The organism is Nonomuraea aurantiaca (assembly GCF_020215705.1).
Taxonomy (GTDB): Bacteria; Actinomycetota; Actinomycetes; order Streptosporangiales; family Streptosporangiaceae; genus Nonomuraea; species Nonomuraea aurantiaca.
Window position 1 is genome coordinate 1 of record NZ_JAIWNB010000021.1, and the last position, 112752, is coordinate 112752.

The following is a 112752-nucleotide window of genomic DNA, read 5'->3' on the forward strand; positions in this document are numbered from 1 at the left end:
CCCGGCCCCGGACGCCCACCCGGCATCCCCAACCGCCACCCCGCACCCCGCTACGACGTGGGCAAGACCGTCAAACGCGGCCGCACCCTCGCAGCACTCCAACAATCCGGAGGATAAAGAACAAGCTAAGTGAGGACCTTCACCACACCCGTGAGCGCCAGTTGCCCCAGCGCCAGCGGCACCAGCACCACCCACGCCAGCTTCTGCAGTTGGTCCTCACGCAGCCGCGGAAAACTCACCCGCAGCCAAATCACCAAAAAGGCCAACACGAAGACCTTGACCAGCGTCCACACCCATCCGGCCAGCAGCGGGCCATGCCAGCCGCCCAAGAACAGCACGGTGGTCAGGAACGACAGCACCACGATCCCGACGTACTCCGAGAGCATGAACAGGGCGAACCGCATCCCGGTGTATTCGGTCATCGGGCCCATGATGATCTCGGACTCGGCGATCGGCATGTCGAACGGCGGGCGGCGCAGCTCGGCCAGTCCGGCCAGGAAGAACACCACGCCGCCGATGGCCTGCCACGGCAGCCACCACCACTGCCACGCCGACACGATCCCCGGGATGGACAGCGTGCCCGCCGCCATCGCGACGGAGGAGGCCGCCAGCACCAGCGGCAGCTCGTACGACATGAGCTGGGCGGCCGCCCGCATGCCGCCGAGCACCGAGTATTTGTTGGCCGACGCCCACCCCGCCATGATCGAGCCGAGTACCCCGATACCCATCACCGCGAGTACGAAGAACAGGCCGAGGTCGAGGTCCACGCCGACCAGGCCCTGGTCTACGGGGATGGCGATCAGGACGAGCAGGTAGGGCACCAGCGCGACGCCCGGGGCGATCATGAAGACGCGCCGGTCGGCCGCGGCCGGGATGACGTCCTCCTTCTGCGCGAACTTCACCCCGTCGGCGATGAGCTGCGCCCAGCCGTGGAAGCCGCCCGCGTACATCGGCCCGAGGCGCGACTGCATGTGCGCCATGACCTTGTGCTCGGTCTGCCCGACGATCAGCGGCAGCACGAGGAACACGACGAGAATGGCGGCGAAGCGCAGCACCACGTCAAGCATCGGGTGTCCCCCAGTCAGCGGGTACGCCGGGCGGCAGCGTCTTGCGCCGGCTCGGCGAGCCGTGCCCCGATTCGCCCGGCTCCTTGGCTCCCGGCCAGGGCTTGGCCACCCGGGCGGCGAGGATGAAGTCCTTGCGCAGCGGATGCCCCTCGAACCCGTCGGGCAGCAGCAGCGGCACCAGATAGGGGTGGCCGTCGAAGAGCACCCCGAACATCTCGTACGTCTCGCGCTCGTGCCAGTTGGCGCCCCGGTAGACGCCCACGGCCGAGGGCAGCCGCGGATCGGCGCGCGGCACGCGGGTGCGGACGAGCACGCGCTCGCACGAGTCGGGGTCGTAGACGTGGGCGACCACGAAGAACCCGTCGGGCGGATCGTCGACCCCGGTCAGCCAGTCGAAGAAGGTGTGGCCGGAGTCCCTGAGGAAGGTCAGGACCTCGATCCAGTCCGCCGTGGCGACGTCGACGGTGGTCTCGCCGAAGGACGTGGAGACCGAGACCCGCTCGCCGAAGCGCTCTTCGGGGGTCACGACTCTCCCTCGTGCGAGCGGGACCAGACGTAGCGGTCGCTGAGGCGCTCCGCCGCGATCTTCTCCTGGAGCTTCATGATCCCGTGGAGCAGCGCCTCAGGCCTGGGCGGGCAGCCGGGCACGTAGACGTCGACGGGAATGATCTGGTCGACGCCGTTGGTGACGCAGTAGGAGTCCCAGTAGGGGCCGCCGGTGTTGGAGCAGGCGCCGAACGAGATCACGTACTTGGGGTCGGGCATCTGCTCATAGAGGCGCTTGACCGCGGGGGCCATCTTGTCGGTGACGGTGCCCGAGACGATCATCAGGTCGGCCTGGCGCGGCCCGTTGGCGAACGGGATCACCCCGAACCGGATGAAGTCGTGGCGGCTCATCGAGGTCGCGATGAACTCGATCGCGCAGCAGGCGAGCCCGAAGTTGAACACCCACAGCGAATAGCGCCGCCCCCAGTTGAGGACGAAGCGCATCGGCTTGGGCGCCAAGCGCGAGATCGGCCCCACCGTGGGCATCGGGAGATCCGTGGCTGCCATACGACCATTGTCCCTCGCGATCTCCCCCAGGAGTAGAGAGTCGCCGGGTGATCGACCGAAAAACAACCTAAGTCCAGGCGAGTACGCGCTTCCGCCAGGCATAGAGGATGCCGAGCGCGATGAACCCCAGGAAGACGAACATCTCCACGAGCGTCGTCAGCCCGTATCCCGGCGCGTCGAAGACCGTGGCCCACGGGAAGAGGAAGACGGCGTCCACGGCGAAGACCACGTACAGGTAGGTGAAGACGTAGTAGCGCACCTGCGACTGGGCCCAGCCGTCGCCGACGGGATCGACGCCGCACTCGTAGGTGGTCAGCTTCTCGGCTGTCGGCCTGGTCGGACGCAGGAGGCGGTTGGCCAGCAGGGCACCGGCCACGATGGCCACGCCGATGACCAGCAGCGCGGCGACCAGCACGTAGGACCCGAAGTAGCCGTCCATGTCCTGATCGTAACCCAGTCAAAGCTCCGTCCCTATAACCCCAAAACGGGGCAAACCACGTGATCTCCCCCATAGCCTGTCGCTCATGCGCAAAAAGCGATTCTTCGGAGGAATCGCGCTTCTAGTCCTCTCCGCGGCAGGTGGCGGGCTGGCGACCGCCTCCTCCGAGCACGAGCACGACGTCCTGGTCCCCGCGGAGCCGACCATGATCGACTTCGTCGACCCGGCGACCGTGGACGGTCTGGGGACCAGGACCCTGGGCGGGGACGAGGGCGAGAGCGCGGGTCGCTATGTGAACCTCACCTACCCCCAACTGCCACGCGCCCCCCGTCTCAACACGGCCCTGCGCGGTGAGGCCGAGCGGGTGCTGCGCGGCTTCCGCGACGCCACCAGGTTCGACGCGCCGCGCCCCCACCCCGAGCTGAACATGGACTGGCAGCTCACCGCCGCCTCCGGCGAGATCGTCGGAGTACGGCTGCGCACCGGCGAGTCCCTCGGTGACGGCTGGAGCAACTCCACCCGCACCCTTTGGTACGACCGCAAGACCGGCCAGGCGACCGGCTCGACGGGCCTGCTCGCCGGGCAGAGTGCGCTGTACGACCTCACGCGACTGGTCAGGAGCCGGCTCGCCGAGCGCGGCACCCCGACGGCCGCCTACGAGCTGACCGGCGACCAGTTCGACTCGATGGCCTTCAACCATGACGGGGATCTGGTGGTGGAGTTCGACGACTGCCAGGTCGGGCCGTGCTCCCTCGGCCGCGTGGCCGTGGCCGTACCAGCCCGGCAGGTGAAGCCCCTGCTGTCGCCGACCGGACGGACCGCTCAGCGTGCCGTGCGGACGGCAGCCGAGCAGGCGTCCCCGACCGTGCCGAAGACGGTCCCGACGTCCAGCCCGGAGGCGGCCAGCAACCAGGCGGGCTCGGTCGACTGCGCCGCGACCAAGTGCGTCGCACTGACCTTCGACGACGGGCCCGGCCCCGCCACGCCCCGGCTGCTCGACACGCTGCGCGCGGAAAAGGCGCGGGCCACCTTCTTCGCCATCGGCATCAACGCCGCCGCCCGGCCGGACCTGGTGCGCAGGATGAGTGCCGAGGGGCATCTGGTGGCCAACCACACCTGGGCGCACCGGGACCTGTCGCAGCTGCCGACCAGCAAGATCGCCGATGCGCTCGGCCGTACCCAGGACACCATTACGGCGACCATCGGCGAGCGCCCCACGCTGATGCGCGCCCCCTACGGAGCGGTGAGCGAGGACGTCACGGACGTGGCGGGAGAGATGGGCCTCGCCATCGTCGGCTGGGACGTCGACGCAGGTGACGGGCGCGTGGACGACGCCAAGGCGATCACCGACCGCGTCACCGGGCAGGTGCGGGCCGGGAGCATCGTGCTCATGCACAACGTCAACAAGACGATCGTGGACGCGGTTCCGGACATCGTCAAAAGATTGCGCGGGAAGGGTTACACCTTCGTGACTGTTCCAGAGTTGTACGGAACAGCAGGGATGCAGGCAGGACGCCTTTACCGGTCGGGGTCGGAGAGCACGTCTCATCGCCCCCAGACGTAGGCCACGCCTTAGGGGGACGTATAGTTGGCGCTCGTGACCCGAACAGTCCTCTTCGCACGGCTGCACGTAGACCTGTGCACAATCGCCGGCGGCCTGTGTCACCCCTAGTGGTTCTTCGGTAGCCCCTGATTGCCTCCGCGTTTACCCGCATTATGTGGCGAGGAAACGTGTTGAACCTCGCGAGGATCTAGCATGGAAACTGAGAACGCGCCCACAGCCACCGGCGCGTCGAGGAGGACTGAGCTGTGACGAAGCAGGTCCAGCAACTCGACCGCGTGATCATCCGATTCGCCGGGGACTCCGGCGACGGCATGCAGCTCACGGGCGACCGCTTCACCGCGGGCACCGCGGAGTTCGGCAACGACCTGTCGACGCTGCCCAACTTCCCCGCCGAGATCCGCGCCCCCGCAGGCACGCTCCCCGGCGTGTCGAGCTTCCAGCTGCATTTCGCCGACCACGACATCCTGACGCCGGGTGACGCCCCCAACGTGCTCGTCGCGATGAACCCGGCGGCGCTGAAGGCCAACCTGGGCGACCTGCCCCGTGGTGCCGACATCATCGCCAACATCGACGAGTTCACCAAGCGCAACCTGCAGAAGGTCGGCTACGCGGCCAACCCGCTGGAGGACGACTCGCTCAGCGAGTGGCGCGTCCACGCGGTGGCGCTGACCTCGCTGACGGTCAAGGCGCTCGAAGGCTTCGCGCTGTCCAAGAAGGACGCCGAGCGTTCGAAGAACATGTTCGCGCTGGGCCTGCTCTCGTGGCTGTACCACCGGCCGACCGAGCACACGGTCAAGTTCCTGGAGCAGAAGTTCGCCAAGAAGCCGGAGATCGCCAAGGCCAACATCGCGGCCTTCCAGGCGGGCTGGAACTACGGCGAGACCACCGAGGCGTTCTCCGTCTCCTACGAGGTGAAGCCGGCCCAGCTGGCGCCCGGTGTCTACCGCAACATCTCGGGCAACCAGGCCCTGGCCTACGGCCTCATCGCGGCGAGCGTGCAGTCGAAGCTGCCGCTGTTCCTCGGCTCCTACCCGATCACGCCGGCCAGCGACATCCTGCACGAGCTGTCCAAGCACAAGCGGTTCGGCGTCCGCACCTTCCAGGCGGAGGACGAGATCGCGGGTGTCGGCGCGGCGCTGGGCGCGGCGTTCGGCGGCGCGCTGGGCGTGACCACGACGTCGGGGCCCGGTGTGGCGCTGAAGGCCGAGACCGTCGGCCTCGCGGTCACCACGGAGCTGCCGCTGCTCATCGTCGATGTGCAGCGGGCGGGTCCGAGCACCGGCATGCCGACCAAGACCGAGCAGACCGACCTGCTGATGGCCATGTTCGGCCGCAACGGCGAGTCTCCGCTGCCGATCGTGGCGCCGATGTCGCCGAGCGACTGCTTCGACGCCGCCATCGAGGCGGCGCGGATCGCGGTCAAGTACCGCACTCCGGTCATGCTGCTGTCGGACGGCTACCTGGCCAACGGCTCCGAGCCGTGGCGCCTGCCGGAGGTGTCCGAACTTCCCGACATCTCCCAGGAGTTCACCACGGCGCCGAACGGTGCCGACGGCGAGTTCCTGCCGTTCAAGCGCGACACCGAGACGCTCGCCCGCCCGTGGGCCATCCCCGGCACACCGGGCCTGGAGCACCGGATCGGCGGCATCGAGAAGGCCGACGGCACGGGCAACATCAGCTACGACCCGAACAACCACGACCTGATGGTCAGGACCCGGGCCGCCAAGATCGCCGGGGTCGACGTACCCGACCTCGAGGTCGACGACGCCGACGGCGACGCCAAGGTGCTGGTGCTCGGCTGGGGTTCGACCTACGGCCCGATCGCGGCGGCCGTACGCCGCATCAGGAAGAGCGGCGGCAAGGTCGCGCAGGCGCACCTGCGCCATCTCAACCCCCTGCCCGCCAACACCGGCGAGGTGCTCAAGAGCTACGACAAGGTGCTGCTGCCCGAGATCAACCTGGGCCAGCTCGCGCTGCTGCTGCGGGCGCGCTACCTCGTCGACATCATCAGCTACAACCGTGTGCGCGGGCTTCCGTTCAAGGCCGAGGAGCTGGCCGGAGTCATCCAGGACGTGATCGACAGTGACTGAGCTGATCAATGGGAAGGGCCTCTCGCTCGTCCCCAAGACGGACACCAAGCAGGGCCTGAAGGACTTCAAGTCCGACCAGGAGGTGCGCTGGTGCCCCGGTTGCGGTGACTACGCGATCCTGGCCGCCGTGCAGAGCTTCCTGCCGGAGCTCGGGCTCAAGCGCGAGAACATCGTGTTCGTCTCCGGGATCGGCTGCTCCTCCCGCTTCCCGTACTACCTCAACACCTACGGCTTCCACTCCATCCACGGCCGCGCGCCGGCGATCGCGACCGGGCTCGCCGCGAGCCGGCCCGACCTGTCGGTGTGGGTGATCACGGGTGACGGTGACGCGCTGTCGATCGGCGGCAACCACCTGATCCACGCGCTGCGCCGCAACGTCAACCTCAACATCCTGCTGTTCAACAACAGGATCTACGGTCTGACCAAGGGCCAGTACTCCCCCACCTCGGAAGTCGGCAAGATCACCAAGTCGACGCCGATGGGCTCGCTGGACAAGCCGTTCAACCCGATCTCGCTGGCCATCGGCGCCGAGGCGTCGTTCGTGGCCAGGACGATCGACTCCGACCGCAAGCATCTGCAGTCGGTGCTGCGCGAGGCCACCGCCCACCGCGGCACCTCGCTGGTGGAGATCTACCAGAACTGCAACATCTTCAACGACAACGCCTTCGAGCAGCTCAAGGATCCGGAGATCCGCGACGACATCACGCTGCGGCTGGAGCACGGTCAGCCGATCGTGTCGGCGTCGAAGGCGGTCGTCAGGGCGGCGAACGGCGGCATCGAGGTGGCCGACCGCGCCTCGGTGAGCGCGGACCAGATCCTGGTGCACGACGCGCACCACCCCGACCCGTCGCTGGCCTTCGCGCTGTCGCGGCTGGACGAGCCCGCGTTCGAGCACGTGCCGATCGGCATCTTCCGCTCGATCGACCGGCCCGCGTACGACGTGCTGATGGCCGAGCAGATGGAGGAGGCCGTGGCGCAGAAGGGCGCCGGCGACCTCAGCGAGCTGCTCATGGGTGGAGACACCTGGCGCATCGGCTGAAAAGCCTGGGTAACGCAGCTCCTTCGCGAACCGATACACCTCCGATGCATCGGACTCGCGGGGGAGCTGCGGAGTGGCCGAAGCGCACAACGGGCCTGGTCAATCCCGGCTGAACGCCTTCAACCTGCTGCGCCTCCTGGGAGCGCTCGCGGTCATCGTCGAGCACAGCTGGGTGTTGACCGGCCACGGGACACCGTTGACCCCGGACAGCGGGATCGGGGTCGGCGGCATAGGCGTCGGCGTCTTCTTCCTCATCAGCGGCTACCTGATCAGCGCGAGCTGGCTGTCCGACCCGTCGGTACGCCGCTACACGCTCCGCCGGGCGCTGCGCATCTATCCCGCGTACGCGCTCGTCATCGTCACCACGGCCCTGCTGCTCGGGCCCTTGGTGAGTACGCTGCCCGCCACCTCCTACTTCTCCGGCACCGGCGCCTGGAGCTACCTCGCCAGAGGGCTGCTCATCCAGCCGGTGAGCTACGCGCTCCCCGGCGTCTTCCAGGGGCTCCCCTACCCGGGCGCGGTCAACGGGTCGCTCTGGACGATCTGGGTGGAGGTGCTCTGCTACGTCGGCGTGGCCGTCATGGGCCTGCTGGGGCTGCTGCGCCGCCGGACGGTCCTGGTCGGGCTGGTGCTGCTCGCGCTGGCCGCCGCCTCGGTCGTCCACCTCACCGGTTACTCCGGTCCGCTCATCCCCCTGGTCGTGTCGGCGTACGCCGCGCAACCCGTGGCGTTCTTCGCGCTCGGCATGCTGATCCGGGAGTTCCGCTGGGTTCCGCCGCTCTGGCTGACCGTCCCCGTGGTCCTCGCGTGGTGGCTGCTGTGGGGCACGCCGGTGGCCAATCTGGCGGCGATCGCGGCGGTCACCTGCCTCACGTTCCTCATCGCCTTCCGCGCGCCGGCGTGGCTGCACCAGCCGACCGGCTCCTATGACCTGTCGTACGGGACCTACCTGCTGGCCTTCCCCGCCCAGCAGGTGCTGGTCCAGTACGGGATCCGGGCGCCCGCCCTCGTGTTGCTGGCCACGATCGGCATCGTGCTGCCGCTGGCCGCGCTGAGCTGGCGGCTGGTCGAACGGCCCGCGCTGCGCCTGCGGCAGCGCAAGCCCGCCCCCGTCCCGGTCGCGGTCCCCGAGGCCTCTTAGCGCGGCTCCGCCTGTGCCAGGAGCCGCTGCAGGTGCAGGCCCCGGTGCACGTCGAGCTCGTGTGAGCGGCCCATCCGTACGGCGGTGGCGAACTCGGCGCGCAGGGTCGCCCTGGTCTCCGTCGAGTCCTCCGGCAGCAGTTCGGAGTCCAGCACCAGCGTGCCCTCCGGGCCGTACAGCTCATAGCGGGTCCGGCGGCGCTGCGGGACCCGGCCGCAGATCGTCAGCTGGCTGATCACCTCGTTCTCGTGCAGGCAGGTCAGCGCCAGGAAGCCGGCCCGGTTGCCGGTCGGCCTGATCTCCGTGATGCGGCCCAGCGCCGCGTCGAGCAGGTCCAGGCCGTGCGGCCCGGTGTTGTAGAGCACGCCCGCGCGGGAGCGCCACGGGCTGTCGGCGAAGGTGTCGTCGAGGAACTCGCCGGTGAGCTGCATGGCGCGGGCGCCGATGGCCGGGAAGTCGCGGGCCTGCTTGAGGAACTCGCGTACGGCGGGACGGTAGCGGTTGGTCAGCACGAGCTGCGTGGCCACGCCCGTGGCGTCCACCGCGTCGGCGAGCGCCTGCGCGTCGCGTACGGTCAGCGCGATCGGCTTCTCCAGCAGCAGCGCCCGGCCCCGCCGCGCCGCCTGGACGGCCATGGCCGCCTGGACGTCGGGCGGGACGGCGAAGACCACGGCCTCGCACCGCTCCAGCAGCCGCTCGTAGGAGGTGAAGGCGGGCACGCCGAACCGCTCGGCCAGCGCCCGCGCCGCCGGGGCGCGCCTGCTCCAGACGCCCGCCAGCCGGGTCTCGGGCCCGGCGGCGAAGACGGGGGCGTGGAAGTCGCGCGCCCAGGGCCCGGCGCCGACCAGGCCGACGTTCACCGGCGCGCTCATGCCGTGACCTTGTAGACGTGGTAGGTGTTCTCCCGCTCGAAGGTGTCGGTGAAGCCGCCGTCCTTCACGGGCAGGGTCCGGTTCTCGAACAGGACCTCCACGCTGGAGGCCGACTCCAGCGCCTTGGGCAGCCGCAGCGTCTGCCGCCCCGGCTGGACGCCCGCCTTGGGCATGGCGAAGACGTAGGAGGAGCCGTCGAGGTCCTTGAGCATGGTGTCGAGTCCCGGCGCGAAGGTGTGGATGTAGGACTGGGTGTTCAGGACGGGCGCGAGCGTGCGGATCCGCCGGTTCAGCTCCGTCACGGCCGTCCGCGTCGCCTGGGCGCACGGCTCGCGCAGCACGTGCTGGCTCGGGCAGGGCCCGGCGAAGCTGTGGTTGAAGTAGATGACGCCGCGTGCCTCGTGGATGAGGGAGTTCATCACCGCGCCGGCCAGCTCGTCACCGGTGATCGAGCGCAGGCCGTTCGAACCCGGCCAGCCGAGCTCCACGAACGCGTAGATCGGCTGCCTCTTGCCGTCCAGGGCGTCGAGCTTCCTGCCCCGGTCGACGACCATGCCGTAGTCGGCGGCCCGCGGGCACCGGTCGGGCGGCAGCTTGATGAAGTTCTCGGCCTCCGGGCAGATGCCGGTGTCGGTGTACCAGTAGACGTCGGTGGACATGACGTCGGTGTAGCCGTTGACGAACTTCTTCGCCTCGTCGTCGGACTCCCACATGGCGATGCCCTTGCCGTAGTTGGCGTAGTGCAGGCGGCCGTCGTTCTTGGGCAGCTTGTCCTTCAGCGTGCGCATCGCCGTGTAGCCGCAGGGCGGCTTGTCGGGCAGGCACACCTGGCCTTCCCCGCCGTACTTACCGCTCCAGACGCCGTCGCCCGGTCCGGCGAACATGTCGGGCTCGTCGGCGATCATCCAGCCGACCGTCTCGCTGCCCGACCCCGCCAGGGGCTTGCTGGTGATCGCGGACATCCCGTTGGCGCGGATCAGGCCCATGTCGCTGTTGGCCGTCAGCTCGACATAGGTGTTGAGCCCGGCCTCCTTGTCCATCCGCACGTCGCGTTCCTCGACCACGGACTCGAACCAGACCCCGATGGGGAAGAACGATGGATCGGTCCAGCCCGCGGCGGCCGGGGCACTGAACTTGGCGTAATAGGCCGGGCCGCCGTCCCAGGGGACGCGCGGCAGGCCGAGGTCGTCTCGGGTCGACTTGGCCTGCGCGAAGACCCAGCCCACGGCGATCACCAGCAGGGCGGTGGCCGCGATCAGCAAAATCCGGCTGTTCGTCCTGTTCATCGTTCGAGAAGTCATTGCCCTCCCAGCTACGGGGTGATCCGGTAGACGTGATAGCTGTGCTCCGCGTCGAAGGTCTCGGTGAAGTGTCCCTCCCTGTCGACCGGGATGGTCCGGTCTTCGAAGATCTCCTCGATGTGGCCGGCCGCCGAAAGATCGCTGGGTACGGTCAGGACGCGCGGCCCCGGCCTCTGACCCCGGCCGAGCATCGCGAAGAGGTAGTAGGCGCCGTCGTGGCGCTTCAGCATGGTGTCCAGCTCGGGCGCGAAGTCGTAGGCGTACGACTGGGTGTTGAGCACCGACGCGAGCCGGGCGATCCGGCTGTCGAGCTCGGTGACCCCGCGCCTGACCGCCTTCCCGCAGGCGCGCCGGAGCACGTTGTCCACCGCGCAGGCGGGGTCCGTGCCGTGCGCGTCGTAGACGATCCCCCTGGCTCCGTGGATCAGGGCGCTCATCGCCGCGCCGCCCACCTGCTCCGGGGCGAGGCCGGAGAGCGAGATGATCGCGTACACCGGCTGCCGGCGGCCGTCGGCGGCGTCCAGGGTCCGCAGCCGCTCGACGGTCGCACCGTAGTTGGCCGCCAGGCGGCACCGGTCCGCCGGGAGCTGCAGCCACCGGGTGGCCTCGGCGCAGACGTTGGGGTCGCCGTACCAGGAGACGTCGGCCGCGACCACGTCCGAGTAGCCGTTGACGAACTTGGCGGCCAGCGCCTCCTCCTCCCAGTAGGCCACGCCCTTGCCGAAGGAGGCGTACCGCAGCCGCTCGTCCTTGGGCAGGCGTCCGGCGAGCGTGCGCATGACGGTGTAGCCGCACGTGACGAGTACGGGGGCGCAGACGGGCTTGGTGAAGCCGCGGGCGCCCGTCCAGTGCCCGTCGCCCGGTCCCGCCCACGCGTCGGCCTTGTCGGCGATCAGCCAGCCCACGGTCTCGGCGCCCGCGCCGGGCAGCGGGCGGCTGGTCAGCGCGGTCATGCCGGACTTCCTGAGCAGCTCGGGGCGGCTGCCGGCGGCCAGCTCGACGTAGGTGTTGATCCCCGCGGCCTGGTCCAGCGCGACCTCCCGGCCGGTCCGCGCCGAGGCGAACCAGAGCCCCACGGGGAAGAAACCGGGACGGGTCCAGCCCGCCCTGACGGCCGCGGCCGAGCCCTTGTAGGCGGCGGGACCGCCTTCCCAGGGCAGCGCCCGCAAGGCCATCGCCGGTGCGGGCAGCGTGCTCGCGACGGGCTTCGGCGGCACGGACCGCAGCCACAGCCCGCCCCCGACGGCCACCACCGTGGCAGTGAGCAGCGCCGCCCACCGCGTGACTGTCAGTATCCTCACGCAAGCCCTCTCAACGCCGTGCGTCGGGTGTCTGCTCGGCCAGCGCCATGAGGTCGGCCGCCCGCGCCGACCAGGAGGCGCCGGCCAGCGAGCCGCGCAGCCGCTCCGGCGACTGGGGGCCGCCTTCGGCCAGGCAGACGCGGATGGCCTCGATGAACTGCTCAGGGGTGGTCGCGGTCCTGACGCGGTCGACGTAGTGGGCCAGCTCGTCGAACTCGGTGCTGACCACGGGCAGGCCGAGCGCCAGGAACTCCTTCAGCTTGATCGGGTTCGCATGCTTGATCCACTCGTTGTCCAGCCACGGCATGATCGCCACGTCGAAGCCCGAGCCGTAGGCGGGGATCACCGAATAGGGGCGCAGGCCCAGCCAGTGCACGTTGGGGTGCTTGGTGAGCCGCTCGATCTGCCCGTTGGCGTCGCCGACGAGCACGAGCGACGCCTCGGGCAGGCCGAGCGCGACCCGTTCCAGCAGGTCGAAGTCCACCACGAAGTCGTCCAGGGCGCCGAAGAAGCCGATCCTGGGCCCCGGGACGGCCCGCAGGTCGGCGGGCTGCCGGTCGGCCGGTACGCGGCTGAAGTGCTCCAGGTCGACCCCGTGGTCGAGGAAGCGGGCCCGCGAGCCCGCGAGCGGGCGTTCCTCGGCCATGAGCCCTCGGCTGGCGTACACCACGTGGTCGGCACGTTCCAGAAGGTCACGTTCGAGGGTCTCGATCGTCCTCGTGTCGGACTCGGGGAAGGCGGAGTGGCGGTCCGAGCGGTTGAAGATCAGCGCGCGGCGGCGCATCGGGCGGACCACGTCCCAGGCGGTGGGGATGGTCACCATGATCACCGGCACCTTCAGCCCGAGCCACCCGCAGACCGCCCGCACCTGCGTCCTGACCAGCCAGGCGTTCAGCCCCCGGCCCAGGCGCGAGCCGTACAAGGGCAACGGTAGCGGCGACATCACCCACAGGTTCGGCTCCACCCGCCGGACGAACTTGGCCACGCTGCGCAGCTTCCTGGCGATGCGCCGCAGCACGAAGGTGGAGCGGCCGGGCATCGGCATCCGCATGCCGATGCTGTTGACGATCAGCACCCTGCGCGAGCTCGCGATGTGGCGCATGAGCTGGAAGTCGGAGTGGGCCCGGTTGTGGTACCACCAGTCCTGGGCGGAGAAGCAGACGTAGGCGGGCGGCGATAACGGGCCGCCCGGCGGCGTCGGCCACTCGGCCATCGTCGCGAGCTCGCGCAACGCCGCCCGGTGCCGCTCCCCTGCCCGCCGGCCACGGGTGACGGCGCGCAGCGCCTCGTTCAGGGCGACCGCCAGACGCATGAGCAGCGCGCGGGGCCTGCCGTACCGCTGCCGGTGCAGCCGCACCCGGTTGGCGGCGGCGAGCGTCCACAGCGGGCTGGAGTTGGCCTGCTCGCCGCCGAGGTGGACGGCCACCGCCGCCGGTTCGTAGCGGATCGAGAAGCCGTGGTCGCGGATCTTGAGCATGTACTCGGTCTCCTCCGAGTACAGGAAGTAGCGCTCGTCGAGCGGTCCCACCGCCTCCAGGCACTCGCGCGAGACCAGCCAGGCAGCGCCCGTCGCCCAGTCGGGCGTACCCGGCCGCTCGTACGCGCGCGGGTCGACGACGAGCTCGCCCAGCGGCGCGTGGCGGCCCGCTCTGAGCCCGCCGAGCAGCGCCTCTCCGACGGCCCGCAGCACTGTGGGGCGCCGGCGCAGGGACAGCTGCAGCACGCCGTCGGCGCCAAGCAGCCGGGGCACCGCGATGCCCGTGCCGGGCACGGCCAGGGCCTCGCGCAGCAGGCGCACAGAGTCGGGTCTGAGCCGGATATCGGCGTTGAGGATGAGGATGTCACAGCCGGGGGCGGCGGCGATGCCCGCGTTGACGCCCGCCGAGAACCCGCCGTTGCGGCCGGTCCTGACCAGCTCGACGGGCACCCCCGTGGCGAGCACCCGCTCCACCGTGTCGTCGGGGGAGTCGTTGTCCACGACGATGATCCGGGTCGGCTCCCCTTCGCTCAGCACGGTGTCCAGCGAGCGCAGGCACTCCTCGATGACCTGGCCGCTCTGGTAGGTGACGATCACGATGGCAAGCGGCGACCGCTCGGGAACAGTCATCAGGCAGACCAATCTGTGGGGATCAGGAGCGCCGGCCCGCGGCCAGCCGGTGCCACGCGGCCCCGGCCAGCAGCCTGAGCGCGAAGGGCAGGTCGTCACGCAGGTAGCGGCGGACGAGTCGACGGGGTTCGAGGGCGAGCCTGAACAGCCATTCGCCGCCCACCCGCTGGATCCGGTCCGGAGCCCGCCGGAACTGCCCGGCGGCCATCGGGATGGCGGCGCCGCAGCCGAGGTACCAGGCGTGCGGGAGTTCGGGGCGGAGCGCGGCTATGACGCGTTCCTGCTTGGGAAAGCCCAGACCGACGAAGACGAGATCGGGTGCGGCCGCGCGGACCTTCTCCACGGTCTCCGCCATCCCTGCGGAGAGCCGCTCGAAGCCAAAGGGCGGTGCGTACACCCCGGCCACCCGCAATCCGGGGTAACGCCCGGCCAATACCTCGCCGGCGGCCTCCGCCACCCCCGGCTCGCCGCCGAGCAGGAACACCGACCGTCCCTCGCGGGCGGCGACCTCGCTCAGGGTGAACACCAGGGAGGCTCCGGTGACGCGGTCGGACAGCCGCAGCCCGCCGAGCCGGGCGGCCCACACCACCGGCATGCCGTCCGCGACCACGAGTTCGGCGCCCGCCACGAGCTCGGCGAGCTCGGGATCGCGGGTGGCGGCGCGGACGATGTCCACGTTGGCGGTCACGATCATGCCGCCCAGACCGTCGTGCCAGGCCCGCGCGAGGTGCTCGGCGACCTCCGGCTCGGTGATGGCGTCGATCCCGACGGCGCCCACCCGCGCGCGGGGCGCGAGGGGTATGGCGCGGTTCTTTGGACCGTTCTCATCCGACGAGTGGTCCATCGGAATGCCGCACCCCCCGTCAGCCGACTCACCCTTTGGACATCGGTATCGGGCTATATCCGTTACACGCTGGCCGACCGGAGCAGACACCCGCCAGGATGGGCTCCATGAGCGTTGAGCGATTGAGAGTCGAGCAGGGCGCGCTGGCGGGGACCCTGCTGTTCGTCCCGAGCCCGCACAGTGACGAGCGCGGCCTGTTCACCAGGACGTTCGACGCCGAGATCGCGGCCGAGCACGGCCTGGACCCCGCCGCGTTCGTCCAGGACAGCCAGTCCCGCACGGTCAAGGGCGCGATCAGGGCCATGCACGGCCGCTCCGGCCGGGGCGAGGCCAAGCTCGTCAGGTGCGCCCGCGGCGCGGTGTACGACGTCCTCGTGGACGCCCGGCCCGGCTCGCCCACCTTCGGTGAGCGGATGTCGGTGGTCCTCGACGACGAGACCTTCACGCACCTGTACGTGCCGCCCGGCCTGCTCCACGGCTACCAGGCGCTGAGCGACGCGGACGTCTGCTACCGGATCGACCGGCCGCACGACCCGGCCGAGGACATCTCCGTCCGCTACGACGACCCCGACCTGGCGATCGACTGGCCGCTGCCGGTCTCGGCGATCAGCGCGCGGGATCTGGCGGCCGGCTCGTGGAAAGAGGCACGGCGGCGACTGGAGGGCTGACCTCGCGGCGCGGGGGCTCTTTCAGCGTCCCCGCGCCCGGAAGTCCGGCCTCGCGGCGCGCGGCCCGCATCAGCGCCCCGGCCAGGCCGATGAGCAGGAAAGACAGCGCGGTGGCCGTGCTGAAGGAGTTCAGGTCGAAGGTGGCCGAGCCCACCATCGGCACGATCAGGCATGCGGCCAGCGTCAGCCCGAGGTCGCGGGTGCGGTCGTCCCCGCTGATGCTCCTGACGCGAACGGCCGACCACATCCCGACGACGAAGAGGCCGACGAACGCCAGCACGCCGATCGCGCCGCCCTGCACGGCCGTCAGCAGGTACTGGTTGTCGAAGACCGGGTGGTGCGGCGGGAACCAGGTGCCGTTGCCCCGGCCCAGCAGGGGATGCTGCGAGAACTCCGCGATCGCCGTGGTGTAGTCGTTGGTCCGCCAGCGCAGGCTCTCGTCATTGTCCAGGTTGGTGAACAGCCCGGCGATCGCGCCGATCAGGCCGGGGACGAGCAGCTTCATCACGACCAGGAAACCGGCGAGCGCGACGGCCGCCCTGACGCGCCGGGCGTTGGGCCAGCCGAGGAACAGCACCGCCCCGGAGGCGGCCAGGCCCAGGACCGTCGAGCGCGAGGCGGAGAAGGCCATCCCGCAGGCGATCAGCGCCACCAGGGTCCACCAGCGCCGCTGCGGCTCACCGCGCTCGCGCGCGCCGAAGGCGTAGTGGAGGGCGACCGGCAGCACCATCGCGGACACGACGCCGAACTCGATGGGGTGCCCCGCGGTCGAGGCCACCCGGTTGAGCCCGTTGCGCTCCAGGATCGTCACTTCCACCGCCCGCAGGCGGCTGCCGGGGATCTGCATGTACTGGGTCACGTCGAACGACAGCAGGAACTGGATCGCGCCGATCACCCCCATGATGGCGCCGACCACCACCAGCGTCTTCAGCACCAGGTCGATCCGCTCGCGGCTCGGCACGCCGTCCACGCCGATCAGCGCGATGCCCACCATCGCGACCGCGATGACCAGCACGTGGTCGGACAGGTCCTGCTCGTAGGAGGGCAGCCACCCGGCGGAGGCGTAGGCATAGGTCGCGAGAAAGGCGAGCGCGTAGAAGTAGATCGCGTACCGCACCGCCGACGGCCCCTTGGCCGCGCCGAGCGTGCTGGTGAGGTGCGCGCAGAACCACCAGACGGCGGCGAACAGCCCGATGGCCTCCGCGTAGGTGAGGTCGAACGGCAGGCCACCGATCACCTGACGGGCGGGCACCAGCATGAGGACCACGGTGAAGATCGCGCACAGGGTGGCGGCGTCGGCCCTGTGGGGCACCGGCCGGACGATGGACCGCTCTAGTGCCACGTTCACCGCTGCAACACCGCTTCCTCGGCCCGGACGTCCGCCTCGGGCGCCGGTTCCGGCCCGTCCCGCTCGTCCCTCCTGCGCCGCAGCCCGGTCATGACGCTCTCGGCGCAGAAGGAGGCGCCGAGCGCGGCGGCCACGCCCAGCGCGAACACGGCCGCGGCGCTGCGGATCTTCCCGCCGCGCTCCGGCTGCGGCTCGGTCGGGGAGACCATCTCGTTCAGGTTGATGTACGTCTCCGGCGGGGCCTTCAGCACCTCCTGGCGCCGTTTCAGCTCGACCTTGGCCCGCTCGGCGACCCGGACCACGATCGCCCGCGCGTCCTGGGGCGCCAGGCTCTTGCCCTCGATGACCACGAAGGGAGCGCTGATGAGCAGCTCGGGATTGGGGTGGCCGTTGTTGACCTTGTAGGTGGTCTTGCCGTCCGGCCGGATGCCCATCTGGCCGGCCACCTCCGCGGTGTTGAGTATCTGCACCAGGATGGAGGCCGACATGTTCAGCCCGCCGTCGAAGTTGAGCAGCGGGTTGATGATCGGGTTGGGGTTCTTGGGGTTCGGCGGCCGGTACGACCCGCTCGGCGGCACCGTGAGCACCATGACCGTCGTCGAGGAGTACTGGACGGGGATCTGGGTGTAGACGCCGTAGGCGGCGGTGAGCGTCAGCAGGAACGCGGGAGCCGCGATGTACCAGCGACGCAGGAGGACGATGATCGCGCTCCAGAAGTCCAACACAGCCCCCCAGGCATGTTCCAGCCGTACGTCAAAGCATCGGCGAGGCTGCGACCAGCGTTACTTATCACGTGTAACGTGCCAAAGCTTCCCTCCGATGAGGATGAGTGACCAAGCCCATGGCCTCGCTGGCCGTCGTCACCCCCAGCTATGGACCCGACGCGGAGCAGTTCGCGGATCTGCACCGCTCCGTGCTGGAGTACACCCCGGAGGACACCGTCCACCACGTCTTCGTACCGCGCTCCGACAGAGCGCTGTTCGCCGCCCATGAAGGGCCCCGCTGCCGGGTCAGGACCGTCGGAGAGCTGCTGCCGAAGCGCTACGTCAAGGTGCCCCGGCTGGGCATGTGGGTCAACGCCCTGCGTCCCTGGCCGCCCGTACGCGGCTGGGTGATGCAGCAGATCGTCAAGCTGGCGGCCACGGCGGCGATGGACACGGACGTGGTCCTGGTGGCCGACTCCGACGTGGTGCTCGTCCGGCCGACGACGGCCCAGCGCTCCCTGGTCGGCGGCCGGCCGCTGCTGCACCGGCTGGAGGACGGGGTGCACCCGCTCATGACGCGGCACGTGCTGTGGCACCAGGTCGCCCGCGAGCTGCTCAAACTGCCGCCGGCGCCCGAGCCGCCGCTGCCCGACTACATGAGCCCGCTCACCTTCTGGGACCCCGCCATCGTGCGCGGGCTCCAGCGGCGGCTCACCGAGAACACCGGCCGGCACTGGGCCGACGCCTTCGGCTCCCGGCTGCACGTGTCGGAGTTCATGCTCTACGGCCTGTTCGTGGACGAGGTGCTCAGCGCGCCGGACGGGCGCCCGCCGTCGGACACCGGCCTGTGCCACAAGACCCCCGACGAGTCGCCGATGGACCTGCCGACCGCCCTGGCCTTCGCCGATCGGCTCGGGCCCGGGGCGATCGGGATGATGATCTCCGCCAAGTCGGGCACCCCACGAGAGGTGCGGCAGGCGGCCATCGAGCGCTGCGCCGAAGTCGCCGACCAGGTTCGCTAACCCCTAACCCGCGCGGCCGTCCTGGTCGGGCTTTCGCGGGTCGGGGGCGAGCCCCAGCATCTCGCCGTTGATCCGGGCGAACTCCTCCGTCGGCGGGTCGTCGCTGTCGCGGTTCTCTGACGGGCCCTCGGATATGACCGACGCGCGGCCATTAAGGGTCTTCGCCGCTTCCGGCTCGGCGGCGGGTTCGGGGACGTCCGCTTCGTCCTCGGCCGGCTCCGCCGGGGCGGTACGGCCGCGAACGCGGCGGATCCACATCAGGTAGGCGGCGCCGAAGCCGAAGAGCAGGGCGACGACCAGCACCTCCACGGCCAGCTGGAGCTTGCCGCCGCCGTCGTACTCGACCGGGATCAGCGCCACGTTGTTGACTGCGATGAACGTGCTCTTCGGCGCGCCCAGCGAGGTCTGGTAGCTGGTCAGCTCCTCACGCAGGCGCCGCTCGGCCCGCTCGAGGATGCCCTTCGCCGTCTCCGCCGTGCGGCTCACGACCTTGATGTGGATGAACGGGCCCTGCGTCACGACGCCCAGCAGATCCGCGTTCGACCGGCCGTCGTCGATGACGATCTCGGTGCTGCCGTTCTCCTCGATCCCGAGCTTGCGCAGCTCGTCCTTGCTGTTGAGGGCGAGGATGAGGATGCCCGCGACCGTCCGCAGCCCGTCGTTGTACTGCAGCAGCGGGTTGGTCAGGCCGACCGGCTTGGTGGGATCCATCGACAGGGTGCCACCGGACGGCGGCGCGGTCAGGATCAGCGACGACTCGGTCTCGTAACGCGGTGACCCCACGAAGAACGCCACCAACGCCAGAACGAGGGCGAGGGCGAGGATGGGAGGTCCAACACGCTTGTTTCGGATAAGGCCTAACAGATCGTTCCAAAAAGCCATATTTACCCGCCCAAGCCCCCGCCAGTATGGGCCAATGCCCTGGCCATAAAAAATGGTACAGATTGCTTATCGTGACCGGCCGAGTCGATGTTACGAATCACCGGTCTTGGTTGCTGTTCGCCCTACTTCGCGAGAACATCGGCGCGACCGTACCTCAGCCTCGCCTCAGCTTCCGCTAGAAGGGCTGCCCGGATGACGTCCAGATCACCGCACGTACGCTCCTCCGCCTCACTCGTCGGCCGCGCCGAACCTCCCATCGGGGTCGGCATGCCCGTCTACAACGGCGAGCCGTACCTGGAGGGCGCCCTGCGCTCGGTCCTCTCCCAGAAAGGGGTCGACTTCGAGCTGGTGATCGCCGACAACTGCTCGACGGACGGCACCGAGGAGCTCTGCCGGGAGCTGGCCAGGACCGATCCACGCGTCCGCTACCTGCGGCGCGAGCGCAACGTCGGCATCACGGCCAACCACAACAAGGTCGTCCACGAGACCCGCGGCGAGTTCTTCTCCTACGCCACCTCCGACGACGAGTACCACGAGGACCGCCTGGCCCTGCTCTCGGCGGCGCTGCGCCGCCACCCGTCGGCGGCGGCCGCCGTCTCGGGCGTCGAGGAGATCGACGAGACGGGACGGACCATCGGCACCTGGCGCGACACCTCCCCCACCGACCAGCCCGACCCGGTGGCGCGGCTACGCCACCGGCTGGACAACTACGACGAAACCATGCACTTCTACGGGCTCATGCGCAGGGAGACGCTGCTGCGCGCCCGGCCGCTGGAGGCCATCCTGCCCGCCGACCGGGTGATGATCTCGGGTCTGGCGCTGCTGGGGCCGCTGGTCGTGGTGGACGAGCTGCTGCTGCGCCACCGCAACCACGCGGGCAGCAACAGCCAGGTCAACCACGCGCGGGCCTTCCGCGCCCGCGAGATGCCCGGAGACCAGCGCTTCTTCCTCCCCAACGTGGAGGAGGGCCGCGCGCTGCTGCGGGTCATCAGGAACGCTCCATTAACCCGCCGCCAGCGGCTGCGCGCCTATGCGGCGCTGCGGCCCTGGCTGCGGCGCAACGCCGTGCCCATGGCCCGCAACGTCGCCCACTCGGCCATCGACGTGGCCCGCGGCCCGCGGGGACCGCTCAGCTCGTCACCACCTCGCGAATCTTCCTGATCCGCTCCCGCGAGAGCCCGGTCACCACGTACACGATCAGCCCGGCTCCCCCGGCTGCGCAGAGCCGGACGAAGTCGAAGGCGCCCTCGGTCAGCCTGGCCACCAGCCAGGCGGCCAGGCCGGCCAGCAGGCCGCCGAGGAGCAGCCGGAGGATGCCGGGCAGGACCGGTCCGAGCACGACGCCCGAGCGGCGCAACTGCAGCGCCGTCACGGGCAGGGCGATCAGCAGCGCGACGGCCGCGTGCGCGATCGCCACGCCCCGGATGCCGTCCAGCCGCGCGCCGGTGTACAGGGCGGGCAGCAGTGCCAGGGCCCAGCTCAGGTTCATCCACACCACGAGCCTGGTCGCGCCGAGCGAGGTCAGGATGTCGAAGGCCAGCGCGGTGAGCATCCGCACCACCATCAGCGCCATGAGGAAGGACAGCGCCTGGGCGGCGGGCAGCCACCGCTCGCCGTACAGGAAGGGCACCACCAGGGGCGCCAGCACGCCGAAGAGGACCGCCACGGGCAGCACCAGCGTGATCAGCATCGGCACGATCTGCTGGACGCGCGCGGAGAACGCCTCCGGCCGCTCCTCGGCGACCCGCGAGAAGCCGGGCAGCGTGACGTGGCGCAGGGCCTCGCCGACCAGTCCCGGCACCCAGCTCGACACGTTCAGCGCGATCATGTAGAAGCCGAGCGTGGTCGCGCCCAGCAGCCGGCCGATGATGATGGCGTCGGCGTTGAGCACCAGCGCCTCGATGGCCAGGCTGACCGCCAGGGGCACCCCGAAGCCCAGCAGCTTGCGCGCGATGGCCCGCTCGAAGCCCAGCCGCAGCGGCATCTTGGCCCAGACGAACACCAGGACGCCGCTCACCAGGGAGTTGGCCACCGCGCCGATGACGAAGCTGTAGACGCCCGCGCCCATGAGCGCCAGCGTGATCGCCACCGGCACCTGGACGGCGATGCCCGCCATGTTCGCCTTGGCGATCTTGTCCTGCTGGAAGCCCCGGAGCATGACCGCGCTGCGTACGTTGACGAACCCGTCGATCACGATGATCACGGTGAGCAGCCGCACCACCGGCGTGGCCGAGACATTGCCCGCCAGGCCGGTGAAGTAGGGCGCCGCCACCCAGAACAGCGCGTAGATGGTCACGCTGAGGGTGAGGACCACGGTGGTCGCGGTGACCACCATGTCCTCCAGCCTGCCCCGCCACTGCACGACGGCCGCGACGATGCCGGCGTCGTTGATGTAGAAGAGGAACTGGTTGGCGGCCAGCGCGACCGCGTACAACCCGAAGTCCTCCGGGGCGAGCAGGCGGGCCAGCACGAGGCTCAGGGTGAAGGTGGCCAGCTTCGACCCGCCGCGCGCCAGCAGCCCCCACCGCAGTCCCCTGCCCGCCGATCCGGCCCGGTGATCGCTGACGGGCTCGCTCGTGCTCACTACCGGCTCACTCACCGTCCGGCACCCGTTCGAGCCAGATCTCGCGCCAGAAGGGGAAGAACTCGCGGGGGCAGTTCAGCGAGTGGACGCCCTCGCACACCACGTCCTGCAGCACGATGCAGGGCGTCTTCATCTCCAGCATCCGTCCCGTGGGCTCGTCGATGCAGCGGTCCACCCGGGCGCGTACCCGTGCGGTCCGGCCGCAGTGGCGGGCCAGCTCGGCATCGAAGTTCATGCCGCGGTTGGACAGGTCCTCGTTGACGGTGGCCAGGATCTCCTGCTTGGACCGCACGCGGACCAGCTCGCCCGGCTGGAGGTCGAGCGTCTGGACCGGCGTACGGCCCCTGACCTCGCCCTTCATCGTGCCCCACGGCCGGCCGCCCTTGATGCGCAGCGCGCGGGGCAGCTTCCTCCTGGTCAGGTGCTGGAAGCGGTTGTACAGCCCGATCCCGGTGGCCTGAAGGGTCCTGAGCACGCCGACGTTCCGCGTCCGTACGTCCGCCACGAACTGCCCCAGATCGGCCATCGGCAGCGGTACGGGCGCCGCTCTCAGCAGCTCGGTCGCCTGGCAGGAGTAGCGTTCGGTGCCGTCCTCGCCCGGCGGCTTGCGGCTGTTGATCTCCAGCAGCGGCAGCAGCCGGGAGTCCGGCACGGCGTCCGGGGGCAGCTCGTCCGCCGCGACGCGCTTGATCCACGCCTGTTTCCAGTACATGGAGCAGGCCGTCTGGCAGCCGCCGTGCGCCGAGCCGTCGCACCGCGCGCCGAGCAGGTGCACGGCGCTGTCCATGCGCCGCAGGCCCGTCTTGGTCAGCGTGTCGCACAGCTTGTGCGCCACCTTGTGCACGGTGAGGCGCTGACCGCAGAACTTCAGCATCTCCGGCATGAACGGCAGGCCGTCCAGCTCGCCGCGCTCGTCCAGCGTGGCCAGGATCTCGGCCTCGCTGCGGATCTCCACCAGGTCGCCGACCCGCAAGCTCATGGTTTCCATTCCCTCACCAACTCCGATTCCCTCACCAACTCGGCGTCTTCGAGGCTCCCCGCCGCCTCGGCCACCGCCTGGAACGACAGGCCGGCCCGTTCGGCGATGTCCAGCAGCGAGTGCGTGCCGTCCGAGAGGTTCAGCACCCAGAGCATGGCCATCTGGGCCTGCTTGGTGTCGCTTCTGCCGCCGAGCGCCCCGTACAGGCCGCGCCGGCCCAGTTGCGGCTCGCCGTAGGGGCTGAGGTTCTCCAGGCGCCGGTCTCCCTCCAGCACCCGTGTCACCTCCCAGCAGGTCTCCAGGGTGTCCGCCAGTGCCTCGGGCAGCACGAACGCCGGGTCGTCCCCCGAGGTGTGGTACTCCGGATAGCCCGCGTACGTCGACCTGGTCAGGCAGCCGACCGGCAGGTCGAAGCCGGGCGAGCAGTACTGCCGCTCGTCGTAGCCGTACGGGGAGAAGTCGAGCGTGCGGTGCGGGCGCCCGGAGGCGCGCAGCACGTGCCCCACCGCCCGGTCGATCTCCGTGTCGCCGCGCCTGCTCCGCTTGTACGTGAGCGCGCCGCCGTCCCCCGCGCACGCCAGGACCAGGCCGTGCCTGACCCGCTCGACCGCGTCCCGGTTGCGGGCCAGCCAGGTGATCGACCCGATCGTGCCGGGCGCGAACAGGAAGCGGTACGTGTAGCGCGGCGACGCCGCCGCCAGCCGCCGGGCCAGCTGGACGGCCACCGCGATGCCCGCCAGGTTGTCGTTGGCCAGCGACGGGTGGCAGGTGTGGCAGGAGATCAGCACCTCCTCGTCCGTCCGTCCGGGCACCACGTGCTCGGCGTACGTGAGGTGGCCGTCTTCCAGCGTGGAGTCCACCACGACCTCGTACTCGCCCTCCCGGAGGCTCTCCAGCGTCTCATGCCGCAGGCAGAACCCCCAGTCCTCGGCGTAATAGCCGGTCCGGTAGGGGATGAGCCCCGGCTGGTCCGGCAGTGTGTGCAGATGGCCGCGGAGCTCCGCCAGCGGCATCCGGGCCGACACCGGCACGCTGTAGCCGACCACGTGCAGGTTGGACTCGGCGAAGTCGACGACCTTGGCGCCCGTGGGGTCCTTGACGTAGGCGTCGCGGATGTTCCACTCTTTGGGCACGTTCCAGTCGAGCACCTGCGTGCCGGTGGGCACCTCGTGCACGTTCAGCGCGATGTGCTCGCCGACGATCTCCAGGGTGCGGCGGACGCCGTCTCCCGTGATGCTCCGGCACAGCGGGTAGAGACGCTCCACCAGCTGGTGCATCTCCTTGCCGAGGCCGGTCACGAGGGCATCAGCCGATCGTCGACCGTGCCCGCGGCCTGCCGGTCCGACAGGCGGGCCAGGCGGGTGAAGCGGCGCTCGAAGCCCTCCCTGGTCAGCCCGTGCCGCCGGTAGGCGTCGATGAGTTCGAGCGCGCCCTCCTTCACCGAGCGGCGCGCCTCGTATCCGGGCAGCGCGGCGCGGATCCGTGAGAAGTCGACCCGGTAGGAGCGCGGGTCGGCGCCCGTCTCCCCCGTGATGGCCAGCGTGGCGCCGGGCACCGCCTCCACCACGGTCGCCGCGATCCCGGCCACGGTGACGTTGTTCTGCTCGGTGCCGACGTTGAACGCCTCGGCGTGTACGGCCTCGCGCGGCGCGGTCAGGGCGGCGGCGAACGCGTCCGCGATGTCCAGCGCGTGCACCAGGGGCCGCCACGGCGTGCCATCGGACAGCACGCGCACCTCGCCGGACAGGTGCGCGTGTCCCACCAGGTTGTTGAGCACGATGTCCGCGCGCAGCCGGGGCGAGAAGCCGAAGGCCGTGGCGTTGCGCAGGAAGACCGGCGTGAAGTCGGCGTCGGCCAGCTTCAGCACCTCGTCCTCCACGCGCACCTTGGACTCGGCGTAGGGGGTCACGGGACGCAGGGGCGCCTCCTCTGTGACCAGGTCGTCCCCGCCGGCGGCTCCGTAGACCGAGCAGGTGGAGGCGTACAGGAAGCGCCGCACCCCCGCCTCGCGGGCCAGCCGGGCCAGCCGTACGGAGGCGTGGTAGTTGATGTCGTAGGTCAGCTCGGGCGCCAGCGAGCCGAGGGGGTCGTTGGAGAGGGCGGCCAGGTGGACGACCGCGTCAAAGCCGGCCAGCGCCTCAGCCGGGACCTCGCGCAGGTCCAGGGCGAGCCCTTGCGGGTCGTCGGGCCGCGGCCCCAGGACGCAGTCGGCGAACAGCCCCGAGTCGAGGCCGGTCACCTCGTGTCCCGCTCCGGCGAGTACGGGGGACATGACGGTGCCCAGGTAGCCCTGGTGTCCGGTCAGCAGTACACGCATATCCGGCTAGTCTCCTGCGAGGTCGAGGGTCAGTTTGCGGGTGTGGAAGGCTTCGGCGTACCTGGCGCCGCACTCGATGCCGCGGATGCGGGCGAGCCCGAGGAAGGCTTCGTCGTCGAACCAGGAACGCCGGAGTTGCGAGAGGTAGTGCCGCCGCAGCACGGCGACCTTCTCCGCCGCCACCTCCGGCCGCAGCGGCTGGTAGGCGGCGGGACGGCCGAGGTCGCCGTCCCACTTGACGATCTCGTAGCCGAGCGTCAGGTGGTCGCGGAAGGCCGTCGGCACGAGCTCGGCCAGGCCCCGGTGGTCCTGGTGGGCGTCTCTCGGATGCGGGCCGAGGATCAGGTCGGGATCGGTCCTGACCCGCAGCAGCTCCAGCGCCTCCTTGGCCTGCTCCCAGTACGCGGGCAACCGGCCGTCGGGCAGCTTGAGCACGGTCAGCCGCAGGTCGGCGCCGGGGCAGAAGGCGGTGAGCGCCGCGTGCTCCTCGTCCTCGCGCTCGGTCCCCCCTCCGGACAGGACCAGCGCGTCGACCTGGAGGCCGGGCCGGGCCGCGCAGAGGGTGAGCAGCGTGCCGCCCGCCCCGATGGCGATGTCGTCGCAGTGCGCGCCCAGCGCGACGATCCGGCCCAACCGGGAGGCCGTCAGCCGGATCATGCCTCCCACAGCGCCCAGGGCCTGTCGCCGCGCGAGTACGCCTCGTCCAGCTCGATCCGCTGGTTGACGGTGTCGGTCGGCCGCCAGTAACCGCGGTGCCGGTAGGTCATGAGCCGCCCCCGCTTGGTCAGCTCCACACAGCCATCCCCCACCAGATCCCCGTTTTCCGGTATGTGATCGAAAATTTCCTGACGGAGCACGAAATATCCACCGTTGACCCAGATCGGCATCTGGGTGACCGGCGCGATGTCCCTCGCCAGCCCGTCGTCGTCGATGTCGATGCAGTGGAAGGTGCCGGGCGGCGGCACGACCATCATGGACGCCCCCACGTCGGCGGCCGTGAACCGGTCGACGATCTCCGGCAGCGGCGCGTCGGTGAGCACGTCGGCGTAGTTGGCCAGGAACACCTCTTCGCCGTCCAGATGGTCGCGGACCCGGCGTAACCGCTCGCCGATCGGCGACTGGACGCCGGTCTGCACGAAGGAGATCGACCAGTCCGAGATGTCCTGCGACAGCAGCTCCACCTCGCCACCGCGCAGCCGGAAGTCGTTGGAGGCGGTCTCCTTGTAGGTCAGGAAGAACTCCGTGATGTGCTGGGCGCCGTAACCGAGGCAGAGGATGAACTCGGTGTGCCCGAAGTGCGCGTAGTAGCGCATCACATGCCAGATGAGCGGCCGGGGGCCGACGAGCTGCATGGGCTTGGGTACCTCGCCCGGAGCTCCGGTGCGCATGCGCGTGCCGTACCCACCGCAGAAGAGCACGACCTTCATGGCAGGATCTCCAGACTCGGGATGGGAAAGACCAGCCGACCGCCCCACTCGCGGACGTAGGAGAGCTGTTCGGTGAGTTCGGCTCGCAGGTTCCACGGGAGCACCAGGACATAGTCCGGCCGGTCCTCGGCCAGGCGCTCGGGCGGCAGGATGGGGATCCGGGTGCCCGGCGTGAACCTGCCGTGCTTGTACGGATTGCGGTCCACCGTGTACGCCAGCAGGTCCTCGCGGATCCCACAGTGGTTGAGCAGCGTGTTGCCCTTCCCCGGCGCGCCGTAGCCGGCCACGGTCTTGCCCGCCTCGGCCGCGTCGATGAGGAAGCGGAGCAGGTCACGGCGGACCTTGGCGACTCGGGCGGCGAACTCCGCGTACCCGGCCAGCTCGTCGAGCCCGGCCCCCTTCTCCCTGGCCAGCACGTCGGCCACCCGCTCGGTGGGCTCGCCGCCCGCCTCCTCGGGCCGGGCCCAGAGCCGGATCGAGCCGCCGTGCGTCGGCAGCAGCTCCACGTCGACCAGCGCCAGGCCGCCGGTGGCCAGCGCCCGCCGCGCGGAGGCGACCGTGTAGTACTGGAAGTGCTCGTGGTAGATCGTGTCGTATTGGTTCAGCTCCACGAGCGTGAGCAGGTGCTGTACCTCGATGGAGACCCACCCGTCGTCGGCGACGAGCGCGCGCAGCCCTCGGGTGAAGCCGACGACGTCGGGGATGTGCGCGTACACGTTGTTGGCCACGACCAGGTCGGCCGGCCCGTGCTCGGCGCGGACCGCCGCCCCGGTCTCCGGGTCGAGGAAGGCCGTAAGGGTGGCGATGCCCTTGTCCCTGGCCGCCTGACCCACGTTGGCCGAGGGCTCGATGCCCAGGCAGCGCACCCCTCTTTCCGCCACGTGCTGCAGCAGGTACCCGTCGTTGCTGGCCACCTCGACCACGAAGCCCGGCGCGAACCGGTCCACGGCCGCCGCCACGAACTCCCGGGCGTGCTCCACCCAGGAGGTGGAGAAGGAGGAGAAGTACGCGTACTCCGTGAACGTCTCCTCCGGCTGGATCAGCGGCGGTATCTGGGCGAGCCAGCAGCTCGTGCAGACCCGCAGGTGCAGGGGGTAGGTGAGCTCGGGCTGGTCGAGCCGCTCCCGGGTGAGGAACAGCTCGCAGGGCGGCGTGGCGCCGAGGTCGACCACGCTCGCCAGTTCGCCCGAGCCGCAGAGCCGGCAGACGGTCACCGGCCTCGGCCTCTTCCGCGCTGTAACCAACGAGCCATGGTCCCCTCCCGATGTGTGAGATTCAGTACGAACTACCGTTGGCTCGCTCCACGTGAGCCACGGCCTCCTTCTCGTACTCCGCCGACAGCCCCTCCGGGATGCGTGCCAGGTCCCCGGCGCGCATGAAGTCGCGCAGAGTGGTGCCCAGGCACGCCGCGTCCACGTTGGGCGCGCCCTTACGTGATCTGACGTCGTCGATGTGGACGGTGCGGAAGTCGATGCTGAAGCGCGTCACGCCCGAGGTGTTACGTACGGTCGAGTGCAGCTGGGCGCCCGAGAAGAGGAGCACCCCGCCCGGCTCCATGACGAACCTGAGCTCGCCGGACAGGTCGAGATCCTCTTCCGGCTTGGGCTGCTCGCGCGTGTCGCTGTAGATGTGCTGGGCGGCCGACGGGCGCTCCGTCCTGACCCACGAGGCGTAGTCGTAGCGGCCGCTGCCGTTGCGCACGGCCTGGGTGAAGTACTCCGGGTGCAGGGCGAAGACGTTCTCGGGCACCACGTCGTAGACGGGGATCCACCAGTTCACCTGGTTGAACGGCGCTGAGTACCAGCAGTCGCGGTGGGCGTGGTAGGCGTAGGAGATGCCCGAGTCGAGATAGCCGTCGGAGGTCGAGGTCCGCAGCCGCGGCACGTCGAAGTAGGTCTCGTCCGGCGCGAACCCCAGCTCGTCCAGCAGGACCGCGATGAGCTCCTTGCACCTCGGATGATGGATGAAGCGCGGCTTGACGTCGGCCAGCAGCGCGGCGAACCGCTCGACCGGCATGCTGTGCTGGGCGGTGGTGGGATCCGCGCCGCCGAAGGTCTCGGCGACCAGTTCGCGGGCGAAGGACACGAGCTCGCGGGACGCGGGCGAGGCCGTGTAGACGAAGACGTCGCCCTGGAAGATCCGCTCGCGTCGCGCCTCGTCGTTCATCGTGCTGCCGGTGAATACCGTGGTCATCTGGGCTTGCCCCTTACACGTGCATGGTGCGAGTCGAACCGATCTCCCCTCGTAGGTCTTGCGAGGCCGTGCGTGGGGCGGGATGGGTTGCCGGCTCCCGGAAACGTACTGATCGGGATGGTGATCCTGACCCCGCTCAGGACCACATGCCTCAATCAACTGGCATTTCGCAACTGCCATATCCCGCGTTACACACTCTGGTGGGAACGTTCCTGCTATGTCAGGATCCGGCTCATGGATCCCCTCGGTTTCGACGGCGCCTGGCTGTTCAGCCCGCGTATCCACAAGGACGGGCGCGGGCAGTTCCTGGAGTGGTTCAGGAGCGACGAGCTCGACCGAGCGCTGGACCTCGCCCAGGCCAACTGCTCGGTCTCGGCCAGGGGCGTGCTGCGCGGCCTCCACTACGCGGACGTGCCGCCCGGTCAGGCCAAGTACGTCACCTGCGTCTCCGGCAGCGTCCTCGACGTCGCGGTGGACCTCAGAACCGGCTCGCCCACCTTCGGCCAGTGGGCGGCGGTCCAGCTGGACGACGTCTCGCGACAGGCGGTCTACCTGGCCGAAGGTCTCGGCCACGCGTTCTTCACGCTCAGCGAGTCGGCCACCGTGATCTACCTGTGCTCCACCTCGTACGCCCCGCAGCGTGAGCACGGCATCCATCCGCTGGACCCGGCCCTCGGCATCGTCTGGCCGGAGGGCATCGAGCCGATCCTCTCGGACAAGGACGCCGCGGCACCCACGCTGGCGGAAGCGGCCGGACAAGGTCTACTCCCCTCCTACGCCGACTGCCTGGCCCACTACGCGAGCGCCCCAGGGCCCCAGCAGAGCCGGCCAGGCCGCGTGTAGGGCGATGGACCACTCACGCATCGGCGGCAGCCCGGCGGCCTGCCAGTTCCCGTGCGCCAGCACGCTGTTGGCGGGGCGTGGGGCGGGCCGGCGCAGGGCCGTGCTCGGGATGGGCTCGACCCGGCCTGGATCGGCGCCGAGCAGGGAGAAGAGCTCTCTCGCGTAGTCATACCAGCTCGTCCGCCCGGCGCTCGTCCCGTGGTAGACGCCGGGCGGGGCGTCCGCCCGGCCGAGCTGGACGATCCGCTCGGCCAGGTCGCCGGTCCAGGTGGGCTGGCCGAACTGGTCGTCGACCACGGAGACGGTCGGCCGGGAGGCTTCGAGGCCGACCATCGTGCGGGCGAAGCTGCGGCCGTGGGCGCCGTAGAGCCAGGCCGTACGCACCACGTGGTGGCCGTGCTCCAGGGCCGCGCGCTCGCCCGCGAGCTTGGTCCTGCCGTAGGCGTTGATGGGCCCCGTCGGGGCGCTCTCCCGGTAAGGGCCGACCGCGGCGCCGTCGAAGACATAGTCGGTGGAGAGCTGGATCAGCCGGGCGCCCAGGTCGGCGGCGACCCGGGCGAGGACGGACACGGCGGTCCCGTTGATCGCCAGGGCCTCCTCCTCGCGTGTCTCGGCGTCGTCGACGGCCGTCCACGCGGCGCAGTTGACCACCACGTCGGGCCTGGCCGCGCGCAGCGCCCAGGCGACGGCGCCGGCGTCGCACAGGTCCAGCTCGGACCGGGTGAACGGGCGGACCCGCATCCCCGGCGTGGTCCGCAGCAGCTCCGTCAGGTCGGTGCCGAGCATGCCGCCCGCACCGGTGACCACCCACCTCATGCGCGCCCCCTCAGCACCAGGTCGGTGACCGTTGCGCGATGGTCGGTCCGCGGGAGGGCGAGCGTCTCGAACGAGCGCACGGCCACCCCCTCGGAGGCCAGCACGTGGTCGATGGCGACCTTGGGGACGAGGGCGGAGCGCCCGTAGTACGGCCAGGTCATGACGAGTCCCTTCCCGGTGACGGACGCGGCGTCCTGGTAGCCGGTGGCGATCAGCTCCCTCAGCACCGCGTGGTCGAGCGTGGAGTTGAAGTCGCCGGCCAGGACCCGCGGCCGCTTCGCCACCGCCGTCGGCAGGACCCGGATGCTCTGCGCCCAGCACCCCGCCAGCCAGCCGCCGGCCGGCGCGCAGGCGTGCACGCCGACGACGTCCACCTCAGAGCCGTCGGGCAGCGTGAGCAGGCCGCCGACGTGCTGCCACTGGCCGGCCGCGAAGCCGAGCCCCGGACGCAGCGGGAAGCGCGAGTAGACGGCCGTGCCCAGCTGTTCCAGGTGATACGGCAGCAGGGCGCGCAGGCCGCCCCGGTCGAGCCGCGCCGCGAGGTCCGGGGTGAGCTCCTGCAGGGTGAGCACGTCGGGACGGCTCCGCTCGACCGCGCCGATCAGGGCCTCGGCGGGCACCGAGCCCACGCGCACGTTCGCGGTCATCACGCGGAGCGGCTGTCCCTCCGCCTCGGGGACGCCCTTCGGCACCGCGCGCGGCAGCACCACCGAGGCCAGCAGCCCGCCCACCACCAGCGCGGTGTACGTGGCGGGCCGGTTGCGCAGCGCCAGCGCGAGTGCCAGCGGCACCAGCGAGCCCGCCGCGGCGTAGGGGGTGAACGACACGAGCTGGGACCATCTGAGCTTGGGCTCCCAGCCGGCCACGCGAAGGACCGCCCAGCCGGCGAACGGCGACAGCAGTGCCCAGAGCGCGGAGGTGAGCAAGGTGTTCCGCTTCAAGCTTTCCACCACGCCGCGTTGCTCGCGTACCAGCTGACCGTGTCCTTGAGCCCCTGCTCGAACGGGATCTCCGGCCGGTAGCCGAGCGCGCGCAGCTTGCTGTCGTCGAGCGAGTAGCGGCGGTCGTGGCCCTTGCGGTCCTCGACGGGCTCGACCATGCTCCAGTCCCGGCCGCACGCCTCCAGCAGCCGCGCGGTCAGCTCCCTGTTGGTCAGCTCGGCGGTGCCCGCGATGTGGTAGACCTCGCCCGGCGCGCCCTTCTCGGCCACCAGGCGGATGCCCGCGCAGTGGTCGGCGACGTGGATCCAGTCGCGGACGTTCCCGCCGTCGCCGTAGAGCGGGACGCGCCGGCCACGCAGCAGGTTCGTGACGAACAGCGGGATGACCTTCTCCGGGTACTGCCTGGGGCCGTAGTTGTTGCCGCACCGGGTGATCGACACGTCGAGGCCGTACGTGATCGCGTACGCGCGGGCGACCAGGTCGCCGCCCGCCTTCGACGCGGCGTACGGGGAGCGCGGCAGGAGCGGCGCGGACTCCTCCCATGAGCCGTGGTCGATGGAGCCGTAGACCTCGTCGGTCGACACGTGCACCACCTTCGGGACCCCGGCCTCCAGGCACGCCTGCAGGAGCGTCTGGGTGCCGAGCACGTTGGTGCGCACGAACTCGGCCGGGCCGTCGATCGACCGGTCGACGTGCGACTCGGCGGCGAAGTTGACCACCAGGTCGTGGCCGGGCACCACCTCGCCGAGCAGCTCGGCGTCGCAGATGTCACCGTGGACGAAGGTATGCGGCCGCCCTTCGAGGTTGGCCCGGTTGCCCGCGTACGTGAGCTTGTCGAGCACGGTCACGTCCGCCTCGCCCAGCCCGTGGACGAAGTGCGAGCCGATGAAGCCGGCCCCACCTGTCACCAGAATCCGTGTCATGAACTGATCTGCACCTTGCTGTGATCGCCCAGCACGAGGCGGTGGGCTTTGGGGGTGTCCGGAGCAGGGGTCACCTCGACGTCGTGGCCGATGAGCGACGACTCGATCCGGCCGACTCCCTGGATGGAGGCTCGGGGCAGCACGATCGAGTATTCGATCTCGCTGCGGCCGATCGCGCAGTCGGCGCCGATCGAGGTGAACGGGCCGACATAGCTGTCCTGGACACGCGCGCCGGGGCCGATGATCGCTGGGCCCACGACGCGCGAGCGTTCGACCACGGCGCCCGGCTCCACCACGACCCGACCGATCAGCTCGCTGGCCTGGTCCACCAGGCCGCTGACGCGCCGGTCGAGCGACTCCAGCACGAGCCTGTTCACCTCCAGCATGTCGGTGACGTTGCCGGTGTCCTTCCAGTAGCCGGAGATCACCGAGGACTCGACCCGCAGCCCCGCCTCGATCAGCCACTGGATCGCGTCGGTGATCTCCAGCTCGCCCCGCCCCGACGGCTTGAGCTCGGCCACGGCGGCGTGAATGGCCGGGCTGAACAGGTAGACGCCGACCAGCGCGAGGTCGCTCTTGGGCCGGTCGGGTTTCTCCTCCAAGCCGACCACCCGGCCGGCGGCGTCGAGCTCCGCGACCCCGAACTGGCGCGGATCGCCGACCCTGGTGAGCATGATCTGGGCGGTGGGCCGCTCCCTGGCGAACCGGTCCACCAGCCCGTTGATGCCGCCCACGATGAAGTTGTCGCCCAGGTACATGACGAAGTCGTCGTCACCGAGGAAGTCGCGGGCGATCAGCACACCGTGGGCCAGGCCCAGCGGCGCCTCCTGGCGCAGGTAGGTCACCTCCAGGCCGAACGCGGAGCCGTCGCCGACGGCCGCCTCGATCTCGGCGTGCGTGTCGCCGACGACCAGTCCGAGCTCCCTGATCCCCGCCTCGGCGATCGCCTCCAGGCCGTAGAACAGCACCGGCTTGTTGGCGACGGGCACGAGCTGCTTGGCCGAGGTGTGGGTGATGGGCCGTAGCCGGGTGCCCGACCCTCCGGCGAGCACGAGTGCTTTCACCGCTAGTAAGCCCCTTCTCCACGGGTGACGACGGACCAGGTCTTCCAGAGGATCTGGAGGTCGAGGATAAGGGACCAGTTCTCCACGTATCGCAGGTCGAGGCGTACGGACTCCTCCCAGCTCAGGTTCGAGCGGCCGCTGACCTGCCAGAGTCCCGTCATGCCCGGCTTGACGACCAGGCGGCGGCGGACGTCGCTGCCGTACTTGGCGACCTCCTCCGGGAGCGGCGGCCGGGGGCCGACGAGCGACATGTCGCCGCGCACCACATTCACCAGTTGGGGGAGCTCGTCGAGCGAGTATTTGCGGAGGAAAGCGCCTACCGGCGTGATCCTTGGATCGTTCCTAATTTTGAAGAGCACCCCGTCCAATTCATTGGCATCGAGGAGCGCGCCTCTGAGCTCCTCGGCGTCCTCCACCATGGTCCGAAATTTCAGGACACGGAATTCTTTGCCGCGTTTGCCGACCCGGGTCTGGGTGAACAGCGCGGGGCCCGGGCTGGTGAGGCGGATCAGCAGCACGATCGCCAGCAGCGGCACGGCCATGAGCAGCAACGCGGCTCCCGCCACGAGCCGGTCGAAGACGGTCTTGACGATCTGCCTGGCGCCGTCGAACTCGGGATGCTCCACGTGCAGGAGCGGCATCCCCGCGACCGGCCTGATGCTGATCCGGGGGCCGGCGACCTCCATGAGCGCGGGTGCGACGAACAGGTCGGTGCGCGCGGTCTCCAAGCTCCACGCCAGCCGCCGCAGCGCCGACCCGTCGAACTCCGGGCAGGCCGTGACGGCGACCGCGTCGGCTCCCATCCGGTACACCACCTCGGCGACGTCGCCGAACGAGCCCAGCACCGGGATGCCGTCGAGGTCGACGTCCATCCGGTCCGGCGGCAGGCAGGCGCCGACGACCCGCATGCCGTGGTACGGCTGACGGCGGAACTGCATGACCAGGTCGAGGATGGATTCGCGATGGCCGACGGCGATGACCTCGCGCATGTAGTCGCCGACCACTCTCCGGCTGTGCAGCCGTTTTCGCATCCTGTAGCGGAAGTACAACGTGGACAGAAGCGCCAGCGGCAGCATCGCCATCACGAAGCTGCGCGCGACGACGGTCTGCGTGGCGTAGGCGCCGATCGCGACCGCGGCCATCAACCCGACGCCGCCGTTGAAGACGGCCCTGAACTCCTCAGTGCCCTCGCCGTGCGCGCGCTGCCGGTACGCGCCACCCATCGCCAGCGCGAAGGGCCAGGCGATGATCAGGCCGACTCCGAGCACGAACTCGGCCAACGGAACGTACGCGCCGGACAAGAGGCGGATGCCCAGCACGCAGACGCACGCGACCAGCGCGCACGCCGCGTCGCCACCCCACAGAAGCCGTAAGTACGCACGCGTCCAGATACTTGACGCGTGACGTGGTACGGCCTCGAGGAGCACGACATCGGACTCCCCAGTCCCCACCCTCATAGCACCACCCTGAAAACTCTGTGCACCGCAAGAACATGACGTTCCTTGAACCTCATGGGTTGACAAGTCCCCCATGCACAATCAAGGGCGGCGGCCCCCACTAAAGAGTAAAGATCCACTCCTGCATGGGAAATACCGTTAAATGTCCACAACAGGACGGATCTCGGGGCGGAGAAGGGGTTGACGGAACGATCCAAAAGTGCTGATCGACATGTCGGCAAATGTGCGGTTTATGGCAACATTTCAGCAGGTTGCCGGAATATGACGCGGCTAGTCATATTCCAGATCCGGCAGTGCGGACGGTGGGTCGGGACTCCGCCAGACGACCACGACTCCGTCATGTGCCGACTCGGCGGCGATGTGCAGCCGGTCGAGGTCGAAGTCGGGCAGATAGCGCAGACGCGCCAGAAACGTGGCGTCGGTGGCCGACCTGGGTACCACGCAGCCTTCGCCGTCGCGGTCGAGCAGGATGTAGAGGACGTCCTCTCCTGACTCGGTCACCACACGGACCTCGACCACGTCCTCCCAGGCAAGGGCTTCGACGCTCCCGTCCGCATAGTGACGGGTCACGCCCTCTTCCGTGACGTACACGTAGGAGTCCGGCATCGGGTTGCCGTGCATGGCCGCGATTCTTGCGACTTCTGGGGTCCCGCCGCAAGAGTTCGCGATATTGGGTGCGGATCTCGCTCGCGGGATCGGCGCGGCAGCGGGCCAGAAGGGGCTCAGGAGGGCTCGGGATGTGGCGGGAGGGAGGCCTTACGAGGGAGTCTTTGTGAGGGGCCGCTTTACACGAGGTTTCGGTTCGGGGGGTGTCGGTTCAGGGGGTCTCGGCTCGGGGGGATGGGTCGCCGCCCCACGCGTGGCTGAGGTGGGCGGCCACCGCGGCCTGCGCCGCCTCGGCGGGACCTTCGGCGATCGCGTCGAGCAGCTCCCGATGTTCGTGTACGAGCACGTCCCTGTCCTCGTAGACCTCGCGCAGGCGCACCAGGCCGAGCCGGGTCTCCGCGGCGAGCGCGCCGTAGAGCCGTTCGAGCCGCGGGCTGCCCACGGCCTCGATCAGCGCCTGGTGCAGCGCCATGTGCTCGGCCACCGACTCCGACCACGGCGCGTCGGCGGGCAGGGCGCCCATCCGGACCAGCGCCGCCTCCGCCTCCGGCACCCGCCGCCCCGCCACGGCCGTGGCCATCAGACCCTCCAGCGGCCGGCGTACGTACATGAGATCGTCGAGGTCCGCGATCGTCACCTCGGGGACATAGGCACTGCGATTGCGCTCACGCCTGAGCAGCCCTTCGTGCACCAGCACGGCCAGGGCCTCCCGTACCGTGGGCCTGGCCACCCCGTAGGTGGCGGCGAGCTCCTGCTCGGGCAGCGCGGTACCCGGCCCGATCTCGCCGGAGAGCACCCTGCGGCGCAGCGCGTCGGCGAGCGCGCCGACCGCGGAGACGGGTCTGAGCGGCAACGTCACGGCTGCGACTCTAACGCCTCATAGGGACACACCGTTTCCCCCCACGACCGTAGCCACGCGACCCGGGGCCCCAATCCTTCAGACGCCGCCCCCCGACCCGCGATCCTTCAGACGCTGACCTCTTCGCCACCGACCACTTCGCCACCCACCTATCGGCGAGCGGCCTCTCGAGCAACGACCCATCGGCGAGTGGCCCTGCTGCCAGCTGTCTATGAGCGAGTAGCCCCTCTGGCACCGGCCCCATCGGCGAGCGACCATCAACCAGCGGCCTATCCATTGGCCAGCGTCCCATCGGCGGGTGGCCGCCTTTCAGCGAGTGGCCCCCCTGCCAGCTGCCTCTCCCGCCAGCGGCCTGTCCGCGGACGCTCGCTCTACGAGCACCCTTTCGGGCAGCCGCTTTTCCGGTACGGCCACGACCACGAGGCTGATCGCCAGCAGGACGAGACCGGCAATAGACACCAGGGTCAGGCGTTCACCGAGCACCAGCAGCCCGAGCAGCGCGGCGACCGCCGGCTCGGCCAGGGCGAGTGTGGCGGCCGTGGCCACCGGCGTGGTGCGCAGTCCTCTGCCGTACAGGAAGTAGGACAGCGCGGTCGCCCCGACGCCGAGGTAAACAGCGGCGAGCAGCCCGCGCGGCTCGGCCAGCCACTCGGTGCCCCGCCAGAGCAGGACCGGCACCATGATGACGGCGGCGCCGCCGAACAGCACCCCCATGACCGCGTTCGACGACGCGCCCGTGCTGATCGCCCGAGCGGCGGTGACGGCGTAGAACGCGTAGAGCAGCCCACCGAGCAGCGCGAACAGCACCCCGGACACCATCTGCCCACCCGCCTGAGCACCACCGCCCACGATCAGGGCGGCGCACCCGCAGACCGCGGCGGCGGTGGCCATGGCCCAACGCCGACTCGGCCGCTCACTGTGCAGCAACCAGGAGAGCAGGCCGGTGAAGACGGGCCCGCTGCCGATCGCGACGACTGTGCCGATGGCCACGCCGGTACGGGCGACTGCGGCGAAGAAGCACAACTGGTACACGGCCACAGCAACGGCAGCGACCAGCAACGCGGGAGTCACCGGCAACCTGAGGGTGACCGGCAATCTAAGGCTGACCGGCAATCTGGCGCCCGACAACCGAGTGACGGGCGGCCTCGGCGCGCCCGGCAACGGGGTTCCCGGCAGTCTGGACGTGACCGACGCTCTGGACGTGCCCCACACTCTGGACGTGACCAGCGGGCCCCGGTTGGCTCCCCCTCCTGCGCTAGCCCCATCCCCAGCCCCGGCTCCCGGCCCAACCCCAGCCTCGGCTCCCTCTCCGGCTCGCGCTCCAGCTCCAGCGAGCAGGCCGACCAAGGCGAGCGCCGTGCCGCCGATGACCAGCCGGGCAGCGGCCAGGGCGATCGAGTCGGCCGAGACCAGCAGCCCCGCCGTACCGGCGGTCCCCCAGAGCACGGAGGCACCGATGACGGCGAAGGGTCCGTTCTTCATGCCACCATTGTCAGACAGTTAGACAATATTGTCCAACTGCTGGTCGATGAGCCGCCCGGCCGGGGCGGCCAGCTCGCCCGCGTAGTCGTCGAGCACAGCGAGCCCGTCGTGGATGCTGGACGTGGTCTTGCGCGGCAGCCCCAGCAATACGTCCCCCTCGACGGAGACCATCCCGTCGACGTGGAACTCGCCGTTGGCGGCGGCGATGGAGACGGCGAAGCTGAGCTCACGGCCGTCGGGGAGGGTGAACGCGGTCCCGGTCCGTACACCCGCGGGCGGAAAGAAATAGGAGAAGGGCTGGCTCCGGACGAACGGGTGGTGTAATTCGGCGAGAATCTCCGCCGCTCGGCTCAGTGCCGCCAGCAGGCCGGCCGCGGCCGAGCTCTCGCTGTCCACCCCCCGAGCCTAGATCAGCTCGCCCGTCCATGACCAGGTGCGAGGCATTCAGCACTCTCCGTCCCACAGCCCCAGCCGTCCCGCGGGGGTCGGCATGGCGGGGTCAAGTCGGGGACCAAGAGTCGAGGGTCGATGGCAGGCAGTCGGCGGCAGGTCGCTCCCGCAACAGGTCAGTCCGCGTGATGGGTAGGCGTCGGTGGCGGGTGGATCCCGTGACAGGTAGGTAGCGGTGACGGGTCAGTCTCGTGAGCAGTCGACGTCCATGACGCGTGGGTGCCGGAGGCTGGCCAGTCCCTCCGCAGGTCAGTGCCCCTGACTCGGCGGTGGCGCGTGAGTCCCGTCAGAGGTCGACGTCCATGATGCGTTGGCGAGTCGATCCGTGACGGACAGTCCCGCGTCAGGTCGGCGTCCGTAATGGGTTGGTGTCCGTAACGGGACGGGAGTCCGCAACGAGTCGGGCGTCCGTAACGGTCGGGAGTCCGCAACGAGTCGGCGTCCGTGACAGGTCAGTCGGTGGCGAGGCGGGCGTGGCGTTCGACGTCGTAGCGGCGTCCGTCATAGCGGAGCTTCTGGCGTTCGATGCCCTCCGGACGGAAGCCCGCCTTGGTGGCCACCCGGCACGAGGCCGGGTTGTTGATGCGGTGTCCCAGCTCCAGCCGGTAGAGGCCGCGCTCGCGGAAGGCCCAGCGGGTCAGCTCGATCACGGCCGCCGCCGCGACCCCCCGACCCCTGGCCTCGGGCACCGTCCAGTAGGAGACCCAGCCGTTGTCGTGGCCGTCGATGCCCGTTACCGCGACATTGCCCACGACCTGCCCTGAGAGCGTGACGGCGAACGCGTGGCCCGCACCGGGCCAGGACGCGATCCAGCCCACCGCGTCCTTGAGTGAGACGATCGGCCACGATGCCTGGCTGGCCATGTCGGGCGCCTGGAACGCGCGCAGCACGACGGGAGCGTCGTCCGCGCACCACTCGCGGAGCTCGATGTCCATATCTGTCACGGTGCACGATGCTAACGCGACTTCCAACACCTTTTACGCCCTATTGCCCGATTTTGTGGGCAGCCTCGAAGGGGGCGACCAACTCCTTGGGCGCCGTCAAGCACCACGCCTCGGCGACCAGCTCGAACAGCTCGTCAGCGTCGATCCGCCGCAGATGCACCACGACCCATCCGAACCGGCCGGCGGTGAACTGGATCTCGAACACATCGGGCCGCTCGGCGACGAGCGCCATCTGCTCCTCGATCGTCGCCTTGAGCCCCACGGTCTCGGTCGCTTCCCACAGATAACCGAAGCCCTTGTCACGCACCTTGAGGCTGACCCACGTGCCACCGTGATCGCCCAGGCGCGCCTCGGGCAACCGGTCCAGCAGCTTGAGGAACTCGTCGACGCTCACACCCATGCCGTCTTGTGTAGCAAACCGTGCCGACAGTTTCCGCCCGGCTGCGCACCTTGAAGCCTGTGAGCGAACAGAAAGCTGCGCGCCTTGAGGCCTCAGTTGTAGTAGCGGGCTTCGATCACGTTCCCGTCGAGGTCGGAGAAGTAGATCACGCCCGGCGCGATGCCCCTGGCGCCGAAGGAGTTGGAGCCGGTGCCGGAGATCTCCACGCCGTTCCGGGTCAGCCTGGCTTCGAGCGCGTCGAAGTCGTCGCGGGCGAGCGCCAGGCAGAAGTGGTTCAGCGGATGACCGGCGCTGCCGCTGACGCCGGTGCCCTCGTCGACGCGGTTCGCCGCCCTTTGGGACATCAGGTCGATGATCGTGTCACCGGAGACCCGCACGCTGGGGAACGGCGCCTTTCCGTCCCTGAACTCCTCGGCACGTACCCCTGGCAGGCCGATCACCTGCTCGTAGAAGTCGAGCGCGCGAAGCTGGTCCGAGACCCAGCAGACGAGATGGTCCAGACGCACGTCCATACAGACCTCCGGTGTGGGGGATGTTGGCCTCGTCCAATATGAGTTGCCCGCTATATCGCTGTCCACTTGTCGGTTTGTGAGAGAGCCGTTCGTCGTAGGGGTGAAGACGACAAACAGAAGGAGCGTTCTGGTGAAGTATCTGCTGCTGATCTGCGCGGATCCGTCCATCGAGGCGAGCACGGACGTGGGCGGGGCCGAGGAGTGGGTCGAGGAGATGGACCGGCGCCGGGTCCGGCTGGAAGGACATGCGCTGCGGCCCGCTTCGGAAGGGCGGTCCGTACGCGTACGCGATGGACGGGTACTCGTCGGCGACGGGCCGTTCGTTGAGACGAAGGAGCAGGTCGGCGGCTTCGACATCCTCGAGTGCGCGAGCCTGGAGGAGGCGGTGGAAGTGGCGGCCAAGCATCCGGCGGCCAGGTTCGGGACCGTGGAGGTGCGGGCGTTCCAGGCCGACTACGCCGTGACGGGGGCCACCGTGGAGGTCGTGGTCCGGGTCGGCAACTCGCCGGAGGAGGTGTGGGACCTGATCACGGACGTCTCGCGCATCGGCGAGTGGAGCCCGGAGTGCACGGGCGCGACCTGGCTCGACGAGGGGGACGGCCCCGCGGTCGGGAGGAAATTCGAGGGGCGCAACCGGTTCCCCGACGGCCGGACCAGCTCCGTGATCTGCGAGGTCACCGAGGTGGAGCCGGGCAGGCGGTTCGCCTGGGCGGTGCTCGACACCGGGGGGTGGCGGGCCTCGTTGTGGAGCTACGACCTGACCCCCGACTCCGGACAGACCATCATCAAGCACACGTTCGTCCACACGTACGGGAACACTGGGCTGCGTCAGGCCATACTCAAGATTCCCGGTGACGCGAGCGCCATCCTCGAGGAGCGGCTGGCCAGGCTACGGGTGAACATGACCGAGACCATCAGGGCGATGACCAAGACAGAAGCCGATTAAGCCCCCAGAAACCCTTCAGTCTGTCCCTATACGCTCGACGGCATGGGACGACCGCCTCGCCATGACGTTGACCGATTGCTCGACGCGGCCGCCGAACTGGTGGCCGCGAGCGGCCCGAGCACCGTGACCGTGGCGGCGGTCGCCCGTGCCGCCCGCGCGCCGAGCGGCTCGATCTACCATCGCTTCCCCAGCCGCTCCTCCATGCTCGCCACCTTGTGGCTGCGCACGGTCGACCGCTTCCAGGACGGCTTCCTGTCCGCGCTCAACACCGAGCCCGCCGCGCGAGCCGCCCCGGCTGCCGCGCGCCACGTGGTCTCCTGGAGCAGGGCACATCCGCACGAAGCACACATACTGCTGTACGGCCCGGCGGACTTCGACGAACCCAACTGGCCGTCGGAGGCCCGCGAACGCCTGGAACGCAGCGACCGCCGGGTCCGCAACGCCGTCCGCGCCCTGGCCGAGCGGCTGGACAGGCGCGAGCCGCAGGAGGTCGAGCAGCTGTTCCTGGCCACGGTCGACCTGCCGTACGCCACGGTCCGCCGCCACCAGAGCTCGGGCCGCCCGATTCCCGCCTACGCGGAGGACCTCGTCACCAGCTGCGCCGCCACGCTGGTGGGGTAGCCGCCTCGGCGCGCCGGACGAGGCCGGCGATCAGCGAGGTGATCTCGGGCCACGCCGCCCGAGGTAGGTGGTGGCCCATGCCGTCGAAGATCACGAGCTCCGCCCCGGGGATGGCCGCCGCCGTCGCCCGCCCACCGCTGACGTCGCACATCGCCGAGGACAGGTCACCCGCCAGCGCCGCCCGCAGGTCGGGCTCCGGCGCGTCGGGGAAGTGCGAGGACAGGCCGACGTCGCGGTTGTCGAAGCGGATCACCTGCACGCCGTGAGCGACCAGCTCGGCGCAGAACTCCTCGTGCCAGCCGAGCATCTGCATGGCAAGCCCCTGCACCAGCAGGACGGGAGGCGCTTGGGGGTCGCCGAAGCGCTCGTACGCCACCTCGATCCGGGAGGGACCGACGTTCAGAGCCTTCTGTTCGCTCACAGAACCGAAACATACCTGGGGTAAATGCCGTCAGCCCTTGATCGCGGTGCCCTGGGCGGAGGTGAGGCGCCAGGAGCCGTGGGAGTCGGCGGTGTACACGTGGGTGTAGCGGCTCCCGGCGCTGAACGTGGCGCCTTCTGGGCCTGTGAAGTTCATGCCGGTACGCCCGACGACGATGCCCACCTCCCCATGAAAACGGACGATCGCCTCGCCGGGAAACGAGTCGATCCGCGGAAACCGGAGTGACCCGGACGCCACCAGGTCGAGGACGATCTGCTTGGTGGCGACCGCCCCATCCTCAACCCCGACCAGGATGAAGTCGTCCGCCAGCAACTCCTTCAGCCGGTCGAGATCGTTGGCCACCAAGGCGTCGAAGAAGCTCTGGTCGTGTTCGAGAAGAGTGTCGCGGTCCGTGCTCATGCAGGGCGTCCGTTCATCGATGGTCGGGGATCGACGATAAACGTTGACGCTGGTGACAAGGTCAAATGATGGCCAACCGTCGACACGCCCGCGGGTCTGGCGTTACGCGGGTCGGGGCATACGGAGACTGCCATGGCTGACATCGATGCCGCGATGAAGGGTTGGCAATCATGTCTGCTGCGATTCGTTCCAGAAGCGCGTCCCGTCTGGTCATCGGGCTCGTCGCCGCCGCGCTGACGCTGACCACGGTCGGCGCGGGCACGACTGCCGCGGCGATGCCCGGGACTCGCGACAGGTCTGTCACGGTGACCGAGCGGGAGTTCTCTCTCACGCTCTCGACGACCGACTTCAAGCCGGGGCCCTACACCTTCATGATCCATAATGCGGGCACCGCTCCGCACAGCCTGTCGATCAGGGGGCCTGGCGTCGACTCGACCGCCGGCATCGTCCCACCCGGAAAGACGACGAAGCTCTCCGTCACGCTGAAGAAGGGGACGTACGATCTGTGGTGCCCGGTGGACAATCACCGCGCGATGGGGATGATGACGAAGATCAGCGTGAAATAGCGCACCCCTAGCGGTGGCTCAGGCCCGGTAGCGCAGGCCGTCCATCAGCAGGTCGAGCAGGCGGCCCGTCCGGTCGCGCTGCTCGTCCTCGCCGACGACCAGCGCCACGCCGCCCAGGCCGGCGAGCACGTCCTCCGGCTCGACATCCGAACGCACGGTCGCCGCGGCGGCCCCGGCCGCCAGCAGTGACCCGATCGCGCCGACCAGCCGGTCGCGGCTCTCCGCGAACGGGTTGCCGCCGGACGCGATGACCGCGCGCAGCGCGTCGGCCATGCCGCGCTTGGTCGTCATGTAGTCGACGAAGCGATCCATCCAGGCGCGGGTCGCCTGGTCGGGCGGCATCGTGCGCAGCAGGCTCGCCGCCGCCTCGCACAGCCTGGTGAGCTCGTTACGGTACGCGGCCTCGACGAGCGCCTCGCGGGTGGGGAAATGGCGGTAAAGCGTACCGATGCCCACCCCCGCGTCCTTGGCGATCGCGTCGAGCGTCACCTCGGGGCCGTCGTGGGAGAAGGCGCGTACGGCGGCGTCGAGCAGCCGATCGCGGTTGCGGCGCGCGTCGGCGCGCAGCGGTCGGGACCCGGCCTGCACGGTGTCTCCTGTGGATTTCGGGGGCGAGAGGATTTGCCAAACGGAGGAGACTCCGAATACAGTCGAACTTAATTGGAGGCTCCTCCGTTTCACATCTTACCGTTTGGAGCTCTCCCCCCGCATCCCTGACAGGACTGGGAATCATGACTGCGAACACCCGCATCACCACCCCGTTCACCGCCCGATCCACCGCGGCCGAGGTGCTGGACGGCGTCGATCTCACCGGCCGGCGGGCCATCGTCACCGGCGGGGCGTCCGGCATCGGCGTCGAGACCGCCCGCGCGCTCGCCGCGGCGGGCGCGGAGGTGACCCTCGCCGTGCGTAACCTCGACGCGGGCGCCGCGACCGCCGCCGACATCACCGCGACCACCGGCAACAAGCAGATCTTCGTCGCCCCGCTGGACCTCGCCGACCGCGGCACGGTCACGTCGTTCGTGAGCGCCTGGGAAGGCCCGCTGCACATGCTGGTCAACAACGCCGGCGTGATGGCCTGCCCCGAGGCGCACACCCCGGACGGCTGGGAGCTCCAGTTCGCCACGAACCATCTCGGCCACTTCGCCCTGGCCACCGGCCTGCACGCCGCGCTCGCGGCGGCCGACGGCGCCCGTGTGGTCTCGGTCAGCTCCACCGCGCACCTACGCTCCCCGGTCGTCTTCGAGGACATCAACTTCCGTGAGCGCGCCTATGAGCCGTTGTCGGCGTACGGGCAGTCCAAGACGGCGAACGTGCTGTTCGCGGTGGAGGCGGCGCGGCGCTGGGCGGACGACGGGATCACCGTCAACGCGCTGATGCCGGGCGGCATCCGTACGAACCTCCAGCGGTACGTCTCCGACGAGGAGCTCGACCGGCTGCGCGCCGCCGCCGCCTCCTCCGCCTCCTCCGGCGAGGACTTCACGTGGAAGACGACGGAGCAGGGGGCGGCCACGTCGGTGCTCGCCGCCGCGTCGCCGCTGCTCGACGGCGTCACCGGCCGCTACTTCGAGGACTGCAACGAGGCGCTGCCGAACGACACGCGCTCGGCCCGCCACGGAGTCGCCTCCTACGCCCTCGACCCGGCGGCCGCGGAGCGTCTGTGGGAGCTCTCCGTCAACGCCTGACCCGGTTCCCGCCTGCTAAAATATCCACTGGATCGATCGATCCCCGGCGCCGGTGAGTCTCCCCCGCGCACTTCACTCCCCCCGCTGTTCCTGGTAGCCCGGTGCAGAGTTCCTTTCATGGATACCAAGGGATTTCCACGTCAATTCGCCCGCACCCAGCGGTTCTCGCTCGGGGTGCCCCGGGCCTTCACGCTGTCGCCCGATGGCCGTCGGGCCGTGTTCCTCCGGACTCGCGGGGGTGAGGATCGGGGCAGCTGTCTGTGGGTCGCCGACGAGACGGGTGAGCGGCTGGTCGTGGCGCCCGAGACGCTCGGGGCGGAGGGGTCCGTTCCCGAGGCGGAGCGGGTTCGGCGGGAGCGGGCTCGGGAGCGGGCGACCGGGGTCGTCGCCTATGCGGCCGACGCCGCCGTACGTACCGTCGCTTTCGCCGTTGACGGGCGGCTGTGGGCGGTGGACATCGACGGCGGCGAGGCGCGGCCCGTCGCCACCGCCGGGCCGGCGGTCGATCCCCGGCCCGACCCCACCGGGAGCCGGGTCGCCTACGTGACCGGTGGCGCGCTGCATGTGGTCGAGCCGGCCGACGGGCGTGACCGGCGGCTGGCCGTACCCGAGGACTCGGAGGTCGTCTGGGGGCTGGCCGAGCATGTGGCGGCGGAGTCCATGGACCGGACGCGCGGCTACTGGTGGTCGCCCGACGGCACCCGGCTGCTGGCCGCCAGGGTCGACAACCGTCGCGTGCGGCGCTGGTGGATCGCCGATCCCGCCGACCCGTCCCGGCCGCCGCGCGAGATCGCCTATCCGGCGGCCGGGACGGCCAACGCCGAGGTCACGCTGCACGTGCTCGACCTCGACGGCGGCTCCGTGGAGGTGCGCTGGGACCGGGCCGCGTACGAGTACGTGGCCACCGCCGGCTGGGACGCGCACGGCCCGCTGATCAGCGTGCAGAGCCGGGACCAGCGCACGCTGCGGGTGCTGGCCGCCGATCCGGACACGGGCGAGACGACGTTGCTCCACGAGCAGCGCGATGCCGCCTGGGTCGAGCTCATCGCGGGCACGCCCGCACGGACCGCGTCCGGTGCGCTGGTGCACACCGCCGACCTGGACGGGACCCGGCGGCTGCTCGTGGACGGCCGTCCGGTCACCCCCGAAGGGCTGCAGATCCGCTCGGTCGTGGACGTCTCCGGCGAATCTGTGCTCTTCACCGCCAATGACGAGCCCACCGAGCAGCACCTGTGGACATATGACGCGGAGCGCGGGCCCGTACGGCTGAGCGACGGGCCGGGGCTGCACACCGGCCAGCGGGCGGGCGGCGCGCTGCTGCGCATTTCGCACACCGAGGCCGGTCACTCGTTCCGCGTGGTGCGTGACGGGCGGCCCGACGTGGAGATCGCCTCGCTCCAGGCGGAGCCGCTGGTCGTCCCGCGGGTCACGTGGTTGCGAGCGGGTGAGCGGGAGATCCGTACCGTGTTGCTGCTGCCCTCCTGGCACCGGCCGGGCTCCGGTCCGCTGCCGGTGCTGATGGCGCCGTACGCGGGACCGGCGATGCAGCTGGTGACCCGGGCCCGGCACTGGTGGCTGGCCGAGTCGCAGTGGTTCGCCGAGCACGGGTTCGCGGTGGTGACGGCGGACGGCCGTGGCACTCCCGGACGCGGCCCCGCCTGGGACAAGACCGTCCACGGCGACACGCTCACCGCGCCGCTCGAAGACCAGGTCGTGGCCCTGCGGGCAGCCGCCGAGCACTGCCCCGACCTCGACCTGGGCCGGGTGGGCATCCGCGGCTGGAGCTACGGCGGCACGCTCGCGGCGGCGGCGGTGCTGCGCATGCCGGAGGTGTTCCACGCCGCCGTCTCGGGGGCGGCGCCGAGCGACCAGCGGCTGTACGACACCCACTGGCGGGAGCGGTTCCTGGGCCACCCGGACGAGGAACCGGAGAACTACGACCGCTCCTCGCCCATCGGCGACGCGGCCCGGCTGCGCCGCCCGTTGCTGCTGGTGCACGGCCTGGCGGACGACAACGTGGTGGCCGCGCACACCCTGCGGATGTCGGCGGCACTGCTGGCGGCGGGCCGCCCGCACCAGGTGCTCCCGCTGTCGGGGGCCACGCACATGCCGACCGCCGAGGCGGCTGTGGAGGGGTTGCTGCGGCACCAGTTGGAGTTCCTGCGTACGGCATTGAACGTCTCTTCCGGCTGACCTCACGACTTGCGGCCGGGCTCGGGCCCGAGGCCCGGCCGCGGGTCCGCCAACAGCGGTCTGCCAGCGATACAACAGCGACCTATCAGCGGGCGGGGCCATCGTCGGAGGACAACCTCCTCCGAAGGGACAGCTCATGACATCCACCGACGACATCCGGATGGGCGTGGTCCGCAGCATCCAGTACGGCCTGGTCGCCAAGCCCGACACGTTCGCCCCGCAGGCCCGCGACCTCGGCGCCGGACTGCTGCGCCTGTTCTTCTACTGGTCGCAGCTCGAACCTGAACCGGGCCGGTACGACTGGAGCGCGGTGGACGCTGTCCTGGACCAGGTCGACGACGACACCGAGCTGTGGTTCATGATCTGCGCGGCCTCACCCTGGGGCTCGACCAGGTCGACCGACCTGCTCCCCGGCTCACCGCCCACCGACCCCGCCGCGTACGAGGCGATGCTACGCGCCCTGGTGACGCACTGCGCGGGCCGCGTGCGCTACTGGCAGTGCGAGAACGAGCCGTGCATCCCGCTGTTCTGGGGCGGCAGCGCCACCGAGTACCTCGACCTGCTGGCCCTGTTCCACCGGGCGGTCAAGAGCGCCGACCCGCGGGCCGACGTCGTGCTCGGCGGCTGCCCGCCCGGCGTCTTCCCCGCCCCCGAGACCCCCGACGAGGAGCGGGAGTTCTTCCTGCGGCTCGTCGCCGAGGGCGCTTACGACGTCTTCGACATCCACTTGTACGGCGACCCGTACCTGATTCCCGACACCATCGACGACATCCGCACCGTGATGCGCTCACACGGCCCCGAGAAGCCCATCCTGGCCGGCGAGTACAACGGCCCGCTCCTCCCGCAGTATCCGGAGGTGATGGAGCACCTGGCCGACGTCATGAACTCCGGCGGCCTGACCCCTTGGCACACGTTCACGACCGCGGACTTCAGGACCGGCCGGGTGTCGGCCGCACCCGCCCGGGAGGCTATGGAGCGGCTGTACGCGCGGATGAGCGAGCTGCCGCCCACCCTGCAGATGTTCATGACCGGCTGCCCGCCGGAGCTGGAGGCCGAGCGGCACCGGATCAACGCGCGTGACCTCGTGGTACGCAACCTCCTGGCGCTGTCCTGCGGCGTGCGGCGCACGGTCTGCTGGCAGCTCGGCCCCGACGCGAACGAGCCCGCGGACCATCTCGAGATGCTGCAGTTGATGTTCTCGAAGTTCGTGCTGCTGGAGTCCGACGGCGAGACGCTCGGTGCCCGTCTTCCGAGCGCGGACGCCTTCGCCGAGCTGGCCGCGCGGCTCGACGGCGCCGAGGGCGTCCGGCGGATCGACGTGCCCGACCGTCCGGACACCTACCGGTTCGAGGTGTTCCGCCCCGGCCGCCCATCGCTCACCGTGACCTGGGTACGCGGCGCGGAACAGGACATCGAATGGCACACCGCTCCTCACGGAAGCAGCAGCCCCCAGTAAAGGGCCCACGGGAGGAACACCGCCCCACCGGCGAGCAGGAGCCCGAGCCGTACCCTCTCCCCTTTCGCCACAATGGCGCGGACCCGGCGCCAGGCCAGCGCCGTACGGACGGTGGCGACCACGCAGGCCACCGCGAGGAGCTGCAGCACCAGCCAGATCACCGGGTGACCCGCGACCATGGGCCCGGGCGCGGCCAGCTTGCCACCGGTCATGACCACGTAGAACAGGTAGAAGAACGACCCGAGCACCACCCCGAACCCGCCCGCGCTCACCAGCCGGGCGGCCCTGGACACCGGAGCCTGGGAAGCGCGGCGAAGCCGCCGCACCAGCGCGACCACCGGGTAGGCCCCGAACCCGACCAGGAACACCAGCAAGGCCGCGACCTGCGTAAAGGCCGACTCCCACCAGGCCGGAGGGTCCATCGGGATGCTCAGCGACGCCTGCGTGGGGTCCGGTCCATTCGTCTGAGCCGTGGGCGGCCTGCCGCCGGTCACGTCCTTCACCCAGGAGCCGACCAGATCGGCGTAACCGGGGGCGAGCTCCGTCAGCCGGGTGACACCGCCGTCAGGGCTCTGGTGGGCGGCATGGTCGGCGCCCGGGAAGAACTGGAAGGTGTAGTGCCGGTTCCCGCCCGCTTCGAGCGCCCTGGCGAACGCCGGAGGGGTCTCCTCGGGCGGGGTCAGCAGGTCGTTCGTGCCCCAGATGCCGAGGACGGGCTGGCGTACCTTGGCGATGGTCGGCGCGGGATCGTAGTAGGGCTCGGGGAACAGGCCGCCGTCGGCGATCGCCGTGTACAGCTTGGGCTCGGCCCGCTCGACGAGCGACCCCGACACCCCCGCCTTCCGCAGCCCGGCCGCCACCGCCCAGGTCTGCTGCCGCAACGGCGCCAGCGCGTTGGCGCCCACGAGCACGATGAAGGCGACCTCCTTCGAGCGGGACGCCGCGATCGGCACCACCCAGCCGCCCTCACTGAGTCCCCACAACCCGACCTTCGCCGGATCCACGCCCGGCTGTTCACGCAGCGCGGCCACGGCGCCGAGCGCGTCGTCGGCCAGCTGCGAATAGGACCGGTCGAAGAGCGAGTAGCCCACGGACCGCTTGTCGTAGATCAGCACGGACAGCCCTCTGCGGGCGAACTCGACCGCCTCACCCAGGAGCTGCTTGCGGGGCGTTCCGGTGCCCGCGCCGTGCACCAGCACGATCCCCGGCCGGTCGGCCTTCGCCCCTGACCTGGCCAGAACCGTGCCGTGCAGGTCGAGCCCGCCGCTACCCCGGAAGCTCACCTCGGTGGCGCTCAGGTCGGCGGGTACGGCGAGCGGGGATGGTTCGGCCGCCGCGACAGCCGGCGGGACGAGCAGGCACAGGGCCGTAGCCACTGCCGCCGCTGCGGCAAGAATCCGTTTCATGGGCCGAACCTACTCTGCAGAGACATCTCGGCAAAGAGTTATCTGCAGATATCCCTCTGCAGGACTAGGCTGCTCCCCATGAAGGATGACGAGGCGTTCACTCTTGATGACCCGGCGAGGCTCAAGGCCCTCGCCCATCCGATGCGCCGGCTCATGCTGCGCCACCTCAACGTGCACGGCCCCGCGACCTCGACCACCCTCGGCGAGCTCCTCGGCGCCAAGACCGGCACGACCAGCTACCACCTGCGCCAGCTGGAGAAGTACGGCTTCATCGAGGAGATCCCCGAACGCTCGACCGGCCGGGAGCGCTGGTGGCGCCGCGCCCCCGACGTCCCCAGAGACCTGCGCCCGCCCACACCCGACCAACTCGCGCCCGAGGACCGCCATCTTCTCGCCGAGTTCCACCGCATCGGCATGGACGAGGACCGCGAACTCTTCGAGCGCTTCCCCGCCGCCTACCACCGCGACCCGGACTGGGCCAAGGGATCACGCGGCCTGGGCCGGATGACCAAGGAGGAGTTCGCGGCGTTCTTCGAGGAGTACATCGCGCTGCTGCTGAGATACAGCCACCGCGCCGAGGACGCGCCGCCGGACGCCCGCCCGCTGTACATCCGCCTGTTCGCGCTCCCGGCGGACGAGGATTGACCAAGGTGACCCACCTGCGCTTTCACCCGCCAGATCCGTTCCCTTGGTGCCGGTCCTGGGGCGTCTCGCGACAGGTGCTCGTCATACCTTGGGCTGATCCGGAGCGGCACCGGCTCTCGTACCATGACTCTGTGCGCGGTCTCATTCGTTCGGTGTGGGACGAGCCCCGTCCGCCCAACCCCGCGCCGCGGGGGTGGCGGGACTGGGCGCTGGTGGGGGTGTTGGTGGCAGCCGCGATGCTCGAAGGAGTGCTGCGGCCGGATCTTCCGTGGCGGGCCCTCTCGGTGATCGTCACTGCCGGGCTGGCGTCGACGTTGTTGTGGCGCCGCAGCCGACCGCTGCTGGTGATCGTGATCGCCTTCGGCGCCATGATCCCGGTCCCCTTACTGACGGGCGGCTACTCGCCAGAGACGTACACCATGGCGTTTCTGCTGTTGCTGATCTACTCGTTGGTCCGGTGGGGGTCCGGACGCGAGGCGGTGATCGGGTTGACGATCATCCTGGTCAAGATCTGCTTCTCGACGGTCTTCGACTACCCCGGTCTCAGCGATGCCGTCGGCGGGGTCACCGTGGTGCTCCTGGTCGTCGCCCTGGGCCTGGCCTTCCGCTACCGGGCCAAGGCCAGGATGCGCGAGCTCGACCAGGTCAAGCTGCTCGAACGCGAACAGCTGGCCCGCGACCTGCACGACACCATCGCGCATCACGTCTCGGCGATGGCCATCCGCGCGCAGGCCGGCCTGGCCACCTCGGCGTCGCGACCGAGCGCCGCGACCGAGGCGCTGCAGGTGATCGAGGCGGAGGCGGCGCGCGCCTTGGCCGAGATGAGCGCCATGGTCCGCGTCCTGCGCCGCGACCAGCCGGCCGACCTGGCGCCCGGACGGCGCGTCACCGATCTCCAGCAGCTCGCCGGCCCAGGCCACTCCGGTCCGTCCGTCGACGTGGAGATCTCGGGCGACGTCGACGATCTACCGCCCTCGGTCGGTGCCGCGATCTACCGCCTGGCCCAGGAGTCGGTCACCAACGCCCGGCGTCATGCGCGTCACGCCACCCGCATCCAGGTCCGCCTGAGCGCCGACGACACCTCGGTGCACCTGCGCGTCAGCGACGACGGCGACAGCAGCCTCAAACGGCCGGCCAGGTCGCAGGGATATGGGCTCATCGGCATGATCGAACGCGCCGACCTGCTCGGCGGCACCTGCGTAGCCGGCCCCGACCCCGACCGGGGCTGGACCGTGACCGCCATACTGCCCCGCACCGGATCGGCCACATGAGCATCCGGGTGATCGTCGCCGACGACCAGGAGATCGTCCGCACCGGGCTCACGATGATCCTCGACGCCCAACCGGACATCGAGGTCATCGGAGCGGCCGCCGACGGGCGCCGAGCCGTCGAGCTCGCGCGGCGCCTGCGCCCCGACGTGTGTCTGTTCGACATTCGCATGCCCGTCCTCGACGGCATCGAGGCCACCCGCTCCCTCGCCGGGCCGGAAGTCGACGACCCCCTCCCTGTCGTCGTCATCACCACCTTCGACCTCGACGAGTACGTCTACGCCGCCCTGAGAGCCGGTGCCCGAGGTTTTCTGCTCAAGAACGCCGGCGCCGCCCTGCTCTCCCAGGCCATTCACGCCGCCGCCAACGGCGACGCGCTCATCGCCCCGAGCATCACCGCCCGCCTGCTCGGGACCTTCGCCCGTACCGGACCCGCCGCACCGCCGGTGCAACCCATCGAGGCGCTGACGGACCGGGAAGAACAGATCCTGGCCACCGTGGCCCGTGGGCGAACCAACAGCGAGATCGCCGACGAGCTGCACATCTCTCTCAGCACCGTCAAGTCCCACCTCACCAGCCTGATGGCCAAGCTGGGCGCCCGCAACCGCGTCGAGATCGCCATGTGGGCGTACGAGACCAACCGCGTCAAGAGCTGAGCCGACCCCGGTATGCCGACTTCCGGATCCCTCGCGTCGGCGGCCGCTTTCGGATGATCCATTCGGCCACGGCGAGGTTGATCACCCACCCAGCGCCCATGAGCAGCGCTCTGGGGAGCTCGCCAGGTGTGCCGATGAGCAGGAAATATGGCAGGTGGGTCAGCGCCTGCGTCCCCGCACCTAGTGCGATCGCATACCCGCGCATCATCCAGGCGCGGTGCCGGCCGATGTCCCGCCGCCGGATCGCGGCGAGGCCCAGGCCGATAGACAGGAACATGGCCGTGCCGAACACGAGCCGGAAGGCGGCGACGAGATCGCCATCCCCCTCAGGGCGGGCATAGAACAGGGTCATCCACAGACCCGTCAGCGCTACGACGAATCCACATGGCACCAGCACCCGCCCGGCGACGCGATGCCACCCCGGCCTCCGACGCCGGAACCCGGAGGCGAACTGGAAAGCCCCCAGAATGCTGTACACGCTGACGCAGATGATGTGCAGCACCACGGGCAGCGGCGCCGCGAAGAACCGCGCGTTGTCCGCAGTGATCGCCGCGCCGCCGGTCAGCTCGGTCATCCGAACGGCACCGGCGATCACGGGAATGGCGCTGAGCGCGAGCAGGGCGGCGGGCACGCGCCACCCTCCCCGCCTGGAGGAGGGCGCCGCTCCGCTTCGATCATCCGTCGGCCTGCCACCTCGCGACGGCTGCGGGAGTGGGGGGCATTCCGTCGTGCTCTCGTCGGTCATGACCTGAGTGTGCTGACTGAGGCGATGCCGGCTCATCGAGAGAAAGGCCCGTTCCGAACCGGCCGATCGTCCGAAAATCGGGCGTACTTTCGGCCAGGACGCAGACCAGGCTCTGATCGCCGCTCGCCCGGATGGAAAACACACAGCACACTCGTGGAGCTGAGGACCCTGGCGGACAGAGAGGTCGGCGCCCGACGCAACTGGATCACCCATATCATCGACGGCCTCCGCGCGAACCCGGACCCCGACAGACCCTCCCCAGCCTCGACACATCCCAGCGAACTCACATAGTGCGCCCGAGTCCTTCGTCGATGCGGGTGCGCAAGGAGCGCAGCGCCTGCCTGAGCTCTGCCGGTTCGATGCCCGTGATGTCGGCGTCGAAAGTCAGGAGCAGTCCTGCCAGCCCTGCCCATGACCACGCACCCAGCGTAAGCCGGCAGCGGGAGTCGGTGTCGTGCTCGACCGTCGATCCGCCGGGGGCGAACCGGGCGACGACGGGCGCAGGTAGTGCGACGAGCGCCGACCCGCGGCATGGCCATTCCGCCGGGGTGTCGCCGCGGTCGTGCGTGCTCATGACGAATGCGACCGGATCGCCGTGCGGGACGTCGCGGCGGTCGAAGGTTCTCCCCGTGGGCATGCGTGGTTCGAGGCGGTCGATTCGCATTGCGCGCCATCGGTCCTCGTCCGGCTGGAACGCGACGAGGTACCACCGTGCCGCCCATACGACGAGGTCGTGCGGTTCCAGCGTGAGCGTCATCGGTTCGCCCTGGCCGGTGTAGTCCACGCGAACGATGTGCTGTCGGTTGATCGCGCCACCGATGACGCGGATGATCTCGGCGTCGATGGGCGCCGCGGGGAATTCCCAGTAGTTGCGCGCTGCGGAGACGGTGAACGCTTCGGCTTGGATGCGGCTGCGGGCGGGCATCGCCTGCTGCAGCGTGGCGAGAGCGCGCGCCGAGTTCTCGCGGATGCCGGACAGGATCGTGGGGACGGTCTGGAGCGCGACGGCCGCCGCGACAGCCTGGTCCTCGTCGAAGACGACCGGCGGCAACCGGGTGGCGCGGCCGAGCCGGTAACCTCCGCCCGCCCCGCGCACGGCCTCGATCTCGTAACCGAGCTCTCTGAGCGTGTCGATGTCGCGTCGCACGGTCCGCACAGACGCCCCGAGCCTGGTGGCGAGCTCCTCGGCGGTCAGGGTCGCGCCGATCCCGAAGATCGACAGCAGCTTGAGCATCCGCGCGGAGGTGGCAGCCATCGCTCATTCCCTCACCTAAAGCGGTCACTCGATGGCAACTATACTGGCCATTGTGGCCGGCATGATCGCTTCACAGACCCCTCAAGAGGGCACGCGTGCACCCGCCGCTTCCTCGGCACTCATCTCCGGCGCGGGCGCGAGCGCGGCGCTCCTGGTGGTGCTCTTCGGCTCCTTCATGGACCTTCTCGACGCGACGATCGTCACCGTCGCCGCCCCGGCGATAGCCCAGGACCTGGGGGCCGGCGACGCTCAGATCCAGTGGACGATCGCCGCCTACATCCTCGCCCTGGGTGCGGGCCTGATCACCGGCGGACGGCTCGGTGACCAGTACGGCCGCAAGCGCCTGTTCATGATCGGGCTGGCCGGGTTCATGCTCACCTCCGCGCTCTGCGCGCTGGCCGCCGATTCGGGAATGCTCATCGGTATGCGCGCCTCGCAGGGACTGACCGCAGGGATCATGGTCCCGCAGGTGTTCGGGTCATCCGGGCATCGTTCGCTCCGGGCGAGCGTGCCAAGGCGTTCGGCGCCTACGGGGCAGTTCAGGGTCTCGCGTCGGTCGCCGGGCCGCTGCTGGGCGGGCTGCTCGTTGATGGCGACCTGTTCGATCTGGGATGGCGCACAATCTTCTGGATCAACGTGCCTGTCTCGATCCTGGCGCTCATCATCGGCGCGAAGGTTCTGCCGGAGTCCCGCTCCACTTCGACCGCGCGGCTGGACCTCCTGGGCGCGCTGCTCGCGGCCTCGGGCATCCTGCTCCTGCTACTGCCGATCATCCAGACCGAGCCCTGGGGATGGACCTGGGCCAGTTACGCCCTCCTCAGCGCTGGAATCGTCGTGCTGGCGATCTTCCTCGCCTACGAGCGCCGCCTCACCGGACGCGGGACCGAACCCGTCTTCGATCCGGCTCTGCTCCGAATCCGCGCCTTCGCGATCGGTCTGAGCGCGTCCGTGCTCTTCTTCGGCGGCATCGGGTCGTTCTTCCTCACCCTGTCGATCTACCTCCAAAGCGGCACCGACCGCACCGCGTGGGAGACCGGCCTGGTGATCCTGCCTTACGCGCTCGGCTCGATCATCACCTCAGGACTCGGCGTCGCCCTCGCCGCCAAGGCCGGGAGAGCCCTGCTGATCACCGGCTCGCTCACCATCGCGGCATCCCAGCTCGTCCTGTGGGCGATCGTCAGGGACGGCAACGATCCCGGATACTGGCACCTTGCCCTCGCTCTTTTCATCGGCGGCCTCGGGCTCGGTCTTGCCGCCCCCATCCTCGTCAACGTCGTCCTCGCCGGCATCCCTGGACGCGACGCGGGCGCCGCGGGCGGCGTGCTCTCCACCGTCAACCAGATCGGCGGCGCCATCGGCATCGCCGTTCTCGGCACGGTCTTCTTCACTGCCGTCACCGGATCGACGACCGGCGCACCGGGGCCGGCCGACTACGGTCACGCGCTGAGCATCGTCCTCGTCGTCTCCGCGCTGCTCTACGTCGTGGCGGCCCTCGTGATGCTCTCGCTCCCGAAGACCGCGGCCGAGCATGTCAACCAGTGAACCCGTGTGGGGGGAGTCGCACCACAAGCAAACGCGCCCCCTGGCCCGCCGGCTTTCCGGCGGTTGGATGAACCTACGAGCCCCGCGCCGCCGTACCCCTTTCTGAGCGGGCCGGTTCATCCCACGGCCCGCACCTCCCCCCGCACCCGATAACTGCCCGATCGCGTATCCCGACCGAGGAGTCAGCTCTGTCCTCGGATGCCCCAACCGGCGGCGTCCCACGCGGCCCACATCCCATGCCGCACAGACGAGTTGACGCCGACCGAGGGACACCGGCATCGGGCGATCGGGGGCGGGGGTTCACCCGTACGATTCGGCTGGCGTCAGCCCTGCGGCTGAGCCACCGGGGCCGTGGGGCGGATCGGGGTCGAGCGGATCTTCGCCAGTGCCCGGGTGAGGTCCCGGGAGGACAGGTAGAGCTTGAACATGATCGCGGCCTCGAAGACCAGCAGGAGGGCCGCCGTGCCGACGGTCACCGGCACGATCTGCCCGGTGAGCGGGCCGACGATGAACACCGCCATCTGGAACTCGATGCCGCTGATCAGATGAGCCCGGACGCGGTGGTCGCGCAGCCAGTCGCGGATGCGGATGTACCAGGCGAAGTGCGTACGGAAGTTCTGCTGCAGGTCCACCGAGTCGGCGGAGCGGATCTCGCCTGATTCGAGACCCGTCTCTTCCAGGTCCGGCTTTTCCCGGGAAACGGCCGGGACACCGGTGGCCTCCTCGATCGCGTCGTCCAGTTTGCGGCGCATCTGGCGGCGTACCTTGGCGACCTGGAGCGCGTCAACGTACCGGAGCATGTCGAGGAAGACGACGAGCATGCCGAGGACGAGGTAGAACTCCTCACCGGTGCTCTCGAAGCGCCCCCACATGAGCGCCAGGGCGCAGGTGAGCACCCGGATGCGGTCGAAGACGTAGTCGAGCCAGCCGCCCAGCACGGTGCCGGTGCCCTTGAGCCGGGCGATCTTGCCGTCCACGCAGTCCAGCACGAAGCTCAGGTGATACAGGACGGCGCCGGCGACCAGCCACGCCCAACCGTCGGCCATCAGGAAGCAGCCCGCCGAGCCGAGCCCGAGTAAGAAGGCGCCCCAGGTGATCTGGTTCGGTGTGATGGCGGTACGGTTCGCCAGGCCGACCACCAGCCGCCCGGCGAGCGGATCGACCAGGAACACCGTCCACCAGGCGTCCCGCGCCTTGTAGGTCAGCGTGCGCACGTCGTCCAAGGTGAAGGTTGTCACTGTGCGGGCCCTTCGTCCGTCCATCCGATTTGCTCATATGCGATGAAAGAGCCAATTTCGACGTCCCGGCCGTCGGCCACCCGGCTGACGCTCCTCGTCTCCGTGGCCAGCGGCAGCCCGCTCTCCGCGTCGATGACGAGCCGCTCGTCGCTGAGCCGGCCGTCCCTCATCACCTGGTAGCTCAGGGCCTGGCCGGCCCGGCCGAGCGGGTCGGTGACCGCGCCCTCCGGCTTCATGCCGGGCATCGAGGCCAGGATCTGGTACGCCGAGGCGCGCACCTCGGGCGAGACCGGCAGCCCGGCGATGATCTCCAGGCAGCTCTCGCGCAGCTCGGCCTCCATCTCGCGCCCGACATACGCGCCGTTCTCGCGGGCGATATGGGTCACGAGGAAGGCGCGGAGCGCCGTGGGGTCGCTCGGGATCGTGCTCAGGGCCTTCCAGCCGACCAGCTGCTTGGTCAGGATCCCGGCCGCGTTCCGCCAGGCGACGCGGTGCGGGCCGCCCTGCGGCGGGCCGGGCGCCGACTCCACCAGCGCCTGCGGGGAGACGCGGCCCAGGCCGGTCACGTCCGCCGGGTACTGCCAGTGACTCGGGGACCCGGCGGTTCGCCACGCGGCCTCGTCCTGGGGTGTCGCCGGTTTCGCGCCGAGGTACCGGCCGGTCCATCGATCCTGCTCACCGTTCTTCCTGGTGAGCCATGTCTCACGGGTGGACTGGCGCTTGACGACGTACTGGCGGTCGGGAGAGAGGATCAGCTGCCCGGTCACGACGCTGGTGCGCCAATAGGCGCCGTCGGACGGCGCCGTGGCCATCGCGATCGCCGCGGCGAGCAGGACCTGCCTGGCGGTCGGCGGGGCAGAGGCGGACACGGCGGGAACAGGCGAGAGATCGATCAGCGAGTTGGAAGGCACGGCCACGGCGAGCGCCAGCGCGGCCGCCGACGCCGCCCCGATCAATCCGTTGCGGACCGGCGCCCACCACCGCGACCGTGCTCTTCGCGTAGTTCGAGCCGGTACGCGTTGAGGGGCTTCCGGCGCGCGTCGAGGCGCTTGAGGAGGTGCGGCCAGCGCCGCCTGCAGCCTGGCCCGGCCGGCGTCGACGGTTTCGGATGAAGGGCCGGGCATCGAGAGGAGATCGCGTACGGCGGCCAGCTCGTCCGGGCGGTCGTTCAGCTCATCCATCGAACCCTCCGATCATCGGATTGACGCCACCGAGGGCTCTGCGGAGCTTCTTACGCACCCGGTTGAGCCGGGAGCCGACGGTCCCGAACGGAATGTCGAGCGTCTGCGCGACCTCCTCGTAGGTCAGGTCGGCGAGCGCGACGAGGAGGAGCACGTCGCGATCGCCGGCGGAGAGACGTCCAAGCGCTGTCGCGAGCCGCCCCTGTGCGTTCGCGGCGGCCACTCTCGCCGTCACCCTGTCCTCGTGCCCGTCATCTGCCACTTCGCCGGCAGGTGCCCGCTGAAAAGCCTCCAGCCTGCGCGTTTCGCTCCTTCGATGCTGAGCGAGCAGGTTGGTGGCGATCCCGTACAGCCAAGGGCGTACGGCACCGCGGGCGGAGTCGAACGTCTGCCGTTTCCTGAACGCCACCAGGAACGTCTCGGCGGCCAGATCATCGGCGATCTGCGTGCCGAGCCGTCCGGAGACGTACCGGTGTATCTCTTCGAAGTAGCGGTCGTAGAGCACGGCGAACGCTTCCGGGTGGTGCCATGACCGCTCGATGAGCGCGGCGTCATCGCCTGTCACGGGCACGTCCGGGGGAGCGGCCATTCGCATGGTGTCCCTTCTGTGGAGTACACCTCTATTCCGCCGAAGCCCCGACTCCTCTTCACACTTCTTTCAAAATCAGCACGAAGTTTCCCGAAATATCCCCGCTTGTCCTCTTAAATCCCCGTACGGCGGGCAGTCGCGGCTCGGACTTTTACCCGCGCTTGCCGATCGCGCGGTAGGCCGCTCGACATCGCGGTCCTATGGTCGCGTCCATGGCCTCTCCAGAAGACAACGAGCGGGAGCTGACCCTGCGGGTGGCGACCAGGCTGTTCGCCGCGCTCGGCCACGACGGCGTCACCATTGGGCAGATCGGCGAGGCCGCCGGGCTGAACACGGCCGCCATCACCCAGCATTTCCCCACCAAACGCCACCTCTACCTGGCGGTCATGGAACGCGCCCACCAGCTTCTCGCGACCGCCATCGACACGAGAGCCGGCGAGCTGAAGGCCGCCGCGCCCGAGGAGAAGCTGGCCGCCCTCCACCGGTTCATCGACGGTTACATCGACCTGTGCGTCGAGCATCCCGAGGTCCCCGCGCTGTGGATGCACCGATGGCTCTCCGACGCCAGCGACATCGAAGAGCTGGAGTCACTCAACGCTCAGCCGCTGGCCCAGCACGCCGTCGAGAGCATCGCCGCCCTGGCGGCGCCCGTACACGCCGACGCGCAGCTCACCACGTACACGATGGTCTGGTGCATCCAGGGGTTCTCACTGAGCGGGGTCCTCGACACGACAGGACAACGCCGCAGCCCCAGCGACCCCGACGCGCTGCGGCGCTTCCGCGCTCACATGCACCAACTGCTCGACCGCCTTCTCGGCCTCACCCACTCCGCCGAGCCACCGCCCGGCAACTGATCGGGCCGCGCCGGCCGCCGCGTGCCGCATGGGCCGAGCCGGTGACACCGGAAAGCTCATTAGGCTGATCCTGTGACACCGAAGGCCGGACAGGGGACAGCATTGCGCGCGGACGCCGCGCGCAATCGCGCACGGGTGCTGCGGGTCGCCCGCGAGCAGCTGGCCGCAGGTGACGACTCACTCCAGCTGAACACCATCGCCCGGCTCGCCGGGGTGGGTGTCGGGACCGTCTACCGGCATTTCCCCAACCGGCACGCGCTGCTGGAGGCGCTGTCGGCCGAACGCTTCCAGCAACTCGTCACCGAGGCGCAGAACGCGGCGGCCGACGAGGATGTCCTCGCGGGCCTGCACCGCTTGCTGCGGTTCACTCTTGGACGCGCGCTGGACGACGCCGGGTTCGCGGCCGTGCTCGAATCCGCCGGCGACGCCGAGGCACAGACCTCGGAGATGAAGGCCGAGCTCGACCGCGCCCTTGAGGAACTGCTCGATCGCGCCCGCGCCGCCGGCGCCGTCCGGCATGGCCTGGAGGCGGACGACATCCGCCGCCTGCTCTGCGGCGTCCAGCACGCGGTCCGCTCCGGTGACGGCGACCCCCGGTACGCCGAGCTCTACCTCGACGTCCTCCTTCAGGGCCTGCGCCCGCCGCGCTGACGCCATCTAACCGGATAGCTATCCACTTGTGCTACGGTACGCGAAGTGAACCGGATAGCTATCCGATTAGGCGATGAAGGGCGGGACCGTGGACCGACGGGCGGTAGTGACGGCGGGGACCGGCGGAATCGGCTTGGAGACCGCGATAGGGCTGGCGGCGGCCGGTTACACCGTCACCGTGGTCGGCCGGAGCGCCGAGCGCGGCGCCCAAGCGGTCGAACGGATCGGCGCCGCGGTGCCCGGAGCGGAGGCCAGGTTCGTGGCGGCCGACCTCGCATCGCTCGACGCTGTACGAGCGCTCGCCGACCGACTGGCGGCGGAGGGACCACTGAGCGTTCTGATCAACAACGTCGGGGCGATGTTCGCCGACCGCCGGCAGACGACGGACCGGATCGAGGCGACATTCGCCGTCAACCACCTCTCCCCCTACCTGCTGACCGAGCTGCTGCTGGCACCACTCCAGGCCGGCGGGCCGAGCCGGATCGTGAACGTCACCTCCGGCTCGATCAGGACCGCCAAGCGCTCCTTCGCGGCGGTCGAGCCGCCGGGCGGCTACTACGGCTTTCACTGGTACGGCCGGGCGAAGCTGGCCAACCTCGCGTACACGCTGGACCTGGCCGAGCGACTGCGGGGCACGGGCGTCTCGGTCTTCGCGGCCGACCCGGGCGGCGCCGCCACCGACATGACGGACGGCACCATGCGCTCACCCAAGATCGTCTCGCCGGCCCTGCGCCTGCTCTGGCCACTGGTCCGCCGCACCTTCGAACGCGCCACCTCCGGCCCCGCCTCCGTGGCCGCCCGGTCGTCGATCCTCGCCGCGACCGACGCCTCACTGGACGGGCAGACAGGCCTGGTCATCGGACCCGACACCCGACCCGTCGCCCCCTTCCGCGCCAGCCGCGACCCCCGAACGGTCCAGGCCGTCCTCAGACTCAGCCGGCAACTGGCTCCCCTCACCCTCACCTGAGCTCCGCGACCTCGCCCCCTCCGCCGAATTCGTCCGGCAAAGGACGTCCTCCCCGGCTGCGGGGCGCCAGCTATCCGTCTCCCGCGCGCGCAGCACCTCGCTCAGCCGCCACCCGCACGCAGCACCTCGCTCAGCCGCCGCCGGCGCCGCAGCGCCGACTCGATGGGCACCACGACGGCGACCGCCACCAGCAACGCGACGGTCACCAGACCCAGCCGCCACCACGGCAGCACCAGGGCCGGGTCGGCAGCCTGCCCGGTGAGCAGCCGCAGCGCGAGCGAGCCGAGCATCAGGCGGGCGAGCAGCACCCCGAGCAGTGGGCCGACCACGGCGGCGACCATCACCGGCGGCAGCAACTCCCCCGCGGCGATCCACCGGGCGTCCCGCGGCCGCAGACCGAGGGTGCGCAGCCGGGTCAGGGTCTGCCATCGTTCCGGCGCGCTCGCGGCAGCGCCGAGAGCCAGACCCAGCAGCCCAAGGGCCAGCAGAGTCGCGGCCGAGACCCACGCCAACGTCAGCAGCCCTGAGGTCAGCGGCGCCGCGCGGCGGGCGCGCAGCACGTCCTCCCGCAGCACGGTGTCCGCGTCGACGGCGCTCGCGGCGACCGCCCGCGCCGCTCCGGGGCCGGCCGCCCACACCGTGTTGGGTACGGAGGGCATGCCTGCGGCCTTGAGGGTAGCGGCGTCCACGACGACGACGTCACCGGCGTCGCCGACGGCGGGTGCCGTACCGACGGCGGTGAGCCGGATGGTCGGAGCACCGTCCCGGAGCAGGTCCAGCCGCATGCCTGACCGCAGGCCGCCGTCGTCGGAGCGCACCAGGGCAGGCACGTCCCCGTGACCGGTCGCCCCGAGCCGGGCGAGCGCCGGCGCGTCCGGCAGCGGGGTGGCGGCGAGCAGCCGCCGGAACGCGGAGGCGTCCACGATCACCAGGCGCGGACCGACGACCAGTGAGTCGGCGACGACCCGCGCCCGGTCGGTGACCTGAGCGGCGACCACCTCCCGGACTCCTGGCGCGGCGGCGATGCGCCGGGCCAGGGCGGGTGTGGAGGCCGCCGCGGCGGGGACGACGTCGAGGCGGGCGTCGGCGCCGACGGTACGCCAAGCGCCCTCGGCCAGACCGTCGCCCGCAGTGGCGTCCAGGGTGAGCGCGAACGACGCCAAGGCGGCGGAGGTCACCAGGACCAGAAGCGGCAGCGCACGCGCGGACGTCGCGACCGCCCGCGCGGTGCCGAACACCGCCAACGGGCGGCGTGAGCGCAGGGCACGCTTGAGCACGAGGCCCAGCCCCGCGGGGAGCAGCCGCAGCACGACGAGCGTGCCGGCGACAACACCGAGAGCGGGCGCGCTCGCGGGCAGCGGCCCGTCCCCCAGCCCAAGCCCCGGACCGGCCACGTCGCCTCCAGGAGCGAGGGCGGCCGGGAGAATCCCGCGCTGGTGCAGCGCCACGAAGGCGGCCACCGCGGCGATCAGTACCGCGGCCTCAAGGGCGGCGCGGCGCAGTTGGACGGTGTGGCGGGCCCAGCGGCGCGCGGTCCGGTTGGCCGGGACCCGCCGGTCTCGGGTGGCGCGGGCGGCGGCGAGCGTACCGAACGCCGGGCCGGCGACGACGGCGGCGAGCACCACGGGCAGCACCCACTCCCAGGAGGCGCCCGGGACGACCGCGCGGGACAGCGCGAGCCCGGCCGCGGCGGCCGACAGCGCCACCACGGTGGACTCGAGCAGCAGCTCGGCAGCGAGCGTCGGCAGGGCCGCCCCCCGTTGCCGTGCGGCCTCCAGCGCCGGCGCGCGGCGGCGGACCAGCAGGTCGGCGGCGAGCAGCAGGACCAGGACGGCGACGGTCAGCACGCCGGTGAGCAGGACCGACGCCTGCGCGGATGCGGCGCCGACCTGGGCTCGGATGTTCCGCAGTACGCCGTCGAGCCCCGTCTCCCACTTCAGGGAGCCGTCGAGGGCGCCGGATGAGCCGGAATTGGCCTTGAGCGCGACCACCTTCGAGGCGATCGCCTGGGCGGAGTCCCAGGTGATCCGGCTCGGGTCGGGGGTGAACCGGACGACGCGTCGTAGCGCGTCCTGGTCGAACGCGAGACGGGCGTCGGGCAGGGAGCCGGGCGACAGCAGGCCGGCGAACCGGGTGGAACCCACACCATCCGCACCGGAGACGGGACGCAGCAGCGCGGGGGCCGACCGCCAGGCGGAATCGGTGCTGTCCGTCGGCCGGAAGATGCCGCTGACCAGGACCTTCTTGATGTTCCCCGCGTCGTCCTTGAGCGGGATGCGGGCGCCGGGACGCAGCTTGAGCGCCTCGGCGTCCGCTTCCGACAGAGCGACCTGCACCGGCCGTGGCTTCCCCATGGCGGGAACCTCGGCGTGGTTGTCCGCCTCAGGGACGGCGGGCCGGGGCGGACCGCCCGCGATCCAGGTCACGTGCGGCCCGCCGTCTGAGTCGTCTGCGCCGTCTGCCTGCGGGCCACCGTCGGCGCCGTCGCCCTTCGCCAGGTAGGCGAGCTGGAAGGTGCGCAGCACGCTGCCATCGGTGATCTTGAGGGTGGGGCTGATGACGGTGGCGACGGGCGGGCGCAGCGCGGCCCGCAGGCCGGGTCCGAGTTCGTCCGTCGCCCTGTCGCGGAAGTCGTCGACGTCCTCGGCGAGCCGGGGAGCGCGGACGCGTCCGCCGTTGGGCCCGTCGTCGCGTTCCATGCGGGCTTCTACCAGGACGTCACCGTCGCCGCCGGCGCGGCGGACCCCGTCCTGAACGGCCTCGTCGGCGGTCGCGCGCAGCAGCGGCGGTACGGCGCCGGCGAGCAGGGTGACGACCGCCACGACCGCGGCGGCCAGGAGCAGCGACCCGGCATCGGCACGGGCGCGCCCGAGAACGCTGGGCCAGTGCAGGGCGAGCGGCCACCAGCGACCGACCGGCCACAGACCGGCGCGCCACCGCACGACACCACCCGCAGATGCTTCACGACCCGCACCCACAGATCCCTCACGACGCCGTGCCCGCAGGTTCCTCACGACACCACCCGCAGATGCTTCACGACCCGTGCCCCCATGTGTCTCACGACGCCACCCGCAGGTACGCGACGTCGACGCGGCGGGCTTGTACGACCACCACGGCGGTCACCGCGAGCGTGCACCCGGCCAGCAGCAGGGCGAGCAAGCCGGCCTCGGCGGCCCACGGCCAGATGGGCAGGGCGACCGGCACGGGCGCGGCGCCGGTGTCGGAGCGGACGAGCAGGGGCGCGACGACGCGGGTGGCGAGTGCGCCGACGGCCGCCCCGGTCGCGAGCAGGGGCAGCAGGACGCCGACGTGCTGGCCGAGCAGTACGGCACGTACCTCCCGCCGGGTCATCCCCAGGCCCCGCAGCCGCGCCACCTCCAGCGCGCGGCTCCGGAGGTCGAAGGTCACGTGCAGCACGACACCGGCGAGCAGCAGCAGGGCCGTGGCCGGAACGAGCAGCCGGAGCGCGGCCGGCAGCCCGGCGCGCAAGGGGCCACCGGTGAGGCGGGCGGTCTCGGATGCGCGCGTGGTGACGGCGCCGAGGCGGAGAGCGGCGGCGCGTACGGCGGCGTCGGCCCGAGTGGGGTCGCCGACCCACCAGGCGTCCACGGGGAGGTCGAGGTTGCCGCCGATGACGAGGGCGCGGGAGAGCGCGTCCGAGTCGGCCAGGATCGCCGCGGCACCCGGGGCGGATGGAACGGTGGGCAGCACCTCGCTCACCCTGACCGACACGGGAGTGAGGCCGACGGTGAGGTTGAGCCGGGAGCCGCGACGGGCGCTGACTTCGTCGGCGAAGCGGGAGGAGACGGCGACGGGCACCGGTCCCGCGGCCGGGAAGGCGGTGGCGACCAGGGTTCGGGCGGCGTCCGGGGGGCCCTTGAGCCCGACGGTCGTCGTCATTTTCAGCTGAACGCCGGCCGGGGTACGGGCGAGGGCGACGGCCGGATTGCCGAGTTGGCCGGGGGCGGGCTCGACGGAGGTGACGCTCCACGGCGACCCGGGCACCGCGCCGACTGACGCGGACCCTGAGGCAGGGGCGGAGGCGGACTCCGGGGCAGGGGCCGGGGCGGAGACAGGAGCCGGGGCGGGGGTCTCGGGCACGGTGAGGGTGACGGCGACGCGGCTGTCGCCGGCCCCGGCCGGCAGCTCGGCCCAGGCATCGGAGAAGCCGAAGCCGACGTTCCCCAGATCGGGGGCGAACGGGAGGGACACCGCGACCAGCCGCAGCCCTTCGACGGTCGCGCAGGCCGGCAGCGGATGCGCCTTGCCGTCGAGCCGGACGGGCGCGCCGTCGCAGGGGATCCGTAAGCCCGTGGCGTCCTGCAGGAGCAGCCGGGGAGTGACGATGAGCGGGGTCGTATCGGTCGCCTTCCCCGTACCGGTCGCCTTCCCGGTGAGGGTGAGCACGGCGCCTTTCGGGACGGGGACGCCGGTGGCGCGGGTCGGCGGCGCGAGGGCGGCGCCCACGTCCGTCCACCTGCGGCCGTCGTTCAGCCGGCCGCGCAGCAAGGACTCGGCGCGGGTGGTGTCGACCGCGATCAGTCGTGGTACGTCGCCGGCGTTGCCGAGCCACTGTCCGACCGCGACGCCACGGTCGGTGGCCGGGCTCACCGTTCCGCCGGTGGCCGCGCCGACAGCCGCGCCCTGCCCGGCCTCCGGCGGCGCGCCGAGGGTGAGAGCGAGGTCGGTGCCGACGGCCAAGTCGGCCTGGTCATGCTGGGAACGCTGCCACGTGGCGTCGAAGCCGACCCCGAACGTGGCGGCCGCGCAGGCCAGGCCGATCAGCAGCCCCGCGGCGACCGCCTGCGGCCGACGGGCGGCTTCGAACGCGGCCAGCGGGAGCGTCAGCCCACGGGCGCGGCGCGCGAGCCGCTCGACGCCGCGCAGCGCGGGCACCACCAGGCGCAGCGCCAGCGCGGCGCCGGCGGTGAGCAGCAGCGCGGGAGCGAGCATGCGGATGGCGTCGACAGAGGAGCCGGAGCCGGTGGGCTGATCGCGCAGTTGCCACCAGCCGATGACGGCGAACGCCACGAGCAGCACATCGGCCCCGGAGCGGGCCAGCAGTTCGCGCCGGTGGCGACGGTCGTCGGCCACGGGGGTGGGCCGCACCGAGAGGGCGACGAGCACTGCCGCGAGCGCCAGCGCGCCACCGGCGACGGCGAGCACATGGACGCCGGTCACCACCGGATGGACGGCGAGCCCGGCCTCCGCGAGCGGCGGCAGGTGGGTCAGGCCGGCGTGCAGGACGGAAGAGGCGGGGATCGCGAGCGCGGCGGCCAGGACGGCGAGTGCGCCGGCCTCGACGACGGCGGCGGCCGCGAACTGCCCGCGGCTGACACCCAGCGCCGACAGCAGAGCTGTCTCATCGGCGCGCACGCCGGCGGTGAGTCGGCCGGCGAGGGCGAGGGCGGTCGCGGTCAGGACGATGCCGAGGACGGCGACGGTGAGTACGGCGGCGGCCGTGACCTGCTGCTGATCGCGGGCGGACAGCAAGGTCGACGGCAGCCGGGAGGCGACGCGTTCGATCCGCACCCGGTCGCCGAGGGTACGCGCCAATTGGCGGTCGGCGCTGAGCACGGCCTCGGCGACGGTGTCGAGGCCGCGGCGGGTGGGGGTGGACAGGTCAGGATGAGCGGTGATCTCCAGCCGGTCGATGGTGGAGCCGCCGGCGAGCAGGGTGGCGAGGTCGACGATGAACGGCCCGTACGCGTGGACCGGCCGCACGGAGCGGCCGTCGTGGTAGGCGAGGTCGTAGCCGGTGGCGGCGAGGGGGTCGCGGTCCCAGCCGGTGCCCGGCAGCGGGCGTACGACGCCGACAACGGTTACGTCAACTGGTCGGGAGGGGTCGCCGCCCAGTTCCGCGCCGAGATGGACGCGCCTGCCGAGGGTGAGGCCGAGCAGCCGCGCGGTGGGCTCAAGCACGACGGCCTCCAGCGGCGCGGCGGGACGGACCGCGTCGGACCTCTGCGGCACGCCGGGGTGCACCCCGGCGGCCGCGCCCCGCGGCCAGCGTCCCGTGACCAATGCGGCGCGAGTCGGCAGGTCTTCGACGCCCGACAGGTAGGTCTCGGCGGGTACGCCGTCGCCGCCGGCCCGCGTCGCCGGCAGCGACCGCATCATCGACGACGCGCGCGCGGCCGTCGTCGCGGCGAACGGAGCCAGCGCCGAGGTCAGCACGCGGCGGGTGTCGTCGGCGACGGATCGCGCGTCCGGTCCACGGACGGTGACGGTGTAGGCGGTGACGTCGACCCGGGCAGGAGCGGCGCGGGACGCTGCGGCCTCCAGCGCCTGCTCGGCAGTACGGGTGACCAGAAGGGCGCAGGCACCCAGCAGAGTGGGGCCCACCATGGCGACCGCCAGGAGGGCGGCCAGCAGCGGCCACTGCGCGCGGGCTCGATGAACAAGCAGCCTCAGCACGGGCGGCTCTGGACGATCACGAGGCTTCCCGCCCGTCCAACCACCCGTCGGTCCTGGACGCTCACGAGGCAGCCCGCCCGTCGGCTCTGGACGATCACGAGGCTTCCCGCTCGTCCAGCCGCCCGTCGTTGATCTGGATCACCCGGTCCGCCAGCGCGAGCATCGTCGGGTCGTGCGTGGACACCAGCGCCGTCACGCCCTCGGACTCCACGACTCCGCGCAGCAGCGCCATCACCGACAACCCCGTCTCGGCGTCCAGCTGCCCGGTCGGCTCGTCGGCGATCAGCAGCCGGGGCGAGGCGGCCAGGGCCCGGGCGATCGCCACCCGCTGTTGCTGGCCGCCGGACAGCTCACCCGGACGCTGCTGCGCGTGGTCGGCCAAGCCCACCAGCTCCAACAGCAGCTCGACCCGACGCTCGCGTTCCGCCGCCGGGAGGCGTGCCAGCCGTAATGGGGCGCCGACGTTCTCCGCGGCCGACAGCACCGGGATCAGGCCGAACGTCTGGAACACGTAGGAGACCTTCTCCCGCCGTAATCGGGACAGGCCGTCCTCGTCGAGGGCGGTGACGTCGGCACCGTCGACGAGTACGGTCCCGGAGTCCGGACGGTCCAGACCGCCAATGACGTTGAGCAAGGTGGTCTTCCCGGATCCGGACCGGCCGATGAGGGCCACCATGGTGCCCGCGGCGAGGTCGAACGACACGTCCCGCAGTGCGTGGACGGCGGTCGGCCCGCTGCCGAAGCGCCGATGGACGCCGCGCACGGTGAGCAGCGGCCTGTCAGCCGGATCGGCGCTCATGCGGGCCCATCGAGATCAGCGCGGCTCGCGACGTGATCGGCCGCGTCGAGATCGGAGCGAATCACGTCGCCATCAGGCCTGTCGAGATCGGGGCGAATCACGTCGCCATCAGGCCCGTCGAGATCGGGCCGGATAGCGACATGATCAGCCTCCAGCGCCAGCCGGACCCGTCTGGTCAGCGCGAGCGCCTCCCGGTAGTCGCGCGGCACCTGGACCCGTCCGGCGCGGTCCATCACGGCGTACTCCTCGGCGATCATGTGCGTGTCCCCGTCGGCGTTGGTGGCGGTGCGGCGCAGCACCTCGCTGCTGGTGCGTCCGTCGCGGATCGCCACGGTCCGCTCGACCTGGCCACTGACCGCGGGGTCGTGGGTCACGATGACGACGGTGACGCCAAGGCGGCGGTTGACCTCTCGTAACGTCCCGAAGACCTCGGCGGAGGTGGCGGTGTCCAGCTCGCCGGTCGGCTCGTCGGCCAGCAGGACGCGCGGCTCGTTGGCGAGGGCGACCGCGATGGCGACCCGCATCTGCTGCCCGCCGGACAGCTGCGCGGGACGACGGTCGGCGCAGTCGGCGACCCCGAGGGTGCTCAGCAGCTCGGCGGCGCGGGCCCGGCGCTTGCGGGCCGGTGTGCGGGCCGCGGTCATCGGCAGGTCGACCATCTGCCGCGCGGTCAGGTAAGGCACGAGGTTGCTGGCCGTCTGTTGCCGGACGAATCCGACGGTACGCCGCCGGTAGTGCACACGATCGGCCCGGGACATCGCCAGCAGGTTCCACCGGTCGACGCGTGCCCGTCCGGCGGTGGGGGCGTCGACCCCGGCGAGGATGGACAGCAACGTCGACTTGCCCGACCCCGACGCCCCGACGACGGCGACCATCTCGCCGCTGTCAACGAGCAGGTCCAGCCCTTGTAACGCCTGCACCTCGACCGACCCGGACTGGTAGATCCGTACCAGGCTCTCGCAGACGATCAGCGCGTCCCGCCCGAACTCCGGCGCCTTCTGAGGCGGCTGCGGCAGGGAAAGCGGCTTGATGGACATCCCCCTCCTCCGGTCCGGAGTCGCGCTGATCTCTGGCCAGACTCTATAGAGTCCCCATGCGCCCGGCCAACAGGCGCTCACGTCCCGCCAAAGAGCCGTGACCGACTGCCCCAGACAGCGGCCACAAGCCCCGATCGTGCACCCGACATCACTACTGCTACTTTTGTGCCCTTTAGTCCCATAGTGGTTAGAGGTACAGAAAGTGCGACGGTACGGCTGGACGATCAGCGCAGTCATGGCAGGGTGTCTGCTCGCAGGATGCTCCGCCCTGCCGGCCCTGCCCGGCATGGGCGGCGCGAAGGCGGACCCTGCCGCGACGGGCACACCCACTGCGAGCAGCACCCCGACACCCGCTCGCGCCGTCTCGGACCAGGAGGCCACCTCGGTCCTCGCGGACTACGTCAAGCGCAACAACGCCGCCAACAAGGCCCGGAGCGACGAACTCCTGGCCGGCTACGAAGGCGGCTCCAGCTTCACCATCGACAAGGCCAGCTACGCCTCCAGCCGCATCCTGCGGAAAACCATCAAGTACCAGCCGTTCGGCTACACGAACGCCGCGTTCCACACGCCGGCCGCCGGGCAGGAGCCCTGGTTCCTGGCCACGGCACACTGGCAGCGCAAGCCGACGACCGCGAAGGAGCCGACGTACCTGCTCTTCGCCCGGCAGGCGGACGGCTGGCGGCAGATGTACTCGCCCGACGCCTTCGACGGCACCACCACCGATGAACTGCCCGCGATCGCCGCCGATGCCTCGGCGGTCGGTCCCACGGACGGGACCGGCCTGCTGATGTCACCCGCCGACTTCGCGAAGAAGTACGCCTCCCACATGGTCGGCAAGGGCACCGCCGCCGACAAGAGCCTCTTCGCCGCCGACAGCATCACCACCGGGGCGGCGAAGACCCGCCAGAGGATGAACCAGTACGCCCGCATCACCTCCACCGCCCGCCCGGCCACCCGCTACCCGTCGTACACGCTGCGCACCACCGACGGCGGAGCCCTGACCTTCACCACGATCGAGCGCACGATCCGCTACGACGTGCGGCAGGGCCCGGAGCGCAACTACGTCTTCCAGAAGGACAGCGGAATCCTGCGCGGCAAGTACTACACGTACATGAAGATCACCGACCTGTTCCAGGTCGCCGCCCACATTCCCCCGAAGAGCGGCAAACCAGACCAGGTCAAGGTGCTCGCCAACTACTCCGGCCTCGTAGCGGGCAGCGGCCGCTGACCCCCGGCTCACCGTCGGGCCGCGTGGCGTCCCGGAAGCTCGCGGAGCTCCATCACGTTGTCCGAGGTATGAAGATCGGCGAAGCCGCCAGCGCCAGCGGCGTGAGTGTGCGGTCGTTGCGGTACTACGAGGATGAAGGCCTGATCGTCCCTGGTCGCTGCAGCAACGGCTACCGCGACTACTGCCGGCCGACCATCGACCGAGTCCTCGCCATTCGCTCGCTGCTGGAGTACGGGCTGCCCGTGCGGTTGGTCAAGGCAGTCCTGTCCCACCTCACCGACGGACCGGAAACTCCGCTGCGCGCCGAGTTCCTCCACGAGGTGGAGAGCTATCGTGATCGGCTCGCCGCTCGCATCGCCGCTCTCACCGCCCAGCAGTCGGCGCTCGACGCCTTCCTGCGCGAGGCCCGCCAAGCCGGCCGGTGACCATGACTTGACCTTCACGTCAGTGTGAGGCTCCTACCTTTCGGCGCATGAAGACCAACGACCACCAGCACACCACCTCTGACCAGACGATGCGGGCGCTGCTCCAGCGGTCGCACCGCGGGCCGAAGGATCTGATTCTGACCAGCGGCCGTCGTCGTCCCACCCCGGGCCCGGGCGAGTACCTGATCCGGGTCGGCGCCGCCGGGGTCAACTTCGCCGACGTCATGCAGACCCGTGGAACCTACGGAGGAGGGCCTCAGGCGCCCTACATCGCGGGCTTCGAAGCCGCTGGAGAGATCGTGGGCATCGGACCGGACGTCGAGACCCCACTTCAGGTCGGTACCCACGTCATCGGAGCCGGCCCTGGCGCCTTCGCGCAGTACATGGCGCTGCCGGCCGCAGGAGTCCTGCCCGTCCCGTCCGGCTGGACGGACGCCGAAGCCCTCGGCATGGTGCTGAACTGGGCGACCGCTTTGGCGGCGCTCAAGCCGCTGGGCGAGGTCAAGCCAGGTGACGCGGTGCTCATCCATGCGGCTGCAGGAGGAGTGGGGCAGGCCGCGGTCCGCCTCGCCCGCCACTACGGTGCGCGCGTGATCGCCACGGCCGCACCGGCCAAACACGATGCCGTTCGAGCGCTCGGCGCCGACGAAGTTCTGGACAGTACGCGCCCCGACCTGGCCAAGGAGATCACCCGGCTAACGGGCGGAGTCGACCTGGTCCTCGAATCAGTAGGACAGGCCACGTTCAAGGCCAGTCTGTCGGTCGCCAAACCCTTCATCGGGCGCGTCGTCGTGTTCGGCGCCGCTTCCGGCGACGCCACTCTGACCACGCACGACCTGGTCTTCACCCACCAGGTGCAGGTCAAGGGCTTGCACATCGGCGCGCTGGCGAGCGCCGCTCCATCGATCTACCGGTCGCTAATCACCGAGATCGGGGCGCTCATCGCCCACGGCGTGTACCCGCCCGGCACTCCCCACATCCACCCCCTGGGCGACGGTCCGGCGGTGCTTCAGGAACTCGAAGCAGGCCAGACCCGCGGCAAGCACGCCCTTGATCCTTGGCGCTAGGAACCGAACCGCTTCTTGACCGCCGCCACCCGGTCGGGCAGCAGGCCCGGCGCGATCAACACACACTCGTACCCGAGTGAGGCGTAGGCGTCCCGGTGGACCCGCTCGAACCGCAGCGACTCCTCGAACGTGATCAGCCGCGCGTCGGTCGGCGTGACGAATCCGAGGTTCTGGACGAAGAACACCTTCTTCTCGTAGATCTGCTGGGCTTCGATGCGTTCCAGTTCGCGGGTCAGCGCCGGCGAGACGGAGTGGCCGAGATAAGTGGCCAGGGCGTAGGTGCAGACAGGCGATCGATCGTAGATCTGCACCTCGCCGGGAAGAACCGCGGCCTGTTCCTGCCGTCGGCGCTGCAAGGTGATGATCGCCTCCACGAAGGACGGCTTCATCCACGGCTCGGATTCGCCCTGGGCCTGCCGCAGGGCGATGACATCTGTCGCCGCCTCCTCGACGACGGTGTAGCCGTCGCACTCCAGCCAACGCAGGATGGCGGTCTTCCCGGCTCCAGGCGTGCCGGTGAGGATGTAGCGCTTCATGAATCACTTCCCGTACGTCCCGGATCTGGGCGCCGCCCAGCCCGGCGGCCTTGCGTCAGGACTGGACGGATCTCCAGGACTCCACAGTCGCTTCGGCGATGGCCTCGATGCGGCGGCCGTACGCCAGATGCCCGTCGGACACGAAGCTGCCGCCCTTGAACGGCAAGCCGCAGAACGTAACGCGGAAATGCCCGGGAGATCCGCCCTGCGGGAGCGGCGCGTACTCCTCGAGCGGCGCCATGTCGTAGCCCGACCGCACCCCGTGCTTGTTCCGCGCCACCTGATGAGCCGCCGCGCGAAGCAGCGCGTCGAGGCCCTTGTCCAGGTAGAACTGCAGCTGGCGGAACTGGCCGTCGAGGTACTTCTCATGGGCTCTGGCAGGATGCTGCAGGAGGTACGCGCACACCACGGGCGCGTGCCACCTGTACATCTGCGGATCGCCCTGCTCCTCAGCCAGGATCGCGTGGTAGTAGTCCACGCACACGCCCAGCGGGCCGGCGCTCGCACCGCAGTCGCACTGGCGCATGCTGGGGCTATCTGTCACGGTCCGCACCATAGGTGGTCGGCAACGGCCTTGTCGACGACATTTCAGCCGACAGCCTGAACGCTCTCCGCCCGAGCCAGCAGGTCGTGGATGAGGGCGAGGACCTCGTCAGGGGTGAAGTCCATGGGGTTCTCGCCGAAGCTGCACCGGCTGGGATCGGGGGCGGAGCGTGCACTGATTTTGGCATATCAGCCCTACCTCACTTCACCCAACGTCGAAACCCGCCCTCAGAATTGATCACCTGACCCGTGATCCAGGCGGCATCGTCCGAGACGAGCCAACGGACCAGCTTGGCGACCTCATCTGGCCTCCCCCACCGACCGGAAGGCAGGGCATGGCCGATCTGCCGGGCGAGCTCGGGACCGGCCCAGCCGGTGTCGACCGGCCCAGGGTTGACGGTGTTGACCGTGATGCCCCGATCAGCGAGCGCGTCGGAAAGGCTAGCCGTCATCTGATGGATCGCACCCTTGCTGATCGCATAGGGCAATTCCTCCGGCATGGGCGCCAGATGCTGACCGGAAGTGAACAAGACCACCCGCCCTCCGGAGCGCTGATCATCATGCTGAGCGGCAAATGCCTGGGTGAGCAACACGCTGGCCCGAGCGTTCACCGCCCACGCCAGGTCGAGCTCGGCCGCGGTCACCTCCTCCAGCGCCTGCTTGGAACTACGCGCGTGGTTGGCCACCAGCACATCAACATGCCCGAACCGGTCGACCGCCTGCCCGATCACCTCCGCGGGCGCCGCCGGGTCGGTGAAGTCGGCCTCCACATGCTCCAGCTGATCGCTCACACCACCCAGCGCCGCCAGTACGCCGGCCATCCCGTCAGGATCGCTGCCCCACGGCTGATCGGCATCGTGCGGGGTCCACGACTGCACCATCACCTTCGCCCCGGCGCCCAGCAGCTCACGCGCCAGGGCGAAGCCGATCCCAGCCCGGCGACTCACCCCGGTCACCACCGCGACCCTGCCCGCCAGAGACCCCTGTGCGCTCATGTCGATTCCCATCTGGAAATCTTCGCAAATCAGCGCCTTTGAGAAGACCCAGAAGCCCGGGTCATACCGAGACCTTGGCCGCCTCCGCCGCCGCGTCGGCCTGGTCCGCCGTGAGCCGGGCCCCGTTCGCCTGCGGGCCCCGTAATCGGGGAAGAGATCTGGGGGGCGCTGCAGCTCACCGGCTCGGACGACACCGCCGTACCGGGGCAGGGATCGAGCGATTCCGCCGCCACGGGACGGGCGTCGAGCCCAGAGGACAAGGCGTTTGAGCAGCATTCCGTGATCCCCCGGATCGTGAACATTCCTCGGAATACACACTTCACCCAGACCACGCGAGGGGCGTCCGGAACTCTCAGAGGCTGCGGGCGGTGATGTCGCCGCTGGAGGTGGTGGCGTGGATGTCGAGTTCGGCGGTGCCATTGTTCTTGAGGGCGTTGGTGATGCGGCCGTGGGTGGTGCCGGCGTCCAGAGCGGCCGAGACGCCGGCGGCGGCGCTGACCGAGATGTCGCCGGACTGGGTACGGAGCACGACCTTGCCGCCGGTGGCCTCGGCGATCCGGATGTCGCCCCGCGCGGTGCTGATCTCCGCGGGACCGCCCAGCCGGCCGACCTCGACGTCGCCGTCGGTCGCGGTCAGGCGCAGGCTCGCGGTCTCGTCCAGCTTGATCTGGTGGTAGGCGCCTTCGAAGGCGACGTCGCCGAGGCGGCCGACGGTCCGGAGTTCGGCGCTGCCCGTCTTCGCCTCGACCTGGGAACCGGCGGGCAGGTTGACCGTCACCTCGATGGCTCCGGTGGGGCCGAGGTACTGGTTCTTCTGCGCGGTCTGGATCCGCAGGACGCCGTCGGCGTATTCCACCGTGGTCAGCTCGGCCGCCTTCACGTCACGACCCTTGGAGGTGTTCGCGGGCAGGACCTCGACGGTGGTGTCGGCCCGGTCGGCCGCGATGAACTGGACGCGTCCGGCGGGGATGTCCAGGATGGTGGTGATCGGGGCGAGGGTGTCGAACGTGTGCATCGTGTGCTCCTGTTGAATCTGAGTTCGGCGTGGCCCAGTTCGCAAGCGCTGGACCGTTCATGGGATTGAGCATCGCCGACCGTGCTGATACCGGGCCGTCGCCGTCCTGACGCGACTACTGACACACCACCCGCACGCTCGACAGCGAGCCCGAGGGCCGATCAACTCGGCGCGAGGACGTCCATGCGGGGTTCGGTGGCGGGTTGGCGGAAATTCGCGATGAACCGCCACAGCGGGGACAGGGCGAATCCTATTCTGATCTTGGTACGGCTTCCTTCCGACAGCCAGGAGAGATCACATGCTCGGCCGTTTCGCGTCCAGCCTGGTGAGCGCACTGGTGCTCACCACCACTACAGCCACCGCCGCCGCGCCCCCGCCTCAGCCGACCCCGGGCCCGTTACCTGGCGTAACGGAACGGACGGGAGATGGCCAGTTCGGCAAGGGTCAGGCCGCGGTCGTCGCCGACCTGAACGGCCGCCCCATCCAGCTCACGTCCTACACCACCGTCGACATGCAAAACCACGGGGGCATGTTCACGCTGTGGGCATGGCAGCCGGACCGGCGGCGGTTCATCAAGAGCGACTACGGGGATTTCGCGGTCTCCCCCGACGGACGTTGGACGGTCGCGCGACTGGAGTCGCTGAGAGAGCCGGACAAGAGCCGATTGCGGATCCTCGACCGGACCACCGGCAAGAGCCGGGACGTCGCGATCCAGCTCACCGACTACACCCCCGCCGATACCGAGAACGGCGGCACCCAGTATCCCCAGATGCGCTGGCCCAGGTGGTCGCCGGACGGCAAGAAGCTGCTGTTCACCGTCAGCTTGGCCCGCCAGGGCGACCGCTCGGCAGGAGTCCTGATTCTCGACGTGCCTGACCTCACGCCCCGCTTCATAAAGATCCACAAGGCGCTGGTCACCGTCGGCGGTTTCGAGTGGAATCAGGACGGCACCCGCTTCCTGGTCAGGCACGGCAAGCTCGGCAGCACGACCGTCCGCCTGTACGACCTCCAGGGCAAGGCCACCAAGGAATACCAGGTACGAGGCCGGCCGGGCGGCGACGGACGCGGCGTCTTCTCCCCCTCCGGCAAGCGGTTCGTCACCGCCTGCCTGCCACTGGAGAAGGCCGCCTGCGTGTGGGACGCGTCGACCGGCAAGGCCGTGACGAGACTTCCCATCGTCTCCAGCGGGCGGCCCACCACCCTCGGCTGGTACGACGAGAAGCACCTGCTCATCACCACCAGGGCCGGCGTCGGGATCGTCGACCTGAAGGGCCGAGTGACCGAGACCCTGCTCAAGCTCGGCAAGAAGTCCGAGATCTTCCCGCACTTCAGCGCGCTGAAATGATCGGTCGGCATGCGGAGGTGGTCCACAAGATCGGGCCGGCAAGGCCTCTAACCGGCTCGTAGGGCAGCGACCGACTCGACGAGGCCTGCCGACTCCAAGGCATCGAGCACGTCGTCCACAGTTTCCGGCGGGTTGGTACGCGAGTCTGCGATCTGCTGCACGCAAGCCCACACGACTCTCCCGTCGTGGTCAATTTGGTCCAGCACGAAGTCATCGGGCGATTTGGCCTCAATGCCCCATGGGGCCAAATCCTCTGCTGGAAAGTCCTTGAGGTTCGACGTCACGATGATCTATGCCCCTACCTTGATCGCCGCCGCCAGCACATGCCGGTCATCCGGGTCGGGAAGCTTCAGCCCCTCAATCAGCGGCTCATACCCCTCAATCAGGGAATCCCGGACAGCCGAGTTCATCAGGAGGCGGAGTTTGCCAAACTTCTCTTCCGAAATATCGGGACGGTTGGCAAGCAGGTTGCGTTGCATCTCGTCGAGAATCCCGTTGGTCCATTTGGCCTGCGTCCGCCGCACCATGGCAAGCGGATGAGCAGGTCGCGCAGCGTGTTGCCGTACAGCACGTTCGCGTCATAGACCACGAAGGCCATGTTCAGATTCCCAGCTCTTGCCCCAGAGCAGCAAGTTGATCAGCAGCTGTCCGGCGCTTGGCGTCGTCACGGCGCTTGTACTCCTGGAGGTCCTCATAGGTGATACGCCGATGCTTACCGATCAATCGGAAGGGAATCTCGCCCGCCTCCAGAAGCTTGATCAGGTAAGGTCGCGAGACGTTCAGCATGTCCGCTGCTTGCTGCGTGGTCAGCTCGGCATGGGACGGTATGACCGTTACTCCGCGCCCTTCAGCCGCCTGGGCGAGGACGAAGGCGAGCAGGCTCACAGCCTCGCGAGGCAGGATCAACGGATCCTCGCCACCATGCTCGCCGTCGACGCGAATGGTCGACTGCTCGGGATACCGCATGAGGTAGTCCTTGATCCGCCGCACCGCGCGACTGGCGAGCTCGGCGTCGATGATCCCGGGCTGAACACGTTTGGCCTGGATGTCTGCCATGACAACACCTCCCTATCGCAGTATCCGCAATAAACGAAACAACCGCAAGCATTCCGCGGGCCCCTCGGATAGCGATACCGCGCTCCGACTGTGCCTCCTGCCCTGCCTCAGACTCATTGGCATGTACATGTAGGCCGATCAGCCTCTTGGCCAACGATCAAGTGCGCATCAGGAGCCGGACCGGGCCGAGCCGCCTGATCGCTCCGTGGGCCGAGCGTTCAACTCATTCCACTTGTGCAGCAACTGGGGGACCTCGCTGCGGAGGAACGCGAAGAAACGCCGAGTCTCGTCCATCCGGGCGCCCGCGGGCGTGTCCGTACCGAGCACCTCGACTCCGTCGCGCGCGCCCTCCTCGAAGCGACGGAACACCTCGTCACTCGACGCCGCCGCCCTGTACCACGCGGTCTGATCGACGCGGTAATGATCACGGCGTTCACCGGGGTCCCGCTCGCGGGTCACCATCCCGACCCGCATCAGATACTTCACCGCGCCCGAGACCGCCGACGGGCCGACCTGCAGCACGTCGGCGAGTTCGCCGGCGGTGCGCCGGCCGTCGTCGGCGATGAGCAGCGCCGCGAGCACGCGTGCCGCCATACGCGGATAACCCGAGAGCCTGACGCGGCTTCCTTCGGTCCTGGTGCTGGCCGCCATTCCGGTGCTGGTGTACGGCCTGCTGCCGCGGCTCGCCGCGGTCGTCGCCTATGTCGCGCTCGGGCTGTGCCTCGTGCTCGAGTTCGCGGTGGAACTGCTGCACGCCGACCCGTCGATCTTGACGGTGTCGCCGTTCGCACAGACCCCCGGGCTCCCGGTCGCCGAATTCACCATGACACCACTGATCCTGCTGACCATCGTCGCCGCCTTGCTCACTGCCGTCGGGCTGGCCGCTTTTCACCGGCGTGACCTCGGATAGCGCATCGTCGGGCAAGGCCGACGGCCACGAGGCGCTTGGACGCAGGCCTCAGAGCGTGCGAATGGCCCCCTCGGCGATGGCCCGAAGTTTGTCTGGGTTGGCGATGTTATGGATGGTGGTTATGCGCCCGTCGGCGTCGAAATCGAAGGTGACAGTGGCGATGACACGTCCCAGACCACTGAACACCATGCCCGGCCCGCCGTTGATCTCGACCAGTTCGGCGTTCATGTCAGCGGGCTCGACGCCCTGGTACGTGACCTTGCCGATGGCGGCGAACCAGGCCGCGACCGTCTCGGCGCCCACGACCGGACGCAGGGCCTGACGGACCTTGCCTCCCCCGTCGGTCCACAGCGTGACGTCCGGGGACAGCAGTTCCATGAGGGTGTTGATGTCGCCCCCGGTCGCGGCGGCGAGGAACCGCTCCGTGGCGTCGCGCTGCCGCGATCGGTCGGCGGTGAAGCGCGGCCGCCGGGCCCGTACGTGCTCGCGCGCACGGTGCGCCGCCTGGCGTACCGCCGTCTCGGAACGCTCCACCGCCTGCGCGATCTCGGCATGACTGAAGTCGAAGACCTCCTTCAGTACGAACACCGCGCGCTCAAGCGGGCTCAGGCTTTCCAGCACCACCAGCATCGCCGTCGACACCGACTCGGCGTTCGTGATGTCGTCGGCGGTGTCGCCGCTGGTGAGAATGGGCTCCGGCAGCCACGGCCCCACATAGGTCTCGCGCTGGTACCGGGTCGAACGCAGCCGTTGCAGAGCCAGGTTCGACACGATCCGCGCCAGATAGGCCTTGGGGTCGGCCACCTGCGAACGGTCGTCGGCCGACCATTTGATCCAGGCATCCTGTACCGCGTCCTCGGCGTCGGCCACGGTACCGAGGACGCGATAGGCCACCGAGAACAGCAGATTGCGATGCTGGTTGAACACCTGCTGATCGTGGTCCCGGAACGGGCTGGTCATCGCACACCTCGGACGCGGGTGAAACGGCCGCCACGGGGCCAGAACGCGCCTGAGGCCGGCATCTTCTTCATACGACCGTACGTCGGCCAGGGTGAAGCGGTCACCGCCTCCTTATACCGTGCCGCGATGCGGCCGGTCAGATGCACCCGTCGGGGGCTGTCGTCGGGGTGGGTGAACTGGACGACCGCATCGTTCCGCCCCAGGCTCACCGGCGTGTGGTAGTAGCCGAAGCGGAACGGCTTGGTCCGCTTGCCGTCCAACGCGCGGACGATCGACACCGCAGCGTGTACACCGGTCGGCATCCCGCCCTGGCAGGTGCCATGCATGACGCCATAGCCCTGGCGGATGGCGGCCGCGTCACCCACGGCGTACACGTCCGGGTGCGACACCGACCGTAGCGTCGCGTCGGTGACGACGCGGCCCCGCTCGTCGACGGTCAGACCGGCGGTGGCAGCCAGCGGCGACACCCGCGTACCGCTCGTCCACAGGACGATATCGGCGGCGACGCTCTCCCCGCCCGCCAGTTCGACGGAGTCGGGCAGTACCTTCACCGCTTCGATCCCGCTGCGTACCTGGACGCCCAGGCGCGTGAGCGCGGACTGAAGATATGCCTTCGGTTTGGGGCTCATGGCCGCGCCCGGTTCCTGCCGGCCCAGCAGCACCACGTTCAGCTCGGGGTACCGCTCAGCGATCTCCGCGGCTGCCTCGACACCGGTCAACCCGCTGCCGCCGACCACGACCGTGCCGCGACCGAGCCGAGCCAGCCGCTCGGCCAGCACCTCAGCGTCTTGGGCGCTGTTGAGGGTGTACGCGTACTCCTCCACACCCGGCACCGTCACGGTGTCGGCCACGCTGCCCAGCCCGTACACCAGCGTGTCGTAGTGCAGCACCCGGTCGTCGTCGATCCGCACGATCTTCGCGTCCGCCTCCACCGCCGTCACCCACCCGCGCACGAACCGCGCACCGGTGCCCTCCAGCAGTTCCGGGATGTTCATCTCGGCGACCTGCTGCCCGGTCGCCGAGATGTGCAGCCGCAACCGCTCGGTGAACCGCTCCTGCGGATTCACCAGGGTCACCTGTACGTCTTCACGGCCCTTGGTCCGAGCCGCCAGCTGGATCGCCGCGGCCATGCCCGCGTACCCCGCCCCCAGAATCAGCACGCGGTGCGGTGCCGCCGCGCCTGTTTCGCGCCTTATGATCATCTTTGTACCTTTCGCTTGATACGGACAACCACGGGATGCAAGCAGCCCGCCGATCCGTGACATGCGGTCGGTATGACACGCGACACAGTCGCCTGATCGGCGGTACCACTACGCGATCCAACAGGCATGGTGGGCTGCGACAGCCGCCACCGGCTGTGCCATCGGCTCACCTTCAGGACCCTTCCATGCCCATCAGACCCCCGCGAGTCGTGTCAGCATGGTCGGCATGCTCGCGATCACTGTGTACACCGAGGACGGCAGCCGATACGTCCGGGTGGCTGCGGAAGAGCTCGCCGAATTGGTTCACCGGCTCGGCCGGCAGCGCGACCGTTTTCTGGTCGTCCAGCAAATTCCCGACCTGCCCGACATCTTCATACAGGTCTGGCACGAGGAGGGAAGCGACTACACGCTGGAGCACCGCAACGGCGCGCCAGACCGGCACTACCAGGTGACGCTCGACACCTCTGACCTCGTGATCGAGGCCATCACCGGCTGGGCATGCCTGGAGGACGACTGGGATTCCGGGCTGGATTGGACACCATTGAACCTGGGCCACCCGGAGCCCGCACCTCCGCTTGAACTTGACGAAGATGATCGACAAAGGCTCGAGGCGCGCATCCGTACGGTGATCGTGGGCGGGTACGCGACTCGCGCACAGGTGGCCGAGATCGCGGAGGACTATCTCGTGTCAGGAGACCACCGACCGGTGTCTGCCGAGCAGGCACGGCGACTGACCGATCGCATGTGGCTGGAGCGTGTCAAGGAGCAGGCCGCCTGGGAGGACGAGACGGACCCGGAACGACTCACCAGAGCCTTCACGGCCCTGGAAGCCACAGGTATCACCGCTCGGGAAAACTTCACCTGCTGCCGCTCGTGCGGTCAAGCGGAGATCGGAGGGGCAGGTTCAACGGATGCCCGCGGCTTCGTCTATTTCCACACGCAGTGCACTGACTCCGCCGTGGCAGGACACGGACTGTCGCTCCTGTACGGCGGGTTCGACGACTCATCGGACACGACCGTATCCATCGGCCGGCAGGTCGTGGCCGCGCTGACGGAAACCGGCCTTTCGGTGGAGTGGAACGGCCGCCCCGACCAGGCCATAACCGTCGCGCCCCTGGATTGGCGCAAACGGCTCATCGGATGAGGAGACCCCGCGGTGATCAGTACGATGCCGACGGTCACCACACTGCCCAAAGCCCGGAGCTGATGTCGACGCCCTGACCAAACCCCTGTTCTCAGATGGCGTCGGGGCCGCGGCAAGCCCGCGCGAGGAGTGGTGCGGGGCCTCGTGACACGAACGCCGGTCTCCTCGGTCTCCCGCACGGCGCACTGGGACGGCGTCTCCCCGATCTCCATCTTTCCCATGGGCAGAGCCCACTGACCGGTATCCCGTCGCCGCTGCATCAGGATGCGACCCGCGTCGTCCACTGGGACTGTCTCGCAGGCGGGTACCAAGCTGCTCGCCCGCTGACGGACACGTTGAATGCGCGCCGCCGCCTGGGATTCAGGTTCGATGCCTAGGCGTATTCGGCGTTCAAGGCGACCCTGGATGATCTCTCCCAGAGGGCATCGCGCCACTTCTTCCAAGACTTGGGACGCGTGGCCAGAAGCCGTTCCTCGGCAGCCTCCTCAGCAAGCTCGTCAACAGCGCCTGCGGCTGCTTCGAGCGTCTGGTGGGTGCGTCTTCTGTTGGCACGATGCGGTGCCCGCTTGCGCAGGGGGATGTTCTTCCTGGAGCTCTTGTCGTTCGCACCGTAATCATTGCGGCGATCCTTGGCGTAGCTCAGCTGCTTCTTCTCCTGCGGGCTCCTCCGCTTCACGAGTTCGCCTTCCCCGAAGATGCGCACTAGCTAGCCGCCAAAGTGACCAGCCCTCGGCCGCGGGGCGAGCGAGATTCAAGTCTCGCTCCATCCGTCCACCCTCGTTGTGGGCCCCTATGTGGGTCGCTCGCTTGCGGCCTGCCGGGCGGGCGATCTATGCGTGGCACCCCTTCGCCGAGCCGGCCCGCGCCGCGCACCGAAGTGCTCGGCCTCGATGGGCGTCAGGGGACTTAATCTCCGTTGAGGACATGCGTCATCCACTCCAGCGATCCCGTGCTGAGCACCTCGTCCGCGAGGCGCTTCGCGGACGCCGTCCGCAGCGCGGCGAGCGAGCTGTCGATCCACGGTTGGACGTTCTGGTGGCCCTGCTCGCGATACTCGACGGCCTGGATCAAGCATTCGAGCTTGTCAGCGTCGCGGGCGCAGACGGCTTCGAGACTGGTCTTCTCCTCGTACTCACCAACCGCGCCGCCCACCATCTCCGCGACCGGCTCCGGAACTCCGCGTACCTGGTCGGCGGTGACCTCCTCATTCGGCGCCGCTTTCACATAACGCTTGCCGATGTAGGGGATGTCGGTAACGCGGGTCTCCTGGGTGTCGTGGAACAGGCTCAGGAACGCCGCACGCTCAGGATTGCCACCCTCCAAGGCCGTGATCACACTCGCGCCAGCCACGCCGTCATGGTCACAGCGTGCTGGACGATCATCTCGAAAGGCGACTGCGCGCGTTCTAGAGCCGGGCCGTACAGCCGCGGCACTTGGCAGGCGCCGCCGGCCGCACATCACTCCAGCCCGCCTTCCTGACGATCTCGGCGCTCCACGGAACGCCGTCAGGAGCCAGCCATTGCCTCCCGAGCAACTGTCCAGTCCTGGGGTCGATCACCAGCTGGCTTCCCTTGTATTGGAGGGCCAGCCCGTCGAGCCCGAACGTACCGGGAACGTCGTCGACCACCTTGGTGCCCGGCGCCTTCGCCAGGAGAAGGTAAGCGGCAGCCCTGGTGCCGGGCGTCGCCGGTGAGTTGATGAGCCGCAAGGCGGCCCCCGCGAGCCATGGCTCGCGCTCGGCGGCCATCTGAGGGTCGTAACGCTCGGCGGCCATCTGAGGGTCGTAACTTGCCAGCAGGCGCGCCCTGAGCGCCGCCGGCTCCTTGGGGAGGTTCCGCAGTTCCGTCAGCGACGGCTTCAACCCCTTGGCGAGCTCCAGCCCCAACTCCAGGTCCGTCGAGGAGTATGCGGGCATGTTCTTGTCGCACCCCCGCGCGGGGCACAGCTTGGGCGAGCCGTCCCGTCGCCACGCCTTCAGGCCTTCGGCCGTGTACGGCTTCGACGACATCGGCTCGCGCCAGCCGTAGACCTCGCGGTTGGGCCCGAAGGCGAGCACCTCCATGGCCCGTTCCTCGACCTTGTAGCCGTACCCGTTCTTCGTCCGCATGACCTCCTCGGTGTCACGTCGCCAGAAACGACCCTTCGCCTCCGGTGTCGCCGCCAGCCTGGCGGCCGCACCTTCCAGCTTCTGCATGGGCGTGACCGCGACAGGCTCCACCACAGGTCGAGGCACGAGAACCGCCACAGCGCCGACCACGAGCGCCACGGCCGCCGCAACGAGCGCCATGCCCGTCCACGCCCTCCTGCCCACCCTCGCGCCGGACACAGGGGGAATCGGTGCGACTGCGAATACCCGCGCCCGCGCCGCCGCCAATTGGCCGGCCGATGGGGTCGGCGCGTCGGGCATCAGCGAGTCGATGACCTGGAACTCGTTCATCCCAACCCCTTACGAAGCTTGGTCCTGGCCCTGCTCAACCGGGACGCGACCGTCCCCGAGGCGATTCCGAGCGCCGCCGCCACCTCGTCGTACCTCAGCCCGGTGTACGCGACCAGCAGCACCACGTCGCGCTCACCCTGTGACAGCTGCGCCAGCGCCCCCGCCAGCCGGTCGACCGTGACCTTCGCGGTGAGCCAGTCCACGATCCGCTGATCGTGTCCTTCGTCGTCAGGTGGCGGCCCCGTCCTGGCTATGGCGCGGTACCTACGCACCTCGGCACGCCGATGTCTGCCGATGAGGTTGGTGGCGATGCCGTACAGCCACGGCCTGACCCCGCCAACGGCCGAGTCGAAGCGGTCGCGCTGTCTGAAGGCGATGAGGAACGTCTCCGCCGCCAGGTCTTCGGCTACGTCGAGGTCGAGCCTGCGACCGATGTAGCGCCAGATCTCCTCATAATGGGCTTCGAAGATGGCCTCGAAGACGTCAGGAGCAGTGATCACACCCTTGCTTGCCCGCAAGCGTGCGATTCTTCCAGAAAATCTTGAGTAGGCGTCACAGAGGGATGGAGTCCCGGAGCGGTAGATCGTTCGGCGCTCGAGTCCACCACCATCGGGTCTCGTTCCCCTCTGCGAGGGGCCGCCAGTACTGTGCGAGCTGAGCGCCGCCGTCCTCGTGCGTCACGGCGCGATAGCGCTCATCGAGGCGATCCAGAGTGCTGGTGAGCTTCGTGCGGGCCGTTTCTTGCAGAGCCTCGCAGTACTCTTCCACACCATCCCGGACCGTCAGGTCATTGAGGTACGTGTAGACAAAGTCCTGGCCCGGCCACCCCTCCTCCATATCGTTGATCAAGTCCTCCCATATCTGGAAAGAGGAGAGAACGCCATAGATTGGCTCCTCGGCCTGCGCCGTTTGTTCGGGCGCCCGGCCCTCGTTCTCCACGGCGAGGCGCTGAAGATCGAGGACTCTGATCATCTGGCGTTCGTCGGGAGTGAGACTTCCGGCCAGAGCCTCCGTCTCACTCCCACGCCGCGTACGGTGAATCATTACTCCCCATCGCTTACTGCTGGCGGTACCGCTTGACTGGCGCATCACCACCCGATTAGGCGCGCCGACAGCTGATAAAATGCTTTTGGCCTTTGCGGTCGTGCCGCATCCCGTTACATATCACCTCGGCCACGGCACTGGACCGCCGAGCGTGAGGCTGTGATCCGGCATGGGCAATTCTCAAGCTGCCGACAGCGCGCCCAATCGTGCATGTCATAGCGGGGCATCGCGTACCGCCCGCCACATGGCTCTGCTGGCACCGATCGCCGCCCTGCTGATCGCTGGCTGCGCCTTTCCCACAGAGGCGAGTTTCACGGCTTTCACCAACGCGTGGCCCACGCCCACGCCTACGGCAACCGCCTCCGCCTCCACACCGTCGGCGCTGAAGCCGATCGATCCGGCCATGTTCCAGTCCGCCGTCGAAGGTGCGGCGAAGAAGCTCATGGTTCCCGGCGCGCTGGTCCTGCTCCGCACCCCACAGGGAACCTTCCGGGCGGCCGTCGGCACGACCGAGCTGGGCACCGCCAGACCGCCCACCACGCGCGACCACTTCCGGATCGCCTCCAACACCAAGACCATGACGTCGGCGCTGATCCTCCTCCTGGCCCAGGACGGCGAACTCCGGCTCAGCGACCCGGTGTCCGCCTACGTTCCCGGGGTGCCCAACGGCGAGCACATCACCATCGCCGAGCTGCTGAAGATGCGCAGCGGGCTCTACAACTACACCAACGCCCCCGAACTGGCGGCGACCATGGACGCCGACCCGGGCAAGGCCCAGACGCCGCAGGCCATGCTGGACATCGCGTTCCGGCGCCCGCCGACCTTCGCACCCGGCACGTCCTTCGAGTACAGCAACACCAACTACGTGCTGCTCGGCCTCGTCGCCGAGAAAGCGGGCGGCCACCCGCTGGCCCAGCAGTTCCGGGACCGGCTGTTCGCCCCGCTCGCACTGGCGGGAAGCTCGCTCCCCGCCGCCGACGACTCGTCCCTCCCCCGGCCCTATTCGCACGGCTACATGTACGGCGGTACGGCCTACGCGATGGTCGACCGGCCCTATCCCGCCGACATGCGGGCGGCGGCCCGGTCCGGGAAGCTCCGGCCGGTGGACTACACCCATCAGAACCCCTCCTACGCCAGCGCCGGCGGAGGCGTCATCTCCACCGCGGACGACCTGGCCACCTGGATCCAGGCCCTGGTGACGGGAAAGGTCCTCAACCCGGCGTTCCAGCGGCAGTGGCTTCGCAGCCCGCGAGCCGAGGATCCGGCCGCGCCGCCCGGCGGGAAGGAATACGGGTACGGCATCGCCTACCAGCGCTTCGGTCCGAAGGCCTCGATGTACTACCACGGCGGTGAGCTGCCGGGCTTCAATTCCTTCATCGGCCAGGACACGGATCACGAAGTCACGCTGGTGATCTGGACGAACCTGACGTTGTCGCCCGGCGGCCGGACCACGGCCCAAGCCTTGTTGCCCACCGTCCTCAACCAGGTCTACGCCGGCCTCTCGCTCCCCACCGGCGTCGACTAGTCGGGAACTGGCGAAGGCAGCACTCCATCGACGCCTCGTTATGCCGGCGACAAGTCCTTAAGGGAGAGATTGATCCGGATCTCCGTGTTGCGGTATCCGGCGCGCCGGAACGCGGCCGCCATCGGCGCGTTGCCCACGTCGGTGGTGGCGGTGATGCGGGCCTCTCCGTTGGCCGCGTGCATGCGGGTGATCTCAGCGAGTATCTCGTCCACGTATCCGCGCCCCCGGGACTCCGGGACCACCCCGAGATACCCCACGTTCACGCTGTACGGCGTCGCCGAGGGGATCGCCATACCGGCCACCTCGCCCTCGACCGTATAGGCGATCCGCCACCACTCCCGCTTGCCCGGCGCTCCGAGATAGAAGTCCATCTCTTCGCGCGCGGTCGCGTCCACGCCCTTGGCCGCCACGCTCGTCCGGGTCTGGAAGTCCAGGCTGCCCTCGGCGATTCTCGCGAACACCGCCAGGAACTCCTCATCGGACGCCTCGGCGAACCGCAGCGCCCCGGACGCCGTGGGCACCCCGTCGGCCGGCGCCCACTCGAACTGCAGCCGCTCCACCTCCCGGGTGAGGCCGGCCGCGTGTGCTGCCGCCCGCCGCCATTCCACGGCCGCCGAGGTGGCCGGATCGTCACGCCAGCCGCCGCCCGCCTTGATCGCGTACTGCACTGGCCATGGGAACACCGCCAGCCCGGCCTTGATCAGTTCGGCGGCGACGGCGGTGCGCTCACCCACTTCGGGGTCCACGTCGAGGCAGTCGAGCGCGACCGGGTACGCGCTGTCCCTCGGCCCCCACCACAGCGCCCGCCCCACGACCCGGTCGCCGACCTCGGCGATCCAGGTCCACTCCGGCCGGTACATGTTCTCGGCCAGTTCTGTGAGATAACGGTCGGCGGGGATCCAGCCGACGGGCTCGGTCACGACCCACGCGGTCACCTGGTCGAGCTCCGCGGGGACGATCGGACGGTAAGAGATCACCCGAAGAGGTTAACGAACCTTTCGTCCCCACCCGTGGGCTGGCGCGGGCCCCCGTCGGTGACCACGCCTGCCGCAGTCATCGCCTGCCACGAGCGGGTCGTGGTCAAAGGCGGCGAGTCGATCCAGCTGGATGCCGACCGTCAACGCGTGGACGGTTCGCGATCGGCGGAGGAACGTACGTGCTCGACCAGCGCCGCGACATGCTCGGGAGGAGTGGTCTTGACGATGCCGTGCCCGAGGTTGAAGACGAACGGGCCTGCGCCCAGCGCGTGAAGGATGCGATCGGCCTCAGCGTGCAACGCCGGGCCTCCGGTGACAAGGAGTTGCGGGTCGAGGTTGCCCTGCACGCAGCGGCCCAGCTCACGCTGGATCTTCTGCGCCGCCCACCCCAGCGGCACCGTCGCGTCCAGGCCTACACAGTCGACCCCGGTGGCCTCGGCGAAACCGGCGTAGGACAAGCCCGCCCCCCGGGGGAAGGCGATGACCGGGACCCCGGGATGCTTCGCCTTCAGCGCCGCCACGATCGCGGCGACCGGCTCGACGCACCAGCGCTGGAAGAGGACGTCCGGAAGTATCCCAGCCCAGCTCTCGAACAACTGGACCGCCTCAGCGCCGGCCTGGATCTGACGATCGAGGAACTCGATGACCGCACCGGTGAGCAGATCGATCAAGGGCTGGAACCCGTCAGGGTCGCTCAACGCCCACTGCTTGACGACCGCGTGCTCCGACGCGGCTCCTCCTCGGCCCTCGACCATGTATGCGGCGATCGTCCAGGGCGCACCGGCATAACCGATCAGCGCGATCTCGGGAGGCAGGGCACCGGTGAGCTGCCGCACGGTCTCGTACACGGGTGCGAGCTTCTCGTGAAGACGCGACGCGCTCAAGAACTCCGCTACATCCGCTGATGAACGCACCGGCGGCGCCAGTACCGGCCCATCACCGGCCCGATACTCCAGGGTCTGACCCAACGCGGCAGCCACCTGCGGAAGATCCGCGAACACAATGGCCGCATCCAGCCCGAAGCGCCGAATCGGCTGCAGCGTGACCTCCACCGCATGCTCAGGCGAGTTGCACAGCCCCACCATCCCGCCGGCGGCCTCGCGGACCCGGTGATACTCCGGCAGGTAACGGCCCGCCTGCCGCATCAGCCAGACCGGCGGCCGCTCCGTCCGCTCGCCGGCAAGGGCACGCAAGAGAAGCTTCTCGGATCGAACACCGCCGGCCTCCTGCTTGACGACGAGCTCGTCCTCCACACCGGTTCCCACGCTGTTCCATCCTGTTCAGCCCGCTACGGCGCGACCGGCTCGTCCCGTACGCCCGACTTCACGCGGCGCCAGCCTAGCGACGAACCCTATCCCAACCCCGCAACGCCCACCCCGCCCGCCCGACTCCTGCGGCATAGGCCAGATCACCACGGTTGGGTACGCGGAGTAGCAAAATGCCGGTCCTCGCTCTGCGCAAGGACAGGCCGCTACATGTGCCTACACGTCGCCGGACGTCAGACCGACCGGACAGAAGACCCTGGTACCGCCGGTGGGGCACCTCTCCGTCATTCCCGTAGGTGAGCAAGAAGCTCGACTGCAGCAGGATATGGGCGTTCCCGGGGCAGCAGGCGGGCGGCGGAGTCCAGGTCACCGCCGCTGACGAGGGCGTGTATCTCGTGGGCGAGCGGGGTCATGTCGCGGATGGCGACCGTCCATTCGTCGGCGTAGCGTCGTACGGCCTCACCGGAGAGGCCGAGTTGCAGGGATCGGTAGGGCAGAGGCCGCGAACGCAGGTCGCGCTCGGGGTCCCACTGCACGCGGGCGGGGGCGCGCTTCAACTGACGCTGCCAGGTTGCGCGGTCGGGGTGTACGCCGCGCACGTAGCTCGACAGACACGCGTGCCGCAGCGCCCAGTCGAAGCCGTCACGGTTGATCTCGACGGCGAGCACGGTCTCCTGCCCCGCCTTGGCGCCCCGGCCGCACCGGTACATCATCCACAGGAACGACGGCTTGATCCACGTCATCCTGTCCCGCTTCCACGCGGCGGGGAAACGGCCGTCGCGGACGGCGGGCAGGCCGATTTCCGAGTCGTACGCCTGGTAGACGGTGATCGTTGAGTCCGAATAGGCGGCACGGATCCCGCGTTGCGGTTGTTCCATGGTGTACAGCGTGGGGGCGGTCGGCTCAGGCGGCCAGCGAATTTCGGCTGGCCGTTCACCGTGACGGAGAGCGTCGGCCACAGCACCGCGCGGATCGCCGGTGCGGCTTTTTCGGTACCCACCCCGCCGGCTCCTTGCCCGTGGCTTGCAGCCGGGCGGGCACGGAATCGCCTGCAACCCTCGCGCGTTGAGGAGAGCGGGCATGGGATGCCGGTGGTGTGCGAGCCGAGCAGCCCGAGCGACCGAGGCGAGAGATCTTGGAGGGGCCGTGATGGCTACGCAGACGCAGAGGGCCGTGCTGGCGGGCGGATGCTTCTGGGGGATGGAGGAGCTGATCCGCCGCCTTCCGGGTGTGACGGCGACCCGGGTCGGATACACCGGGGGTGACGTGCCGAACGCGACGTACCGTAACCACGGAACGCACGCGGAGGCCATCGAGATCTTTTTCGATCCCGAGACGACCGATTACCGCACGATCCTGGAGTTCTTCTTCCAGATCCACGACCCGAGCACCAAGAACCGCCAGGGCAACGACATCGGTCTCAGCTACCGTTCGGCGATCTACTACGTGGACGACGAGCAGAAGCGGATCGCCGAGGACACGATCGCGGACGTGGACGCCTCCGGGCTCTGGCCGGGCAAGGTCGTCACCGAGGTGGAGCCGGTCGGCCCCTTCTGGGAGGCCGAGCCCGAGCACCAGGACTACCTGCAGCATTACCCGAACGGCTACACCTGCCACTTCCCGCGTCCGGGATGGCGACTGCCCGCCCGCACGGAGGGCTGACCGCGAGGCGGCTCGGCGGAGGGCGGCAGGTGGGCTGCGGTCATGGATGCGGGACGGCGGCGCCCGTCGCGGATCCGGCGCATCCGCGCCGCCTGACCGTTCCTCGCTATCGCCGCACGCCTACGCCTGGCCGGACGTCAGCGACCGGGCAGGCCACGCCCGTGCCGTTCAGCTCAGGAATATGATCCTTCTCAGCGTCAACGGCTGCCTGCTCGTTCCTCAACCCCGTGCCACTCTGAGGTCATCGTGGGTGCCGGGACAGGGCGATCGGGGCGAAGCCGAGATCGGCCAGCGCGGCCACGCCGCGCTCGGCATGGTCGCCGCCGGCGAGCACCATGGTCCGTGCGGCGGACCTTCTGGTACGCCTCCCGCGACGCCTCCGCCGCCTCCTGCTGCTCCGGGGAGTGCCAGTAGATCGCCGAGCGGTACTGGGTGCCGGTGTCGTTGCCCTGGCGCATGCCCTGCGTCGGGTCGTGGGCCTCCCAGAAGACGCGCAGCAGTTCCCCGTACGACATCTTCGACGGGTCGTACACCACCCGGACCGCCTCCGTGTGACCGGTGAGGCCGGTGCAGACCTCCTCGTACGTCGGGTTGGCCGTGTAGCCGCCCTGGTATCCGACCGCGGTCGTGACGACCCCGGCGGTCTGCCAGAAGACGCGCTCGGCGCCCCAGAAGCAGCCCATGCCGAAGTCGGCGATCTCCGTGCCCGAAGGGTACGGCGGGGTCAGGGGCGCGTCCAGGACCGCGTGTCGCGCCGGGACCGGCATCTCCGCGGACCGCCCCGTCAGAGCGTCCGCGGGGCTGACCATCGATGTCTTGTTGCCGCCGAAGAGCCAACCCATCGTGCCACCTCCTGAGAGCCCCGCTACAAGGCGCTCAACCGTTTAGGAGGACTACATATTTCCATACAGCAATACGCATTTGTGTTTAAAGGTGGTAATGCCCGAAACTGGAGAACATGCCTGACCTGAGGCGCGGTGTGCTGTTCGGGGCTGCCGCCTACACGATGTGGGGATTGTTCCCCCTGTACTGGCCGCTGCTCAAGCCGTCAGGAGCCGTTGAGATTCTCGCGCACCGCATGGCCTGGTCGCTGGTCGCGGTGCTGGTGGTGCTGGCCGTGCGGCGCCACTGGTCCTGGATCAGCGGGCTGCTCAAGGAGCCTAGGAAGCTCGCGCTGCTGGCGCTGGCCGCCGTGATCGTCACCGTCAACTGGGGCGTGTACATCTATGCCGTCAACGCCGGTCAGGTGGTCGAGAGCGCCCTGGGGTACTTCATCAATCCGCTGATCAGCGTGTTGTTCGGCGTCGTGCTGCTCAAGGAGCGGCTCAGGCCGCTTCAGTGGGCGGCGGTCGGGTTCGGGACGCTCGCCGTGTTGGTGCTGACCATCGACTACGGCCGGCCGCCGTGGATCGCGCTGGCGCTGGCCGTCAGCTTCGGCCTGTACGGGCTGGTCAAGAAGCAGGCGAACGTGGGCGCGGCCGAGAGCCTCACCGTCGAGACCCTGGTGCTGCTCGCCCCCGCGCTGGCCTACATCCTCTATCTCGGTCAGACCGGGCAGTCCACGTTCGGAACCGAGGGGCTCGGCCATGCGGCGCTCCTGGCCGGGGCGGGAGTGATCACGGCGGTGCCGCTGCTGTGCTTCACCGCCGCCGCCATCCGGGTGCCGCTCAGCACGATCGGCCTGCTCCAGTACATCGCGCCGGTCCTGCAGTTCCTGTGCGGGGTGCTGGTCGCGAAGGAGACGATGCCGGCCAGCCGCTGGATCGGGTTCTCGATCGTGTGGCTGGCGCTGGCGATCTTCACGTACGACAGCATCCGTACGGCCCGCGCTACCCGGGCCGCGATCAGGAAATCACCCAGAACGCTCGACAACGTAGTCACATAGCGCCAAAAATGCGTTCTTGGCGGGGATGTCTGGGAGGTTGGAAATGTCGGTACGAGCCCGGTCGACCCAGGCATCCAGCTCGGCCCGCGCCTGTCCCATGGCCGGGTGCGCCCGCAGCAGCGTCAGCGCCTCCTCCAGGTCCGCCTCGGCCACCGGGCCCGACAGCAACTCCGTCAACCGCGAGGAAGCGTCGGAGGAGGCCAGGGCGTAGAGGACCGGCAGCGTACGGATGCCCTCCCGCAGATCCGTCCCCGGCGTCTTGCCCGACTCCGTCGAGGTGGACGCCACGTCGAGCAGGTCGTCCCCCAGCTGCCAGGCCACTCCGATGGCCTCGCACGCCCGGCTGAGCCGCTCCTCGACGTCGGAAGGCGCCCCGGACAGCAGCGCCCCGAACCGGCCGGAGGCCGCGATCAGGGAGCCGGTCTTGTCCGCCAGAACACTGATGTAGTGCGCCACCGGGTCCTCGTCGCCACGCGGCCCGACGGTCTCGCGGATCTGGCCCTGGACGAGGCGGGAGAAGGTCTGGGCCTGTACGCGGATGAGCTCCGGCCCGAGGTCGGCCAGGAGGTCGGACGCCTGGGCGAACAGGTAGTCGCCGGTCAGGATGGCCACGGTGTTGTCCCACCGGGCGTTGGCCGACGGCGAGCCCCGGCGTACCGGAGCCTCGTCCATGACGTCGTCGTGGTAGAGCGACCCGAGATGGGTCAGCTCGATGACCACGGCGCCGGGCACGACACCCGGCGCCGACGGATCCCCGAACTGGGCCGCCAGCAGCACCATCAGCGTACGGAAGCGCTTGCCCCCGGCCTCGATGAGGTGCTTGGACGCCTCCGTGACGAAGGCGTCCTCGCTCTCCACCGACGAGCGCAGCAGCTTCTCGACTGCGGCCAGTCCGTTGGCCACGTCCTGCGCCAACCGTTCGTCCTCAATGGGAAGGTCAACCACGGGAGGCGCGGACATACAGGATCCCCTTATCTGATGAACAGGCCGGATGCAGCCTGGTTGGCGAGGTCGAGCATGGGCTGCGGGAAGAGCCCGACTCCTACCGTAATCAGCAACGAGATGGCGATGACGGCCACGGTCCCCATACTGGGCACCGCGATCGAGGGACCGTCGGCCGCCGGGTCGCTGAAGAACATCAGGACGATGACGCGCACGTAGAAGAACGCGGCGATCGCGGAGGCGACGACGCCCAGCACGACCAGCCCGGTCATCCAGCCCCCGAGCGAGTCACCGGCCTCCGACCCGCTGGCCAGCGCGGCGGCGAAGACGGCGTACTTGCCGAAGAAGCCGCTGGTCAGCGGGATGCCGGCGAAGGCCAGCAGGAAGAAGGCGAAGATGCCCGCCAGGATCGGCGAGCGCTTGCCCAGCCCGGCCCAGCGCGACAGGTGACCCGCCTCGCCGCCGGGGTCGCGGACCATGGTGACGACCGCGAAGGCACCGACCGTGGTGATGCTGTAGACGAGCAGGTAGAACATGATCGCCGACAGCGACTTGGCGTTCTGCGCGCTCTTGTCGAACGTGGCCATGACGCCGATCAGCAGGAAGCCCGCGTGCGCGATCGAGGAGTAGGCCAGCATCCGCTTGATGTCGGTCTGCGTGATCGCCAGGATCGCGCCGACCACCATCGTCAGGGCCGCGACGGCCCACATGACCGGCCGCCAGTCCCAGTCCAGGTTGCCCAGCGCCACCCAGAACACCCGCAGCAGGGCGCCCACGGCCGCGACCAGCGTGCCGGAGGCCATGAGCGCGGTGATGGGCGTCGGAGCGCCCTGGTAGACGTCCGGCTTCCACGCCTGGAACGGCGCCGCGCCGATCTTGAACAGCAGGCCGACGCCGAGCAGCGAGAGCCCGAGCAGCAGGATCGGGTCGAGCAGCGAGCCGGTGGACAGGGCCTTGTTGATGCCGGTGAAGGACACCGTCCCGGCGAAGCCGTAGATCATGGCCGTGCCGTACAGGAAGAAGGCCGAGGAGAACGCGCCGAGCAGGAAGTACTTCATCGACGCCTCCTGCGACAGCAGGCGGCGCCGGCGGGCCAGGCCGCACAGCAGGTACAGCGGCAGCGACATGACCTCAAGGCCGACGAACATGGTCAGCAGGTCGTGCGAGGCGGGGAAGAGCAGCATGCCGCCCACCGCGAACAGGACCAGCGGGTAGACCTCGGTGTGCGAGCCACCGGCGGCCTCGGCCTCCTCCTCGTCGGCGCTGCCGGGCACGGCCGCCGCCGAGGCGACGAAGTGGCCCTCGTCGTTGATCATCAGCACGCAGACGAACGACAGGACGAGGATGACGCCCCAGATGAACAGCGAGGGTCCGTCGACCGCGACCGCGCCCATGGCGACCGGCGCCGTCGGCACGGCGCCCTTGACCACCTGCACGATGACCAGCGCGAACGCCCCGGCCAGCGACAGCAGGGTGAGCGGTACGTGGATCGACTTGCGCATGTAGCGCGGCGCGAACGCCTCTACGAGCACACCGACGACGGCCGCGCCGAAGACCAGCAGCATCGGCGCCAGCGTGCCGTATTCGATGGTCGGCGCCACGACAGCGTCGTTCACTGGCCGGCCCCCTTCTCAGCGATAGCCGGGTTGTCCACTTTCACGTTGACCAGCGTCTGGGTGACCGTGGGGTTGATCACGTCGAGCAGCGGCTTGGGGAAGAAGCCGAAGCCGATGATCAGCGCGATGAGCGGCGCGAGGACGACGATCTCGCGCACGTTCAGGTCCTTGAAGGCCTTCACCGGCTCGGCGGTCGGCCCGTTGAGCGTCCGCTGCACCATCCACAGGATGTAGACGGCGGCCAGGATCACGGCCAGTGCGGAGACGATCGCCGCGACCGCCAGCGCGCCGGAGCCGAAGGCGGAGCTGGTGTAGGTGCCGATCATCACCATGAACTCGCTGACGAACGACGACAGCCCCGGCAGCGAGAGCCCGGCCAGACCGGCGATCAGGAAGAAGCCCGCGAGCAGCGGGGTGACCTTCTGGACGCCTCCGTAGTCGGCGATGTGCGGCGAACCGCGCCGGGCGATGAGGAACCCGGCGGCCAGGAACAGCGCGCCGGTCGCGAAGCCGTGGTTGACCATGTAGAGCGCGGCGCCGGACTGCGACACCTGCGACATGGCGAACACGCCCATCACGATGAAGCCGAAGTGCGAGATCGACGTGTAGGCGATGAGCCGCTTCATGTCGGTCTGCCCGATGGCCACGATCGCGCCGTAGATGATGCTGATGACCGCGAGGACCACGATCGGCATCGTGAACGCCTTGGCCGCGTCGGGGAACAGCTCCAGGCAGAAGCGGAGCATGCCGAACGTACCGACCTTGTCGAGCACGCCCACGAGCAGCACGGCGGCGCCGGCCGGAGCCTGCGCGGCCGCGTCGGGCAGCCAGGTGTGCACCGGCCAGAGCGGCGCCTTGATCGCGAAGGCGATGAAGAAGCCGGCGAACAGCCACTTCTGCGTCGCGGGGTCCTGGATGACGCCGACGAGCTCGGGGAACATGAACGTGCCCTTGCCCGCGACCACGTACAGCGCGATGACCGCGACCAGCATGAGCAGGCCGCCGAACAGCGAGTACAGCAGGAACTTGACGGCCGCGTACGACCGCTGCGCGCCACCGTACGACCCGATCATGAAGTACATCGGGATCAGCATGGCTTCGAAGAAGACGTAGAACAGGAAGATGTCGGTCGACGCGAAGACGCCGATCATCATCGCTTCCAGCACCAGCAGCAGCGAGAAGTACGTCTTGACCGACCGCTTCGGGGTGATCAGCGTGCCGTCGGCGCTCTGCGTGCCGTCGGCGTCGTGCCAGGAGGCGAGCACCACGATCGGCACCAGCACCGCCGACAGCGCGATCAGCACGAGCGCGATGCCGTCGACGCCGACCCCGAACTTCACGCCGAAGCTCGGGATCCAGTCGTAGACCGCCTGGAACTGGAACCTGGGGCCGCCCGTCTTGAACTGGACCGCCATCACGAGCGTCAGCACCAGCACGACCAGGGACACCAGCAGCGTGGCCTGTTTGGCCAGCTTGTCACTGCCCTTGGGAAGCAGGGCCACCACGATGGCGCCCAGGACGGGCACCGCCATGAGTATCGGGAGCCAGGGTGACATCAGATGTTCCCAACGAGGAGCAGGGCGCCTGCCAGGAGGGCAGCACCGAACAGGATGGACAGCGCGTAGGATCTGGCGAAGCCCGTCTGGATCCGCCTGAGACGCCCCGAGGTCCCGCCGATGCCCGCCGCCAGGCCGTTGACCAGCCCGTCGATGCCGCGGTTGTCGAAGTACACCGCGAAGCGGGTCAGCCACTGGCCGGGGCGCATGAACAGGGACTCGTTGAGCGCGTCGCCGTAGAGGTCACGACGGGCGAACGTGGTGAGGAAGGAGCCGCGCGGCGCCACGGCGGGCACCTCGGCCCTGCCGTACCTGACCCACGCGAAGCCCGCCCCGACTGCGACCAGTGCCAGCGTGACCAGACCGGCAGTGCTGGCGAAGTCGAACTCCGGCGTCGCTTCCGCGGTGCCCACGGCGGGCGAGAGGAAGAAGTAGAGCCTGTTGCTCAGGATCAGGTAGCCGCCCAGGAAGAGCGCGCCGATCGACAGGATCATCAGCGGCCAGGTCATGACGGCGGGCGACTCGTGCGGGTGCGCGTCCTTCTCCCAGCGCTTCTCGCCGAAGAAGGTCATGAAGACCATCCGCGACATGTAGAAGCCGGTGATGCCCGCGCCGAGCACGGCCAGCCAGCCGAGGATCGGCTGGTGGTGAACGGCGGTCTCGATGATGCCGTCCTTCGTGAAATATCCGGACAGCAGCGGGAACCCGATGATCGCCAGGTAGCCGATGAAGAACGTCGCGAAGGTGATCGGCATGTGCTTGCGCAGCCCACCGTACTTCCGCATGTTCACTTCGTCGTTCATGCCGTGCATGACCGAACCGGCGCCGAGGAACAGGTCGGCCTTGAAGAAGCCGTGCGTGATCAGGTGCCCGATCGCGAAGGCGTAGCCCGCCGGGCCGAGGCCCGCGCCGAGCATCATGTAGCCGATCTGCGACATCGTCGAGCCGGCCAGGCCCTTCTTGATGTCGTCCTTCGCGCAACCGATGATGGCACCGGCCAGCAGCGTGGCCGCGCCGACGACCGAGACGGCGATCGCCTGGGTGGAGTCCGGCGGGAAGAAGAACGCACCGGAGCGGACCACCAGATAGACGCCGGCGGTGACCATGGTCGCCGCGTGGATCAGGGCCGAGACCGGAGTCGGGCCCTCCATCGCGTCGAGCAGCCAGGACTGCAGCGGCAGCTGCGCCGACTTGCCGCACGCGCCGAGGAGCAGCAGCAGGCCGATCGCGGTGACCGCGCCGCCGGACGGCGGGTGCTCGGCGATCTGCTTGCCCAGCTCGCTGAAGGTCAGCGTGTGGAACGTGGCCAGAATGATGAACATGCCGACCAGCAGCCCGAAGTCACCGACGCGGTTGACGATGAACGCCTTCTTGGCCGCGACCGCCGCCGAGGGCTTGAACTGCCAGAACCCGATGAGCAGGTACGAGGCCAGGCCCACGCCCTCCCAGCCGATGAACAGCCCCACGTAGTTGTCGGCCAGCACCAGCAGGAGCATCGCGGCGACGAAGAGGTTCAGGTAGGAGAAGAACCGGCGCCGCTCGGGGTCGTGCGACATGTAGCCGATCGAGTAGATGTGGATCAGCGATCCGACACCCGTGATCAGCAGCGCGAAGCTGATCGACAGCGGGTCGATCAGCAACCCCATGTCGACCATGCCAGGAATGAACTCATACAGATGTACGGCCTGACGGCGCTGTTCAGCCGGTAGGCCGATGATCTCAAGGAAGGTCAGCACCGCCACGACGAACGAGGCGAGGGACATGGCCACGCCCAGCAGATGGCCCCACCGGTTCGTCATGCGTCCGAGGATCAGCAGGATCGCCGCACCCAGCAACGGGAAGGCGATCATCAGCCAAGAGGCCCCGATCATGCCGCCGGCGGTGTGCTGGACGATCTCAGCAGGAGATTCCACCAGTCACCTCTAGTACTTCAGCAGGTTGGCGTCGTCCACCGACGCTGACCTGCGGGTTCGGAAGATCGTCACGATGATGGCCAGGCCGACCACGACCTCGGCCGCGGCCACCACCATCACGAAGAACGCGATGATCTGGCCCTCGAGGTTGCCGTTCTGCCTGGCGAAGGCGACGAACGCGAGGTTGCAGGCGTTGAGCATGAGCTCGACGCACATGAACACCACGATCGCGTTGCGCCGGATCAGCACGCCCATCGCGCCGATGGCGAACAGCAGGCCCGACAGGACGAGGTAATGAGTGGTCACTTGGACTCCTCCTCAGCCGACTCGACGGCGGCCCTGTGCTTGATGGCCTCGGCGAGCTTCGGGTCCGCGGGCAGATGATCCTGCTCGACGTCGAACCGCGCGATGTAGCGGTTGACCGAGCTCTCCGCGACCGAGCCGTCGGGCAGCAGCGCCGGCATGTCGATGGCGTTGCTCCTGGCGTAGGTGCCGGGTCCGGGCAGCGGCGACGGGCGCTCGCCGAGGAACCGGGCGCGGGCCAGGTCCTTCTGCGAAGGCCGTACGGTCAGCCGCTCGCGGTGTGCCAGCACCATCGCGCCCAGCGCGGCGGTGATCAGCAGCGCCGAGGTGATCTCGAAGGCGAAGACGTACTTCGTGAAGAGCAGCAGCGCCAGCGAGCGGATGTAACCGGCCTGCCCGATGGCCGAGGCCAGCCCCGCCTCCTTGGCGAAGACGGCGTTGCCGATGGCCAGGATGACCAGCGCGGCGAAGCCGACGGCGGCGATCGCGGCCCAGAAGCGCTGGCCCCTCAGCGTCTCGACCAGCGAGTCTGAGGAGTCGACGCCGACCAGCATGAGCACGAACAGGAAGAGCATCATGACGGCGCCGGTGTAGACGATGATCTGCACCGCGGCCAGGAAGGGCGCGTCCTGCACGGCGTAGAGGACCGCGAGGCAGAGCATCACGGTGCCGAGCATCAGCGCCGAGTAGACGGCCTTCCGGTTGAACACCATGCCGAGTGCCGCACCGACGGATACGACGGCGAGCACCCAGAAGGTAATGGTCTCACCCATTGGTCCGTCCCAGCCGGTAGTAGTCCTCTTCGGTGTCCCCGAGCCGCATGGGGTGCGGAGGCTGCTCCATCCCCTGGGTCAGGGGCGCGAGGAGCATCTCCTTGGTGAAGATGAGGCCCTCGCGGCTGCTGTCGGCCAGCTCGTACTCGTTGGTCATCGTGAGGGCCCGGGTCGGGCACGCCTCGATGCACAGACCGCAGAGAATGCACCGCAGATAGTTGATCTGGTAGGTGCGGCCGTAACGCTCACCCGGCGAGAAGCGCTCCGCGTCGGTGTTGTCAGCACCCTCCACGTAGATGGCGTCGGCCGGGCACGCCCAGGCGCACAGCTCGCAGCCGACGCACTTCTCCAGCCCGTCAGGCCAGCGGTTGAGCTGGTGCCGCCCGTGGAAGCGAGGCGCCGTGGGCCTCTTCTCCTCCGGGTAGTTCACCGTGACGGGCTTCTTGAACATCGTGTGGAAGGTGACCCCGAAGCCCTTGACGGGGTTCAGCCAATCAGTTAGTCCCACTGGGAATCTCCTTGTGCTGCACCCCGTGGTAGTGCGGCAGGTCGAGCGGCGGCACAGGGAAGCCACCGGCCGTTGGCTCGTTGGACAGCTCCTCGAACTCCGCCTCGACCTCCGCCTTTCTCGCTTCCTTGCGGCGCTGGTTCACGGTGTCGAACCGGGCCCAGATGCCGAGCGCGCCGACGATGACGATCACCGCGACCACCATGACGGGTGCCAGGCTGCCCTGGAAGCCGGCTTCGCCGTTCTTGACGTACATGACGGTCCGGATCGTGGCGACCAACATGATCCACGCCAGGTTGACCGGGATGAGAACCTTCCACCCCAGCGACATGAGCTGGTCGTAGCGGACGCGCGGCAGCGAGGCCCGCACCCACACCACGAAGCAGAAGACCAGCACGAACTTGACGAAGAACCACAGCAGCGGCCACCAGCCCTCGTTCGCCCCGGCCCAGAACCACGTGATCGGGAACGGAGCCCGCCACCCGCCGAGGAACAGCGTGATGGCCATCGCCGAGGCGACGAAGGTGTGCAGGTATTCGCCCATCATGATCAGTGCGAACTTCAGCGACGAGGAGTACTCGGTCTGGAAGCCGCCGACCAGCTCGCCCTCACCCTCGGGCAGGTCGAACGGGATACGCGCGGCCTCACCGAAGGCGCAGAACACGTAGATCAGGAACGACGGCAGCAGCAGGACGACGTACCAGGAGGGCATCGACATGCCCCACAGCTCGCCGCCGGTCGCCTGCGACTTGACGATCTCCGACGTCGACAGCGTCCCCGCGAACAGGAACACGCCGACGAACGACAGACCCATCGCGATCTCGTACGAGACCACCTGCGCCGCCGACCGGAGCCCGCCCAGCAGCGCGTACGGCGAGCGCGACGACCAGCCGGCCAGCACCACGCCGTAGACCGAGATGGCGCCCATGGCCAGCATGAACAGCACGGCCACCGGCAGGTCGACCAGCTGCAGCGGCGTCCGCACGCCGAACAGGTTGACCATCGGCCCGAACGGGGTGATCGAGAAGGCCAGGAAGGCCGGGATCACCATGATGACCGGGGCCAGCAGGTAGAGCAGCTTGTCGACGGTCCGCGGGAAGAGGTCTTCCTTCAGGCCCATCTTGATGCCGTCGGCCACCGACTGGAGCAGGCCGAACTTGCCCGCCCGGTTGGGGCCGATGCGGTTCTGCATCCTGGAGATCAGCTTCCGTTCGAACCAGACGCCGAACAGGATGCAGACCATCAGGAAGACGAACAGCAGCACGGCCTTGATGATCGTGATCCAGAGCGGATCCTTGCCGAAGTCGGCAAGAGTCGGATCAGTCAGGAGAACAGGGATCATGAGGCGCTCCCGATCGTGACGATGTCGCCGCTCGCCGCGCCGAGATCGCGCGTGACCGAGCAGCCGCCGGAGTTCGCCGGCACCCAGACGACCCGGTCCGGCAGGTCGGCGACGCGCACCGGCAACGTGACCGCGTTGGGTCCTTGACCGCCGACGACCAGCTTGTCGCCGTCGACGACGCCGATCTCCGCCGCCGTGGCCTCCGAGACCAGCGCCTCGGCCGAGCGGGCGGTGCCCGCGAGGTACGGCTCGCCGTCCTGCAGGCGGCCGTCGTCGAGCAGCAGGTGCCAGCTGGCCAGCAGCGCCTCGCCCGTCCGCGGCGCGAGCTGCGAGCGGGTGGCGGTGCTGGGGGCGGCGACGCGGGTGCCGCGCCAGGCGCCGATCGCGGTCAGCTCGCGGCGGGCGGCCGCGGCGTCGGGCAGGCCCAGGTGGACGTCCATCCGGTCGGCCAGGTTGGTGATCACGGCCAGGTCGCTCTGCAGGCCGGGCACCCTGAGCGGGGCGCCGAACGAGCGGCCCCTGCCCTCCCAGTTGACGAACGTGCCGCCCTTCTCCTGCACGGCGGCGACCGGCAGGACCACGTCGGCCCGGTCGGTGACCGCGCTGGCGCGGATCTCCAGGCTGACGATGAATGGGGTGTTCTCCAGCGCGGCCAGCGCCGCGGCCGGGTCGGCCAGGTCGTAGGGGTCGACACCGGCCACGACCAGCGCGTCGAGCTTGCCCTCCAGTGCCGCGAGGAGCATGCCCGTGGTGTCGCGGCCCGGCGCGTCGGGCAGCGAGCCGACGTTCCACGCCCTGGCGACCTCGGCCCTGGCGCTCTCGTCGCCGACCGGGCGGCCGATGGGCAGCAGGTTCGGCAGCGCGCCCGCCTCGATGGCCCCCCGCTCTCCGGCCCGGCGCGGGACCCAGGCGAGCTTGGCACCGGACGCCGTGCTGAGGCGTACAAGGGCGGACAGAGCACCCGGAACCGTGGCGAGCCGCTCGCCGGCGAGCACGATCGTGCCCTCCGCGAGCGAGCCGACCAGGTCCCCGATCGCGTCGGCCTCCGCGCCCGGCGCGGTGCGGATGAGCGTGCCGCCCATCTTGGCCAGGCCGTTGGTGGCGAACGGGGCGATCGCCGTGACCTTGAGGCCCTTCTTCATCCACGCCTTGCGCAGGCGCAGGAAGACGATCGGCGACTCGTCCTCGGGCTCGAACCCGACGAGCAGCACGGCAGGGGCGCTCTCGAGGTCACTGTAGGAAACCTCGATGCCCCTGCCGGCCACGGTGTGGGCCAGGAACTGCGCCTCCTCGGCGGAGTGCGGCCTGGCGCGGAAATCGATGTCGTTGCTGCCGAGGGCGAGCCGGGCGAACTTGGCGTAGGCGTAGGCGTCCTCGACCGTGACCCGGCCGCCCACCAGCACGCCGGCCCTGCCGCGGGCGGCGGCCAGGCCGCGGGCCGCGACGCTGAGCGCCTCCGGCCACGAGGCGGGTTCGAGCACGCCGTCCTCGTTGCGTACCAGCGGCGTCTTGAGCCGGTCGGGCTGCGTGGCGTAGGAGAACGCCCAGCGGCCCTTGTCGCAGTTCCACTCCTCGTTGACCTGCGGGTCGTTGCCCGCCAGGCGGCGGGTGACCCGGCCGCGCCGGTGGTCGGTGCGCAGGCTGCAACCGGAGGCGCAGTGCTCGCACGCGCTCGGCGTGGAGACCAGGTCGAACGGCCTGGCCCGGAACCGGTAGGCGGCGCCGGTCAGCGCGCCGACCGGGCAGATCTGCACCGTGTTGCCAGAGAAGTAGGAGTCGAACGGCTTGCCGTCGGCGACACCCACCTGCTCCTTGGCCCCGCGCTCGAAGAAGTCGATGAACGGGTCACCGGCGATCTGGTCGGAGAAGCGGATGCAGCGGGCGCACTGGACGCAGCGCTCGCGGTCGAGCAGGACCTGCGAGGACAACGGCAGCGGCTTGGGGAAGGTCCGCTTCTGCTCCTGGAACCTGGACTCGCCCTGGCCGTTGGACATCGCCTGGTTCTGCAGGGGGCACTCGCCGCCCTTGTCGCAGACCGGGCAGTCCAGCGGGTGGTTCATGAGCAGCAGCTCCATCGCCCCGCGCTGCGCCTTCTCGGCGACCGGCGAGGTGAGCTGGGTCTGCACTACCATGCCCTCGGCGACCTCGATCGCGCAGGACGGCTGCGGCTTGGGGAAGCCGCGCCCGTTGCCGGCGTCGGGGATGTCGACCAGGCACTGGCGGCAGTTGGCCGCCGGGTCGAGCAGCGGGTGGTCGCAGAAGCGCGGGATCTGGATGCCCAGCAGCTCTGCCGCCCTGATGATCAGGGTGCCCTTCGGGACGCTGACCTGGAACCCGTCGATGCTCAGGGTCACCAATTTGATCTCTACGGCGTCGGGCCCTACACGGGTTGTTGTCACTGGTCACCCCAGAGAGTGGACTTCTTCGCGTCGAACGGGCAGCCGCCGACCTCGAAGTGCTTGAGGTACTCGTCGCGGAAGTACTTCACCGAGGAGTGGATCGGGCTCGTCGCGCCGTCACCGAGCGCGCAGAACGAGCGGCCCAGGATGTTGTCCGCGATGTCGGTGATCGTGGACAGGTCCTCCTCGGTGCCCTGGCCCTTCTCCAGGCGCTTGAGCACCTGCTTGAGCCAGTAGGTGCCCTCGCGGCACGGCGTGCACTTGCCGCACGACTCGTGGGCGTAGAACTCCGTCCAGCGCAGCACCGTACGGACCACGCAGGTCGTCTCGTCGAAGATCTGCAAGGCGCGGGTGCCGAGCATGGAGCCCTTGGCGCCGACCGACTCGAAGTCGAGCGGCACGTCCAGGTGCTCGTCGGTGAAGATCGGTGTGGACGAGCCGCCCGGGGTCCAGAACTTGATCTCGTGGCCCTCGCGGATCCCGCCCGCCATGTCGAGCAGCTCGCGCAGCGTGATGCCGAGCGGTGCCTCGTACTGGCCGGGCCGGGTGACGTGGCCGCTCAGCGAGAAGATGCCGAAGCCCTTGGACTTCTCGGTGCCCATCCCGGCGAACCAGTCGGCCCCGTTGGTCACGATTGAGGGAACACTGGCCACAGACTCCACGTTGTTCACGACAGTAGGCGAGGCATACAGGCCCGCCACGGCCGGGAACGGGGGCTTGAGCCGCGGTTGACCTCTGAAGCCTTCGAGCGAGTCGAGCAGCGCCGTCTCCTCGCCACAGATGTACGCCCCCGCGCCGCTGTGCACGACGAGTTCGAGGTCGTAGCCGGAGCCGAGGATGTCGGTGCCGAGATAGCCCTTCTCGTACGCCTCGCGCACGGCCGCGTGCAGCCGCCGGATGACGTGCAGCACCTCGCCCCGTACGTAGATGAAGGCGTGGTTGGCCCGGATCGCGTAGGCGGTGATGATGACGCCCTCGACCAGCGAGTGCGGATTGGCCATCATCAGCGGGATGTCCTTGCAGGTGCCCGGCTCCGACTCGTCGGCGTTGACGACGAGATAGTGCGGCTTGCCGTCGCCCTGGGGGATGAAGCCCCACTTCATGCCGGTCGGGAAGCCCGCGCCGCCGCGGCCGCGCAGCCCCGAGTCCTTGACGGCCTGGATGACCGCGTCGGGGTCCATCCCCAGCGCCTTCTTGGCCGCCTCATACTCGCCGTAGCCGGCGAGGGTGAAGGAGTTGGCCTGGTCCCAGTTCGCGGTCAGGACCGGGGTGAGAGTCGTGCTCATGCCTCTGGGGCCTTCCATCCGTTGGCCTTGGCGACCTTGAGGCCCTCCAGCGAGGGGCCCGCCGCCGACGGGCCGTCGCCCGCCAGGTCGTCGGGCAGGCCCGCGAGCACCCGCGAGGCCTCCTTGAAGGTGCAGAGCTTCTTCGGCCCCCTGGTCGGCCGGACGTCCTTGCCGTCGCGCAGGTCGTCGACGAGCTGCTTGGCCGACTCGGGCGTCTGGTTGTCGAAGAACTCCCAGTTGACCATCATGACCGGGGCGAAGTCGCAGGCCGCGTTGCACTCGAGGCGTTCGAGCGAGACCTTGCCGTCGGCGGTGGTCTCCTCGTGGCCGATGCCGGCGTGCTCCGACAGCTCTTCCCAGATCTGGTCGCCGCCCATGACGGCGCAGAGCGCGTTGATGCAGACGCCGACGTGGTAGTCACCGGCCGGCTTGCGCTTGTACATGGTGTAGAACGTCGCGACGCCGACGACCTCGGCCTTGCTGAGGCCCAGCATCTCCGCGCAGAACTCCTGCCCGTCGTCGGAGACGTGACCGTCTTCGGACTGCACGAGGTGGAGCAGCGGCAGCAGTGCCGACCGCGTCTTCGGATAGCGTCCGATGATCTCCTTGGCGTCTCGTTCGAGACGCTCTCGGACTTCCGGTGAGTAAGTCACCGGTCCACACCTCCCATGACGGGGTCGATAGATGCCACCGCGGCGATCACGTCCGCGACCTGGCCGCCCTCCGCCATGGCGGGGAAGCCTTGCAGGTTGCAGAAGGACGGCTCGCGGAAGTGGACACGGTAGGGGCGGGTGCCGCCGTCGCTCACCACGTGCGCGCCGAGCTCGCCCTTGGGCGACTCGATCGAGGCGTACGCCTGCCCGGCCGGCACCCGGAATCCCTCGGTCACCAGCTTGAAGTGGTGGATGAGGGCCTCCATGGAGCTGCCCATGATGTGCGCGATGTGGTCGGGCGAGTTGCCGAAGCCGTCGGGGCCCAGCGCGAGCTGCGCGGGCCAGCCGATCTTCTTGTCCTCGATCATCACGGGGTCGCCCTTGAGCGGCCCGGCGATGCGGTCGAGAGCCTGCTCGACGATCTTGAGCGACTCCTCCATCTCCCGCATCCGGACCAGGTAGCGGGAGAACACGTCGCAGCCGCGCTCGGTCGCCACCTCGAACTCGTAGGTCTCGTAGCCGCAGTAGGGCTGCGACTTGCGCAGGTCCCACGGCAGTCCGGCCGAGCGGAGGATCGGCCCGGTGATGCCCAGGGCCATGCAGCCGGTCAGGTCGAGGTAGCCCACGTCCTTGGTGCGGCGCAGGTAGACGGGGTTCTCGTCGAGCAGCTTGCGGATGTCCTTGATCCGCTGTGGCATGATCTTGAGGAACTCGCCGATCTTGTCGACCGCACCAGCGGGCAGGTCCACGCTGACGCCGCCGGGGCGGACGTAGGCGTGGTTCATGCGCAGCCCGGTGATGTACTCGAACAGGTCCATGATCAGCTCGCGGTCGCGGTAGCCGAACAGGAACGGCGTGGTCGCGCCGAGCTCCATGCCGAACGTGCCCATCGCCACCAGGTGCGAGGAGATCCGGTTGAGCTCCATCATCATCACGCGGATGGCCTGCGCCCGGTCCGGGACGCGGTCCTCGATGCCGAGCAGCTTCTCGACGCCCAGGCAGTAGGCGGTCTCGTTGAAGATCGGCGAGAGGTAGTCCATGCGGGTGACGAACGTGGTGCCCTGCGTCCACGTGCGGTATTCGAGGTTCTTCTCGATGCCGGTGTGCAGGTAGCCGATGACGCTGCGCGCCTCGGTGACCGTCTCACCGTCGAGGGTCAGGACCAGCCTCAGCACGCCGTGCGTGGACGGGTGCTGCGGGCCCATGTTGATGACCAGCCGCTCGTCGTCGGAGTCACGGACGCCGCTGACGACCTCGTCCCAGTCCGCGCCGGTGACCGAGTAGACCTTGCCCTCGGTCGCCTCGTCATATCCGGTGCTCACGAGTGAACCTCACTTCGTTCGTCTACGAGCTCGATGCCGCTCACGCGTACGACCTCCTTTGGTCGGGCGCGGGGATCGTGGCGCCGCGGTATTCGACCGGGATGCCGCCGAGCGGGTAGTCCTTGCGCTGCGGGTGACCGTCCCAGTCGTCCGGCATCATGATGCGGGTCAGCCCGGGGTGGCCGTCGAAGACAATCCCGAAGAAGTCCCACGTCTCGCGCTCGTGCCAGTCGTGGCCCGGGAAGACGCCGACGGTCGAGGGGATGTGCGGGTCCTCCTCGGGGGCGCTGGCCTCGACGCGGACGCGCCGGTTGTGGGTGATCGAGCAGAGGTGGATGACCGCGTGCAGCTCCTCACCCTTCAGGTGCGGGTAGTGCACCCCGGAGACGCCGAGCGAGAGCTCGAAGCGCAGGGCCGGGTCGTCGCGGAGCTTCTGGCACACCTCGACGAGCCGCTCCCGCTTCACGTGCAGGGTGAGCTCGCCCCGGTCCACGACCACGCGCTCGATGGCGTCGTCCAGGGCCAGGGTGTCGACCAGCTCGTCGAAGTAGCCGCCGTAGGGGCGGGGGGTGGACAGCTGGGGGGCCCGCCGTACGACGAGGCCGCCGTAGCCGGAGGTGTCACCCGTGTCGGTCGCACCGAACATGCCGCGCCGGGCGACGGGCGGCTCGGCGACCGCCGGAACCTCGGGGACCTCGGCGGAGGGGACCTCGGGGAGGTTGTCGGGCGAGGTCACTTCGCGGCCCCCTGGTCGATCAGCGGCAGCGTACGCAGCGCCTGCAGTTCGAGCTCGTCGATCTGCTTGGCGCGGTGGGCGCCGAACTTCATGTTCTGGATCTTGTCGTGCAGCTTCACGATCGCGTCGATCAGCATCTCCGGCCGCGGCGGGCAGCCGGGCAGGTAGATGTCGACCGGGACGATGTGGTCCACGCCCTGCACGATGGCGTAGTTGTTGAACATGCCGCCGCTGGAGGCGCACACGCCCATCGAGATGACCCACTTGGGCTCGGCCATCTGGTCGTAGATCTGCCGCAGGACGGGAGCCATCTTCTGCGACACGCGGCCGGCGACGATCATCAGGTCGGCCTGCCGAGGAGACGCCGAAGCGCGCTCCATGCCGAAGCGCGCCAGGTCGTAGTGGGGGCCACCGGTGGCCATCAGCTCGATGGCGCAACAGGCGAGGCCGAATGTGGCCGGCCATACGGAGTTCTTGCGCGCCCAGCCGGCGGCCTGTTCGACCGTGCTGAGGATGAACCCGCTGGGGAGTTTCTCTTCAAGTCCCATTTCTAGTCCCAGTCCAGACCCTTGCGGCGCCACACGTACGCGTAGGCCACGAGCACGGTGACGATGAACAGCAGCATCTCGACAAGCGCGAACACCCCGAGGCCCGAGGAGAGCACGCTGCCCGCGTCGTTCTTCAGCGGCGCGAAGGAGACTGCCCAGGGGTAAAGGAAAATGATCTCGATGTCGAACACGATGAAGAGCATCGCGGTGATCATGTATTTCAGCGGGAACCGTCCGCCACCGACCGGCTGGGGCGTCGGCTCGATGCCGCATTCGTAGGCGTCAAGCTTGGCGCGGTTCCAGCGCTTGGGACCGGTGAAGGGAGCGATGGCGACCGAGAAGATCGCGAAGCCCCCCGCGAGAACGGCGAGCACCAGGATGGGCACGTAAAGGTCCATCGCTACGCCTCCTCTGGAGTCGCCGCGCGCGCGGGCGCGCAGCCTGATCTATGGATGAGTCTGAGGTTCATGCTGGTGGCGCGACCTTCGAGAGTGCATTGATGATCTTGTCCGACGCATCCCCTCGCCGGTCGGTGAGATTACCAAGGAGTTTGAGCGCGAAGCGCATCAGCCTCGGGTGTGGCAACCCATGCCGCGTTCCGAAGCTCATCACCCCTGGCTTCCCGATCGCCTGGACGAACAACCTGCCAAGCGTGAAATATCCGCCGTAGGCGTCCTTCAACACCTGAGGATAGGTGCGCAGGATCCGCTCCTGTTGCGCGGGGGTGGTCTGGCGCAGCGCCTTGACGATGGTCTCGGCGGCGATCTCGCCGGTCTCCATGGCGTAGGCGATGCCCTCGCCGTTGAACGGGTTGATCGCGCCGCCGGAATCACCGACCAGCACGAGGCCGCGGGTGTAGTGAGGCTGGCGGTTGAAGGCCATCGGGAGCGCGGCGCCGCGGATCGGGCCCCGCATGTTCTCCTCGGTGAAGCCCCACTCGGCGGGCATCGCCTTGCACCACCGCTTGAGCAGGTCGCGGTAGTCGATGTTCTTGAACTGGTCGCTGGTGTTGAGCAGCCCCAGTCCGACGTTGGCGGTGCCGTCGCCCACCCCGAACACCCAGCCGTAGCCGGGCAGCAGCGTGTTGTCGTCCCACAGCTCCAGCCACGTCTCCAGGTAGTCGTCGTCGTGGCGCGGGCTCTCGAAGTAGGTGCGTACGGCCACGCCCATCGGGCGGTCCTCGCGCTTGTGGAGTCCCATTCCCAGGGCCAGCCGGGTGCTGTTGCCGTCGGCGGCCACCACCAGCCGGCTGCGGTAGGTCGCCCCGTCCTTGGTCGTCACCCCGACCACGTGCCCGCTGCGGTCGTCGAGGACGGGCCCGGTGACGTTCACACCCTCCATCAGCCGCGCCCCGGCCTTGACGGCGTTGGCGGCGACGATCTGGTCGAAGTCCTTGCGCGTACGGACGAGGCCGAAGTCGGGGAAGCGCTCCAGCTGCGGCCAGTCGAGCTCGAAGCGGTGCCCGCCGCCCACGACCCGCAGGCCCTTGTTCCTGATCCAGCCGGGCGCGTCGATGTCGACGCCCATGTTGAGCAGCTGCTTGACCGCTCGGGGGGTCAACCCGTCGCCGCAGACCTTCTCCCGGGGGAACCTGGTCTTCTCCAGGAGCAGCACGTCGAGACCGGCCCGAGCGAGGTAAAAGGCGGTCGCGGAACCGGCGGGACCGGCGCCGACAACGATGACATCGGCGTCAGCCTGTATGGCTGCTGGCTCGGTCACTGGACTGTCCCGTCCTGTCCTACACGCTCGAAGGCCTCGGGGTGTGGCGCCTTCGTTCCTTTGTGAACCCCTTCACAAACTTGTCGGCCCGCAGTCTAACCCTTTTCTTGGACAAAGTGGCAGTCGGGGGCCGGTCTTCCCACAAACGAAAGCCCTCCGTCCGAGACGAAGGGCCCTGGGTCGTCGCCACGAGGAGATCAGACCTCGAACTCGCGGCGGCGCACACCCTCGATGAAGGCGCGCCACTCATCGGGCGTGAAGCAGAGCATCGGGGCCCACCGGGCTGACTCCTTCGTAGCGTCACGGTTATATCCGAGCCTATCGTGAGAAATGTGACGCGGGTTACAGCAGTGCGGTCACGCTCCGTAAGCGAAACGCTACACCAGTACGGCCGGGAATTAGCCGCGAACCATCCTCGCCCAGCGCCGCGTTGCCGTCGTTCGGCCCGCCCGACGGATAATTCCCGCGATAAACGATATCTCCGGACACGGAACCCCGACCAGGCCGCGGACTTGACGGCGTTAATGGCCGTCTCGCCTTATCGAATGGGCTATCGAACCGCGCAGAACGGGCTTACGCCGGCTTGAATCCCCGGTGGATCGCGACGATGCCCATAGTGAGGTTGCGCCAGGCCACCCGCTGCCAGCCGGCCTCCTGGATGGTGCGCGCCAGGGTCGGCTGGTCGGGCCAGTCCCGGATCGACTCGGCCAGATAGGCGTAGGAGTCGTCGTTGGACCCGAAGACCGTGGCCACCCGCGGCAGCAGCTTCATCAGATATTCGCGGTAGACCAGGTCGAAGGCGCTCACCTTCACGTGCGAGAACTCCAGGATCACCAGCCGCCCGCCCGGCCGCGTGACGCGCAGCATCTCCCGCAGCGCCTGCGAGGTGTCGTGCACGTTGCGCAGCGCCACCGAGATCGTCACGGCGTCGAAGGCGTTGTCGGCGAACGGCAGCCGCAGCGCGTCACCCGCGATGAACGGGACCCCCTCGCCGCTCAGCGCGTTGCCGCCGTGGCGGCGCACCCCTGTGCGCAGCATGCCGAGGGAGAAGTCGGAGGCGATCGCGCGGGCGCCCAGCGTGGTGAAGGCGTCGGTGGACGTGCCGGTGCCCGCCCCCAGGTCGAGCACGATCTCGCCGGGCCCGGCGTCGACGGCGGCGGCCACCGCCCTGCGCCAGAAGCGCACCTGCCCCAGGGAGATCACATCGTTGACCAAGTCGTAGCGCCGGGCCGTGCGATCGAACATCGCGGCGACCTGATCCGGCTGCTTGTCCAGCTGAGCACGCGTCATGGCCCAAGCCTATGACCATCGCGACAATCAACAGAAAGTAGTCACGCGATTACCTAATGTCTGCTAGAAATTTGCGAATGCTGGTACGTGTCGCCCTTGCGGCGATCCTCGCGACGACCCCGGTCGCGCATTCGCGCGTCGTCTCGGCCGACCCGGTCGACACCACTCCGCACGTGCTCGACGGCATCGTCAACTCCATCACCCTGGTCGGCGGCACGGTCGTCGTCGGCGGCTCGTTCAGCGAGGTCGCCGACGCCTCACGGACCCACACCTATACCCGGGACAACGTCTTCGCCTACAGCCTCGCGACGGGGCACATCCTGCGCTACTTCGCGCCGCAGGTCGGCGGGCCCGTCTACAGCCTGGCCGCCGGCGACGGCGGCACGGTCTATGTCGGCGGCGACTTCCCCTCGGTCAACGGGACGCCGGCCCGGGCGCTGGCCAAGCTCAACCTCTTCGACGGCTCGGCCGTACGGGACTTCAGGCCCGGCGTCTCCGGCGGGATGGTGAACACGCTGGCCAGGCGCGGCGCGCAGCTCTACGCGGGTGGCGACTTCACCAGGCCGCGCGCGGCGCTGGCCAGGCTCGACGCGACGACCGGCGCGACCGACCCGGAGTTCGCGATCACGCCGGGGGCGCCCCTGACGCCGACGCTGCGGGTCTACGCGCTCGCCCTGACCGCCGATCGGCTCGCGGTCGACGGCAACTTCACCACGCTCGACGGGCTGTCGAGGCCGCAGCTCGGGCTGATCGACGTACGCGGCGGCGGCGCCAAGGTGGCCGAATGGCGCACCGAGGCGTACGTCCCCACGTGCATGGAGGCCTTTC

The 112752-nt window shown here is 69.5% G+C and carries 111 protein-coding genes and 3 pseudogenes (1 of these 114 only partly in view); 32 read left to right on the plus strand and 82 right to left on the minus strand.

Annotated features, from left to right (window positions below):
- Positions 1 to 125: 125 nt before the first annotated feature.
- From LDL49_RS37810 to LDL49_RS37825, 4 genes are all read right to left on the minus strand, one after another.
- Positions 126 to 1067: a complex I subunit 1/NuoH family protein gene (locus LDL49_RS37810; protein ID WP_225298732.1), complete on the minus strand. Its 942-nt coding sequence runs from the start codon at positions 1065 to 1067 to the stop codon at positions 126 to 128.
- A complete protein-coding gene (locus LDL49_RS37815; protein ID WP_225298734.1) occupies positions 1060 to 1593 on the minus strand; it encodes an NADH-quinone oxidoreductase subunit C in 534 nt (177 codons plus the stop codon). The genes LDL49_RS37810 and LDL49_RS37815 overlap by 8 nt, the downstream gene beginning before the upstream one ends.
- Entirely contained in the window at positions 1590 to 2120 is a 531-nt protein-coding gene (locus tag LDL49_RS37820) for an NADH-quinone oxidoreductase subunit B (protein ID WP_443689896.1), read from the minus strand. The genes LDL49_RS37815 and LDL49_RS37820 overlap by 4 nt, the downstream gene beginning before the upstream one ends.
- A 67-nt stretch (positions 2121 to 2187) precedes the next feature.
- Positions 2188 to 2559: an NADH-quinone oxidoreductase subunit A gene (locus LDL49_RS37825; protein ID WP_225298736.1), complete on the minus strand. Its 372-nt coding sequence runs from the start codon at positions 2557 to 2559 to the stop codon at positions 2188 to 2190.
- An 85-nt stretch (positions 2560 to 2644) separates the two neighbouring features.
- On the opposite strand from LDL49_RS37825, the gene LDL49_RS37830 reads away from it, so the two are divergent.
- From LDL49_RS37830 to LDL49_RS37845, 4 genes are all read left to right on the plus strand, one after another.
- Positions 2645 to 4123: a polysaccharide deacetylase family protein gene (locus LDL49_RS37830; protein WP_225298738.1), complete on the plus strand. Its 1479-nt coding sequence runs from the start codon at positions 2645 to 2647 to the stop codon at positions 4121 to 4123.
- A 245-nt stretch (positions 4124 to 4368) separates the two neighbouring features.
- Complete coding sequence (locus LDL49_RS37835; RefSeq protein WP_225298740.1) at positions 4369 to 6213, plus strand: 2-oxoacid:acceptor oxidoreductase subunit alpha; 1845 nt, start codon at positions 4369 to 4371, stop codon at positions 6211 to 6213.
- Complete coding sequence (locus LDL49_RS37840) at positions 6206 to 7252, plus strand: 2-oxoacid:ferredoxin oxidoreductase subunit beta (protein WP_225298742.1); 1047 nt, start codon at positions 6206 to 6208, stop codon at positions 7250 to 7252. The genes LDL49_RS37835 and LDL49_RS37840 overlap by 8 nt, the downstream gene beginning before the upstream one ends.
- Positions 7253 to 7325: 73 nt before the next feature.
- Positions 7326 to 8393, plus strand: a complete 1068-nt coding sequence (locus LDL49_RS37845; protein ID WP_225298744.1) for an acyltransferase family protein — start codon at positions 7326 to 7328, stop codon at positions 8391 to 8393.
- On the opposite strand, the gene LDL49_RS37850 is transcribed toward LDL49_RS37845, so the two are convergent.
- From LDL49_RS37850 to LDL49_RS37870, 5 genes are read right to left on the minus strand one after another with little or no spacing between them, the layout of a single operon-like run.
- Positions 8390 to 9265 carry a Gfo/Idh/MocA family protein gene (locus LDL49_RS37850; RefSeq protein WP_225298746.1) on the minus strand — a complete coding sequence of 292 codons (876 nt, stop codon included), beginning with the start codon at positions 9263 to 9265 and terminating at the stop codon, positions 8390 to 8392. The genes LDL49_RS37845 and LDL49_RS37850 overlap by 4 nt on opposite strands.
- On the minus strand, positions 9262 to 10566 hold the full coding sequence (locus tag LDL49_RS37855) for a hypothetical protein (protein ID WP_225298748.1): 1305 nt from the start codon (positions 10564 to 10566) through the stop codon (positions 9262 to 9264). The genes LDL49_RS37850 and LDL49_RS37855 overlap by 4 nt, the downstream gene beginning before the upstream one ends.
- An 11-nt stretch (positions 10567 to 10577) precedes the next feature.
- The gene (locus LDL49_RS37860) at positions 10578 to 11867 is read right to left on the minus strand and encodes a hypothetical protein (protein WP_225298750.1); all 1290 of its coding nucleotides are present in this window, start codon (positions 11865 to 11867) and stop codon (positions 10578 to 10580) included.
- Positions 11868 to 11877: 10 nt separating this feature from the next.
- Complete coding sequence (locus LDL49_RS37865) at positions 11878 to 13974, minus strand: glycosyltransferase (protein WP_225298752.1); 2097 nt, start codon at positions 13972 to 13974, stop codon at positions 11878 to 11880.
- Positions 13975 to 13996: 22 nt separating this feature from the next.
- Positions 13997 to 14818, minus strand: coding sequence for a WecB/TagA/CpsF family glycosyltransferase (locus tag LDL49_RS37870; protein ID WP_225298754.1), 822 nt, complete (start codon positions 14816 to 14818; stop codon positions 13997 to 13999).
- A 107-nt stretch (positions 14819 to 14925) separates the two neighbouring features.
- On the opposite strand from LDL49_RS37870, the gene LDL49_RS37875 reads away from it, so the two are divergent.
- The gene (locus tag LDL49_RS37875) at positions 14926 to 15486 is read left to right on the plus strand and encodes a dTDP-4-dehydrorhamnose 3,5-epimerase family protein (RefSeq protein ID WP_225298756.1); all 561 of its coding nucleotides are present in this window, start codon (positions 14926 to 14928) and stop codon (positions 15484 to 15486) included.
- Here the strand turns inward: LDL49_RS37875 and LDL49_RS58690 are convergent.
- Positions 15425 to 16834: an O-antigen ligase family protein gene (locus tag LDL49_RS58690; protein WP_225298757.1), complete on the minus strand. Its 1410-nt coding sequence runs from the start codon at positions 16832 to 16834 to the stop codon at positions 15425 to 15427. The two genes, LDL49_RS37875 and LDL49_RS58690, sit on opposite strands and share 62 nt — an antisense overlap.
- Positions 16831 to 17556, minus strand: coding sequence for a hypothetical protein (locus tag LDL49_RS37885; RefSeq protein ID WP_225298759.1), 726 nt, complete (start codon positions 17554 to 17556; stop codon positions 16831 to 16833). Before LDL49_RS37885 ends, LDL49_RS58690 begins: the two co-directional genes overlap by 4 nt.
- A 107-nt stretch (positions 17557 to 17663) precedes the next feature.
- Between LDL49_RS37885 and LDL49_RS37890 the strand changes: the two genes are divergently transcribed.
- Positions 17664 to 18560 carry a DUF6492 family protein gene (locus tag LDL49_RS37890; RefSeq protein ID WP_225298762.1) on the plus strand — a complete coding sequence of 299 codons (897 nt, stop codon included), beginning with the start codon at positions 17664 to 17666 and terminating at the stop codon, positions 18558 to 18560.
- A gap of 3 nt (positions 18561 to 18563) precedes the next feature.
- On the opposite strand, the gene LDL49_RS37895 is transcribed toward LDL49_RS37890, so the two are convergent.
- Positions 18564 to 19355, minus strand: coding sequence for a hypothetical protein (locus tag LDL49_RS37895; RefSeq protein WP_225298764.1), 792 nt, complete (start codon positions 19353 to 19355; stop codon positions 18564 to 18566).
- A gap of 279 nt (positions 19356 to 19634) precedes the next feature.
- Here LDL49_RS37895 and LDL49_RS37900 point away from each other — a divergent pair, with 279 nt between their 5' ends.
- Positions 19635 to 20603 carry a glycosyltransferase family 2 protein gene (locus LDL49_RS37900; RefSeq protein WP_225298766.1) on the plus strand — a complete coding sequence of 323 codons (969 nt, stop codon included), beginning with the start codon at positions 19635 to 19637 and terminating at the stop codon, positions 20601 to 20603.
- Here the strand turns inward: LDL49_RS37900 and LDL49_RS37905 are convergent.
- The 8 genes from LDL49_RS37905 to LDL49_RS37940 form a co-directional block, all read right to left on the minus strand.
- On the minus strand, positions 20572 to 22041 hold the full coding sequence (locus LDL49_RS37905; RefSeq protein WP_225298768.1) for an oligosaccharide flippase family protein: 1470 nt from the start codon (positions 22039 to 22041) through the stop codon (positions 20572 to 20574). The genes LDL49_RS37900 and LDL49_RS37905 overlap by 32 nt on opposite strands.
- Positions 22034 to 23005, minus strand: coding sequence for a hypothetical protein (locus LDL49_RS37910; protein WP_225298770.1), 972 nt, complete (start codon positions 23003 to 23005; stop codon positions 22034 to 22036). Before LDL49_RS37910 ends, LDL49_RS37905 begins: the two co-directional genes overlap by 8 nt.
- Positions 23002 to 24303, minus strand: coding sequence for a DUF4910 domain-containing protein (locus tag LDL49_RS37915; RefSeq protein ID WP_225298771.1), 1302 nt, complete (start codon positions 24301 to 24303; stop codon positions 23002 to 23004). The genes LDL49_RS37910 and LDL49_RS37915 overlap by 4 nt, the downstream gene beginning before the upstream one ends.
- On the minus strand, positions 24300 to 25322 hold the full coding sequence (locus tag LDL49_RS37920; RefSeq protein WP_225298774.1) for an NAD-dependent epimerase/dehydratase family protein: 1023 nt from the start codon (positions 25320 to 25322) through the stop codon (positions 24300 to 24302). The genes LDL49_RS37915 and LDL49_RS37920 overlap by 4 nt, the downstream gene beginning before the upstream one ends.
- 6 nt (positions 25323 to 25328) lie before the next feature.
- Entirely contained in the window at positions 25329 to 25979 is a 651-nt protein-coding gene (locus tag LDL49_RS37925; protein ID WP_225298776.1) for a PIG-L deacetylase family protein, read from the minus strand.
- Positions 25976 to 26749, minus strand: coding sequence for a sugar phosphate nucleotidyltransferase (locus tag LDL49_RS37930; protein WP_225298778.1), 774 nt, complete (start codon positions 26747 to 26749; stop codon positions 25976 to 25978). The genes LDL49_RS37925 and LDL49_RS37930 overlap by 4 nt, the downstream gene beginning before the upstream one ends.
- Complete coding sequence (locus LDL49_RS37935) at positions 26746 to 27963, minus strand: class I SAM-dependent methyltransferase (protein ID WP_225298779.1); 1218 nt, start codon at positions 27961 to 27963, stop codon at positions 26746 to 26748. Before LDL49_RS37935 ends, LDL49_RS37930 begins: the two co-directional genes overlap by 4 nt.
- A 61-nt stretch (positions 27964 to 28024) precedes the next feature.
- The gene (locus tag LDL49_RS37940) at positions 28025 to 28942 is read right to left on the minus strand and encodes a phytanoyl-CoA dioxygenase family protein (protein ID WP_225298781.1); all 918 of its coding nucleotides are present in this window, start codon (positions 28940 to 28942) and stop codon (positions 28025 to 28027) included.
- Between the two features lie 234 nt (positions 28943 to 29176).
- Here LDL49_RS37940 and LDL49_RS37945 point away from each other — a divergent pair, with 234 nt between their 5' ends.
- The gene (locus LDL49_RS37945; protein WP_225298783.1) at positions 29177 to 29785 is read left to right on the plus strand and encodes a dTDP-4-dehydrorhamnose 3,5-epimerase family protein; all 609 of its coding nucleotides are present in this window, start codon (positions 29177 to 29179) and stop codon (positions 29783 to 29785) included.
- Here the strand turns inward: LDL49_RS37945 and rfbD are convergent.
- The 12 genes from rfbD to LDL49_RS38005 form a co-directional block, all read right to left on the minus strand.
- Positions 29705 to 30601 carry a dTDP-4-dehydrorhamnose reductase gene (gene rfbD, locus LDL49_RS37950; RefSeq protein WP_225298785.1) on the minus strand — a complete coding sequence of 299 codons (897 nt, stop codon included), beginning with the start codon at positions 30599 to 30601 and terminating at the stop codon, positions 29705 to 29707. The genes LDL49_RS37945 and rfbD overlap by 81 nt on opposite strands.
- Complete coding sequence (locus LDL49_RS37955; RefSeq protein ID WP_225298787.1) at positions 30598 to 31542, minus strand: endonuclease/exonuclease/phosphatase family protein; 945 nt, start codon at positions 31540 to 31542, stop codon at positions 30598 to 30600. The genes rfbD and LDL49_RS37955 overlap by 4 nt, the downstream gene beginning before the upstream one ends.
- Complete coding sequence (gene rfbB, locus LDL49_RS37960) at positions 31539 to 32465, minus strand: dTDP-glucose 4,6-dehydratase (RefSeq protein ID WP_225298789.1); 927 nt, start codon at positions 32463 to 32465, stop codon at positions 31539 to 31541. The genes LDL49_RS37955 and rfbB overlap by 4 nt, the downstream gene beginning before the upstream one ends.
- Complete coding sequence (locus LDL49_RS37965) at positions 32462 to 33529, minus strand: glucose-1-phosphate thymidylyltransferase (RefSeq protein ID WP_225298791.1); 1068 nt, start codon at positions 33527 to 33529, stop codon at positions 32462 to 32464. The genes rfbB and LDL49_RS37965 overlap by 4 nt, the downstream gene beginning before the upstream one ends.
- Before the next feature lie 2 nt (positions 33530 to 33531).
- Positions 33532 to 34986, minus strand: coding sequence for a sugar transferase (locus LDL49_RS37970; RefSeq protein WP_225298793.1), 1455 nt, complete (start codon positions 34984 to 34986; stop codon positions 33532 to 33534).
- 270 nt (positions 34987 to 35256) lie between these two features.
- The gene (locus tag LDL49_RS37975) at positions 35257 to 35607 is read right to left on the minus strand and encodes a hypothetical protein (protein WP_225298795.1); all 351 of its coding nucleotides are present in this window, start codon (positions 35605 to 35607) and stop codon (positions 35257 to 35259) included.
- A gap of 196 nt (positions 35608 to 35803) precedes the next feature.
- Positions 35804 to 36451, minus strand: coding sequence for a GntR family transcriptional regulator (locus tag LDL49_RS37980; protein ID WP_225298797.1), 648 nt, complete (start codon positions 36449 to 36451; stop codon positions 35804 to 35806).
- 309 nt (positions 36452 to 36760) lie between these two features.
- Positions 36761 to 37933: a DMT family transporter gene (locus LDL49_RS37985; RefSeq protein WP_225298799.1), complete on the minus strand. Its 1173-nt coding sequence runs from the start codon at positions 37931 to 37933 to the stop codon at positions 36761 to 36763.
- Between the two features lie 18 nt (positions 37934 to 37951).
- Positions 37952 to 38329: a hypothetical protein gene (locus tag LDL49_RS37990; protein WP_225298801.1), complete on the minus strand. Its 378-nt coding sequence runs from the start codon at positions 38327 to 38329 to the stop codon at positions 37952 to 37954.
- Between the two features lie 506 nt (positions 38330 to 38835).
- Positions 38836 to 39318, minus strand: a complete 483-nt coding sequence (locus LDL49_RS37995; RefSeq protein WP_225298803.1) for a GNAT family N-acetyltransferase — start codon at positions 39316 to 39318, stop codon at positions 38836 to 38838.
- A gap of 49 nt (positions 39319 to 39367) precedes the next feature.
- Positions 39368 to 39727: an MmcQ/YjbR family DNA-binding protein gene (locus LDL49_RS38000; protein ID WP_225298805.1), complete on the minus strand. Its 360-nt coding sequence runs from the start codon at positions 39725 to 39727 to the stop codon at positions 39368 to 39370.
- Between the two features lie 92 nt (positions 39728 to 39819).
- Positions 39820 to 40239 (minus strand): VOC family protein, encoded by a 420-nt coding sequence (locus LDL49_RS38005; protein ID WP_225298807.1) that lies wholly within the window; start codon positions 40237 to 40239, stop codon positions 39820 to 39822.
- A gap of 130 nt (positions 40240 to 40369) precedes the next feature.
- Here LDL49_RS38005 and LDL49_RS38010 point away from each other — a divergent pair, with 130 nt between their 5' ends.
- Both LDL49_RS38010 and LDL49_RS38015 read left to right on the plus strand, forming a co-directional pair.
- Positions 40370 to 41185: an SRPBCC family protein gene (locus tag LDL49_RS38010; protein WP_225298808.1), complete on the plus strand. Its 816-nt coding sequence runs from the start codon at positions 40370 to 40372 to the stop codon at positions 41183 to 41185.
- 42 nt (positions 41186 to 41227) lie between these two features.
- Complete coding sequence (locus LDL49_RS38015; RefSeq protein ID WP_225298810.1) at positions 41228 to 41806, plus strand: TetR/AcrR family transcriptional regulator; 579 nt, start codon at positions 41228 to 41230, stop codon at positions 41804 to 41806.
- On the opposite strand, the gene LDL49_RS38020 is transcribed toward LDL49_RS38015, so the two are convergent.
- Together LDL49_RS38020 and LDL49_RS38025 are read right to left on the minus strand one after the other, a co-directional pair.
- The gene (locus tag LDL49_RS38020) at positions 41775 to 42227 is read right to left on the minus strand and encodes an alpha/beta fold hydrolase (protein ID WP_225298811.1); all 453 of its coding nucleotides are present in this window, start codon (positions 42225 to 42227) and stop codon (positions 41775 to 41777) included. The genes LDL49_RS38015 and LDL49_RS38020 overlap by 32 nt on opposite strands.
- Before the next feature lie 30 nt (positions 42228 to 42257).
- Positions 42258 to 42647, minus strand: a complete 390-nt coding sequence (locus LDL49_RS38025; protein WP_225298812.1) for a YybH family protein — start codon at positions 42645 to 42647, stop codon at positions 42258 to 42260.
- Positions 42648 to 42817: 170 nt separating this feature from the next.
- Between LDL49_RS38025 and LDL49_RS38030 the strand changes: the two genes are divergently transcribed.
- Positions 42818 to 43213 carry a cupredoxin domain-containing protein gene (locus tag LDL49_RS38030; protein WP_225298813.1) on the plus strand — a complete coding sequence of 132 codons (396 nt, stop codon included), beginning with the start codon at positions 42818 to 42820 and terminating at the stop codon, positions 43211 to 43213.
- A gap of 18 nt (positions 43214 to 43231) precedes the next feature.
- On the opposite strand, the gene LDL49_RS38035 is transcribed toward LDL49_RS38030, so the two are convergent.
- Positions 43232 to 43801, minus strand: coding sequence for a TetR/AcrR family transcriptional regulator (locus tag LDL49_RS38035; protein WP_225298815.1), 570 nt, complete (start codon positions 43799 to 43801; stop codon positions 43232 to 43234).
- 143 nt (positions 43802 to 43944) lie between these two features.
- Here LDL49_RS38035 and LDL49_RS38040 point away from each other — a divergent pair, with 143 nt between their 5' ends.
- The 3 genes from LDL49_RS38040 (at position 43945) to LDL49_RS38050 (ending at position 48547) form a co-directional block, all read left to right on the plus strand.
- Positions 43945 to 44898 (plus strand): SDR family NAD(P)-dependent oxidoreductase, encoded by a 954-nt coding sequence (locus tag LDL49_RS38040; RefSeq protein ID WP_225298817.1) that lies wholly within the window; start codon positions 43945 to 43947, stop codon positions 44896 to 44898.
- Positions 44899 to 45015: 117 nt separating this feature from the next.
- Positions 45016 to 47091, plus strand: coding sequence for a S9 family peptidase (locus tag LDL49_RS38045; RefSeq protein ID WP_225298819.1), 2076 nt, complete (start codon positions 45016 to 45018; stop codon positions 47089 to 47091).
- A 136-nt stretch (positions 47092 to 47227) separates the two neighbouring features.
- The gene (locus LDL49_RS38050; protein WP_225298821.1) at positions 47228 to 48547 is read left to right on the plus strand and encodes a glycoside hydrolase family protein; all 1320 of its coding nucleotides are present in this window, start codon (positions 47228 to 47230) and stop codon (positions 48545 to 48547) included.
- On the opposite strand, the gene LDL49_RS38055 is transcribed toward LDL49_RS38050, so the two are convergent.
- Positions 48523 to 49953 carry an alpha/beta hydrolase family protein gene (locus tag LDL49_RS38055; RefSeq protein WP_225298823.1) on the minus strand — a complete coding sequence of 477 codons (1431 nt, stop codon included), beginning with the start codon at positions 49951 to 49953 and terminating at the stop codon, positions 48523 to 48525. The two genes, LDL49_RS38050 and LDL49_RS38055, sit on opposite strands and share 25 nt — an antisense overlap.
- 78 nt (positions 49954 to 50031) lie before the next feature.
- Between LDL49_RS38055 and LDL49_RS38060 the strand changes: the two genes are divergently transcribed.
- The 3 genes from LDL49_RS38060 to LDL49_RS38070 all read left to right on the plus strand — a co-directional run bounded on the left by LDL49_RS38060 (position 50032) and on the right by LDL49_RS38070 (position 52522).
- On the plus strand, positions 50032 to 50598 hold the full coding sequence (locus tag LDL49_RS38060) for an ArsR/SmtB family transcription factor (RefSeq protein WP_225298825.1): 567 nt from the start codon (positions 50032 to 50034) through the stop codon (positions 50596 to 50598).
- Between the two features lie 131 nt (positions 50599 to 50729).
- Entirely contained in the window at positions 50730 to 51869 is a 1140-nt protein-coding gene (locus LDL49_RS38065) for a sensor histidine kinase (RefSeq protein ID WP_225298827.1), read from the plus strand.
- On the plus strand, positions 51866 to 52522 hold the full coding sequence (locus tag LDL49_RS38070) for a response regulator (protein WP_225298829.1): 657 nt from the start codon (positions 51866 to 51868) through the stop codon (positions 52520 to 52522). Before LDL49_RS38065 ends, LDL49_RS38070 begins: the two co-directional genes overlap by 4 nt.
- Here the strand turns inward: LDL49_RS38070 and LDL49_RS38075 are convergent.
- The gene (locus LDL49_RS38075; protein WP_225298831.1) at positions 52512 to 53153 is read right to left on the minus strand and encodes a DUF2306 domain-containing protein; all 642 of its coding nucleotides are present in this window, start codon (positions 53151 to 53153) and stop codon (positions 52512 to 52514) included. The genes LDL49_RS38070 and LDL49_RS38075 overlap by 11 nt on opposite strands.
- Before the next feature lie 397 nt (positions 53154 to 53550).
- On the minus strand, positions 53551 to 54522 hold the full coding sequence (locus LDL49_RS38080; protein ID WP_225298833.1) for a helix-turn-helix transcriptional regulator: 972 nt from the start codon (positions 54520 to 54522) through the stop codon (positions 53551 to 53553).
- 175 nt (positions 54523 to 54697) lie between these two features.
- Between LDL49_RS38080 and LDL49_RS59800 the strand changes: the two are divergent.
- Together LDL49_RS59800 and LDL49_RS38090 are read left to right on the plus strand one after the other, a co-directional pair.
- Positions 54698 to 54924: pseudogene (locus LDL49_RS59800) on the plus strand (MFS transporter); the annotation flags it as partial.
- A gap of 234 nt (positions 54925 to 55158) precedes the next feature.
- Positions 55159 to 56064 (plus strand): MFS transporter, encoded by a 906-nt coding sequence (locus tag LDL49_RS38090; protein WP_308016244.1) that lies wholly within the window; start codon positions 55159 to 55161, stop codon positions 56062 to 56064.
- A 323-nt stretch (positions 56065 to 56387) separates the two neighbouring features.
- On the opposite strand, the gene LDL49_RS38095 is transcribed toward LDL49_RS38090, so the two are convergent.
- From LDL49_RS38095 to LDL49_RS38105, 3 genes are read right to left on the minus strand one after another with little or no spacing between them, the layout of a single operon-like run.
- On the minus strand, positions 56388 to 57302 hold the full coding sequence (locus LDL49_RS38095) for a CDP-alcohol phosphatidyltransferase family protein (RefSeq protein WP_225298835.1): 915 nt from the start codon (positions 57300 to 57302) through the stop codon (positions 56388 to 56390).
- Positions 57299 to 58483, minus strand: coding sequence for a CU044_5270 family protein (locus LDL49_RS38100; protein ID WP_225298837.1), 1185 nt, complete (start codon positions 58481 to 58483; stop codon positions 57299 to 57301). The genes LDL49_RS38095 and LDL49_RS38100 overlap by 4 nt, the downstream gene beginning before the upstream one ends.
- Complete coding sequence (locus LDL49_RS38105; protein WP_225298839.1) at positions 58476 to 59072, minus strand: RNA polymerase sigma factor; 597 nt, start codon at positions 59070 to 59072, stop codon at positions 58476 to 58478. Before LDL49_RS38105 ends, LDL49_RS38100 begins: the two co-directional genes overlap by 8 nt.
- A 212-nt stretch (positions 59073 to 59284) precedes the next feature.
- Between LDL49_RS38105 and LDL49_RS38110 the strand changes: the two genes are divergently transcribed.
- From LDL49_RS38110 to LDL49_RS38120, 3 genes are all read left to right on the plus strand, one after another.
- On the plus strand, positions 59285 to 59926 hold the full coding sequence (locus tag LDL49_RS38110; RefSeq protein WP_225298841.1) for a TetR/AcrR family transcriptional regulator: 642 nt from the start codon (positions 59285 to 59287) through the stop codon (positions 59924 to 59926).
- 72 nt (positions 59927 to 59998) lie between these two features.
- On the plus strand, positions 59999 to 60577 hold the full coding sequence (locus tag LDL49_RS38115; RefSeq protein ID WP_225298843.1) for a TetR/AcrR family transcriptional regulator: 579 nt from the start codon (positions 59999 to 60001) through the stop codon (positions 60575 to 60577).
- 73 nt (positions 60578 to 60650) lie between these two features.
- Entirely contained in the window at positions 60651 to 61544 is an 894-nt protein-coding gene (locus tag LDL49_RS38120; protein WP_225298845.1) for an SDR family NAD(P)-dependent oxidoreductase, read from the plus strand.
- Between the two features lie 101 nt (positions 61545 to 61645).
- On the opposite strand, the gene LDL49_RS38125 is transcribed toward LDL49_RS38120, so the two are convergent.
- The 4 genes from LDL49_RS38125 to LDL49_RS38140 all read right to left on the minus strand — a co-directional run bounded on the left by LDL49_RS38125 (position 61646) and on the right by LDL49_RS38140 (position 69797).
- Positions 61646 to 64486, minus strand: a complete 2841-nt coding sequence (locus LDL49_RS38125) for an FtsX-like permease family protein (RefSeq protein ID WP_225298847.1) — start codon at positions 64484 to 64486, stop codon at positions 61646 to 61648.
- A 115-nt stretch (positions 64487 to 64601) separates the two neighbouring features.
- Entirely contained in the window at positions 64602 to 67961 is a 3360-nt protein-coding gene (locus LDL49_RS38130) for an FtsX-like permease family protein (RefSeq protein WP_225298849.1), read from the minus strand.
- Positions 67962 to 68055: 94 nt separating this feature from the next.
- The gene (locus LDL49_RS38135; protein WP_225298851.1) at positions 68056 to 68760 is read right to left on the minus strand and encodes an ABC transporter ATP-binding protein; all 705 of its coding nucleotides are present in this window, start codon (positions 68758 to 68760) and stop codon (positions 68056 to 68058) included.
- Positions 68757 to 69797, minus strand: coding sequence for an ABC transporter ATP-binding protein (locus LDL49_RS38140; protein ID WP_225298853.1), 1041 nt, complete (start codon positions 69795 to 69797; stop codon positions 68757 to 68759). The genes LDL49_RS38135 and LDL49_RS38140 overlap by 4 nt, the downstream gene beginning before the upstream one ends.
- Positions 69798 to 70032: 235 nt before the next feature.
- Between LDL49_RS38140 and LDL49_RS38145 the strand changes: the two genes are divergently transcribed.
- The 3 genes from LDL49_RS38145 to LDL49_RS38155 all read left to right on the plus strand — a co-directional run bounded on the left by LDL49_RS38145 (position 70033) and on the right by LDL49_RS38155 (position 72517).
- The gene (locus LDL49_RS38145; protein WP_225298855.1) at positions 70033 to 71025 is read left to right on the plus strand and encodes a DUF8094 domain-containing protein; all 993 of its coding nucleotides are present in this window, start codon (positions 70033 to 70035) and stop codon (positions 71023 to 71025) included.
- A gap of 68 nt (positions 71026 to 71093) precedes the next feature.
- Positions 71094 to 71450 carry a MerR family transcriptional regulator gene (locus LDL49_RS38150; protein WP_225298857.1) on the plus strand — a complete coding sequence of 119 codons (357 nt, stop codon included), beginning with the start codon at positions 71094 to 71096 and terminating at the stop codon, positions 71448 to 71450.
- A 47-nt stretch (positions 71451 to 71497) separates the two neighbouring features.
- Positions 71498 to 72517: an NADPH:quinone oxidoreductase family protein gene (locus LDL49_RS38155; RefSeq protein WP_225298859.1), complete on the plus strand. Its 1020-nt coding sequence runs from the start codon at positions 71498 to 71500 to the stop codon at positions 72515 to 72517.
- On the opposite strand, the gene LDL49_RS38160 is transcribed toward LDL49_RS38155, so the two are convergent.
- From LDL49_RS38160 to LDL49_RS38175, 4 genes are all read right to left on the minus strand, one after another.
- A complete protein-coding gene (locus LDL49_RS38160) occupies positions 72514 to 73053 on the minus strand; it encodes an AAA family ATPase (protein WP_225298861.1) in 540 nt (179 codons plus the stop codon). The genes LDL49_RS38155 and LDL49_RS38160 overlap by 4 nt on opposite strands.
- 55 nt (positions 73054 to 73108) lie before the next feature.
- Entirely contained in the window at positions 73109 to 73597 is a 489-nt protein-coding gene (locus LDL49_RS38165) for a DUF5946 family protein (RefSeq protein ID WP_225298863.1), read from the minus strand.
- A 199-nt stretch (positions 73598 to 73796) separates the two neighbouring features.
- A complete protein-coding gene (locus LDL49_RS38170; protein ID WP_225298864.1) occupies positions 73797 to 74603 on the minus strand; it encodes an SDR family oxidoreductase in 807 nt (268 codons plus the stop codon).
- 340 nt (positions 74604 to 74943) lie between these two features.
- Positions 74944 to 75606 carry a DUF4097 family beta strand repeat-containing protein gene (locus LDL49_RS38175; protein WP_225298866.1) on the minus strand — a complete coding sequence of 221 codons (663 nt, stop codon included), beginning with the start codon at positions 75604 to 75606 and terminating at the stop codon, positions 74944 to 74946.
- Positions 75607 to 75904: 298 nt separating this feature from the next.
- On the opposite strand from LDL49_RS38175, the gene LDL49_RS38180 reads away from it, so the two are divergent.
- Positions 75905 to 76951, plus strand: coding sequence for a TolB-like translocation protein (locus LDL49_RS38180; RefSeq protein ID WP_225298868.1), 1047 nt, complete (start codon positions 75905 to 75907; stop codon positions 76949 to 76951).
- Positions 76952 to 76998: 47 nt separating this feature from the next.
- Here the strand turns inward: LDL49_RS38180 and LDL49_RS59880 are convergent, their stop codons facing one another.
- The 4 genes from LDL49_RS59880 to LDL49_RS38195 form a co-directional block, all read right to left on the minus strand.
- On the minus strand, positions 76999 to 77235 hold the full coding sequence (locus LDL49_RS59880) for a VapC50 family PIN domain-containing toxin (protein ID WP_504854020.1): 237 nt from the start codon (positions 77233 to 77235) through the stop codon (positions 76999 to 77001).
- A 6-nt stretch (positions 77236 to 77241) separates the two neighbouring features.
- Complete coding sequence (locus LDL49_RS38185; protein ID WP_225298870.1) at positions 77242 to 77478, minus strand: PIN domain-containing protein; 237 nt, start codon at positions 77476 to 77478, stop codon at positions 77242 to 77244.
- Positions 77479 to 77551: 73 nt separating this feature from the next.
- Positions 77552 to 78007, minus strand: coding sequence for a helix-turn-helix domain-containing protein (locus tag LDL49_RS38190; RefSeq protein WP_225298872.1), 456 nt, complete (start codon positions 78005 to 78007; stop codon positions 77552 to 77554).
- 168 nt (positions 78008 to 78175) lie between these two features.
- A complete protein-coding gene (locus tag LDL49_RS38195) occupies positions 78176 to 78658 on the minus strand; it encodes a GbsR/MarR family transcriptional regulator (RefSeq protein WP_225298874.1) in 483 nt (160 codons plus the stop codon).
- Here LDL49_RS38195 and LDL49_RS38200 point away from each other — a divergent pair.
- Positions 78621 to 78917 (plus strand): efflux permease Rv1217c-related protein, encoded by a 297-nt coding sequence (locus LDL49_RS38200; protein WP_504854021.1) that lies wholly within the window; start codon positions 78621 to 78623, stop codon positions 78915 to 78917. The genes LDL49_RS38195 and LDL49_RS38200 overlap by 38 nt on opposite strands.
- Positions 78918 to 78965: 48 nt before the next feature.
- Here the strand turns inward: LDL49_RS38200 and LDL49_RS38205 are convergent, their stop codons facing one another.
- Positions 78966 to 79877 (minus strand): RNA polymerase sigma-70 factor, encoded by a 912-nt coding sequence (locus LDL49_RS38205; protein ID WP_225298878.1) that lies wholly within the window; start codon positions 79875 to 79877, stop codon positions 78966 to 78968.
- Positions 79874 to 81079, minus strand: a complete 1206-nt coding sequence (locus tag LDL49_RS38210) for an NAD(P)/FAD-dependent oxidoreductase (protein WP_225298881.1) — start codon at positions 81077 to 81079, stop codon at positions 79874 to 79876. The genes LDL49_RS38205 and LDL49_RS38210 overlap by 4 nt, the downstream gene beginning before the upstream one ends.
- Before the next feature lie 226 nt (positions 81080 to 81305).
- Between LDL49_RS38210 and LDL49_RS38215 the strand changes: the two genes are divergently transcribed.
- Positions 81306 to 82223: a DUF6891 domain-containing protein gene (locus LDL49_RS38215; RefSeq protein WP_225298883.1), complete on the plus strand. Its 918-nt coding sequence runs from the start codon at positions 81306 to 81308 to the stop codon at positions 82221 to 82223.
- Between the two features lie 146 nt (positions 82224 to 82369).
- On the opposite strand, the pseudogene LDL49_RS58695 reads toward LDL49_RS38215, so the two are convergent.
- The 6 genes and pseudogenes from LDL49_RS58695 to LDL49_RS38245 form a co-directional block, all read right to left on the minus strand.
- Positions 82370 to 82657: pseudogene (locus LDL49_RS58695) on the minus strand (NUDIX domain-containing protein); the annotation flags it as partial.
- The gene (locus LDL49_RS38225; RefSeq protein ID WP_225298885.1) at positions 82597 to 82926 is read right to left on the minus strand and encodes a hypothetical protein; all 330 of its coding nucleotides are present in this window, start codon (positions 82924 to 82926) and stop codon (positions 82597 to 82599) included. The pseudogene LDL49_RS58695 and the gene LDL49_RS38225, both read right to left, overlap by 61 nt.
- 203 nt (positions 82927 to 83129) lie before the next feature.
- A pseudogene (locus LDL49_RS38230) lies at positions 83130 to 83582 on the minus strand (HD domain-containing protein); the annotation flags it as partial.
- A gap of 46 nt (positions 83583 to 83628) precedes the next feature.
- The gene (locus LDL49_RS38235) at positions 83629 to 84660 is read right to left on the minus strand and encodes a hypothetical protein (protein WP_225298887.1); all 1032 of its coding nucleotides are present in this window, start codon (positions 84658 to 84660) and stop codon (positions 83629 to 83631) included.
- The gene (locus LDL49_RS38240) at positions 84657 to 85178 is read right to left on the minus strand and encodes an RNA polymerase sigma factor (protein ID WP_225298889.1); all 522 of its coding nucleotides are present in this window, start codon (positions 85176 to 85178) and stop codon (positions 84657 to 84659) included. The genes LDL49_RS38235 and LDL49_RS38240 overlap by 4 nt, the downstream gene beginning before the upstream one ends.
- Before the next feature lie 34 nt (positions 85179 to 85212).
- Positions 85213 to 85632: a hypothetical protein gene (locus LDL49_RS38245; protein ID WP_225298890.1), complete on the minus strand. Its 420-nt coding sequence runs from the start codon at positions 85630 to 85632 to the stop codon at positions 85213 to 85215.
- A 316-nt stretch (positions 85633 to 85948) separates the two neighbouring features.
- Here LDL49_RS38245 and LDL49_RS38250 point away from each other — a divergent pair, with 316 nt between their 5' ends.
- Positions 85949 to 87229: a serine hydrolase domain-containing protein gene (locus tag LDL49_RS38250; protein WP_225298892.1), complete on the plus strand. Its 1281-nt coding sequence runs from the start codon at positions 85949 to 85951 to the stop codon at positions 87227 to 87229.
- A 38-nt stretch (positions 87230 to 87267) separates the two neighbouring features.
- On the opposite strand, the gene LDL49_RS38255 is transcribed toward LDL49_RS38250, so the two are convergent.
- The 3 genes from LDL49_RS38255 to LDL49_RS38265 form a co-directional block, all read right to left on the minus strand.
- Positions 87268 to 88206: a GNAT family N-acetyltransferase gene (locus tag LDL49_RS38255; RefSeq protein WP_225298894.1), complete on the minus strand. Its 939-nt coding sequence runs from the start codon at positions 88204 to 88206 to the stop codon at positions 87268 to 87270.
- 140 nt (positions 88207 to 88346) lie between these two features.
- The gene (gene hemE, locus LDL49_RS38260; RefSeq protein ID WP_225298895.1) at positions 88347 to 89459 is read right to left on the minus strand and encodes a uroporphyrinogen decarboxylase; all 1113 of its coding nucleotides are present in this window, start codon (positions 89457 to 89459) and stop codon (positions 88347 to 88349) included.
- Between the two features lie 296 nt (positions 89460 to 89755).
- Positions 89756 to 90349: a DUF4291 domain-containing protein gene (locus LDL49_RS38265; protein ID WP_225298897.1), complete on the minus strand. Its 594-nt coding sequence runs from the start codon at positions 90347 to 90349 to the stop codon at positions 89756 to 89758.
- 271 nt (positions 90350 to 90620) lie between these two features.
- Here LDL49_RS38265 and msrA (LDL49_RS38270) point away from each other — a divergent pair, with 271 nt between their 5' ends.
- The gene (msrA, locus tag LDL49_RS38270; RefSeq protein WP_225298899.1) at positions 90621 to 91133 is read left to right on the plus strand and encodes a peptide-methionine (S)-S-oxide reductase MsrA; all 513 of its coding nucleotides are present in this window, start codon (positions 90621 to 90623) and stop codon (positions 91131 to 91133) included.
- Positions 91134 to 91330: 197 nt separating this feature from the next.
- On the opposite strand, the gene msrA (LDL49_RS38275) is transcribed toward msrA (LDL49_RS38270), so the two are convergent.
- Positions 91331 to 91975, minus strand: coding sequence for a peptide-methionine (S)-S-oxide reductase MsrA (gene msrA, locus LDL49_RS38275; RefSeq protein ID WP_225298900.1), 645 nt, complete (start codon positions 91973 to 91975; stop codon positions 91331 to 91333).
- A 116-nt stretch (positions 91976 to 92091) separates the two neighbouring features.
- Between msrA (LDL49_RS38275) and rarD the strand changes: the two genes are divergently transcribed.
- Complete coding sequence (gene rarD, locus LDL49_RS38280; RefSeq protein ID WP_225298903.1) at positions 92092 to 93018, plus strand: EamA family transporter RarD; 927 nt, start codon at positions 92092 to 92094, stop codon at positions 93016 to 93018.
- On the opposite strand, the gene LDL49_RS38285 is transcribed toward rarD, so the two are convergent.
- From LDL49_RS38285 to LDL49_RS38370, 17 genes are all read right to left on the minus strand, one after another.
- Positions 92986 to 93978: a polyprenyl synthetase family protein gene (locus tag LDL49_RS38285; protein WP_225298905.1), complete on the minus strand. Its 993-nt coding sequence runs from the start codon at positions 93976 to 93978 to the stop codon at positions 92986 to 92988. The two genes, rarD and LDL49_RS38285, sit on opposite strands and share 33 nt — an antisense overlap.
- A gap of 11 nt (positions 93979 to 93989) precedes the next feature.
- Complete coding sequence (gene nuoN, locus LDL49_RS38290; RefSeq protein ID WP_225298907.1) at positions 93990 to 95576, minus strand: NADH-quinone oxidoreductase subunit NuoN; 1587 nt, start codon at positions 95574 to 95576, stop codon at positions 93990 to 93992.
- On the minus strand, positions 95573 to 97132 hold the full coding sequence (locus tag LDL49_RS38295; RefSeq protein WP_225298908.1) for an NADH-quinone oxidoreductase subunit M: 1560 nt from the start codon (positions 97130 to 97132) through the stop codon (positions 95573 to 95575). Before LDL49_RS38295 ends, nuoN begins: the two co-directional genes overlap by 4 nt.
- Entirely contained in the window at positions 97132 to 99003 is a 1872-nt protein-coding gene (nuoL, locus tag LDL49_RS38300; protein WP_225299100.1) for an NADH-quinone oxidoreductase subunit L, read from the minus strand. The genes LDL49_RS38295 and nuoL overlap by 1 nt, the downstream gene beginning before the upstream one ends.
- Positions 99004 to 99054: 51 nt before the next feature.
- Positions 99055 to 99351: an NADH-quinone oxidoreductase subunit NuoK gene (nuoK, locus tag LDL49_RS38305; RefSeq protein ID WP_214640635.1), complete on the minus strand. Its 297-nt coding sequence runs from the start codon at positions 99349 to 99351 to the stop codon at positions 99055 to 99057.
- A complete protein-coding gene (locus LDL49_RS38310; RefSeq protein WP_225298910.1) occupies positions 99348 to 100121 on the minus strand; it encodes an NADH-quinone oxidoreductase subunit J in 774 nt (257 codons plus the stop codon). Before LDL49_RS38310 ends, nuoK begins: the two co-directional genes overlap by 4 nt.
- Positions 100114 to 100629, minus strand: a complete 516-nt coding sequence (gene nuoI / locus LDL49_RS38315; protein WP_225298912.1) for an NADH-quinone oxidoreductase subunit NuoI — start codon at positions 100627 to 100629, stop codon at positions 100114 to 100116. The genes LDL49_RS38310 and nuoI overlap by 8 nt, the downstream gene beginning before the upstream one ends.
- Positions 100616 to 101971, minus strand: a complete 1356-nt coding sequence (gene nuoH / locus LDL49_RS38320; RefSeq protein WP_225298914.1) for an NADH-quinone oxidoreductase subunit NuoH — start codon at positions 101969 to 101971, stop codon at positions 100616 to 100618. The genes nuoI and nuoH overlap by 14 nt, the downstream gene beginning before the upstream one ends.
- Entirely contained in the window at positions 101968 to 104334 is a 2367-nt protein-coding gene (locus LDL49_RS38325; RefSeq protein WP_372470524.1) for an NADH-quinone oxidoreductase subunit G, read from the minus strand. The genes nuoH and LDL49_RS38325 overlap by 4 nt, the downstream gene beginning before the upstream one ends.
- Positions 104335 to 104366: 32 nt before the next feature.
- Entirely contained in the window at positions 104367 to 105656 is a 1290-nt protein-coding gene (gene nuoF / locus LDL49_RS38330; protein WP_219529170.1) for an NADH-quinone oxidoreductase subunit NuoF, read from the minus strand.
- On the minus strand, positions 105653 to 106309 hold the full coding sequence (gene nuoE / locus LDL49_RS38335) for an NADH-quinone oxidoreductase subunit NuoE (RefSeq protein WP_225298918.1): 657 nt from the start codon (positions 106307 to 106309) through the stop codon (positions 105653 to 105655). The genes nuoF and nuoE overlap by 4 nt, the downstream gene beginning before the upstream one ends.
- Positions 106306 to 107631 (minus strand): NADH-quinone oxidoreductase subunit D, encoded by a 1326-nt coding sequence (locus LDL49_RS38340; RefSeq protein ID WP_225298920.1) that lies wholly within the window; start codon positions 107629 to 107631, stop codon positions 106306 to 106308. Before LDL49_RS38340 ends, nuoE begins: the two co-directional genes overlap by 4 nt.
- 40 nt (positions 107632 to 107671) lie before the next feature.
- Entirely contained in the window at positions 107672 to 108367 is a 696-nt protein-coding gene (locus LDL49_RS38345) for an NADH-quinone oxidoreductase subunit C (RefSeq protein ID WP_225298922.1), read from the minus strand.
- Complete coding sequence (locus tag LDL49_RS38350; protein ID WP_219529166.1) at positions 108364 to 108915, minus strand: NuoB/complex I 20 kDa subunit family protein; 552 nt, start codon at positions 108913 to 108915, stop codon at positions 108364 to 108366. Before LDL49_RS38350 ends, LDL49_RS38345 begins: the two co-directional genes overlap by 4 nt.
- 2 nt (positions 108916 to 108917) lie before the next feature.
- Entirely contained in the window at positions 108918 to 109313 is a 396-nt protein-coding gene (locus tag LDL49_RS38355; protein WP_214640645.1) for an NADH-quinone oxidoreductase subunit A, read from the minus strand.
- Between the two features lie 67 nt (positions 109314 to 109380).
- On the minus strand, positions 109381 to 110634 hold the full coding sequence (locus LDL49_RS38360) for a geranylgeranyl reductase family protein (RefSeq protein ID WP_225298924.1): 1254 nt from the start codon (positions 110632 to 110634) through the stop codon (positions 109381 to 109383).
- 573 nt (positions 110635 to 111207) lie between these two features.
- Positions 111208 to 111924, minus strand: coding sequence for a demethylmenaquinone methyltransferase (locus LDL49_RS38370; RefSeq protein WP_225298926.1), 717 nt, complete (start codon positions 111922 to 111924; stop codon positions 111208 to 111210).
- A gap of 77 nt (positions 111925 to 112001) precedes the next feature.
- Between LDL49_RS38370 and LDL49_RS38375 the strand changes: the two genes are divergently transcribed.
- Positions 112002 to 112752: the 5' portion of a hypothetical protein gene (locus LDL49_RS38375; protein ID WP_225298928.1), read on the plus strand. Its footprint extends 461 nt past the window's final position; only the first 751 of its 1212 coding nucleotides appear in the window; it begins with the start codon at positions 112002 to 112004; its stop codon lies off the right edge, out of view.

Coding starts and splice junctions, on each gene's coding strand:
- LDL49_RS38015 (WP_225298810.1), top strand. CDS start 41,228: ATGGGACGACCGCCTCGCCATGACGTTGACCGATTGCTCGACGCGGCC.
- LDL49_RS37820 (WP_443689896.1), bottom strand. CDS start 2,120: ATGGCAGCCACGGATCTCCCGATGCCCACGGTGGGGCCGATCTCGCGC.
- LDL49_RS37825 (WP_225298736.1), bottom strand. CDS start 2,559: ATGGACGGCTACTTCGGGTCCTACGTGCTGGTCGCCGCGCTGCTGGTC.
- LDL49_RS37850 (WP_225298746.1), bottom strand. CDS start 9,265: ATGAGCGCGCCGGTGAACGTCGGCCTGGTCGGCGCCGGGCCCTGGGCG.
- LDL49_RS38160 (WP_225298861.1), bottom strand. CDS start 73,053: ATGAAGCGCTACATCCTCACCGGCACGCCTGGAGCCGGGAAGACCGCC.
- LDL49_RS38100 (WP_225298837.1), bottom strand. CDS start 58,483: ATGGATGAGCTGAACGACCGCCCGGACGAGCTGGCCGCCGTACGCGAT.
- LDL49_RS37975 (WP_225298795.1), bottom strand. CDS start 35,607: ATGCACGGCAACCCGATGCCGGACTCCTACGTGTACGTCACGGAAGAG.
- LDL49_RS38105 (WP_225298839.1), bottom strand. CDS start 59,072: ATGGCCGCTCCCCCGGACGTGCCCGTGACAGGCGATGACGCCGCGCTC.
- LDL49_RS38120 (WP_225298845.1), top strand. CDS start 60,651: ATGAAGGGCGGGACCGTGGACCGACGGGCGGTAGTGACGGCGGGGACC.
- LDL49_RS38040 (WP_225298817.1), top strand. CDS start 43,945: ATGACTGCGAACACCCGCATCACCACCCCGTTCACCGCCCGATCCACC.
- LDL49_RS38135 (WP_225298851.1), bottom strand. CDS start 68,760: ATGAGCGCCGATCCGGCTGACAGGCCGCTGCTCACCGTGCGCGGCGTC.
- rfbB (WP_225298789.1), bottom strand. CDS start 32,465: ATGACACGGATTCTGGTGACAGGTGGGGCCGGCTTCATCGGCTCGCAC.
- LDL49_RS38350 (WP_219529166.1), bottom strand. CDS start 108,915: ATGGGACTTGAAGAGAAACTCCCCAGCGGGTTCATCCTCAGCACGGTC.
- LDL49_RS38110 (WP_225298841.1), top strand. CDS start 59,285: ATGGCCTCTCCAGAAGACAACGAGCGGGAGCTGACCCTGCGGGTGGCG.
- LDL49_RS38195 (WP_225298874.1), bottom strand. CDS start 78,658: ATGGCGGCCAGCACCAGGACCGAAGGAAGCCGCGTCAGGCTCTCGGGT.
- rarD (WP_225298903.1), top strand. CDS start 92,092: ATGCCTGACCTGAGGCGCGGTGTGCTGTTCGGGGCTGCCGCCTACACG.
- LDL49_RS37930 (WP_225298778.1), bottom strand. CDS start 26,749: ATGAAGGTCGTGCTCTTCTGCGGTGGGTACGGCACGCGCATGCGCACC.
- LDL49_RS37945 (WP_225298783.1), top strand. CDS start 29,177: ATGGATCCCCTCGGTTTCGACGGCGCCTGGCTGTTCAGCCCGCGTATC.
- rfbD (WP_225298785.1), bottom strand. CDS start 30,601: ATGAGGTGGGTGGTCACCGGTGCGGGCGGCATGCTCGGCACCGACCTG.
- LDL49_RS38285 (WP_225298905.1), bottom strand. CDS start 93,978: ATGTCCGCGCCTCCCGTGGTTGACCTTCCCATTGAGGACGAACGGTTG.
- LDL49_RS37970 (WP_225298793.1), bottom strand. CDS start 34,986: ATGAGGGTGGGGACTGGGGAGTCCGATGTCGTGCTCCTCGAGGCCGTA.
- LDL49_RS38145 (WP_225298855.1), top strand. CDS start 70,033: ATGGCAGGGTGTCTGCTCGCAGGATGCTCCGCCCTGCCGGCCCTGCCC.
- LDL49_RS37920 (WP_225298774.1), bottom strand. CDS start 25,322: ATGCGTGTACTGCTGACCGGACACCAGGGCTACCTGGGCACCGTCATG.
- LDL49_RS38210 (WP_225298881.1), bottom strand. CDS start 81,079: ATGATCATAAGGCGCGAAACAGGCGCGGCGGCACCGCACCGCGTGCTG.
- LDL49_RS38025 (WP_225298812.1), bottom strand. CDS start 42,647: ATGAGCACGGACCGCGACACTCTTCTCGAACACGACCAGAGCTTCTTC.
- nuoL (WP_225299100.1), bottom strand. CDS start 99,003: ATGATCGGGGCCTCTTGGCTGATGATCGCCTTCCCGTTGCTGGGTGCG.
- LDL49_RS38250 (WP_225298892.1), top strand. CDS start 85,949: ATGGCTCTGCTGGCACCGATCGCCGCCCTGCTGATCGCTGGCTGCGCC.
- LDL49_RS38030 (WP_225298813.1), top strand. CDS start 42,818: ATGTCTGCTGCGATTCGTTCCAGAAGCGCGTCCCGTCTGGTCATCGGG.
- LDL49_RS37865 (WP_225298752.1), bottom strand. CDS start 13,974: ATGACTGTTCCCGAGCGGTCGCCGCTTGCCATCGTGATCGTCACCTAC.
- LDL49_RS37925 (WP_225298776.1), bottom strand. CDS start 25,979: ATGATCCGGCTGACGGCCTCCCGGTTGGGCCGGATCGTCGCGCTGGGC.
- LDL49_RS38185 (WP_225298870.1), bottom strand. CDS start 77,478: ATGGTGCGGCGGACGCAGGCCAAATGGACCAACGGGATTCTCGACGAG.
- msrA (WP_225298899.1), top strand. CDS start 90,621: ATGGCTACGCAGACGCAGAGGGCCGTGCTGGCGGGCGGATGCTTCTGG.
- LDL49_RS37855 (WP_225298748.1), bottom strand. CDS start 10,566: ATGACTTCTCGAACGATGAACAGGACGAACAGCCGGATTTTGCTGATC.
- msrA (WP_225298900.1), bottom strand. CDS start 91,975: ATGGGTTGGCTCTTCGGCGGCAACAAGACATCGATGGTCAGCCCCGCG.
- LDL49_RS38265 (WP_225298897.1), bottom strand. CDS start 90,349: ATGGAACAACCGCAACGCGGGATCCGTGCCGCCTATTCGGACTCAACG.
- LDL49_RS38355 (WP_214640645.1), bottom strand. CDS start 109,313: ATGGACCTTTACGTGCCCATCCTGGTGCTCGCCGTTCTCGCGGGGGGC.
- LDL49_RS38045 (WP_225298819.1), top strand. CDS start 45,016: ATGGATACCAAGGGATTTCCACGTCAATTCGCCCGCACCCAGCGGTTC.
- LDL49_RS37900 (WP_225298766.1), top strand. CDS start 19,635: ATGACGTCCAGATCACCGCACGTACGCTCCTCCGCCTCACTCGTCGGC.
- LDL49_RS38235 (WP_225298887.1), bottom strand. CDS start 84,660: ATGAACGAGTTCCAGGTCATCGACTCGCTGATGCCCGACGCGCCGACC.
- LDL49_RS37995 (WP_225298803.1), bottom strand. CDS start 39,318: ATGGACATCGAGCTCCGCGAGTGGTGCGCGGACGACGCTCCCGTCGTG.
- LDL49_RS38180 (WP_225298868.1), top strand. CDS start 75,905: ATGCTCGGCCGTTTCGCGTCCAGCCTGGTGAGCGCACTGGTGCTCACC.
- LDL49_RS38190 (WP_225298872.1), bottom strand. CDS start 78,007: ATGGCAGACATCCAGGCCAAACGTGTTCAGCCCGGGATCATCGACGCC.
- LDL49_RS37830 (WP_225298738.1), top strand. CDS start 2,645: ATGCGCAAAAAGCGATTCTTCGGAGGAATCGCGCTTCTAGTCCTCTCC.
- LDL49_RS38370 (WP_225298926.1), bottom strand. CDS start 111,924: ATGACGCGTGCTCAGCTGGACAAGCAGCCGGATCAGGTCGCCGCGATG.
- LDL49_RS38155 (WP_225298859.1), top strand. CDS start 71,498: ATGAAGACCAACGACCACCAGCACACCACCTCTGACCAGACGATGCGG.
- LDL49_RS37910 (WP_225298770.1), bottom strand. CDS start 23,005: ATGAGCTTGCGGGTCGGCGACCTGGTGGAGATCCGCAGCGAGGCCGAG.
- LDL49_RS38060 (WP_225298825.1), top strand. CDS start 50,032: ATGAAGGATGACGAGGCGTTCACTCTTGATGACCCGGCGAGGCTCAAG.
- LDL49_RS37985 (WP_225298799.1), bottom strand. CDS start 37,933: ATGAAGAACGGACCCTTCGCCGTCATCGGTGCCTCCGTGCTCTGGGGG.
- LDL49_RS38080 (WP_225298833.1), bottom strand. CDS start 54,522: ATGGCTGCCACCTCCGCGCGGATGCTCAAGCTGCTGTCGATCTTCGGG.
- LDL49_RS38205 (WP_225298878.1), bottom strand. CDS start 79,877: ATGACCAGCCCGTTCCGGGACCACGATCAGCAGGTGTTCAACCAGCAT.
- LDL49_RS38140 (WP_225298853.1), bottom strand. CDS start 69,797: ATGTCCATCAAGCCGCTTTCCCTGCCGCAGCCGCCTCAGAAGGCGCCG.
- LDL49_RS38215 (WP_225298883.1), top strand. CDS start 81,306: ATGCTCGCGATCACTGTGTACACCGAGGACGGCAGCCGATACGTCCGG.
- LDL49_RS38070 (WP_225298829.1), top strand. CDS start 51,866: ATGAGCATCCGGGTGATCGTCGCCGACGACCAGGAGATCGTCCGCACC.
- LDL49_RS38245 (WP_225298890.1), bottom strand. CDS start 85,632: ATGATCAGAGTCCTCGATCTTCAGCGCCTCGCCGTGGAGAACGAGGGC.
- LDL49_RS38175 (WP_225298866.1), bottom strand. CDS start 75,606: ATGCACACGTTCGACACCCTCGCCCCGATCACCACCATCCTGGACATC.
- LDL49_RS38000 (WP_225298805.1), bottom strand. CDS start 39,727: ATGGGTGTGAGCGTCGACGAGTTCCTCAAGCTGCTGGACCGGTTGCCC.
- LDL49_RS38150 (WP_225298857.1), top strand. CDS start 71,094: ATGAAGATCGGCGAAGCCGCCAGCGCCAGCGGCGTGAGTGTGCGGTCG.
- LDL49_RS37810 (WP_225298732.1), bottom strand. CDS start 1,067: ATGCTTGACGTGGTGCTGCGCTTCGCCGCCATTCTCGTCGTGTTCCTC.
- LDL49_RS37870 (WP_225298754.1), bottom strand. CDS start 14,818: ATGGACCACTCGTCGGATGAGAACGGTCCAAAGAACCGCGCCATACCC.
- LDL49_RS37940 (WP_225298781.1), bottom strand. CDS start 28,942: ATGACCACGGTATTCACCGGCAGCACGATGAACGACGAGGCGCGACGC.
- LDL49_RS38055 (WP_225298823.1), bottom strand. CDS start 49,953: ATGAAACGGATTCTTGCCGCAGCGGCGGCAGTGGCTACGGCCCTGTGC.
- nuoH (WP_225298914.1), bottom strand. CDS start 101,971: ATGATCCCTGTTCTCCTGACTGATCCGACTCTTGCCGACTTCGGCAAG.
- LDL49_RS38005 (WP_225298807.1), bottom strand. CDS start 40,239: ATGGACGTGCGTCTGGACCATCTCGTCTGCTGGGTCTCGGACCAGCTT.
- LDL49_RS38050 (WP_225298821.1), top strand. CDS start 47,228: ATGACATCCACCGACGACATCCGGATGGGCGTGGTCCGCAGCATCCAG.
- LDL49_RS38170 (WP_225298864.1), bottom strand. CDS start 74,603: ATGGGAATCGACATGAGCGCACAGGGGTCTCTGGCGGGCAGGGTCGCG.
- LDL49_RS38295 (WP_225298908.1), bottom strand. CDS start 97,132: ATGTCACCCTGGCTCCCGATACTCATGGCGGTGCCCGTCCTGGGCGCC.
- LDL49_RS37875 (WP_225298756.1), top strand. CDS start 14,926: ATGAGCGTTGAGCGATTGAGAGTCGAGCAGGGCGCGCTGGCGGGGACC.
- LDL49_RS38310 (WP_225298910.1), bottom strand. CDS start 100,121: ATGGGTGAGACCATTACCTTCTGGGTGCTCGCCGTCGTATCCGTCGGT.
- nuoF (WP_219529170.1), bottom strand. CDS start 105,656: ATGAGCACGACTCTCACCCCGGTCCTGACCGCGAACTGGGACCAGGCC.